This window comes from Nostoc sp., from assembly GCF_036919615.1.
Classification (GTDB): Bacteria; Cyanobacteriota; Cyanobacteriia; order Cyanobacteriales; family Nostocaceae; genus Nostoc.
In genome coordinates this window covers 115,343-230,685 of record NZ_JBALCN010000102.1, presented here as the reverse complement: position 1 = coordinate 230,685, position 115,343 = coordinate 115,343, and the positions used below count along the sequence as shown (strand labels likewise).

General features: G+C 42.0%; 88 protein-coding genes, 1 tRNA gene and 9 pseudogenes (2 of these 98 running past the window's edge). 39 read left to right on the top strand and 59 right to left on the bottom strand.

The features are described 5' to 3' along the window. The 5 genes from V7K48_RS32620 to V7K48_RS32600 form a co-directional block, all read left to right on the top strand. On the top strand, nucleotides 1–1,108 hold the end of the coding sequence (locus tag V7K48_RS32620; protein ID WP_335079124.1) for a peptidase domain-containing ABC transporter. Its footprint begins 1,112 nt before the window's first position; only the last 1,108 of its 2,220 coding nucleotides appear in the window; the start codon falls outside the window, past its left edge; the stop codon is at nucleotides 1,106–1,108. A 62-nt stretch (nucleotides 1,109–1,170) separates the two neighbouring features. Next, nucleotides 1,171–2,694 (top strand): HlyD family efflux transporter periplasmic adaptor subunit, encoded by a 1,524-nt coding sequence (locus V7K48_RS32615; protein WP_335079122.1) that lies wholly within the window; start codon nucleotides 1,171–1,173, stop codon nucleotides 2,692–2,694. A gap of 328 nt (nucleotides 2,695–3,022) precedes the next feature. After that, nucleotides 3,023–6,709: a two-partner secretion domain-containing protein gene (locus V7K48_RS32610; RefSeq protein ID WP_335079120.1), complete on the top strand. Its 3,687-nt coding sequence runs from the start codon at nucleotides 3,023–3,025 to the stop codon at nucleotides 6,707–6,709. 33 nt (nucleotides 6,710–6,742) lie between these two features. Continuing rightward, nucleotides 6,743–9,406, top strand: a complete 2,664-nt coding sequence (locus V7K48_RS32605) for a CHAT domain-containing protein (protein ID WP_335079118.1) — start codon at nucleotides 6,743–6,745, stop codon at nucleotides 9,404–9,406. Nucleotides 9,407–9,510: 104 nt separating this feature from the next. Beyond that, a complete protein-coding gene (locus V7K48_RS32600; protein WP_335079117.1) occupies nucleotides 9,511–9,651 on the top strand; it encodes a hypothetical protein in 141 nt (46 codons plus the stop codon). Between the two features lie 60 nt (nucleotides 9,652–9,711). Here V7K48_RS32600 and V7K48_RS32595 read toward each other — a convergent pair whose 3' ends face one another. After that, complete coding sequence (locus V7K48_RS32595) at nucleotides 9,712–11,055, bottom strand: cytochrome P450 (protein WP_335079115.1); 1,344 nt, start codon at nucleotides 11,053–11,055, stop codon at nucleotides 9,712–9,714. 26 nt (nucleotides 11,056–11,081) lie between these two features. Between V7K48_RS32595 and V7K48_RS32590 the strand changes: the two genes are divergently transcribed. After that, nucleotides 11,082–11,219 carry a hypothetical protein gene (locus V7K48_RS32590; RefSeq protein ID WP_335079113.1) on the top strand — a complete coding sequence of 46 codons (138 nt, stop codon included), beginning with the start codon at nucleotides 11,082–11,084 and terminating at the stop codon, nucleotides 11,217–11,219. Nucleotides 11,220–11,697: 478 nt separating this feature from the next. Here V7K48_RS32590 and V7K48_RS32585 read toward each other — a convergent pair whose 3' ends face one another. Then, nucleotides 11,698–12,639, bottom strand: a complete 942-nt coding sequence (locus V7K48_RS32585) for a type I restriction endonuclease (RefSeq protein WP_335079110.1) — start codon at nucleotides 12,637–12,639, stop codon at nucleotides 11,698–11,700. Nucleotides 12,640–12,723: 84 nt separating this feature from the next. Here V7K48_RS32585 and V7K48_RS32580 point away from each other — a divergent pair, with 84 nt between their 5' ends. Next, nucleotides 12,724–12,975: a hypothetical protein gene (locus V7K48_RS32580; protein WP_335079108.1), complete on the top strand. Its 252-nt coding sequence runs from the start codon at nucleotides 12,724–12,726 to the stop codon at nucleotides 12,973–12,975. 156 nt (nucleotides 12,976–13,131) lie between these two features. Here V7K48_RS32580 and nifN read toward each other — a convergent pair whose 3' ends face one another. The 5 genes and pseudogenes from nifN to V7K48_RS32555 all read right to left on the bottom strand — a co-directional run. After that, nucleotides 13,132–14,442, bottom strand: coding sequence for a nitrogenase iron-molybdenum cofactor biosynthesis protein NifN (gene nifN, locus V7K48_RS32575; RefSeq protein ID WP_335079106.1), 1,311 nt, complete (start codon nucleotides 14,440–14,442; stop codon nucleotides 13,132–13,134). Next, entirely contained in the window at nucleotides 14,442–15,848 is a 1,407-nt protein-coding gene (gene nifE / locus V7K48_RS32570; RefSeq protein ID WP_335079104.1) for a nitrogenase iron-molybdenum cofactor biosynthesis protein NifE, read from the bottom strand. The genes nifN and nifE overlap by 1 nt, the downstream gene beginning before the upstream one ends. Nucleotides 15,849–16,395: 547 nt before the next feature. Next, nucleotides 16,396–17,364, bottom strand: a complete 969-nt coding sequence (gene nifH / locus V7K48_RS32565) for a nitrogenase iron protein (RefSeq protein WP_335079102.1) — start codon at nucleotides 17,362–17,364, stop codon at nucleotides 16,396–16,398. Between the two features lie 626 nt (nucleotides 17,365–17,990). After that, nucleotides 17,991–19,163, bottom strand: a complete 1,173-nt coding sequence (locus V7K48_RS32560) for a substrate-binding domain-containing protein (RefSeq protein ID WP_335079100.1) — start codon at nucleotides 19,161–19,163, stop codon at nucleotides 17,991–17,993. Nucleotides 19,164–19,748: 585 nt separating this feature from the next. Continuing rightward, nucleotides 19,749–19,829, bottom strand: a pseudogene (locus V7K48_RS32555) (acireductone dioxygenase); the annotation flags it as partial. 287 nt (nucleotides 19,830–20,116) lie between these two features. Between V7K48_RS32555 and V7K48_RS32550 the strand changes: the two are divergent. After that, nucleotides 20,117–20,479, top strand: a complete 363-nt coding sequence (locus V7K48_RS32550; protein ID WP_335079098.1) for a VOC family protein — start codon at nucleotides 20,117–20,119, stop codon at nucleotides 20,477–20,479. 116 nt (nucleotides 20,480–20,595) lie between these two features. On the opposite strand, the gene V7K48_RS32545 is transcribed toward V7K48_RS32550, so the two are convergent. Then, nucleotides 20,596–21,939, bottom strand: a complete 1,344-nt coding sequence (locus V7K48_RS32545) for a hypothetical protein (RefSeq protein ID WP_335079096.1) — start codon at nucleotides 21,937–21,939, stop codon at nucleotides 20,596–20,598. A gap of 211 nt (nucleotides 21,940–22,150) precedes the next feature. After that, entirely contained in the window at nucleotides 22,151–23,224 is a 1,074-nt protein-coding gene (gene murG / locus V7K48_RS32540) for an undecaprenyldiphospho-muramoylpentapeptide beta-N-acetylglucosaminyltransferase (RefSeq protein WP_335079094.1), read from the bottom strand. An 84-nt stretch (nucleotides 23,225–23,308) separates the two neighbouring features. Here murG and V7K48_RS32535 point away from each other — a divergent pair, with 84 nt between their 5' ends. The 6 genes and pseudogenes from V7K48_RS32535 (at nucleotide 23,309) to V7K48_RS35305 (ending at nucleotide 26,160) form a co-directional block, all read left to right on the top strand. Further along, nucleotides 23,309–24,148 (top strand): nuclear transport factor 2 family protein, encoded by an 840-nt coding sequence (locus V7K48_RS32535; protein WP_335079092.1) that lies wholly within the window; start codon nucleotides 23,309–23,311, stop codon nucleotides 24,146–24,148. Nucleotides 24,149–24,285: 137 nt separating this feature from the next. Beyond that, nucleotides 24,286–24,534, top strand: coding sequence for a hypothetical protein (locus tag V7K48_RS32530; RefSeq protein WP_335079090.1), 249 nt, complete (start codon nucleotides 24,286–24,288; stop codon nucleotides 24,532–24,534). After that, nucleotides 24,524–24,685: pseudogene (locus V7K48_RS32525) on the top strand (retroviral-like aspartic protease); the annotation flags it as partial. The gene V7K48_RS32530 and the pseudogene V7K48_RS32525, both read left to right, overlap by 11 nt. 13 nt (nucleotides 24,686–24,698) lie before the next feature. Further along, entirely contained in the window at nucleotides 24,699–25,082 is a 384-nt protein-coding gene (locus tag V7K48_RS32520; RefSeq protein ID WP_335079088.1) for a hypothetical protein, read from the top strand. A gap of 137 nt (nucleotides 25,083–25,219) precedes the next feature. Further along, the gene (locus V7K48_RS32515; RefSeq protein WP_335079086.1) at nucleotides 25,220–25,993 is read left to right on the top strand and encodes an SDR family oxidoreductase; all 774 of its coding nucleotides are present in this window, start codon (nucleotides 25,220–25,222) and stop codon (nucleotides 25,991–25,993) included. A 26-nt stretch (nucleotides 25,994–26,019) separates the two neighbouring features. Next, a complete protein-coding gene (locus tag V7K48_RS35305) occupies nucleotides 26,020–26,160 on the top strand; it encodes a hypothetical protein (RefSeq protein ID WP_442949505.1) in 141 nt (46 codons plus the stop codon). A 253-nt stretch (nucleotides 26,161–26,413) separates the two neighbouring features. Here V7K48_RS35305 and V7K48_RS32505 read toward each other — a convergent pair. The 7 genes and pseudogenes from V7K48_RS32505 to V7K48_RS32475 all read right to left on the bottom strand — a co-directional run. Further along, a pseudogene (locus V7K48_RS32505) lies at nucleotides 26,414–26,518 on the bottom strand (Uma2 family endonuclease); the annotation flags it as partial. A 17-nt stretch (nucleotides 26,519–26,535) separates the two neighbouring features. Then, nucleotides 26,536–28,482, bottom strand: coding sequence for an amino acid transporter (locus tag V7K48_RS32500; protein ID WP_335079084.1), 1,947 nt, complete (start codon nucleotides 28,480–28,482; stop codon nucleotides 26,536–26,538). Between the two features lie 721 nt (nucleotides 28,483–29,203). Continuing rightward, nucleotides 29,204–29,665: a Uma2 family endonuclease gene (locus V7K48_RS32495; protein WP_335079082.1), complete on the bottom strand. Its 462-nt coding sequence runs from the start codon at nucleotides 29,663–29,665 to the stop codon at nucleotides 29,204–29,206. Then, nucleotides 29,662–29,853 (bottom strand): hypothetical protein, encoded by a 192-nt coding sequence (locus V7K48_RS32490; RefSeq protein ID WP_335079080.1) that lies wholly within the window; start codon nucleotides 29,851–29,853, stop codon nucleotides 29,662–29,664. The genes V7K48_RS32495 and V7K48_RS32490 overlap by 4 nt, the downstream gene beginning before the upstream one ends. Before the next feature lie 144 nt (nucleotides 29,854–29,997). Next, a complete protein-coding gene (locus V7K48_RS32485) occupies nucleotides 29,998–30,309 on the bottom strand; it encodes a hypothetical protein (RefSeq protein WP_335079078.1) in 312 nt (103 codons plus the stop codon). Beyond that, entirely contained in the window at nucleotides 30,287–31,915 is a 1,629-nt protein-coding gene (locus tag V7K48_RS32480) for a Na/Pi cotransporter family protein (protein WP_335079076.1), read from the bottom strand. Before V7K48_RS32480 ends, V7K48_RS32485 begins: the two co-directional genes overlap by 23 nt. 762 nt (nucleotides 31,916–32,677) lie before the next feature. After that, a complete protein-coding gene (locus tag V7K48_RS32475; protein ID WP_335079200.1) occupies nucleotides 32,678–32,821 on the bottom strand; it encodes a hypothetical protein in 144 nt (47 codons plus the stop codon). A 19-nt stretch (nucleotides 32,822–32,840) separates the two neighbouring features. On the opposite strand from V7K48_RS32475, the gene V7K48_RS32470 reads away from it, so the two are divergent. Beyond that, on the top strand, nucleotides 32,841–33,122 hold the full coding sequence (locus tag V7K48_RS32470; protein WP_335079074.1) for an Rpn family recombination-promoting nuclease/putative transposase: 282 nt from the start codon (nucleotides 32,841–32,843) through the stop codon (nucleotides 33,120–33,122). 123 nt (nucleotides 33,123–33,245) lie between these two features. On the opposite strand, the gene V7K48_RS32465 is transcribed toward V7K48_RS32470, so the two are convergent. Together V7K48_RS32465 and V7K48_RS32460 are read right to left on the bottom strand one after the other, a co-directional pair. Continuing rightward, nucleotides 33,246–34,637: a malic enzyme-like NAD(P)-binding protein gene (locus V7K48_RS32465; protein WP_335079072.1), complete on the bottom strand. Its 1,392-nt coding sequence runs from the start codon at nucleotides 34,635–34,637 to the stop codon at nucleotides 33,246–33,248. Between the two features lie 262 nt (nucleotides 34,638–34,899). Beyond that, nucleotides 34,900–35,046 carry a hypothetical protein gene (locus tag V7K48_RS32460; RefSeq protein WP_335079070.1) on the bottom strand — a complete coding sequence of 49 codons (147 nt, stop codon included), beginning with the start codon at nucleotides 35,044–35,046 and terminating at the stop codon, nucleotides 34,900–34,902. A gap of 174 nt (nucleotides 35,047–35,220) precedes the next feature. Here V7K48_RS32460 and V7K48_RS32455 point away from each other — a divergent pair. Further along, nucleotides 35,221–35,451 (top strand): annotated as a pseudogene (locus tag V7K48_RS32455) (TonB-dependent receptor domain-containing protein); the annotation flags it as partial. Nucleotides 35,452–35,858: 407 nt separating this feature from the next. On the opposite strand, the gene V7K48_RS32450 reads toward V7K48_RS32455, so the two are convergent. After that, nucleotides 35,859–36,563, bottom strand: a complete 705-nt coding sequence (locus V7K48_RS32450) for a Uma2 family endonuclease (protein ID WP_335079196.1) — start codon at nucleotides 36,561–36,563, stop codon at nucleotides 35,859–35,861. 341 nt (nucleotides 36,564–36,904) lie between these two features. Here V7K48_RS32450 and V7K48_RS32445 point away from each other — a divergent pair, with 341 nt between their 5' ends. The 5 genes and pseudogenes from V7K48_RS32445 (at nucleotide 36,905) to V7K48_RS32425 (ending at nucleotide 42,108) form a co-directional block, all read left to right on the top strand. Beyond that, nucleotides 36,905–37,903, top strand: a complete 999-nt coding sequence (locus V7K48_RS32445; protein ID WP_335079068.1) for a helix-turn-helix transcriptional regulator — start codon at nucleotides 36,905–36,907, stop codon at nucleotides 37,901–37,903. Nucleotides 37,904–38,048: 145 nt separating this feature from the next. After that, complete coding sequence (locus V7K48_RS32440) at nucleotides 38,049–39,398, top strand: TonB-dependent receptor plug domain-containing protein (protein ID WP_335079066.1); 1,350 nt, start codon at nucleotides 38,049–38,051, stop codon at nucleotides 39,396–39,398. A gap of 18 nt (nucleotides 39,399–39,416) precedes the next feature. Beyond that, a pseudogene (locus tag V7K48_RS32435) lies at nucleotides 39,417–40,670 on the top strand (TonB-dependent siderophore receptor); the annotation flags it as partial. Between the two features lie 111 nt (nucleotides 40,671–40,781). Then, complete coding sequence (locus V7K48_RS32430) at nucleotides 40,782–41,918, top strand: PepSY-associated TM helix domain-containing protein (RefSeq protein ID WP_335079064.1); 1,137 nt, start codon at nucleotides 40,782–40,784, stop codon at nucleotides 41,916–41,918. A gap of 64 nt (nucleotides 41,919–41,982) precedes the next feature. Next, nucleotides 41,983–42,108, top strand: coding sequence for a hypothetical protein (locus V7K48_RS32425; protein ID WP_335079062.1), 126 nt, complete (start codon nucleotides 41,983–41,985; stop codon nucleotides 42,106–42,108). Between the two features lie 311 nt (nucleotides 42,109–42,419). On the opposite strand, the gene V7K48_RS32420 is transcribed toward V7K48_RS32425, so the two are convergent. From V7K48_RS32420 to topA, 5 genes are all read right to left on the bottom strand, one after another. Then, nucleotides 42,420–45,155 (bottom strand): HD family phosphohydrolase, encoded by a 2,736-nt coding sequence (locus V7K48_RS32420; RefSeq protein ID WP_335079194.1) that lies wholly within the window; start codon nucleotides 45,153–45,155, stop codon nucleotides 42,420–42,422. 492 nt (nucleotides 45,156–45,647) lie between these two features. Then, nucleotides 45,648–46,592: an ADP-ribosylglycohydrolase family protein gene (locus V7K48_RS32415; RefSeq protein WP_335079060.1), complete on the bottom strand. Its 945-nt coding sequence runs from the start codon at nucleotides 46,590–46,592 to the stop codon at nucleotides 45,648–45,650. 110 nt (nucleotides 46,593–46,702) lie between these two features. Continuing rightward, on the bottom strand, nucleotides 46,703–47,197 hold the full coding sequence (gene aroQ / locus V7K48_RS32410; protein ID WP_335079058.1) for a type II 3-dehydroquinate dehydratase: 495 nt from the start codon (nucleotides 47,195–47,197) through the stop codon (nucleotides 46,703–46,705). Continuing rightward, on the bottom strand, nucleotides 47,172–47,312 hold the full coding sequence (locus V7K48_RS32405) for a hypothetical protein (RefSeq protein ID WP_292760363.1): 141 nt from the start codon (nucleotides 47,310–47,312) through the stop codon (nucleotides 47,172–47,174). The genes aroQ and V7K48_RS32405 overlap by 26 nt, the downstream gene beginning before the upstream one ends. Nucleotides 47,313–47,570: 258 nt before the next feature. Continuing rightward, nucleotides 47,571–50,222, bottom strand: coding sequence for a type I DNA topoisomerase (gene topA, locus V7K48_RS32400; RefSeq protein ID WP_335079056.1), 2,652 nt, complete (start codon nucleotides 50,220–50,222; stop codon nucleotides 47,571–47,573). Between the two features lie 429 nt (nucleotides 50,223–50,651). Here topA and V7K48_RS32395 point away from each other — a divergent pair, with 429 nt between their 5' ends. From V7K48_RS32395 to V7K48_RS32385, 3 genes are all read left to right on the top strand, one after another. Next, nucleotides 50,652–50,945, top strand: a complete 294-nt coding sequence (locus tag V7K48_RS32395) for a hypothetical protein (protein WP_335079192.1) — start codon at nucleotides 50,652–50,654, stop codon at nucleotides 50,943–50,945. Further along, a complete protein-coding gene (locus V7K48_RS32390) occupies nucleotides 50,932–52,002 on the top strand; it encodes a DUF6745 domain-containing protein (RefSeq protein ID WP_335079054.1) in 1,071 nt (356 codons plus the stop codon). The genes V7K48_RS32395 and V7K48_RS32390 overlap by 14 nt, the downstream gene beginning before the upstream one ends. A gap of 314 nt (nucleotides 52,003–52,316) precedes the next feature. Continuing rightward, on the top strand, nucleotides 52,317–53,009 hold the full coding sequence (locus tag V7K48_RS32385; RefSeq protein ID WP_335079052.1) for an Npun_F0296 family exosortase-dependent surface protein: 693 nt from the start codon (nucleotides 52,317–52,319) through the stop codon (nucleotides 53,007–53,009). A 152-nt stretch (nucleotides 53,010–53,161) separates the two neighbouring features. Here the strand turns inward: V7K48_RS32385 and V7K48_RS32380 are convergent, their stop codons facing one another. Further along, nucleotides 53,162–54,781: an iron uptake porin gene (locus tag V7K48_RS32380; protein ID WP_335079050.1), complete on the bottom strand. Its 1,620-nt coding sequence runs from the start codon at nucleotides 54,779–54,781 to the stop codon at nucleotides 53,162–53,164. A 403-nt stretch (nucleotides 54,782–55,184) separates the two neighbouring features. Here V7K48_RS32380 and V7K48_RS32375 point away from each other — a divergent pair, with 403 nt between their 5' ends. The 4 genes from V7K48_RS32375 to V7K48_RS32360 all read left to right on the top strand — a co-directional run bounded on the left by V7K48_RS32375 (nucleotide 55,185) and on the right by V7K48_RS32360 (nucleotide 57,996). Then, the gene (locus V7K48_RS32375) at nucleotides 55,185–56,126 is read left to right on the top strand and encodes a metal ABC transporter substrate-binding protein (RefSeq protein WP_335079190.1); all 942 of its coding nucleotides are present in this window, start codon (nucleotides 55,185–55,187) and stop codon (nucleotides 56,124–56,126) included. 58 nt (nucleotides 56,127–56,184) lie between these two features. Further along, nucleotides 56,185–56,961 (top strand): metal ABC transporter ATP-binding protein, encoded by a 777-nt coding sequence (locus tag V7K48_RS32370; RefSeq protein WP_335079048.1) that lies wholly within the window; start codon nucleotides 56,185–56,187, stop codon nucleotides 56,959–56,961. A gap of 18 nt (nucleotides 56,962–56,979) precedes the next feature. Continuing rightward, the gene (locus V7K48_RS32365; RefSeq protein ID WP_335079188.1) at nucleotides 56,980–57,849 is read left to right on the top strand and encodes a metal ABC transporter permease; all 870 of its coding nucleotides are present in this window, start codon (nucleotides 56,980–56,982) and stop codon (nucleotides 57,847–57,849) included. A 74-nt stretch (nucleotides 57,850–57,923) separates the two neighbouring features. Then, a tRNA-Phe gene (locus V7K48_RS32360) sits at nucleotides 57,924–57,996 on the top strand. Nucleotides 57,997–58,508: 512 nt separating this feature from the next. Here the strand turns inward: V7K48_RS32360 and V7K48_RS32355 are convergent. The 10 genes and pseudogenes from V7K48_RS32355 to V7K48_RS32310 form a co-directional block, all read right to left on the bottom strand. After that, nucleotides 58,509–58,943 (bottom strand): hypothetical protein, encoded by a 435-nt coding sequence (locus tag V7K48_RS32355; protein WP_335079046.1) that lies wholly within the window; start codon nucleotides 58,941–58,943, stop codon nucleotides 58,509–58,511. 175 nt (nucleotides 58,944–59,118) lie between these two features. Then, entirely contained in the window at nucleotides 59,119–60,315 is a 1,197-nt protein-coding gene (locus V7K48_RS32350) for a hypothetical protein (protein WP_335079044.1), read from the bottom strand. Nucleotides 60,316–60,362: 47 nt separating this feature from the next. Continuing rightward, nucleotides 60,363–64,388, bottom strand: coding sequence for an SAV_2336 N-terminal domain-related protein (locus V7K48_RS32345; RefSeq protein ID WP_335079041.1), 4,026 nt, complete (start codon nucleotides 64,386–64,388; stop codon nucleotides 60,363–60,365). Further along, a complete protein-coding gene (locus tag V7K48_RS32340) occupies nucleotides 64,385–65,431 on the bottom strand; it encodes an AAA family ATPase (RefSeq protein ID WP_335079039.1) in 1,047 nt (348 codons plus the stop codon). Before V7K48_RS32340 ends, V7K48_RS32345 begins: the two co-directional genes overlap by 4 nt. Before the next feature lie 21 nt (nucleotides 65,432–65,452). After that, nucleotides 65,453–67,300 carry a VMAP-C domain-containing protein gene (locus V7K48_RS32335; protein WP_335079037.1) on the bottom strand — a complete coding sequence of 616 codons (1,848 nt, stop codon included), beginning with the start codon at nucleotides 67,298–67,300 and terminating at the stop codon, nucleotides 65,453–65,455. A gap of 211 nt (nucleotides 67,301–67,511) precedes the next feature. Next, a complete protein-coding gene (locus tag V7K48_RS32330; protein WP_335079035.1) occupies nucleotides 67,512–68,489 on the bottom strand; it encodes a caspase family protein in 978 nt (325 codons plus the stop codon). A 234-nt stretch (nucleotides 68,490–68,723) separates the two neighbouring features. Next, the gene (locus tag V7K48_RS32325; RefSeq protein ID WP_335079033.1) at nucleotides 68,724–68,894 is read right to left on the bottom strand and encodes a hypothetical protein; all 171 of its coding nucleotides are present in this window, start codon (nucleotides 68,892–68,894) and stop codon (nucleotides 68,724–68,726) included. A gap of 424 nt (nucleotides 68,895–69,318) precedes the next feature. Next, on the bottom strand, nucleotides 69,319–71,046 hold the full coding sequence (locus tag V7K48_RS32320) for an Rqc2 family fibronectin-binding protein (protein WP_335079031.1): 1,728 nt from the start codon (nucleotides 71,044–71,046) through the stop codon (nucleotides 69,319–69,321). A gap of 178 nt (nucleotides 71,047–71,224) precedes the next feature. Then, nucleotides 71,225–71,320: pseudogene (locus V7K48_RS32315) on the bottom strand (IS5/IS1182 family transposase); the annotation flags it as partial. Between the two features lie 338 nt (nucleotides 71,321–71,658). Continuing rightward, nucleotides 71,659–72,894, bottom strand: a pseudogene (locus V7K48_RS32310) (glycosyltransferase family 4 protein); the annotation flags it as partial. A gap of 696 nt (nucleotides 72,895–73,590) precedes the next feature. Here V7K48_RS32310 and psaK point away from each other — a divergent pair. Beyond that, complete coding sequence (gene psaK / locus V7K48_RS32305; protein ID WP_335079027.1) at nucleotides 73,591–73,851, top strand: photosystem I reaction center subunit PsaK; 261 nt, start codon at nucleotides 73,591–73,593, stop codon at nucleotides 73,849–73,851. Nucleotides 73,852–74,257: 406 nt separating this feature from the next. Here psaK and V7K48_RS32300 read toward each other — a convergent pair whose 3' ends face one another. The 4 genes and pseudogenes from V7K48_RS32300 to V7K48_RS32285 form a co-directional block, all read right to left on the bottom strand. After that, nucleotides 74,258–75,004 carry a creatininase family protein gene (locus tag V7K48_RS32300; protein ID WP_335079025.1) on the bottom strand — a complete coding sequence of 249 codons (747 nt, stop codon included), beginning with the start codon at nucleotides 75,002–75,004 and terminating at the stop codon, nucleotides 74,258–74,260. A gap of 451 nt (nucleotides 75,005–75,455) precedes the next feature. Continuing rightward, nucleotides 75,456–75,728 (bottom strand): cupin domain-containing protein, encoded by a 273-nt coding sequence (locus V7K48_RS32295; RefSeq protein ID WP_335079023.1) that lies wholly within the window; start codon nucleotides 75,726–75,728, stop codon nucleotides 75,456–75,458. A gap of 22 nt (nucleotides 75,729–75,750) precedes the next feature. Beyond that, on the bottom strand, nucleotides 75,751–76,110 hold the full coding sequence (locus V7K48_RS32290; RefSeq protein WP_335079021.1) for a Mo-dependent nitrogenase C-terminal domain-containing protein: 360 nt from the start codon (nucleotides 76,108–76,110) through the stop codon (nucleotides 75,751–75,753). A gap of 625 nt (nucleotides 76,111–76,735) precedes the next feature. Next, a pseudogene (locus V7K48_RS32285) lies at nucleotides 76,736–76,991 on the bottom strand (serine/threonine protein kinase); the annotation flags it as partial. An 82-nt stretch (nucleotides 76,992–77,073) separates the two neighbouring features. Between V7K48_RS32285 and V7K48_RS32280 the strand changes: the two are divergent. Beyond that, complete coding sequence (locus V7K48_RS32280) at nucleotides 77,074–78,387, top strand: ABC transporter ATP-binding protein (RefSeq protein ID WP_335079019.1); 1,314 nt, start codon at nucleotides 77,074–77,076, stop codon at nucleotides 78,385–78,387. 988 nt (nucleotides 78,388–79,375) lie between these two features. Continuing rightward, on the top strand, nucleotides 79,376–82,057 hold the full coding sequence (locus tag V7K48_RS32275) for an AAA-like domain-containing protein (protein WP_335079017.1): 2,682 nt from the start codon (nucleotides 79,376–79,378) through the stop codon (nucleotides 82,055–82,057). Between the two features lie 177 nt (nucleotides 82,058–82,234). Here the strand turns inward: V7K48_RS32275 and V7K48_RS32270 are convergent, their stop codons facing one another. The 3 genes from V7K48_RS32270 to V7K48_RS32260 form a co-directional block, all read right to left on the bottom strand. Next, the gene (locus V7K48_RS32270; RefSeq protein ID WP_335079015.1) at nucleotides 82,235–82,363 is read right to left on the bottom strand and encodes a hypothetical protein; all 129 of its coding nucleotides are present in this window, start codon (nucleotides 82,361–82,363) and stop codon (nucleotides 82,235–82,237) included. A 60-nt stretch (nucleotides 82,364–82,423) separates the two neighbouring features. Further along, the gene (locus tag V7K48_RS32265) at nucleotides 82,424–82,657 is read right to left on the bottom strand and encodes a hypothetical protein (protein ID WP_335079013.1); all 234 of its coding nucleotides are present in this window, start codon (nucleotides 82,655–82,657) and stop codon (nucleotides 82,424–82,426) included. A 198-nt stretch (nucleotides 82,658–82,855) separates the two neighbouring features. Beyond that, on the bottom strand, nucleotides 82,856–82,978 hold the full coding sequence (locus tag V7K48_RS32260; protein ID WP_335079011.1) for a hypothetical protein: 123 nt from the start codon (nucleotides 82,976–82,978) through the stop codon (nucleotides 82,856–82,858). 24 nt (nucleotides 82,979–83,002) lie between these two features. On the opposite strand from V7K48_RS32260, the gene V7K48_RS32255 reads away from it, so the two are divergent. Further along, nucleotides 83,003–84,874, top strand: a complete 1,872-nt coding sequence (locus V7K48_RS32255) for an AAA-like domain-containing protein (protein ID WP_335079009.1) — start codon at nucleotides 83,003–83,005, stop codon at nucleotides 84,872–84,874. Nucleotides 84,875–85,033: 159 nt separating this feature from the next. On the opposite strand, the gene V7K48_RS32250 is transcribed toward V7K48_RS32255, so the two are convergent. The 7 genes from V7K48_RS32250 to V7K48_RS32220 form a co-directional block, all read right to left on the bottom strand. Then, nucleotides 85,034–85,309, bottom strand: coding sequence for a hypothetical protein (locus V7K48_RS32250; protein ID WP_298912958.1), 276 nt, complete (start codon nucleotides 85,307–85,309; stop codon nucleotides 85,034–85,036). Nucleotides 85,310–85,405: 96 nt separating this feature from the next. Continuing rightward, nucleotides 85,406–86,374 (bottom strand): chlorophyll a/b binding light-harvesting protein, encoded by a 969-nt coding sequence (locus tag V7K48_RS32245; RefSeq protein ID WP_335079007.1) that lies wholly within the window; start codon nucleotides 86,372–86,374, stop codon nucleotides 85,406–85,408. A gap of 211 nt (nucleotides 86,375–86,585) precedes the next feature. Next, nucleotides 86,586–87,620, bottom strand: coding sequence for a chlorophyll a/b binding light-harvesting protein (locus tag V7K48_RS32240; protein WP_335079005.1), 1,035 nt, complete (start codon nucleotides 87,618–87,620; stop codon nucleotides 86,586–86,588). A 415-nt stretch (nucleotides 87,621–88,035) separates the two neighbouring features. Next, entirely contained in the window at nucleotides 88,036–88,791 is a 756-nt protein-coding gene (locus tag V7K48_RS32235) for an alpha/beta fold hydrolase (RefSeq protein ID WP_335079003.1), read from the bottom strand. 492 nt (nucleotides 88,792–89,283) lie between these two features. Beyond that, entirely contained in the window at nucleotides 89,284–89,796 is a 513-nt protein-coding gene (gene fldA / locus V7K48_RS32230; RefSeq protein ID WP_335079001.1) for a flavodoxin FldA, read from the bottom strand. A 96-nt stretch (nucleotides 89,797–89,892) separates the two neighbouring features. Then, nucleotides 89,893–91,326 (bottom strand): chlorophyll a/b binding light-harvesting protein, encoded by a 1,434-nt coding sequence (locus tag V7K48_RS32225; RefSeq protein ID WP_335078999.1) that lies wholly within the window; start codon nucleotides 91,324–91,326, stop codon nucleotides 89,893–89,895. A gap of 2 nt (nucleotides 91,327–91,328) precedes the next feature. After that, complete coding sequence (locus V7K48_RS32220) at nucleotides 91,329–92,351, bottom strand: chlorophyll a/b binding light-harvesting protein (RefSeq protein WP_335079186.1); 1,023 nt, start codon at nucleotides 92,349–92,351, stop codon at nucleotides 91,329–91,331. Between the two features lie 327 nt (nucleotides 92,352–92,678). On the opposite strand from V7K48_RS32220, the gene V7K48_RS32215 reads away from it, so the two are divergent. After that, complete coding sequence (locus tag V7K48_RS32215; RefSeq protein ID WP_335078997.1) at nucleotides 92,679–92,981, top strand: hypothetical protein; 303 nt, start codon at nucleotides 92,679–92,681, stop codon at nucleotides 92,979–92,981. 299 nt (nucleotides 92,982–93,280) lie between these two features. Then, on the top strand, nucleotides 93,281–93,793 hold the full coding sequence (locus tag V7K48_RS32210; RefSeq protein ID WP_335078995.1) for a hypothetical protein: 513 nt from the start codon (nucleotides 93,281–93,283) through the stop codon (nucleotides 93,791–93,793). A 56-nt stretch (nucleotides 93,794–93,849) separates the two neighbouring features. Here V7K48_RS32210 and V7K48_RS32205 read toward each other — a convergent pair whose 3' ends face one another. The 3 genes from V7K48_RS32205 to V7K48_RS32195 form a co-directional block, all read right to left on the bottom strand. Next, on the bottom strand, nucleotides 93,850–96,378 hold the full coding sequence (locus V7K48_RS32205) for a mannose-1-phosphate guanyltransferase (RefSeq protein ID WP_335078993.1): 2,529 nt from the start codon (nucleotides 96,376–96,378) through the stop codon (nucleotides 93,850–93,852). A gap of 673 nt (nucleotides 96,379–97,051) precedes the next feature. Further along, nucleotides 97,052–98,905, bottom strand: a complete 1,854-nt coding sequence (locus V7K48_RS32200) for a glycosyltransferase family 39 protein (protein ID WP_335078991.1) — start codon at nucleotides 98,903–98,905, stop codon at nucleotides 97,052–97,054. 102 nt (nucleotides 98,906–99,007) lie between these two features. After that, nucleotides 99,008–100,246, bottom strand: a complete 1,239-nt coding sequence (locus V7K48_RS32195; RefSeq protein ID WP_335078989.1) for a glycosyltransferase — start codon at nucleotides 100,244–100,246, stop codon at nucleotides 99,008–99,010. 883 nt (nucleotides 100,247–101,129) lie between these two features. On the opposite strand from V7K48_RS32195, the pseudogene V7K48_RS32190 reads away from it, so the two are divergent. Beyond that, nucleotides 101,130–101,222 (top strand): annotated as a pseudogene (locus V7K48_RS32190) (energy-coupling factor ABC transporter permease); the annotation flags it as partial. Nucleotides 101,223–101,881: 659 nt separating this feature from the next. On the opposite strand, the gene mscL reads toward V7K48_RS32190, so the two are convergent. Beyond that, nucleotides 101,882–102,313 carry a large conductance mechanosensitive channel protein MscL gene (mscL, locus tag V7K48_RS32185; RefSeq protein WP_335078987.1) on the bottom strand — a complete coding sequence of 144 codons (432 nt, stop codon included), beginning with the start codon at nucleotides 102,311–102,313 and terminating at the stop codon, nucleotides 101,882–101,884. Between the two features lie 663 nt (nucleotides 102,314–102,976). Further along, nucleotides 102,977–103,117, bottom strand: a complete 141-nt coding sequence (locus tag V7K48_RS32180) for a hypothetical protein (protein WP_442949504.1) — start codon at nucleotides 103,115–103,117, stop codon at nucleotides 102,977–102,979. A 438-nt stretch (nucleotides 103,118–103,555) separates the two neighbouring features. On the opposite strand from V7K48_RS32180, the gene V7K48_RS32175 reads away from it, so the two are divergent. The 3 genes from V7K48_RS32175 (at nucleotide 103,556) to V7K48_RS32165 (ending at nucleotide 106,734) form a co-directional block, all read left to right on the top strand. Then, nucleotides 103,556–104,032 carry a hypothetical protein gene (locus tag V7K48_RS32175; protein WP_335078985.1) on the top strand — a complete coding sequence of 159 codons (477 nt, stop codon included), beginning with the start codon at nucleotides 103,556–103,558 and terminating at the stop codon, nucleotides 104,030–104,032. Between the two features lie 1,058 nt (nucleotides 104,033–105,090). Further along, nucleotides 105,091–105,747, top strand: coding sequence for a DUF1361 domain-containing protein (locus V7K48_RS32170; protein WP_335078983.1), 657 nt, complete (start codon nucleotides 105,091–105,093; stop codon nucleotides 105,745–105,747). Nucleotides 105,748–105,975: 228 nt separating this feature from the next. Then, nucleotides 105,976–106,734: a baeRF7 domain-containing protein gene (locus tag V7K48_RS32165; RefSeq protein WP_335078981.1), complete on the top strand. Its 759-nt coding sequence runs from the start codon at nucleotides 105,976–105,978 to the stop codon at nucleotides 106,732–106,734. Between the two features lie 453 nt (nucleotides 106,735–107,187). Here the strand turns inward: V7K48_RS32165 and V7K48_RS32160 are convergent, their stop codons facing one another. Both V7K48_RS32160 and V7K48_RS32155 read right to left on the bottom strand, forming a co-directional pair. Then, nucleotides 107,188–107,472, bottom strand: coding sequence for a hypothetical protein (locus V7K48_RS32160; RefSeq protein ID WP_335078979.1), 285 nt, complete (start codon nucleotides 107,470–107,472; stop codon nucleotides 107,188–107,190). A 395-nt stretch (nucleotides 107,473–107,867) separates the two neighbouring features. After that, nucleotides 107,868–110,231 (bottom strand): putative PEP-binding protein, encoded by a 2,364-nt coding sequence (locus V7K48_RS32155; RefSeq protein WP_335078977.1) that lies wholly within the window; start codon nucleotides 110,229–110,231, stop codon nucleotides 107,868–107,870. 654 nt (nucleotides 110,232–110,885) lie between these two features. Between V7K48_RS32155 and V7K48_RS32150 the strand changes: the two genes are divergently transcribed. Continuing rightward, nucleotides 110,886–111,341, top strand: a complete 456-nt coding sequence (locus tag V7K48_RS32150; protein ID WP_335078975.1) for an MgtC/SapB family protein — start codon at nucleotides 110,886–110,888, stop codon at nucleotides 111,339–111,341. A gap of 373 nt (nucleotides 111,342–111,714) precedes the next feature. On the opposite strand, the gene V7K48_RS32145 is transcribed toward V7K48_RS32150, so the two are convergent. The 3 genes from V7K48_RS32145 to V7K48_RS32135 form a co-directional block, all read right to left on the bottom strand. After that, nucleotides 111,715–112,830, bottom strand: coding sequence for an acyltransferase family protein (locus V7K48_RS32145; RefSeq protein WP_335078973.1), 1,116 nt, complete (start codon nucleotides 112,828–112,830; stop codon nucleotides 111,715–111,717). A gap of 320 nt (nucleotides 112,831–113,150) precedes the next feature. Next, the gene (locus V7K48_RS32140) at nucleotides 113,151–114,362 is read right to left on the bottom strand and encodes a DNA replication/repair protein RecF (protein ID WP_335078971.1); all 1,212 of its coding nucleotides are present in this window, start codon (nucleotides 114,360–114,362) and stop codon (nucleotides 113,151–113,153) included. A gap of 69 nt (nucleotides 114,363–114,431) precedes the next feature. Next, on the bottom strand, nucleotides 114,432–115,343 hold the 3' end of the coding sequence (locus V7K48_RS32135; RefSeq protein ID WP_335079184.1) for a cation-translocating P-type ATPase. It continues 1,947 nt past the right edge of the window; 912 of the gene's 2,859 nt are visible here — the last part of the coding sequence; the start codon falls outside the window, past its right edge — the gene reads right to left on this strand; it ends in the stop codon at nucleotides 114,432–114,434.

The following is a 115,343-nucleotide window of genomic DNA, read 5'->3' as shown; positions in this document are numbered from 1 at the left end:
TCTTGCCAACTTGGGCTGGAGTGTGATGAAGCTGGGACTTTATAGCAGTACAGTAACTGGCATTCTTTCCACTTTCATTAGTATTGGCATCCTCTGGATAGGTAGCTATTTAGTCATTAATCGCACCTTAACAATCGGTCAATTGATTGCATATAACGGCATGAGTGGCAATTTTATTGGCTTCCTAAGTGCTGCGATCGCCTTAGTAGATCAGTTTATCACTGCCCAGATAGTCATTCAACGCCTGACAGAAGTTATTGATGCTACCCCAGAATCCGAAAATGATTTCAAAAAGCCTTGGGCACAAATTCCTGGAAATTTAGATATTACCTGTACTGAACTTAACTTCCATCATGCAGGTAGAGTTGACCTACTACAAGATTTTTCCTTAACTATTCCTGGCGGTCAAGTCATTGCTTTAATTGGTAAATCTGGCTGTGGTAAAAGTACCCTTGCTAAACTGATGACTGGCTTATATAAACTTCAGTCTGGCAATATTCGTTATGGTTTCTATAATCAGCAAGACCTGTCTTTAGAATGTCTGCGACAACAAGTGGTATTAGTACCACAAGAACCCCACTTTTGGAGTCGTTCTATTATTGATAACTTCCACTTTAGCTATCCTCACATCAGTTTTGAAGAAATTGTCAGAGCTTGTCAAATTGCTGGTGCAGATGAATTTATTAGCAAACTACCCGATAAATATCAAACTGTCTTAGGAGAATTTGGTGCAAATCTTTCCGGTGGACAACGCCAAAGATTAGCCATAGCCAGGGCAATAGTTACTGAGCCACCTATCTTAATTTTAGATGAATCTACGGGCGCACTCGACCCAGTAAGCGAAAGACAAGTACTAGATAGACTTTTATCCCATCGTCATCATAAAACGACTATTCTGATTAGTCACCGTCCCAAGGTTATACAGCGGGCAGATTTGATTGTACTTTTAGAACAAGGACGCTTAAAAATTCAAGGTACACCAGAAGAATTGCGGAAATTACCTGGTGAACATTTAGACTTCCTAGATGATATTGTTCCCTCTGAAAATGTGTTGGCGCTGACATCTTCCCCGGCTCATCGTAACGGTAAGTCTGCTGTCATTAATTAAGATAGCAATCTTAAATCAGTTGTAAAAATCTCTGCATCTCTGCGGTTTATTCATATTACATTATGGTTAGCAACACAAATTTTTTACCCCCAATTCAAACAAACCAATTTCTCCCACCAATTAGTCGTTGGACAAGCTTTGGCGGAATGTTTATTCTCTGCGTTTTGGGACTAGCTATTCCAGTTGCTGCTGTTGCTAAGTATAAGGTTACAGTCCAAGGACAGGCGGTTGTGCGTCCGGCGGGTGAATTGCGAATTGTGCAAGCGGCGACTGAGGGTCAGATAATTCACATTTATGTTAAAGAAAATCAAGTTGTCAAAAAAGGAGATGCGATCGCAATTATCGATGACTCCCGTCTGCAAACCAAAAAGAGCCAATTGCAAACTAGTATTCAACAATCGAAGTTACAACTAGTGCAAATCAATGCCCAGATTAATGCCCTCAACAGCCAGATTCGAGCCGAAACTGACCGCATCAACCGGATTATTACTGGCGCCCAAGCCGAATTGAGCGGTCGCCGTCGGGAATATCGAGATAAAAATATTACCACTGTTTCTGAACTTCAAGAAGCTGATGCCAACGTCAAAATTGCTGAGAAAGAATTGCACGCTGGGGAAGCACAGTTAAAAACAGCACAAGCAAATCTCCATGCGACTGAAGCTGCCTTGGGTGTAGCCCAGTCAAAACAGAAACGATATGAGAGTGTAGCCGCTCAAGGGGCGCTATCTAAGGATCAATTGGAAGAAGCACAATTAGCTGCTAGACAGCAAGAGCAAGCGGTAAAGGCGCAACAAGCAGCAGTGGAGGTGCAACAACAGACAATTGAACGGTTACAACAAGCAGTATCTGCTGTGATTGCTAGAAGACAACGCGCTCAAGTTGCCGTAAATCCAAGTAATACAGAAGTAACTGTTGCTACCGAGCGGATTGCTCAAGAAAAAGCTGGAGGGGAAAGCAGCAAGGCGACTTCAGAAAAGGAACGTCAAGCCCTAGTCAAGCAACAGATTGAAATTGAAAAGCAGTTAGAGCATGATACTAGCGAACTCAAACAAGCTCAAATAGATTTAGCTCAAACCACGATCGCAGCTACCGCCGATGGTATAGTTTCCCAACTCAATTTGCGAAACCCAGGTCAAACTGTGCAGGCTGGCGAGGAACTGGTGCAAATTGTCCCGACTAATGCGCCTCAGGTTTTGAAAGCTGCGGTAGCATCTGAAAATCAAAGTAAATTGAAAATTGGTCAAAAAGTCCAAATGCGGGTGAGCGCTTGTCCTTACCCAGATTATGGTACTCTCAATGGCAAAGTGCAGGCAATTTCTCCAGATGCGATGTCTTCAGCGGGCTACGCCAACGCTCCTCAAAATAATGGCACAAATGCATCTATGAATGGGACTACTAGTCCAAAAGCTGCTGTGGCTGGTGCTTTCTATGAAGTGACTATTGAACCGGAAACTCTGGTTTTAGGTAAAGGGAAAAACCAGTGTCACATTCAATTGGGCATGGAGGGTAGGGCTGATATTATTTCCCGTGAAGAAACGGTGCTGCAATTCTTTCTCCGTAAGGCGAGGTTGATGAGTGATTTGTAACTTTTTCTTTTGGGAAGCATTACCTAACCTTAAGTTTTAAAAACTTTCCTCTGATCGAATTAAAATGTCTGCTGAAATGAATTAGACCTCTTGCATAAATGCTTAGATTGTCATATTGAGCGGAGCGAAACATCTGGTGAGATTCTTCTCTCCACTGCGTTCTGCTCAGAATGACATTCCTGATTTTGGGACTTTTGCAAGAGGTCTATTGTAGAAAAATTTATCAGGAGAGCTAACTGAAAACCCTTAAAGATGTGGCTTGAAGCCGTAGTGTAAGGGAATTGCATTATTCACAGGTAGGAAATGAGCAAGTGAGGCTGGTTATGATATGGCAATCTATGGAGATCGGAATTGGCACTCAGATTTATTAGGAGTTTTGAGCATTATTGGAGTGCTTGCTCATGTGATATTTTGTTGTGAAAATCACGCATTAGCCCAGATTACCCCTGATGGAACATTGGGTAATAACTCTTCAAGAATAACTCCCAATGTCAATATTAAAGGACTTCCGGCTGACCGGATTGATGGCGGAGCAATTCGCGGTGCAAACCTATTTCATAGTTTCCAGGAATTCAATGTGGGGGAGTTGCAGCGTGTTTATTTTACCAATCCCACGGGAATTAAAAATATTCTCACACGGGTGACGGGAAGTAATATCTCGAATATTCTCGGCACATTGGGGGTGGATGGTGATGCAAATTTGTTTTTTCTCAATCCCAATGGCATTTTATTTGGGAGGAATGCACGATTGGATGTAGCGGGTTCCTTTGTAGCGAGTACGGCGAATTCTTTTGTGTTTGGCAAAGGGTTGGAATTTAGTGCAACTAATCCTCAGACTCCTTCCTCATTACTAACAGTTAATCCTTCGGCATTGTTCTTCAATCAACTTCAGGCTGGCAGAATTGAAAACAGGTCAATTGCACCAGCAGGAATAGATCCTGCAGGTTTTAATGCATTTGGTTTACGAGTAGGAGATGGTAAAAGTTTGCTGCTAGTGGGTGGTAATGTCAGCATGGATGGCGGTAAGTTAAATGCTTATGGTGGGAGAGTTGAATTAGGGGGGTTATCAGCACCTGGAAATGTCAATCTTCTTTTTAATGGCGATAATCTCAGCTTGAAATTTCCTGAGAATACGACTCGTGCAGATATATCACTTACCAATCAAGCAGGTGTATTTGTGACAGGGGCTGGTAGCGGTAATATTGCAGTTAATGCCCGTAATTTAGAGATATTAGCAGGAAGTCTCCTTTCTGCTGGTATCGGGGTAGGTTTGGGTACACCTGAAAGTGTTGCCGGGGATATTACCCTCAAAGCTACGGGGGAAATCAAAATTGCAGATTCTGGGAGCAGAATTCGCAATTTAGTGCGCTTGGGATCAAAAGGCAATGGGGGTAACATAATTATCGATTCTGGTTCATTGTCATTACAAAACGATGCTCAACTTGCTGCCTCAACTTTTGGGCAGGGGAATGGGGGGAATGTAATAGTGCGTGTAAAAGATACTGTTTCCCTTACAGATAATAGTAATATCTTCAGCACGGTGGAAGTCGGAGGTGTGGGTAGGGGTGGCAACATCGACATCAATGCAGCTTCAGTGTCACTTATTGATGGCGCTCAACTTGTTGCCTCAACTTTTGGGCAGGGAAATGGGGGGAATGTAATAGTGCGTGCAAAAGATACTGTTTCCCTTACAGGTGAACAAACTAGCATCTTCAGCACGGTGGAAGTCGGAGGCGTGGGTAGGGGTGGCAACATCGACATCAATGCAGCTTCAGTGTCACTTATTGATGGCGCTCAACTTCTTGCCTCGACTTCAGGAGTGGGGAATGGGGGAAATGTAACAGTGGATGCAAAAAATGCTGTTTCCCTTGCAGGTCAACCAACTGCCATCTTAAGTAAAGTGGAAGCCGGAGGTGTAGGTCAGGGAGGCAACATCGATATCAATGCAGTTTCACTGTCACTAGCTGATGGTGCTCAACTGCAAACCAGTACTCGTGGTACACATGATAACCAACCAGCAGCAAAAGGGGATGCAGGTAATGTCAATATCAAAGTTACTGGACAAGTTGAGATTACTGGGCAGAAAAACAACAACGGTCTTTTTAGTACGATTGACAGTTCTGTGGATACAGGAACAGTTGGTAATGGGGGTAACATTACCATCGATTCTGGTGACTTCTCATTACAAGACGGCGCTCAACTTTCTGCCTCAACTTATGGACAGGGGAATGCAGGGAATGTGACAGTGACTGCAAAAAATGCTGTTGACCTTGCAGGTGAAGAAACTAACATCTACAGTACAGTGGAAGCCGGAGGTGTGGGTAGAGGTGGCAATATCGATATCAATGCTGCTTCACTGTCACTAATTGATGGCGCTCAACTGCAAACCATTACTCGTGGTGCATCTGATAATCAACCAGCAGGAAAAGGGGATGCGGGGAATGTGAAAGTGAAAGTGACAGGTGTTGTTGATATTGCTGGTGTGAAAAATGGACTTTCCAGTGCGATTCTCAGCTTCGTGGATATAAATACAGTTGGGAATGGAGGTAACATTACCATCGATTCTGGTTCCTTAAAGTTACGAAACGGTGCTCGACTTTCTGCCTTAACTTCTGCACAGGGGAACGCGGGGAATGTGACAGTGACTACAAAAGATGCTGTTTTCCTTGCAGGTAATGCTGCCATCTTCACCGAAGTGGAAACAGGGGGTGTGGGTAAGGGTGGCAATATTGACATCAATGCAGCAACCCTGTCACTAATTGATGGCGCTCAACTGATAACTCTTACTAGTCCTGCATCTGATAATCAACCAGCAGGAAAAGGGGATGCGGGGAATGTGAAAGTGAAAGTGACAGGTGTTGTTGATATTGCTGGTGTGAAAAATGGATTTTCCAGTGCGATTCTCAGCCGTGTGGGTCCAGGTACAGAAGGGAATGGGGGAAATATTATCATTGATGCTGATTCCTTGAAGTTACGAGATGGTGCTCTATTAGATGCAAGCACTTACAATAATAGTAAGGGTGGCGATATTACGGTAAATGCAAATGTCTTTGAAGCAACGGGTGGCGGGCAACTCACTACTACTACCTCAAGCAATGGACGTGCAGGTAAAGTTACAGTCAATGCTACTGACAGAGTGATTCTTAGCGGTAGTGACCCTAATTACAATGACAGGGTTACTAAATTTCCTAGCAGAGTTGGAAATATTGGTGCTAACAGTGGCTTCTTCGTCAGTTCGTCTGGTTCAGGAATCACAGGCGACATCGAAATCAACTCACCCAAAATTACCTTAGATAACCAAGGTAAACTCAACGCCGAATCTGCATCCGGTAACGGTGGTAATATCAACGTCAATAGCGACTTACTCTTACTCCGTCGCAACAGTGAAATTTCCACCAACGCAGGTACAGCCGAAAAAGGTGGCAATGGCGGTAATATCAATATCAACTCAAGATTTATCGTTGCAGTTCCCAACGAAAACAGTGATATCAGCGCTAACGCCTTCAGTGGTAAAGGTGGTAGAGTTGACATTGAATCAGACGGGCTTTTCGGTATTGTCCCGCAAAAAAGCCCAACCGAAAAGAGCGATATTACAGCGAGTTCCCAATTGGGAGTGAGTGGGGAGGTAATCATTAACACCCCTGATGTAGACCCTTCTCGCGGTTTAATTCAACTACCCTCTAACCTCGTGGATGTATCCCAACAAATCACCCAAGGTTGCACTCCCAGAAGAGGACAAAACGCCAATCGTTTTATCGCTACAGGACGCGGTGGATTACCCCAAAGTCCTAATGAACCATTGCGGGGACGAGCAGTGATTACAGGTTGGGTAGATTTGCCGCCACAAGCAACACCCAGAGTCACAGATAAATTATCGACTGCAACTGTGACCAAATCTACTGATCAGATTGTGGAGGCTCAAGGATGGATTGTTGATGCTAACGGTGATATTATGCTTGTGGCTCAATCTGGGCAAAGTTCTTCTATTCCCCCTGCCATGTCCTGTAGTCAATGATTCGTTACCCCAACAGTAGAGGGAGGAATTCCGATGAAACCCAAGAGTCATAAAAACAATCAGTGGCAACGGATATGTAACGGATGTAACATATGGTTCATTCGTCCCTTAAAAAGACATAACTTGCCTGTTTTGATTATCTTGGTTCTGGTGACAGCTTTTTTGTGCGTTATTGCTTTTCCTGTTGCTGCAACTATAAAGACACAACATATCGCAACTCTTGGAGTGTCAATCCAAAATCCTACTCCACAAACACAAGACTTGCTGCAACAGGGTAAAGTGCTGTATGAGGCAGGACAGTTTGCAGAAGCGGTTAAAGTTTTGCAACAAGCAGTTAAAAGTTATGGCAGCCAAGGGAATGAATTGCAGCAAGCTGTGGCATTAAGTAATTTGGCATTGGCATATCAAAAACTGGGTAATTTGACACAAGCGGAACAGGCAATTTCAGATAGCTTGAAGTTGCTCGAAAAATCCTCTAATTCCCAAAATCTTCAAGTTCTGGCTCCAATTCTAGATATTCAAGGTAGTATTCAACTAGACTTGGGACAAGCTGAACAAGCACTTAACACCTGGCAACGTGCCCAAGTCAGCTATAAGCAATTAGGTGATCAAAATGGCATTATCCGCGATCGCATCAACCAAGCACAAGCATGGCAAGTTTTGGGATTTTACCGTCGGGGTTTGACAATCTTGACTCAATTGCAGCAGCAGTTACAATCAAAACCTAACTCACTCACAAAAGCAGTAGAATTACGGTCTTTTGGTGATGCTCTGCAATTGGCGGGAGATTTGGATCAATCTCGTCAGGTATTACAGCAAAGTTTGTCAATTGCTCAAAAATTGGATTCTTTGCAGGATGTGAGCGCTGCTTTGTTCAGTTTAGGCAATACGGCACAAGTACAGCAAGAGTTGCAAGAAGCCATAAAGTTTTATCAGCAAGCTGCTGCGATCGCTCCTAACCCGATTAGCAAAGTCCAGGCTCAAATTAATCAGTTGAGCTTGCTAGTAAGCACGGGACAAACAGCAGCCGCGCAGACACTATTGCCGCAAATCCAAACTCAACTGGCAGAACTACCTGCTTCTATAACAACTATCTATGCCCGCATTCATCTAGCTCAAAGCTTGATCAAATTCGGGACTACACCTAAAGCGATCGCTCAAATCTGCGCGATCGCCTTGCAACAAGCTCAAGATTTGGCAGATCAGCGAGCCGAGAGCTTTGCCCTTGGTACTCTGGGCAGTGTATATGAGCAAACTAAACAATGGCCAATTGCCCAGAACCTCACCCAACAGGCACTGATCATAGCCCAAACAATCAACGCCCCAGATATCGCTTATCGTTGGCATTGGCAGTTGGGACGCTTGTTAAAACAGCAAGGAGAGATTGAAGGCGCTATTGCCACCTATGATACTGCGGTCAGTGAGTTGCAGACTCTCCGTAGTGACTTAGTTTTTGTGAATCGAGATGTCCAGTTTTCCTTTAAAGAAAGTGTAGAACCTGTATATCGAGAGTCCGTAGAATTACTGTTACAGTTTCAGCAAACTCATCCGAGCGAACCAACCCTAGACAAAGCTAGACAGAGGATTGAAGCACTGCAACTGGCGGAATTAGACAACTTTTTCCGGGAAGCTTGCATTAATGCCAAAACTGTTTTGCTTGACACACTGGTAGATAAAGATAATCCCACAGCCGCAATCATTTATCCAATTATTCTGCCTTCGGAACTCCAAGTAATTATCAAAATTCCTCAACAGCCACTGCGTAATTATACAGTAAACAAGTCAAAGAACGAAGTAGAAGGGACTCTAAGAAAACTTAGAGAGTATCTTTTAGAACCTGATAGGACTGAGGAAGTGCAGGCGCTGTCACAAGAAGTTTATGGGTGGTTAATCAAAGAAATTGAGTCAGATTTAAAAGACAGTGGAGTCAAAACCCTTGTATTTGTACTGGATGGAATATTGCAAAACGTGCCAATGGCTATATTGTATGACGGTCAGCAATATCTGGTAGAAAAATATGCTGTAGCACTCAGCTTGGGACTCCAGTTACTTGCACCCAAACCCTTGACACAAACAAAACTCAACGTCCTAGCTGCCGGGTTAGTACAACCACCACAAAACTTTCAACAGGAATTTCCACCGTTACCAGAAATTAAATCAGAATTCAAGTCCATTTCGCAAGCGATCGTGTCTACCACCGAGTTGCTAGATCGGGACTTCAACAGCAAAAACCTAGAGAATAAGGTAAATGCTGTGCCATTTAATGTGTTACATCTGGCAACCCACGGTCAATTTAGCTCCCGTGCTGAAAATACTTTTATACTTGCTGCTGATGGCCCGATCAACGTGATGCAATTTGATAGCCTGCTGCGGCGTCGGGATGAGACTCGCTCACAAGCTTTGGAAATGCTGGTTTTGAGTGCTTGCGAAACTGCTGCTGGTGACAATCGCGCCACGCTAGGGTTAGCAGGAACATCCGTGAAAGCGGGTGCCCGTAGTACCTTGGCTTCACTGTGGCATATCAGTGATAAATCTACTGCTATCTTAATTGGTGAATTTTATCGTGAGTTAGTTAAAACTAAGGTGACAAAGGCTGAAGCCTTGCGTCGTGCCCAAGTAAAGTTGTTAAAAGATTATCCCAATTACAGTCGTCCTGGCTATTGGGCACCTTATGTTTTAGTTGGTAACTGGCTTTGACAAAGCCTATTGCCTATTCTATAGTCCAACTTTGTGCTGTGTTGTTTAAACCGAGTTTTTTATGTATTATTTGAGCAATTTCTGGAAAACTCGATTCCCCATTTTTGAGAAAAAAGAATCAACCATCTGGTGCTTTTGTCAAAGCTAGTGGTCATGGGCTTTGTAATCGCAGTAGTACCAGAAAGCTTACGATTGAGATGCTTGGTGAAGGCGATCGCTTTACTTGCACTTCAAACAGAGGATAATTTATTTGCGATCGCTGTTAGTTTAACTTTTGCCAAAACAGCCAATAGACTTGCGCGTGTTTATCGTTTTCCAATCATCACCATCCGGACTCCCCCATCAGGAGCAAGGGTAAACCCACGTCGTTGCAGTTTAATAGATTTCTTTTCCACCAAGGCAAGTTGATAATTGGATAAAACTGTTGCCAAAACTAATTTCATTTCTAACTGAGCAAGGGCATATCCCAAACATCGCCGACTTCCACCACCAAAAGGAATGTATTCCCAAGGGGAATACTGCCGAACAAGAAAACGTTCCGGATTAAATTGTTGAGGATTAGGATACAAATCTTCCCGGTAATGCAGGAGGTAGATACTCGCCATTAAGGTTGTGTCAGGCTCAAGCTGATATCCTGCAATATTTATGGATGATTTGGTAATGCGGGGGAAAAGCGCTGGTAGAACTGGATACATCCGCAGTGTTTCTTGACAAACTGCGGTTAAATAAGGAAGTTGGGCAATTTCCATCGGGTTAGGATTTTCTCCCAAGCTGTCGAGTTCCTGCTGCAATTTTAAAAGCACATCTGAATTTTGATGAACTTGATAGAAAGCCCACGCTAGTGTTGTTGCAGTAGTTTCATGTCCAGCAAATAAAATTGTGAGCAATTCATCTTTTAATTCATCGTCGGTCATTGCTTGCCCATTTTCATCCCGTACTGCCATCATCAAGCTCAAAACATCACCCTGATTGTGATTGTTCTTTGTTCTTTTCTCTTCAATTTCTGCTTGAAGTAGCTCATAAATATAGCGTTGTCTGCGTTTCATCTGCCCCCAAAGAGTCCATCTTCCCCAATCTTGTTGTAAGAATGGAAAAAATAGCATACTGGAGCGTAAGGGAGAATCAGTCATATCCAGCCAAGCCGTCAGTAAAGGTTTAAGTTTTTGATAACGTTCGCCTTCAGTTAAGCCAAAGACAATTTGTAAAATCACCTCTAGGCTCACTTTCTGCATGGCAGCCCGAACCACAAAAGGTTGACCAATTTGCCATTGGCTGGCGATTTGCTCAGTAATTAAGCAGATTTGCCCTGCATAAGCTTGTAGCTTTTCTCCATGAAAAGGGGGCATTAATAATTTTCGTTCTCGTCGATGGCGGGCACCATCTATTAACATTAGAGAATTTCGCCCAATCACAGGCTCTGCAAGTTTATTCCCACGACCAACATCAAATTTAGAATCTTGACTGAAAATTTCTTGAATAGCTTGGGGATGGCTAAGAATTACATAAGAACCGAGTCCACCCAGCTGCATGGAAAAAATGTCTCCATACTTTTGACTATATTTTTGCTGAAATCCAATCGGATCGGCAATCCATTTTAAAAGTTGCCACCACGAAGGACTGGTAATACAATTCGGTAATTGACTAAGCATTATATTTCCCCTCTTCAGCTATTCCTGTGATTCCACTCCATAATCTCAAAGAAATACACCCACCTTCGCGCGATCGCATAGAAGTTACTTGCCAAGGTGGACTGAAAGCTGGATATCATGTATCTTTGACTAGTTTAGCTTATGGCACGTTTGTCAATAAGTAGTATGACTTAAAAAGCTCAAAAAAATTGGGATAAAACATAATTTTTGGGGAAGCGATCGCGCAATATCTATAGAGGTTGTTTGAAAAGTGTTTCGCTGTGACCTTAGGCACTTTTAGATCCCCCCTAACCCCCCTTAAAAAAGGGGGAACCGGAATCAAAGTCCCCCTTTTTAAGGGGGATTTAGAGGGATCTATAACTTTTGATACCGACAAGAGGACTTTTCAAACATCCTCTATACGCTTCATTCATGCTTAATTTCTTCTGAGTAACCTTTCAGTTCGTAAGAATCAATAAATTGACAAGTACATTTAACACATATGTAATGCAAGTTTACTTTTCTGTTTACTATTCTTGCAAATGTAAGTTGATGCACATCTTGGACATTGCATAACGATGTCTAAGACGGGCGTAGCTACGGTACTAATTCATATTTATATTCTACAACGCTGTTTTTCTGCTATCACTGATAACTCAGTACTTACCAGCCTTGATGCGAAGGTTTTTTGTGATCCTGTGTAGTACAAAAAGGTCGGCGAAGCAATTTTTTACTAATGTTGGTTCCGTTCTCCTCAAATACTATCAAGTGCAATACTTGCTCTAGGAAACGCCGTTTGTCAAAAATGCCTTGAATTAGCACCTCTAGTTCAGTTGCGCCCTTGGCAGGAAAGTCCTCACCATCAATCGTGCGCCAGGGTAAAAACTCCTGCCAGTCCGAGGTTAATGTCCCAACTCGGGCCCGATTTCCATAAGTGATAACTAAGAATGTATTATAAAAAAACAGCTTCGGTATTTGTTCAATATAGCTCTGAATTCGCTGATAACCTTCTTTGAAAGTCGCCTGTTCATCACTTGGCTGAATTGAAACAATAACTGCCAAGGGTAAACCGTTGATAAAGACAACTACATCAGGACAGTGAGTATAACTTCCTTCAACTACAGTCAACGGATGAATAGCTAGCCAATCATTCTTCAGTAGATTAAACGGATCAATAAGCCACACTTTGTCATGAACTATTTCTTCGTTATACAGGTATTCAACTTGCACACCATCAGTCAATAGCTTGTGAAAGCGGTGGTTATTTTCCAGCAAGTCGGAACTCTCTGTGCAAGTAAGCTGATGGATAGCTGCGGCGATCGCCTCATCAGGTTTTTTCGGGTTAATTTTTTGCAAAGCTTTATGGAAGCGATCGCGCAAAACCACCTCAGTATAATTGCTGCGCCTGATCTGATGCTTACCCAAAGCAATATCTGGCTCTAATAAAACTGTGTACCCAATGACCTCAAACCAAGTGAGCAAAGATGGTGTGTAGGCGTAGCTCGCCGCAGGCATCGCAGATTGTCTAAGGTCAAAACGGCAGCGAAGTTTTCTTGTAACACGGCTCGCTTTGGCAGTTGTTTTTTTTAGCTGTGCTGGATTCATCAACAGTAGAAGATTTAATTTGAGTCAATCAATTTTGGATTTTGGATTTCTGACATTTGGATTGACCCTGACCACTATCTTCTGGTGCGTCCGCTTTGCGAACGTAGCGAGACGTTGGCGTTAGCGTCTCACTACAGAAGTAGGGGTACGGGGCTTGAGGAAAATGGAATTGACGATCGCCTTAACAAGTCAAACACTCTCTACCAGACGCGGACTCGCTCTCCTCTTCGCTATCGAGCGGATGATTGGATTTGTTCCGCCCACGCTTGGACGGGGATGAACCAAAAAAATCTAAAATCTAAAATTGGCACGGTCAATGCAGAAGCTCACGCCTAGCTTGCTGACATTGGTTGGTATATTCACAGATAACGTATACGGCTTTTCAGTAACTATCAAAGCTAAAATTGCTCTGCAAGATTGTATCTTGTGCTACATATTACCAATATTATTGGTAATATTGTGATCAACAGTTAAAATTGGCTCTGTTCTGTATTAATGCTTGACCTTTGTTTCCTGCTCTAAAAACATGTTGCCAATATCAAATAAAAGTTGCTTAGTACCTTGATAGCCAACTTTGCTAAACTGACTATGATCTAAGCGGTCAAAAATGGGAATCCCTTGACGATAGAGAGGAATTTTTAAACGTTGAGCGATCGCAACTCCGTGAGAGTTAGTAATGAGTAAATCAGAGCCAACCGCCAGTTGCTCAAAGTCTTCCAAATCGCCGATAGTGATGCTCTTAATCGGAAGTTTTTCTAATAGAGGAAAGCGTGTTGTTGTCACCGCTGCGTGAATCTGAACTCCGAGCGATCGCATGAAAGAAACTGTTGACCAAAGTAAATCTGGTTCCAGCGCTAGAGAAACTCGCTTGCAACCAAAGTAAAAGTGATTCTCCAACATCACATGTTGTAACTGACGGCGTTGACGGCGATATTTCTCTGGTACGCTGACACCACTGATATCCGCCAATGCTTGCAGGAATTTATCTACTGCTGCTAGTCCCGTCAGTTCACCAAATACCTCGTAAGGTATATTGAATCTCTTATCCAAAATTTGCGCCCCAGCCCGCATACTCTCACCTAATGCCAAAGTGAATACAGAATTGCCAATTGAGCGCAACTGTGCCAAAGTAGTGCCATTAGCTGTGATGGCACTAGAGGAATCTTCTATATGACCATCTAGTGAGCCAGAAAGGTCAGGTACAACAATAGGTACAAGTCCAAAGGAAGTAACAATCTCTTTGATTTCCTGCACATCCCCTGATGTGAAGGCAGAACTCGCCAAAATAGTGATTTGTGTAGGACAAGCATCTTCCTTAGAGCTTTTTTGGGGGATTTCTCTGACTATACTCTCAACTGCACCAGCAAAACCATCTTGTAATGTACCTTTGAAATCTGGTGTAGAGACAAGTACAATTGGTAAATAATCTAATTCTGGGTGACGGTAGCGAATCTCCTTGACAAAGCGCCCCATGTCATCGCCTCTGGTTTCCACAAGTCCAGTGCTACAAAGACCAATAATTTCTGGTTTGGATCTGTGCACCAAAGTCAAGATTGCTTGTTCAACTCTTTCCTCACCACCCAAAATGGTTGCAACTTCTGTCATCGCTGTACTGGAAAGGGGAATCGTCTGACGCAAATGCTGTACTAATACTGTCTTAGTCAAAGCAGTACAGCCTTGAGAACCGTGTAATAAAGGCATCATTCCCTTTAACCCCAAAAAGGCTAAAACTGCACCCACAGTTTGGCTTTGCTTCAGGGGATTAACTGCAACTGATGTACTCGTAACGCTAATAATCGCCATCAAATGTCCTCCTCTAGAGAATTTCCTGCTTCCTCATCCTCTGACCACGGGGCTGGCTGGCATACTTGCTCCCACACAGGGTTGTAAAAAGCGGCATACAGTTCTTGTGCCACCTCTAAAATTCCTATATAGCCTGCATAGGGATGGTTACGTTCTTGATTAATATCCAGGAATGGAATCCTAGCTATGAGAGAGGCGTCTTGATGGCGTTTATCAGCAATTAACATATCAGCTTGATTTTCGTTAATTATCTGTAGGATTTCTTGAGGACTATTTTGTTCTAGAATTATGCCATCTTGACCCAGTAAACTTTTGACTCTAATTCTATCCTCCTCAGTATTATTCTTAGTACTAATAGCAACAACTTCCATCCCCAATTTATTAGCCACAAAAATAATCAACCAACTCTTAAAACTTCCAATAGAAAGGATAATGCGCTTACCTTGCAACTGGGTGATATAAAGAGCGAGTTTCTCTTCTAAAGCAGCAGTTTCTTCTGCAATTAGTTTTTCTGTACGTTCTTGCAAATCAGGATTACCCAATTTTGCAGCAATGTTCCTTAAGCACTGATTGATTTGCTCTATGCCATAAATAGACTCTTCAATATAGGGGATGCCATATTGTTTCTCCATGCTTTTTGCCATGTTGATTAGTGCTCTGGAGAAGAGGATCACGTTAAGCTTGGCACGATGGGCATAGCAAACTTCTTTGTAGACAGCATCGCCTGTAATTCTTGCCAAAACTCTGATACCTAATTTCTCCAATAATGGTAGAACGTTCCATATTGCACCTGCGATGTTATATTCTCCAATCAAGTTGATGTCATAGGGTGTACTAGTATCTGGTTCAGCTGTTCCAATAACATATAAAAGCATTGCTTCACCAGCAACACGGTTGCCCAAATTTTGGTTTCCAATGAATCCAGGGCAATGTACAGGGATAGTGGGTATTCCTGTTTTCTCGGTGGCATCTTTGCAAACTCCCTCTATATCATCCCCAATTAGGGCGGTGATGCAAGTCGAGTAAACAAATACCGCCGCAGGTTTGTAGCGTCTTTGTAATTCTAAAATGCCTTTGTACAGCTTTTTGGCTCCACCGAAGATGATATCGTTCTCATCGATATCACTGGTAAAGCGTATCTTGTACAGCATTGAACCAGAGGAGAGACTGCTGTAACTTCCATACATACTAGCAGCACAGCCACTTGGCCCGTGAACTACATGAGCAGCATCAGTGATTGGTACTAGGGTAATCATTGCACTATCAAAAGCGCAACTCCCTTGAGTAGTTCCAGGTTGGGGTAATTGTGTGGAAGACCTTTTTTTCTTTTGCATCTGTTGCTGATGAGTATCTTCGGAATTTGACTCACTGAATGAATCGTTGACTTTTCCTGGGGTGGGATTCATTTGTTTGGTGACAATAAGTAGAAGTTATTAGGTATTAACTGAATTCCCAAAGGCTTTTAGAGGATTTTTATTTATTTACTGTGTATCTAAACTGACTTTTCACGGGATGTGGAAAAGGTTATTTTGAGGGTTTCTCAAACCCTAACTTTTACGTTACCTATTTTCATTAACTTAGAGTTATTGAGAATTAGACTGTGGAAAAAGCCACGCTGTTTCGTGGTTTGAGGACTTACCGTGAAAAGTCAGGTATCTAAAGCATGAAAGGAAAAGGAATGAGAAAGAGAATTTCCCATCCCCTAAAACATCAACATCAACTAGGTTAGAGAAGGAGAAAACACAAACACAAACTAGACTATTAAAGTATTAATCTTGCCCTGTAAGTGTTAGTGTATTAGTGTTATGGCTGTGAAGAGAAAACACGCAGAAGTTAAGATTAGCTATTCTATTACCTCCATTTTAAAGGATTGGTGAGAGAGTGGGCGAGAATCGCCCACCTAATATTTACTTTGTCTTTAGCACCTGATTCTGAACAAGAATCTTACTTTTTTTAGCTACCAGAAACTATTTCTACGTTTCCTTTTTTCAGGGCTTCTAGTGCTTCACCTTCAGCATCTTCTAGCTTCTTCTCACCATCTGCTTGAGCGGTGGCGGCACCTACCAGTTTTGCAGCATTTTCTTCGCTTTCGAGAATACCAAATTCAATCAACAAATCTTCTAGCTCGTCCATCTCAATAGGTGTAGGAACAGCAAGATTTGTATTGTTGATAATCTTGTCCGCTAATGTCCGGTATTGATTAGCTTGATTGCTATCGGGTGCGTACTCGTTGACAGTCATCCGGCGCAATTCTGCGTGTTGCACGATGTTGTCGCGAGGAACAAAGTGAATCATCTGAGTACTCAATCTGGCCGCCAATGTGCTAATCAGTTCGTCTTCTCTATCAGTATTACGACTATTACAAATTAGACCACCTAAGCGCACACCGCCAGTATGGGCGTACTTGAGAACACCGCGAGAGATGTTATTAGCAGCAAACATCGCCATCATTTCACCGGAGGTAACGATGTAGATTTCTTGGGCCTTACCTTCACGAATTGGCATGGCAAAACCACCGCACACAACGTCGCCCAACACGTCGTAGGATACAAAATCTACATCTGAGTAAGCGCCGTTTTCTTCGAGGAAGTTGATGGCGGTGATGATACCGCGACCGGCGCAACCTACACCAGGTTCAGGACCACCAGATTCCACGCATTTGATATCTCGGAAACCATTGATAACTACTTCTTCAAGTTCGATATCTTCCACAGCACCTCGTTCAGCAGCGAGGTGCAACACGGTGGTTTGAGCTTTACAGTGCAAAATCAAACGGGTAGAGTCAGCTTTCGGGTCGCATCCCACAATCAAAATCCGCTTACCCACTTCTGCCATTGCAGCAAGGGTATTTTGGGAAGTGGTAGATTTACCAATACCACCTTTACCGTAAAAAGCAATCTGTCTAATTTTTTCGTCGGACATGATGATTAATCCTGTAATTGTTTGTTTGGTAGGTCTGTCGGTTTATGAGGCTTTGGCACTTTGTACCTATTGGAGGTACTCGCGCTGTCAACTTACAGCAGTGACCATGTGTAGAACGTCGTTGGAGGTGCTCGTTCTACAGCAAAAAGAGTCCGAATCCAGAACATATTCAAGTTTTGGTCAGTTTTCGTTGGCCATTAGTCATTATTTTTTTGACTAATGGCTAGAGCGATAAGAAATCACTCAAGGAATATTGCAAATATTACCAGACACTCACTCAAATGATTTCTCTGGCGGTAGTAATACTAATTGGAAAAAAGAAAGCAACAAATTCCAAGCTGGAAACCCAGATTAAATCCGAATTTCTTAATTACGTTAGCGAAGAGGAGAGTGAGTCAGCGTCCCTTGTGCGTCTCGTAGAGAGCGTCATTACGTACTTTACTTCTCCTGGAGGCGAGTATTAAGAATCACGAATTGGTATAACTCTATATCTTCTTTCTTCAGCATTATCAGTTGTTGTAATCTCCTGAAGGTTGCTCATACCTAAAGAGTGGTTGCAGCAGGAATTTAAATTTACGCAGAGTTATTCCTTTAACCACACAACCAACCAAGTATTGCAATCCACTCTAAACAGTCGCTACAACTTCCCCGATTTTGCTGATATCATAACCGCCGAGAATTTCAAATTGTGAGTGAACCAGCCGATGTCCCAAAGTACTAAGTAACTGCTGTACTGGTGCTTCTTCTAGATATTCCTTGAGAATCACTAAATCGTATCTTGATTGATGTAAAGGGATAAATCCCAGCCCAAAGGCGGTAGCTATAGATGCCGTACTGATACCTGCATCGGCAACTCCTAATCCTACAGCTTGGGCAACATCTTGGTGATTTTTGACAATATGGTCAAAGCCTTGGACAGTATGGAACGGTATCTGCTGCTCTTGCAGTGCTTGTTCCAAAAGCATACGACTACCGGAACCTATTTCGCGGTTGACAATAGTCGCTCTCCCTTGTACTAAGTCGCTAACTGTTCTGATTCCCCTTGGGTTACCAGACTTCACCAAAAGTCCCTCCTCCCAAACACCAAGGGTAATCAGAACTGCTTTCCTCCCAGCCAAAACATTTCGAACAAAGGGAGTATTATACTCACCAGTCTCAGGATCATACAAGTGCATCCCGGCGATGTGCGCTTCACCTCGGCATAGACTATGTAATGCAGCCATGCTGTTGGCGAAGTTAAATTGGACTCGCAGTTGGGGATGCCAACGTTCAGTTGCTCTCGCCCATAATGAAATCACAGGCGCACAGCCCGCAATCACAATTGTGTTATGAAGAGTATCCAGATTATCGTCTAGAAGCCGCACTTGAACTTTATCTGTACCTATCCGGCTCTTATTATCACTCTCTAGATACCTTCCGGGAACCCCCGCAACTGCTTCACCGTCAGCCGGAATCAAATCTTGGCGAAAAGCATCCTTGCCAATCAAGGGATAAGCTATCCATTGTCCTCCTACACGAGCCAGACTGACTCGTAGCGGCTGACCATCAGGAACAGGCTTGGCAAGAACGGCTTCAATTTCAGGTAAGTCCCGCTCTAACCAGAATAGATCCTCAACTTGACAACCAAGCGCTTTGGCCAAGCGAAGTGTTATAGCAACTGAGGGAGCATATTGTCCCGACTCTACACCACTAATAGTCTGACGAGTAACACTAGCGATATTAGCCAAATCTTGTTGGCTCATGCCTAAGCGAGTTCTAATCAACTTCAAGTTATTACGGAGGTCACTATCCTGCTTCATTGGCTTTGTCTGTTAGTTTCAAAAAGCCATAGCGGATTTAACTCTTATCTGCCAAGGCGAAAGTGTGGTCTTTGAGTTTATATTATTTCTCTTTGACGACATAACTGTACTTTCGCTGTCTTGATTCCCTATATAAAAATACTATCACATCAATTGCCAATTTGCTTGCGAAGCGCAAATTATTTTTGCTAGTGGTTGCTTTTTACCTGGTATTATGGATCAAAAGCCCAAATTCCAATAAACAGAGGATTTGTCTGGCAGGAAATTATTACCAATTAAATTGGTCATAAGTAGTATTTAATACAGTTTTACAAACTAGTTTTAGCTTTGATGCTTGATACTGGAGTTTAGACTAAGTAATGCAAAACTACCCAGCAGGGCTGAGTTAATTAGAGACTTAGTGAAAGTAATGATTAATTATTAGCTATTAGTCCATAATCAAGAGTCCAAACTCAAGTAGTTAGTCACATTCAGATATTTATACCTAACCTACTAGCGACAATTATATAGCAAAAAATACAGCTTAATTACTCAGTATAATTACGAGCAGCTTCAAGAGAACACGCCCAAACTGTCAGACCATGCTGCCTTCACCCGTCTTGCTGGGGTGAGATAAAACCAATGTTCGGTTCCGGCTGGGACGTTAATATATTCTTCTGGTTGTACGCAGGACTTACGCAGCGATGATTAGTCATTGCGTTGGCGTCAGCTTTTCCGTAGGGTACGAAACGCAGTGTAGTGTTCGCGGTAGCGTCTCCAAGAGTTGCAATCCCAATCTTGACGAGATTGCTTTGCTTTGCTCGCAATGACAAAAATACCTGACTTTGCCTAAGTCTTGGATAGGTTTACTCTCGTGTCAGCGCTGAAAAGATAAAATAGAAAGGAACATTGTTATCGACTCTGAATAGGAAGTTGATATGAATTACTACCAAAATTAGGAGGGGAGGTGTGACATGACAATTACCCTAAATCACACCATAGTGCCTGTGCATGACAAGGAAGCATCGGCGAGATTCTTTGCAAAAATTTTTGGTTTAGAGGTCGAGGTTCCCATTGGTCACTTCGCTGCTGTGCATATCAATGATGCATTAACACTCGACTTCGCCGACGCTGAAACGTTCGAGTCACATCATTATGCGTTCCATGTCAGTGATGAGGAATTTGATGCAATTTTTGCACGCGTCAAAAAGGTAGGTATTGAATATAGTAGCGACCCCATGCATCAGAATAAAGGACAAATTAACCATCGCAAGGAAGGTCGGGGCTTCTATTTCTATGACCCCAATGGTCATAATCTAGAACTGTTGACCAAATAATTACTAATTCATAATTCGTAATTCGTAATTTGTAATTAAGAGGATATAGGCCCCCACCGATTGCAATTACGAATTACTTTGAGCCGTGCAGAGATTTATGACATCAAGTCAATGCATTACTTCTTTACTAAAAAATATGCTGTAGCATACTCAGGCAATTGGCTGATATTCTGCCCAAATTCTTTTTTATTCTGAAAAATACCTGCTAAAAAATCGAGTTGATAAAGATTGGGTAAAAATGCTCCACCTGTATCGGCAATGACTCCCATTTGCAGATGTTTACGACCACCTTGAGTGTGCTCAATTACAATCACTTTACCTAAACCGATATTCAAAACATCTCCAGCAAAAGTGACTCCGGGTTTGATAGAAATTTTTGCATCTATTTTGTATCCATAGCCTTTAATAGCATCAACTTCTCTAAAATACCAATAACGCTTTTGTGCTGTTGCCTTCAATCCGCGAATATAAGACATTCCATTATTTCTATCTACATTAAAAAATGCCTTATAACCATCTGTAAAATTAATTAGTATTGTTCCTTCCATAATTGCTTCTTCTAAGCCATTTCTGGTCAGATAAGCGAGATTTGTAACTTTTCCAAACTCTCTACCACCTGGTTCATAAATACCCGACAAAACATCTTGCTTTGTATATCTAGTGTAAAACTTATCATTAGTAGAGTTTTCTTTTAAGCTATAAATTGGTGTATTAAAAGTAGAGGTTTTCTTGCGAGAACCAGAGTGAGTAAAGACAGCATATTTGGTAATTCGTAATTGTTTTTGCTGTTTATTATTTGGGTTATAGGCAGACCATTTAATGACTCGAAAATTGGTATTGATAAATTTAGGGTCTTGTAAACGAGTAGCTCGATTATTAGCAATATCCTCCTTTAAGACAGCAATCATGAAATCCAAAGTTTTGAGAACATCTGGCACAGTAACCCCTTGAGTGGCAAGCATTCCTGTACGGAGAATATCTGGGTCTTCTGAAGCGTAGTCTTGAAAATATTTTCTAGTATTAACAAGAACAGTTAATAAATCTCCTTGATTGAAATTAACCTTGCTACTTGGTAGTTTGACTGGAGTAACAATCTGGCTGCCATTAATGCTAAATTTATATTTTTTGAACTCATCGACAACTGGATAGGGTTTAGATGCTGCTAACAAATACTGCCGAGATGAAAAAACGTTTTGCTTGCCTATAATCTCATCAGATATTTGTTGAGCGGCAAAAGGATTTTTAAATTTTGAGGTGAGTGGATGAGCAGCTTGATTTGAGGTGAAGGAAATCTCTGGTTGAACTGGGGCAAAATTTTCTTGCTGAGAAAATGACTGATCTTGTTGATCTGGCTGTTTAGCTTTTGACTGAGTATATAGATGGCTACTAGCTAAACTAACAAGTAATAAGGCAGCACAACCTACTGTGAGGCGGAATTTTTGGTTAAATAAGATATTCATAACCTGGAGAATAAATTCCTATTGTCTCTTACTTTCTTCACTCCGTGACGCTGCACTTCGGCATGGTTCGACTACTTCGGCTCCTTTCGGCAACTCTTAGAGACGCTGCGTGTAGCTTCTCCGTAGGAGTACGCTCAAGGCAAGTCACTCAGTATAAGTGCGCTCAGTACAAGTCAGTGACCACGCGAACAATTTTGAATGCGTGAATTTTTTAAGTTTCTATCACCTCACGTACTAACTGCGCCAACTTTTCGGCACTATTGGGAACTGCGATCGCCTTTGCTTTTTCCCCCATCTTTGCTAACTCTTGCGGTGACTGCAATAAATTCAACACAATACTTTGCAATGCTTCAGTTGTCAACTCCGATTGCTTCAAGGTTAACGCCGCACCAGATGAAGTAAATACATCTGCATTATAAGATTGATGGTCTTCTGCGGCAAAGGGGTAAGGAATCAAAATTGCTGGTGTTCCACACACTGCTAATTCTGTCAAGCTACCAGCCCCAGAACGACTAATAGCTAAAGAAGCTCGTTGCAACAACGCTGCCATATTGTTGTAAAAAGGTAAGGCTATGTACTGTGGATGTTTGAGACTATCTGCTTCCTCGTCGCGATCGCCAGTTAAATGTACTATATATGCACCAGCATTAAACCAAGTGTTTGCAGATTCGCGCACCAACTTATTAATCGCAACTGCACCCTGGCTACCACCAAAGACGACAATTAAGGGAACACCATCAGGAATAGCTAAATCCAGTGGTGCATTAATTGCCCCATCAATAAATTGTGCTCTTACGGGAGTACCAACACAGACATTTTGGGCACGGGGTAAATACTTAGCAGCTACTTCAAATCCCAAGGCTACCACACTACACCAAGGGCCAAAAAAGCGAGTTACTTTACCTGGCAAGGCGTTAGATTCGTGGAATATCACGGGTAAATCGAGGGAACGCGCCGCAATGACCGCTGGGCCAGCAATATAACCCCCTGTGGTAAACACCCCTTGATAATTTCCCTGTTTGAGAATTCGTCTGACTTCTAGAATCGAAAGGGCGAGTTTACCGAAGATCCGAATCGAGGAGAGTCCAAACCCTTGCTGAAACCCTTCAACTGCAATAGTATTCAAAGGATACTGTTTGGGGACAAGTTCAGTTTCTAGCCGATTGGGTACTCCCAGCCATTCTATTTGATAATCTGGAAGTTTTTGTGCCAGTGCGATCGCTGGAAACAAATGTCCACCAGTCCCACTGGCAGCTATTAATAATCGTGTCGGTGCGTTTGCCATCAAACCTCTACCGTTTAGCGTCTAGCTTAACTAAGATAAAACAATTTCCTTACTTTCTCTAATCAAATCAGTAAACTCTTACCAATGACTAACATTATTACCGCCTTAGTGAGACGCCAACTCAGATTTCCAGCTAGCATCGGGTTGATTTCCTTCCTGCTAACCCTTGGTTTAACAAGTGGTTGGCAACGCACTCAAGCGACGACACCACAGCAATTAGTCCAAGCTGATACAGCCCAAAATGCACCAGCCGAACTGAAAAATCTGTTGACACAAGTTGATGCCGCCGCCAGCCGGGGCGATGTCAAAGGGGTATTGCGATTCTACAGCCCCAATTTTACTCATGGGGATGGATTAAACCTCCAAACCCTGGAAAAGTCTTTGATTTCACTTTGGCAACGATATCCCAAATTGCAATATAGTACGAAACTGCTATCTTCAAAACCTGAAGGCAATGCGATTATTGCCGAAACAGAAACGAAGATAACTGGCTTACCCTCCGGTAACAGTAATAATTTGGCTCTCAATGCCACGATTAAATCGCGTCAGCGGATTGCAGGCGGAAAAATTGTCCACCAAGAAATTTTGTCAGAACGCACTCAACTTACCTCTGGCAGCAAGCCACCCCAAATTGATCTTAAATTACCACAGCAGGTGCAAGTTGGTCAGAAGTATAATTTTGATGCGATCGTCCAAGAGCCACTTGGTGATGATTTTCTACTAGGAACGGCGCTAGAAGAATCTATCCAACCAGATAAACTTCTTAACCCCACACCCGTCGATTTGGAATTACTGACATCTGGCGGACTGTTTAAAGTAGCACAAGCACCATCTACCCCTGGTAGCCAATGGGTTTCTGCTGTTATCCTGCGGGGTAATGGGATGACGATGGTAACTCAGCGCCTGCAAGTGGTGAAGAAGTAGTTAGGAGTTAGGAGTTAGGAGTTAGTGCGCTACGCTACCGCTAGCGTACTAAAAATCTGGATAATGCGTTACCTTTTATCTATGATATTTCCGTGAGATCAGCTGGAGTTATATTAAAGCCTTTCACGAGTAGCAATATGTCTTTAAATGAACTGTTAGCTGCTGTCGATCAACTATCACACCAAGACAAGTTACGCCTCATCCATTTTCTGGTGCTAGCAGTAGCGAAGGAAGAGGGTTTTAATTTAGAGTCTACAGAGTCTACAAATATTAGAAATCCAGAAGATTTACTGCTCAAGGAACTGGCATCAACTGAAGCGGTTGTATGGTCTCCCTACGAGGCGTATGAAGCTGCCCAAACATTATCAAACCTTTACAGTTGCTGAATTTTCACCCGTCCTTCTCGTGTTTGCATGGACAGAATCAACAGAAGCTCCTTTAATTCTCGGACAGATGAATTTTTTTGCAGAGTTTGATGTATGCTTTTACCGCTTCGATTTAGCTTTTGAGTTACGTCCAAGAAAAAATAAATATTAATAGCTGAGAAAATATGTCTGTACTTTGTCAGATTGCATTGGTTGATGATGAACAAAAATTTATAAACTTTGTAAACCACTATTATCATCCGCCTAGTGGTTTTGCTGGTTGGGGGAGATTTTATGGTGAAGTACCTGCAATTGGTACAACACTACAGATCAATTGGAGTGATTATGAGCTAGTAAATAATTTGCTATTTCCTGAAAATCATGAAAGCGATCATGAAAGAATATCAGATTACTTTAAAATAATTTATCATCATCGACATCTTGTCCCAAAACCTGAGTATTACAGTACATCTAGCAGTGATCCTAAACGTAGCTTAAATGTAGGGCATTACACAGTTTCTCAATGCACTGTTTATGTTGTAAAAGCAAGCGCTGACATTTACGTTTAGCTCTGCAACTTAGCAATTGTGATTACGAAGTCATAATCAACGAAAATAGGTCGCCCTAAATTTTCTCTGTCAGGAACTTGCTAAATTGCTAAATTGTATATTTCAATTAACACTGGACTCTTGACTTTTGACTAACAATGACTTCTCTAGAAAATCAAATCATTTTGATTACTGGTGCAAGCAGCGGTATTGGTACTGCTTGTGCGAGAATCTTCGCTGGTGCGGGTGCAAAACTGATCTTAGCAGCACGACGGTTAGAACGTTTGCAGCAGCTAGCAGATACTCTCAATAAAGATTTTAGTACTGAAATTCATTTGTTACAGCTAGATGTGCGCGATCGCACTGCTGTCGAATCTGCCATTTCTACTCTCCCCTCTGCCTGGTCTGACATCGACATTCTGATTAACAATGCTGGTCTAAGTCGTGGTTTAGACAAGTTGCACGAAGGCAGCTTTCAAGACTGGGAAGACATGATTGATACTAACGTTAAAGGTTTACTTTACCTTTCCCGTTATGTCGTTCCTGGAATGGTGAGTCGCGATCGCGGTCATGTGGTAAATTTAGGTTCCATTGCCGGACATCAAACCTATCCCGGCGGCAATGTCTACTGTGCTAGCAAAGCAGCTGTGAGAGCAATTTCTGAAGGTTTAAAACAAGACCTGTTGGGAACGCGAGTCCGTGTAACTTCTGTTGACCCTGGGATGGTAGAAACGGAATTTAGTGAGGTGCGCTTTCACGGAGATACTGAACGCGCTAACAAAGTTTACCAAGGAGTTACACCCCTGACAGCAGATGATGTGGCTGATGTGATATTTTTTTGCGTGACGCGATCGCCCCATGTCAATATTAATGAAGTTGTGCTGATGCCTGTTGACCAAGCTAGCGCTACCTTAGTAAATCGGCGAACATAAAAGTAACCCATCTTATATAATTTATCGTGAGAACTTTTCCGCAAACACAGCCCAATGTGGCGCTAATGGATTTGCGAATGCCTAAGATGGAAGGTGCTGATGCGATCGCACTCATTATTCGTAGCGGGGATTATCTCGATATTGGGAGAGAAAGTCTTCAAATGTGAGTGTTTTTGGGGAGATATATGTCATGAAAGTCAATCTCCTGAAGACAAGTTGTTTTGATTATAAGTTAATCGTCATCGCTCTTAATGTCTTCCTTTGAGAGAATACTGTGACCCCATCACCGCTTTGCGTCTACGCACTTCTGGTGATAGGGTGAAAACAGGCGTTGTCTAGTGATGCTGTGATCAAAAACCAGTCAAAAAACTTAAAAGCGATCGCGTTTAGATAAGTATCTGCAAGTTCAGGCAATCGCTAAGGGCTAGTGGTTGATCTGTCAATTAGTTCTGCATCTGCCAGTTCATAGCGGGGATTATCTCGGTACTGAGAGAGAAAATCTTCAAAGATAAGTGTCCTCTTCAATCATCCGTGATGCTTACTTAACCCCCGACATGAACGCCAGGACGCCTGTGGGGATTCTTTTCCGCCCGACGGAGTACTTCACGGGTGACCACAGCAATATCACCCTCCCCAAACAAGATAAAACGCAGTAAGTATTGTATGGGGTTGCCCTCAACCCAGCCGAAGTAGGCATGGGGAATCTTACCTGTTTGGTCACGAATATAAAGCAGTAAAGCCGCGATCGCATTAGGTACTGCTGCACTTTCAGCCCGGAGGATGTGGTAATCACCAACTTGCACCCCTTTTACTTTGATGACATCGGCAAATTCCGAAGCATCAGATACCTTAATTTCTAGAAACAGAATTGGATCGTTGGGTGGAATATGGTTGTCCTCGCGTACCTCTTTCTCTTTCATAAAATACTCTAGGACATCGCCCTTATTCAGCCGATTTGCAATCAACCGGATTGCTCCCTGGCTTTCTTCGGCAAGGAATTGGCCAGCAAGTTCGTCAACTTCGATCCGCTCTGTTCGCAGTTCCGTTGAACGCCAAACACGAGAAACCAGCGAGGTAAAAATGATCGCGCCGATGAAAAACCCAGCTATCCTAATCCCTTCTGGTCTTTCGATGATATTGACAACAGTAGTATATATAAACAACAGTGTGATGATTGCAAAGAGGAGTCTTGCCCGCTTCTCTCTATGACGGTGGGCTGATAGGGTGACGGCAAAGGCAGCTGAAGTTATCAATACAAGCACACCAGTTGCGTAAGCCCCACCTTGGGCTTCCACATTTGCCTGGAAGATAATTGTGACCACAAAAGCGATCGCTGTGTAGACTAACACTAAAGGTCGCGTTACTCGAGCCCAATTGGGTGCCATGCCATAGCGTGGTAGGTAGCGAGGCACAATATTCAGCAGCCCTGCCATTGCAGATGCACCTGCAAACCACAAAATGGAAATAGTACTTAGATCGTAAATTGTGCCAAAGCCATTGCCTAAATGCTGATGTGCTAAATAAGCAAGGGCGCGTCCGTTGGCTTTGCCCCCAGATGCAAATTGTGCAGCGGGAATCAGGAGAGTGGTTATAAAGCTGGTGGTGAGCAAAAAGAAGCTCATAATCACAGCAGCAGTGGTGAGCAGCTTGCGTGTATTCCGAAGCCGCCCTTTAGAATCCTCATGAGTGTCGCTGCTGCTCCCCTTTACCAGGCCCATAACGGTGACGCCAGTCTCAAAACCTGACAATCCCAGCGCTAGCTTGGGGAATATCAAAAGAGCAATGCCGATTAGGATCAAAGGGTTGGAATGGCTGGCAAAAAGTGCAGTGTGCCAGTTAGCGATCGCTTCAGGGTGAGTTAGGATCTGATACAGACCGACGCTAACGACAATGAAGTTTAAAACCAGATAAACTGCCACCAAAACTACTGCAATACCAATTGCTTCTCGGAAACCTTTGAGGAAAACTGCACCTAGTAATGCAACTAATACCAGGGTGATTTCGATCGTCTGATTGTGAAGCCAATATGGAGCCAGCGGATTTTCGATGATATGGGCTGTAGCATCAGCAGCCGACAGGGTAATGGTAATAATAAAGTCGGTTGCGACAAAGCCGAGTAGGCACAGCACAAGTAATTTGCCTTGCCACCAAGGGAGCAAACGCTCTAACATTGCGATCGACCCTTCACCATGAGGGCTTTCGGCAGCAATGCGCCGATAGATTGGCAATGCTCCAAAGAGCGTCAGCAAAACCAGAACCAGGGTAGCCACAGGAGAAAGAGCGCCAGCTGCCAGTGCTGCAATCCCAGGTTGATAGCCAAGAGTCGAGAAATAATCTACACCAGTCAAGCACATCACCTGCCACCAAGGATGCTGGCGATGTATTTCTTGCTTGCGGTGAGGTCTTTCCTTCCCTCGTCGGTCTTCTTCAAGCAACCAGCGGATTAACTGTCTGCTGAGGCGTTTTGTTGAAACAATTGATTTAGCCATCAAATACGGTTGTGTTGCAAAAGTTGGCTTTGTGATTTTTTTAAGCCTTTGTGGTTTATTAAAATTTTCAACTACAAAGATATAGCACTATCTATTGTAGATTAAGCATCCTGTCCAATTTATAAAATAATAGTAGCTGTTCGTAATTGTCTGGCGGATCAAGATTAATTACAGCTTCTGGTATCGGAAGAATCAATACTGTAACCGTATATTTGTGGTTTAACGCTTTCGCACCCTTAGCACCTTTAAGCTACATCAGTTCTAAAAAAAGGGCGCTACTAAATAAGACAGGTACGCAATTAACAAATCTACCCTAACGCTAGTTGGTAAATCTAAAGAAAATCTGAGCAGATACGGAAAATTAGAATTTTCTCAAAAACTCGTAACTTTTGGTCGTACATAAGTGCGAAAATAGTTTTGATTGTGTTGTACTTATATAGTTTTTGTTTTTTAATAAACAAAAACTGAAAATATTCAATGGTGTAAACTTAATTGGGTTTGCTAACCCTAATAGAGAGTTTTTCTCAGCAAAGGTGATGTTTAGTGACAAGCCCTGACGCTCTCTACGAGACGCACAAGGGACATGGACTCGCTAACACCCTTGGCATCTCCCCAACTCTTCTCTACGAGAGGCTGCGCCCAGGAAACGCTGTTTCGCGTTAGGAAAAGACTAACTTTCAAGTCCTGAGGTTGAAAGCTTTAATCTCCAAACTACTAATGCTCAACCTTGCTTTTGCTGAAACTGGCTCAATAACCAAGCTCCAACTTGAGATTGATTCATTTCACGGCTACGGCGTAAGGCTTCCTCTAAAGTAGACATCGCCAGCCCAGGCAATACCTGTGATTCCTGGATACGTTTACTACCTTGCTCTTCGATCGCATAGGCGATGATTTGGGCATTTTGTACATCGACTACCCAGTATTCAGTAACACTTAACTCTTCATAGAGCGATCGCTTTGTACCTAAGTCATCCAGCAGCGATGTTTTCGCAATCTCAATCACCAAATCCGGTGCAGGATACCGATCAAGGTTGACAATTCTTGTACCTGCTGGGATAGTTTGGGCGCTTTCTCTAAGGTAATACGCCACATCGGGCTGACAGTCCTGAACTCCAGTTTTACGAAAGGTGGTTGTATCTAAACCTGTAGCTGGAATCCCTTTAAGTGCTGCAAATAGAGTCACTGCAAAAAAATTACAACATGGTCTTGACCATGATCAAAACTAACTGGTGCCATCTCTAGCCTCATGTGTCCCTTATAGTAGTAACTCTTTGCCTTTTTGTTGAACAAGTTAGCGATCGCTTGCTCATACTCTTGCCAAGAAGCACAAATCCATATATCTGTCGGTAACTGGGTCTGAGTTTCACTCATTGCCTAACCCTTATGCCAGTAATCTATATCTCTTGTAACTCAAATTCTAAACTTCTAGCTCAACTCCTTAACCTTTGAAGCCAAATGTCCGAGTTCTGAAGGGGATATTTGACCTTCTGAAGTCCAAGTTTCGTGTTCAGAGGGTCAAACTTGCTGTGATGAGGGTGAAGCTTGGAGTTCAGAAAGGGAAATTTCAGGCTTTTTGCTCGGATGTTCGAGTTCTGAGGTTGAAACTTTGAGTTCTGAGGTCGAAGCTTGGAGTTCAGAAGGGGAAGTTTCAGGCTTTTTGCTCAGATGTTGAAGTTCTGAGGTCGAAACTTCGGGTTTTGAGGTACAACTTTCGAGTTCTGAGCTTGAAACTTGAGGGTTTGAGGTTGGATGATGGGGATTGGAAGGCGATCGCTTCTTCTTCTGCTCAAACCTGTCAACAATATTACAACTCTCCCTGAATAACACGGGCAATACTACAAGTATGGGAGAGAATACGACTCATCGCATTAATCATTTCCAAATGAATGGAACTAGCATTAAGACTCACAGAATCTCCTGAACTGAGATACTGGTGATGCCTTAGATAAATTTCCCGCTTAATTTGGTTGAGTGACTGCCGCTGCGTCAAAACTTCACCTGCGATCATTGGATCTTGTGCAGCCAGCCCTGTCAGTGTTTGTTGCAGCAGTGCCAGCACATCACGGTGGTAAGCAACAATATCGTTCCACTCTTGCTGAGAAAAAGCAATTTGTTTGCGTCGTTTGCGTCGAGCTAATCGCATGAGTTGTCGGTCGATGATGTCGCCAATTGCCTCTAACTCCGTACTGATATAAAGCAATGTCAACTCCCGTTGCGACTGTTCCTCCGTCAGTAATTCATCATCGAGTTGAATTAGGTAATGCTTGATAGCAGTTTCCAGATCGTCAAGCTGGTTATCAAGTGCTCCAATCTGTTTAGGCAAATCTTTCACACCGTCTTCAAACGCCTGAATACTAAGCTGTAGCATCTCTGTTGCCAAATCCGCCATCCGCAGAATTTCGCGCATTGCTTGACCGAGTGCAACGGCAGGTAATGTCAACGCATTGGGATCAAGGTAGTGGGCACTCAGTTTCTTTTCTGCTTCAGGTTCTGGTAACAGTCTGGTAGCGAAGTCTGCAAGTGAATTTGCTAGTGGTACAAAAACGATCGCCAGGATCAAGTTGAATCCCAGGTGTGCCAATGCTACTTGTGTTGATGGATTGGGCAAAAGACGAGTCAATAACACCGTCAAGGGATTCAGCAATGCCAACGCCAATGCTCCCCCAGCCAGCCTCGTACCAACATAAATGAATCCTAGTCGGCGGGCAACGACGCTGCCTCGGTTCAATGCAGTCAGTAACGGCATGAGTGTTGTGCCGATATTGGCACCCAGTGTTACTGCTAGAGCAGCTTCCAGTGGGAGGGCATGTGTCCCAGTTAGCACCATTACGATTCCAATCGCCGCGATGCTGGAGACAAACACTGCTGCCAGCAGCACCCCCAGTAGGATCAACACCAGGGGAGACTGGGAGAGTACCTGCATAATGTCATTCGTAATCGAACTATCGGCAATGGGGACACAACTGGCGTCAATCATTGCCAACCCCTGCAACACCAATCCAAAACTGAATACGCCACGCCCAAGATCCCGCAGAGCTTTGCGTCGGGTCAACAAAGCAAATGCTGCCGCTAAACCCAGAAACTCTTGTGCATAGTCAGTGATGTGGAAAGCCAGCAGTTGCACTACCAATGTAGAGCCAACCGCAGCTCCCTGTAGCATGATCACTGCGGTTGCTAATGGCACCAACTGGGCGCTGACTAGTCCCACCATCACTGAGGCAGTTGCTGTGGAGCTTTGGGTTAGCATGGTTACGATCATACCTGACACAAAAGCTGCCATTGGACGCTTCGCCAGCGTAATCATCACAAGCCGCAGACGTGAATCCAATGCCCGCTCCATTGCATCAGTAACTTGTTTTACACCATAGAGAAGCAGCGTGGAACCTCCAATTAACAGTATCAGGATTTGTGTAGGGTCGTGAGTCTTGAGCATCAGCACACTTACATTACTAAAGTTCTAAAAAACACCTAGAGCAATAGACTTACCGTATTTTAATAGTAATTTAGGAAGAAGTTAAAATCAGGTTAAATAAACATGGTACGGTGTATTTAAGAAATACCCAAAATACAGAATTCTAATGAAATAGGATAAGCCCTTTCAAAGTGGGTAAAAATGTTGGTCAATCAATCCCTTTTTAACTTCTTACCTCTGTGTTATCTGCGTCTGAAGTGGTTAGATAAATTACTTTTAATCCGTAGAGGCACAGAGAGAAGTTGGAGCGATGGCTTCTACCGTTGGTGCAACCCGCCGCAGGCATCTGAACTAGGGTGAGTGCTGAGAAAAAACAATCTTATTTTAGGAGTCATCTTGAAAGGGCTAGTCCTATAACCCTTAATGATGCCTCTTCAGAAATGATTTTTTAGGATAAATACTTTTGTGTAGGCGTAGCCTGTCGTAGACATCGCTCTCAAAATTCAAATTTTTAACTTTTGAACTCGGAATTTCGACCTTTTTGCTCGAACGTTGAGCCTTTGAACTCGGAACTTCGACCTTTTTGCTCGAACGTTGAGCCTTTGAACTCGGAACTTTGACCTTTTTGCTCGAACATTGAGCCTTTGAACTCGGAACTTCGACTTTTTTGCTCGAACGTTGAGCCTTTGAACTCGGAACTTCGACCTTTTTGCTCGAACGTTCAAACTTTGAGCTTTAAATTTGCACTTCAACAGTGCAATTGGTAAGCTATTTTCTACAGCGCTACCTGTTGAGACTTGACTTTCCTATTTCTACGGGAAAACCGTTGCCCCATTTCTTCAACCATGTATCTAAACCTGTCCCCTGACCACTGACTTTAGCATAGTTATATACTTGCAATGCAGCTGCATATGCTTCGCTGCCCACAGCCAGGGAAATTATACAATTGATAAAAACGATATTAATTTACAAATTGCCGCGCTTGAGCCGGGAGGAGATGGGAAAAATGTTTGGATTAAGTGAGTTAAAGCAAACTAGATTTTACCAAGAAGTTTTTGCAGAGGGTAAAGAAGAAGGCAAGTTAGAAGGAAAACAGGAAGGTAAGCTAGAAGGCAAGTTAGAAACAATACCTCAGCTATGGGCGTTAGGATTGAGTATTGAACAGATAGCTCAAGCGTTAGGTTTAGACGAACAAGTTGTTAGGCAAGTTGCACAACCGAAATCATAAAATAATGGGGAGTACCCAAAATGGTTTACTGGTTTTGGCAATTTCCCTATAGGAGATTGCATAGAAGGATGTGCTGTGGGACGGGCGAGACGCTCATCCCACAAGATTCATTATTTTAGTTAATTAATTCCGAGCGATACCTTCTTCACGCGCGGCGCGTTGCACAGCAGCAGCAACAGCAATGACGACACGCTCATCAAAGACTGAAGGAATAATATGTTCTCTAGTCAAGTCTGAAGGCTTGACTAAGGAGGCGATCGCACTTGCAGCTTCTAAGTACATTGTGGTGGTAATTGCCTGGGCCCGACAATCTAAAGCACCACGGAATACCCCAGGAAAAGCTAAGACGTTATTAATTTGATTTGGGTAATCACTGCGACCGGTAGCGATCACAGCAACATATTCACTAATTAATTCTGGCTGAATCTCTGGAATGGGATTTGCCATTGCAAACACAATTGGGTCTTTCGCCATCGAATGCACCATTTCTGGTGTCAAAACTCCCGGTGCGCTGACACCAATAAAGACATCTGCCCCTTGCATTGCACCCGCTAACGTACCCTGAGCTTTCACAGCAAATTCGAGTTTTTCTTGTGTCAAATCGGTACGACTGGTAGAGATAATCCCTTTAGAGTCGCACATCCAGATTTTTTCTGCCCCAGCTTTAGTCAGTAATCGAGCGATCGCCACACCAGCCGCCCCAGCACCATTAATCACGATCCTGATTTGGGCCATTGACTTATTTACCAGCTTTAGGGCATTAAACAACGCAGCCAAGGTAACAATTGCTGTACCGTGCTGGTCATCGTGAAAAACGGGGATATCTAACTCCTGGCGCAATCTCTTTTCAATTTCAAAGCAGCGAGGTGCAGCGATATCCTCTAAATTCACACCCCCAAACACCGGAGCGATATTCTTAACTGTCTGGATAATTTCATCTGTATCTTGGGTGGCGAGACAAATGGGAAAAGCATCCAGCCCCGCAAATTCCTTGAACAGCATTGCTTTGCCTTCCATGACTGGTAGGGCCGCTGCTGGCCCGAGATTTCCTAAACCTAAAACAGCACTACCATCGGTAACAATAGCAACAGTGTTTTGTTTGATGGTTAACTTGTAAACTTCCTCTGGGTCTTGAGCGATCGCTGTACAAATTCGACCGACTCCGGGCGTGTAAGCCATTGCTAAATCAGAAACACTTCTTAAGGGAATTCTGCTGGTAATGCTGATTTTGCCACCGCGATGCAAATTAAAGGTGCGATCGTAGACACTGAGTAACTTGATATCTGGCAATGCTTTCACTGCTTGCACAATGGTTTCAGCATGTTCAGTACTAGCAGCATCCACAGTCAGATCGCGGGTGGACTCTTTGCGGGTTTGCTCGATTAAATCAATTTGACCAAGATTACCACCACTGGTAGCGATCGCCTGGGTTATCGATGCCAACATCCCTATACGATTGGGAATCTGCAAGCGTAGTGTCAAACTAAAACTAGAATTAGGAGTTAGGTTTGCCATGTTGATTTTTGGATTTTAAGTTCTAGATTTTATATTGAATTGAGACGAAAACTAAAATCTGAGATTTGTAGCCAGTGGAAAGACAATGATGTCAGCTCCAGGGGGAACACTCAGTAGTTAGTTTACTCACTACTCATATTTTTGATAATTATTCTTATTTATACCAATGTATTTACTAATATAAATGAGTAGCAATTTAGTAATTGTACCCAAATACACCAGATATTTTTTTAATATTTTATCTGTGAAAATATTTGTATAACTATAGTTTCGTCAAAAAAGCGCCCTCTAGACAGAGAGCATGAATTACAGGCGCGTAGGCGTAGCCCGTCGTAGACATCGTTGCCACAGGTACTGTCTCACCAGCAACCAAATCCAGGAAAAAGTTGTAAGCATTGCGCTCGTGCATTACTTCTATACCCAAATTGCGCGGTTAGACATGAACGCTTATACCAATGCCCAAATCACCAAAGACAATCAATATGCAGTTGGTAATTTGTTGGACAGCGTTGCTAAGAATACTGTTAGTCTGTGGACAACCTATGAAATCTAACGTGGGAGTTTACAAGGTTTAGGATTTGGATTAAGACTGTATTATGTGGGCGATAGACAAGGCGATTTGGATAACAGTTTTGTGTTGCCCAGCTACTTCCGCACGGATGCAGCACTTTATTACAAACGCAACAACTGGAAATTTGCGCTCAATATCAAGAATCTTTTTGATGAGAAATATTACGAAACCAGCCAGGGAAGAGATATCATCTATCCCGGTGCGCCGTTGACTGTGTTGGGCACAATTTCGTGGGAGTTTTAGTGCCTGTGGTAGGCAGTTAGGGAAGTAAGGGGACGAAGGGGTTGGAGTTTGAGCTTGGGGTTATTTTACATTGGCGATCGCCAGGGAGACTTAAACAACACGTTTACTGTCCCAAGTTATTTACGCACAGATGCTGCTATATTCTACAATCACGGAGGTTTTTGAGCCGCAGTCAATGTTAGGAGTCTGTTTGACGTTGACTATTTTGAGACTTCCCACAGGCTACGTGTTTTCCCAGGTGATCTGTTGACGGTGGTGGGGTCGATTTCCTGGGAGTTATAAAGAAATTTTAGTAGTCAACAGGCGATCGCTAGAAACAAGATCCCCGACATCTTTGAGATATTGGGGATCTGTCTGTCGCTTTCAATTCTCACAAATAAAATAGAATTGCTATATTTATTAATAATTCAAATCTTAGACTGTTGTGATAAATGCTGCACAAACTCAACGTGTTCTTTTGAACTCAACCCTTGTTGCAAGACTGCTAAAACTTGCGTCATGTTTCCTGTAACTAGTGAGGTGACAGCTAACCACAAACCTGGAAATATCCGACTCTTAATCACATCATCTTTATCTGCTACGAGTGGTAAATACTCACCATTTTGTAAGCAGAACCAGTCGAGTTTATTTTCCAAAGTTTGCCAGACGATGTATTCCTGTACTCCGTTGCGACGGTAGGCGCGTTTTTTGTCGTATAAATCAATAGATGCACTACTGCCAGCTACTTCTGCTACTAATTCCGGTGCGCCTTCTACGTAATCATTTTCACTGATTTGTGCCTGTCCCCTAGTTGGTTTATCTATCAACAGCAAAACATCAGGTTGTGGTTCATTGTCCAAATCCAAGCGCACGGTAGCATTGTCGCCTAGCTCTACACCTAGAGTGGAAACTTTGTAATTTCCTAACCAGACAATTAAGTTTCCATGAGGTAAACCATGACTTCTAAAATGCAGGGGTGATGCCACGTAGACGACTCCTTCGATTAATTCTGCTTTTTTATTGGGCATTGCTGTATAACGACGCTCGAATTCGTGGCGGGTTAAGCGATCGCCACTTTCTAAAGGAGGGATGGAAGCGCTATTATTTAAGCCATGTTCCACAGAAGCCGCCATTGCCTGATTCCTCATCCGCAGGAGTTGTAGCTTGAATCTAACATAGTGGAGCGCGATGTCTTCCACAAGCCGCCCAGAGGGCATTTACATAAAAGCATCATTTATTCTTGCCTCCAAATTCAGTACAAGAATTAATTTATTACTCACATTTTTAGCAAAACTTCAGCATTATTACTAATTGACAAAATTGATTTCATTTTAAACTCTCACAAATGGCGCCAACCAGACGCTGTTTGCGTTCGCTTAGAGCGACGCAGGAGCGTCACCCGTAGGGCTTGCTGTAGACATTACTCTCCCTACTAATAGATACTATTTCTCAATAAGTAGTTGAGAGTATTACCATGACCATTCGTCTAACTGGGACAGAAGACTTTGGGGAATTTTGCCAAGATGTGCAGTTGTTTAATGATTATGAAGGAAAAGAACAATTGTCTACTTGGTTTGGTAAATACAGCTTTCGCTTGACTGGGCTTCGCCATAATCTTGAGCTAGGAATTCATAACAATGAGTATTCTCAACCAGTAATTTTTGAGCAAAAACACGATGACTCATCTTTGCTGACATCTAAGTTTTTTCTGTCTAGTGGTGTCAGAACTGTTACACCAAATGTGCCCGGAGTCAGTGACGATTATGAAGAAGTTGCAGGTTATAACTACTTATTTTGCTTACCTGATGTTCGGGAGTTTGAACATTTTAATGCAAACAAATGCACTCAATGTATCAGTATTTATTGGTATCCTGATTTACTTGACAGTTTCCAGGGAAGCTTTGAACAGTTGCCTACTTTGCTTGAGCAGTTGAGAGAAAATCCCATAAAAGAGCACTTCCATCAGCCGTTAGAAGCAACCACACCTGCAATGTGGTTAGTACTCAAACAAATATTGCAGTGTCCGTTTCGAGAAAAACTTAGACAAATGTATTTAGAAGCAAAAGTGCTAGAACTACTGACACTTCAGATTGCACAATGGGGGGAAAATCATCACTTATTGCAGCGATCGCTTTATTTCCGTGCTGATGAAATTGAACGTTTGCATCACGCCAAAGCTATTTTAAATCAAAGGTTGCCACATCCACCTTCTCTACTAAATTTAGCCAAAGAAATCGGACTCAATGACTTTAAGCTCAAACGCGGATTTCGAGAAGTGTTTGGGACTACGGTATTGGGATATGTGCAATCCCTGCGGCTAGAGCAGGCAAAACAGCTACTCCGAGGCACTAATTTGCTGATCACACAAATTGCTTATCAAGTGGGATACGAAAGTACGAGTCATTTTAGCTATCTGTTTAAGCGGCAATTTGGCATGACTCCTAGAGAATATCGTCAGCCAAAAGGCTTGTAGCAAAAAGGATATCCCGATTCCGATAAAAAAAAATCCTGATTCCGATATTTGCGCTTACCTAAATTTCGTATTCTCATAAACAGGGTTATATAAAATAATTCTCAAGTATCAACTCTGTTTTGAGAAATCTGATTGGGTGTGTGGAATGATGAAACTGTTGTGTAAGCGTAGCCCGTCGTGGACATCGCTGTTTATTTCCTGTTTTTTTGTTGCTGTAGTCATACAACCAACTCAAGCAAAGCAAGTAACTGAAATTCAAAGTGTACAAGAACTAGACCGTTCCGCAACAACAGTCAAAGAATGGTTTGCTCAGATAGAACAGCAGAACCCCCCTTTACCAGCCCAAAATCAAGGGGGTGAAGTTATACAAGTGACTTCAGTCAAGGCAAACCCCACATCTTCGGGTGTGGAGGTGATTTTACAGACTTCCATTGGGCAACAATTGCAAGTAGTGAATCGTTCTTCTGGCAATGACTTTATTGCTGACATTCCCAATGCCCAACTGCGTTTACCCAACGGTGAGGCTTTTATATTTCGCTCTACTAAACCAATCGCAGGTGTTAGCGAAATAACGGTAACAAACTTTGATGCCAATACTATCCGGGTGAGTGTAACGGGGGAAGTAGGTGTACCAACTGTTGAGTTGTTTGACAGTCCAGATGAGGGTATTATCTTCTCTGTGGCGAGTGCTGTACCCTCCACACAGCCACAGCAGCAACCTCAAACGCAATCAACTCAGCCAGAAACTCAGATACAGCCAAGTCTTCCATCAACACAGGGTGATGAACCGATTGAACTGGTGGTGACGGGTGAACAAGATGGATACACTGTGCCAGAAGCGAGTACTGCAACTTTAACTGATACACCTTTACGTGATATTCCTCAGTCGATTCAGGTGGTTCCTCAACAGGTAATCAAGGATCAGGGAATCACGCGGATTGTGGATGCGGTTCGCAATGTATCTGGTACTCAGATCGGAGGAGGCTATGGCAATCTTTTCGGTGAAGTCAGAATTCGCGGTTTCGGTGGCGGTCAGTTAGTAGATGGGTTTACTGGTTTACTTCCTGTCAATGGTGCCAACATTGAACAGGTGGAAGTGCTCAAAGGCCCAGCTTCAGTACTGTTTGGAGAAGGAGATCCGGGTGGTCTAGTAAATTATGTGACGAAAAAACCTTTAGACACCCCCTATTATTCTGCTAGTTTCACGGCTGGCAGCTACGATTACTATAATCCTGCAATCGACCTGTCTGGACCACTAACGACCGATAAAAAGTTATTGTATCGTTTGAATGTTTCCTATGAAAATTCTGGCAGCTATCGGGATTACATTGAAAACGATATATTATATATTTCTCCGGTTCTTAGCTACAGAATTAGTGATGCCACAACCCTAAACTTCGCCTATGAATATCTGAATTCTAAACAAGGGTTTGACCGAGGCTTTAGTCCAGAAGCAATCTATTTAACGTTGCCTAGAAATCGGAATTTAGCTTAACCCGATGATTTTTCCAATACTGAAAGCCATCGCCTCGCGCTAACACTCAATCAGCAGTTTGGTGAAAATTGGCGGCTGAGAAGCAGATTTTCCGCACAATTTGATGAAAATGGTGAAAAAGTTACCCAAATTGGCAATCCTCTTTTAGAGGATGGTCAAACGTTGCCGCGACAGCAGTATGGTGATGGTCCGAATTATACACAAAGTTATGCTCTGCAAACCAACTTAATTGGTAAATTCAACACGGGTGCGATCGCCCATCAACTGCTGTTAGGTCTGGACTGGAGCCATAGCACCTCTGATACCAATAACGCTTATGGTATTGATGATTTCCCTTTGATAGATATTTTTGAGCCAAACTATAACGTTCCCTTGCCTGAGCGCATCTATAGCGGCCCTTATACCACTAAAAATAACGGCATAGGAATTTATCTGCAAGACCAGGTGACATTATTGCCCAATCTGAAGTTGGTTCTAGGCGGGAGATATGACTCTTTTGACACAAGCAGTGAAGATTTCAGTAACCCTGACGAACCGCAAAACTCTAGTGCTAACTCTAAAGCCTTTTCACCGCGTGTGGGCATCGTTTATCAACCAATCGAACCGATTTCGCTGTACGCCAGCTACAATCGCTCTTTTATATCCAACTTAGGGACTCTAAAAGCAGGCCGGATACAAATAGAGCCTTCGCGCGGTACACAGTACGAAGTCGGCATCAGAGCTGAACTTTTAGACAAGCGACTTTCAGTAAACCTTGCAGCCTATGACATTACTAAAACAAATATCCCTACTATAGACCCTAACAACGACCAATTCTCAATTGCAATTGGAGAAGTGAAAAGTCGAGGAATTGAACTGGATGTAGCCGGGGAAATTTTACCGGGTTGGAAAATCATTGCCTCTAGTTTTATTAATGATGCCTATGTTAGCAGAGGTTATGCCGGACTTCCCGAAGGTCGCCATCTGACAAATGCACCATATCAAGGCGCGAGTTTCTGGACAACTTATGGATTTCAAAAAGGTAACTTGCAAGGATTACAGTTAGGTGCAGGGTTGTTTTTTAAAGGCGATCGCACTGCCAACATCGATGATCCGTTTACTCTACCGTCTTATGTCACAACCGATGCCTTAATCGCTTACAAACGGGATAATTGGCAAGTTGGACTCAACTTTAAGAACATCTTCAACGTCAAATATTACGAATCAAACGACTACCTCACCTTCCCCCAAGCACCATTTACCGTACAGGGCACAATTTCAGTGACCTTTTGACCTCGCCCTAATCCTCTGATAAGTGTAGATTTTATACAAGAATACTTGAAAAGGGACAAGGGGTATTCTACTGATTCATCAAGCCTGAGCTTGTGCAAAGGAGCATCTATCTTGAGTTATAAAAAACTACGTAACATTGTATTTACTCTGCATCGCATCCTGGGTTTTGCGATCGCACCTATTGCCATCTTAGTTGGCTTAACTGGCAGCCTGATCGTCTTCCAGCGCGAAATCTATGAATTTCAATTGTATCAACAGTTTGGCGCTATTATTCCCCAAGGCGATCGCTTATCGTTGGAAGTTATCCTAGATTTTGTCAAAGCTGCCTATGCCAACCAGCCTCAAATGGCATTGCAAAGGGTTTATTTCCCTTCTAAACCGGATGATTTATTTGATGTCGTCATCTCAGTTCCGGGCAACGATTGGGTAGAAGTCTACGTCAACCCCTACACAGGGGTAATTCTGGGCGACAGTCTGCATCCCAACGCCGTACAGCGCTTTATCCAGATTGTTTATCAACTCCACACCTCATTGAAATTGGGCGATCTGGGTTCACAGATTGTCGGTGTTGTGGGTTTGGGGATATCCATTGTTGCAATCGCCGGAATTATCTTGTGGCCCGGTTGGCGCAAGCTGATGACAGGCTTCAAAATTAAGTGGTCTGCCCACCCCAAGCGGCTTAACTTTGATCTACACAAGGTATTTGGTATTACTGCTGCCATATTTTTACTATTTACCTTTTTCACTGGATTTGCCTGGAATTTGGGCTATGTTGACCCTCTAGTTCGTGCCATCACCTTCAGTCCATCGCTGCCTGAGCTTGTTTCTGTGCCGTTAGCAGGTCAATCTCCTTTACCACTTAGCCAGCAGATGAAAACGGCTCACCTTGCCCTACCTGATGGAGGATTACGGAGCATTGACTTAACAAAAGACCCCAAAGCTCCTTTGCGATTGCGGATGAAGCTACCCCAAGAGCGGGAAGAATACGGCAACAGCAATGTCTATCTGGATCAATATAGCGGTCAGGTTTTACGAGTTGAGATTTCGTCAAAGGCATCGTTAGGCGACAAGATTCTTAATTCCTTCCAACCACTGCACTTCGGCACCTTCGGCGGCTTACACACCCGCATTCTTTACGTCTTCGTTGGTCTGGCTCCGTTAATTCTATTTATTACTGGCTTTGTGATGTGGTGGTATCGCAAACGCAAGCACAAAGATTACTCTCCTAAACAGAGTTACATAAACTAATTCTCAAATAATCAGCTTTGTTTTAAGAAATACTATTATCTCAAGTTGCTTGCAGGCGGTAGATATGACTTTATCAGCACAGACAGTGACAGTATTGCTGACAAATGTCAGATATTACGAAACCAATTGGCCTCTTATCTTCCCCCAAGCACCATTTACCTTACAGGGCACAATTTCTGTGGAGTTTTAATGCCAGTATGCGATCGCTTCACAGCAATATGGATTGATTAAGGGACTGACAACAAATAAATTATCCAATCTAGTGAGGTAGACCGAAAAGTCCGCCCTTGGCTATGGGCGCTCGTGTCGCCCACCCCACCAGAAATAGTTGAGTATTTTTTTATTTGTCAGTCCCTAAGGAAATACGCTTGAAGCATTACGATTGAAGCTCAAAGGCTTGAAGGCGCTGATAAGTTAGGAAAGAAAAATTCTGCATTTTGGAAATCTTTAATATTGTGAGTGGCAATAATTTGAGCATTAGGAGCAAACGCTAATTCAATATTACGAATTCCGCACAGCGCTACTAGCCTTCAACTTAGGATAAGCAATCCGTTTGTGGTGAAATTGCTGCCAAACATCCACAAATATCTGAGCAATTTGTGACATCTCTTCCCGTTTTAGTCCTGAATCTACGAGTTGATTGTCTTGCCATTTGGCATGAAGAATGTTGTTGAGCATTGTTAAAGCTTGTTCAGTGGAGACATCTTTGAGCGATCGCTTCTCTGCCACATGCTTTGCTGACGCCGATGCTTGCAGCGATCGCAACGCTGCTTCGCAAGAATCTGCTAACATCACAATTCCTGTTTCCCGTGATTGGGGAATTGGACCATCGTAGCGAAAATCTGCGTCGTCTACTGTTAAACTTGGATCTGACTGAGCCATTTGCTGGGCTTGGTGATGAAAATAGGCAATCAGCATCGTTCCCTGATGCTCTGGAATAAAAGCTTGAATCGCTGTGGGTAAAAGGTGTTTACGTGCCATCACCAACCCTTCAGTTACGTGCTTTTTAATAATTTCTGCACTCTTCCAAGGGTCTTTAATCTCTGTATCGTGTTTATTTGGCCCCCCCATTTGATTTTCAATAAAGCCAAGAGGGTCGTGCATTTTGCCAATATCGTGGTATAGTGTGCCAGCCCTGACTAATTCAACGTTGCATCCTAGTTCTTTAGCAGCAGCTTCGGCAAGGGTAGCCACAAACAGGGTATGTTGAAAAGTTCCGGGAGTTTCAGTAGCGAGTCGTTTTAATAAGGGGCGGTTAGGATTTGCCAGTTCTGCTAAACGGATTGGAGTGACTAAATCAAAAAGTTTTTCTAAATAAGGACTCAAGCCTAAGGCTACAATACTCCAGCCTAAGCCGGATAAAGCAAATAATGCCGCTTCTCGGAGGACGATATACCAGGTTGAACCAAATGCTTGACCAATTAAGACTTTAACAACCAGATAAATGCCGCCCTGAGTTAAAGCGATCGCAACACCTAATAATGCCAATTCTTCACGCGATCGCAATCGTTGTGCGATGTAACTACCTAATATTCCTCCCCCTGCACCAGCTAAAAGCGCAGCCTTGCTCATATCCAAACTAATTGCTAATATCGGCAACAGCAGTCCGACAACTATCAACCCCAAAGTCGGGCCATAGAAGCTTCCCAACAATAAACCAAGGGCACTCCAAGTGGTATAAGGCAATTCCATTGCAATCACTCCTGGCACACTTAGAGTCAGCAATAACACCAATAGGCGATCGCGTTGCCGCAATTCGTAATTGATATGCCGTTCTACCCAGACAAAAATGCCAATGGCGATCGCAATAACGCCTCCTAACTTCACCAACCCCTGCCATTTTACCTGCCGGCGAATCAGGTGATAATGCTCCAGCACCTCAAAGTTCCATGCAGTAATCTGCTCTCCTTTTTTAACAATCACCTCACCATGCCGTATTTTCACGATCACGGGTAGCACACCAGCAGCAGCCTTTTGAGCGTTTTGTCTGGTTTGTTCTTCATCTTTTTGCAGATTCGGCTTAAGTACAGTTAACAACAGGTTCTTTGCCAAAGGTTCAGCAGATTCTGGTACAAAGGTCTGTAATTGTAAACTCACCGCATCTTGTAAGATATTTTTTGGCAGTCCCTGTGGGATGCCTTGGGTGAGAATCCGCTGTGTACTCTGATGGATTCCCGTTTGGGTTTTTTCCCATTCCACCTCTGACAAATTCAAAAGGAGAGATTCCTCGTATACTGCTTCTGGGCTACCAGTCTCCAACTTTAAAAGTTTGGCAATGGCTTGGGTATATCTTTGGCGTGCTTGAGAAATTTGGGCAATCAGTAAGGACAAGTTTTTCTCAGAAGTTGTCAGGCGGTAAGATTCTAGTTCTGCTATTGCTTGAGTAAAGTCAGTGTTTTGAAACAAATCAACTGGCTCTGGCTTCTGTGGCGTTACCTGTGGACTCTGGGAATCAGATTTGGCTGGTGTTATACGTGGCTGGTGTTGATTAGGTGCAGCTATAGATGATCGACGGGATGAAGCGGCGGTTCGTCCTGTTCCTTTCTTCTGCTGATTTTTACTATTTTCTATAGCTAATAGCAGTGCTTGCCATTCCAAGTCAGGACAAGAGCGAAGGTAACGCTGGGTAGAGATGGACAAAACTAGCGGATCAAAAAAAGGAAAAGCTCCAGCAAGGGCGCGAATTTCATTGCCATTATCCAGAAATTGTTGCAAATTTTCGTTGATTTGTTCGTTGATTCGCGCATCAACCATCAACATTTGTAAGGAGCTATTACTGACGGCTTGGCGCTTGGCTTCTGTTTTTTTCTGATCTTCGATGCTAGCTGTGTAGGGCGCTGTAATCGTTTGGGGCGCGGGATTTCCTACCTGGAGTTGCGTCTGGTTGTATAATTTATGCCCAAGAACACCGATGAGAGAAACTACAGCGATCGCCAAAATTACCGAGGAACGCTGTTCATGTAGCCAGTCTAAACCAACTACATAAATACTACTCTTAGTTTTGACCAATTTTGCCTTTGACTTAAGCGCTCTTTCTTGTTTTCGGCGAGCGCTTTTCTCATTGGTTTTTGAGAAAAACAGGAATACATTCTTGAGCATAGTCCTTAGAAGTTCCCTTCTATGGCTTTTACCTTTGGGACTTCTGATTAACTTTCCCTTACGGCGTAGAGCTTTGTACTGTCGCCGCCAGTGAGTCAATTGCTGGGTCAAGAACTGCAAAAATTGCTGCATTTTTATTATCTCTGCCTGCAATTGCCAACTTTGATAGCTCAAAAAAAGACAATCATCAGGGAAGTTTGATCTGCGACTGCTGCAACTACGGTGGCGGGAGTTTTTTTGTTACCAATTTACCACAATAGCTACTTACAGAATCAGTCAGTCCAAGGGTTAGCGGAAAAATTCTAATATATAAGACTGGTACATTGTGGCAGAAGTTTACCTAAGTAAGTGGGCGTGAATAATTAAAGGTTTGTAGTAAGCAGCTCCAGCCTTATTTTAAGGGCTTCAGCCCTTACTAAGAGCTAATTTAATTAATTTTACATTGCGTAACATAGTTTGATTTATTCTTACCCACTTACTTACCTTTAACCAATTGTTCAGAGCAACTTGTCTTGTTTGAGATGGTAGCTAAATTTTTGCCAAGCTGTACTAGTAAGTTTTTTAGTTTTTAGCTAGACTGTGTAGTCTTCAACGTTTGACACCCGCACCGTTGTTCTGGTAAAAATAGGATTAACGTGACCGAATAACGCGAGGAGCTGCGTAAACTGAAAGCAAAGCTACCTCACATCCCTCCTCTGTTAACTCCCTTGGATTTAGGGCAAGATCATACACTCCTGACCACACCGCCACAAATGCATCAGTTAATTTTAACATTTGGGAAAAACTAGTTAGTCCCCATGCTGGAGAATTCCTCTGCAAGAGCAAGACTTGCCAATTTACGGGAATTCCACCTGTACCGTTATATGCTCCTGATAAAGCACCAGTAATTGCACCTGTACCCTGTGAGCTTAGAGGTGTAGCATCTTGCACTTTAGAATTGTGATTGTGAGTTGCCTGCAAAACTGCAAGGCGAAAGTCTTCCAAGGTACTCAAAAAGCAGTAAAATGCCATAGCAATAGTGTTACTGAGTTTTTCTTCTCTAGCAAACTCAGCTTGCGCCCTTGACAATCCAGCCCCTTGCTCTAATAAATTTTGGACTCTTAATAATTTTTTTGGTATTGATGTCGGTGTTTCTCCGATGAAAGAAATTATTTGCGGGATAAAGGTTAGAGGGTCGAGTTTTTCAGTTAAGGCAAGAGAAATCGCATATCCTACTGCTAGTGTTCCATCCCGTACTACTGGGTCATCCTCCCAGATTTTTAGCACATGCAGCAAGTTTTGTCGGAGCTTAATTGGATTTTCGTGAAAAAAAAGTGCTACTGGTAGTGTGGCAATAATTATTTTTATCGATATGTCATCAGTTGCTGCTAAATAAAAAGATTCTTGTTGTTGACGCCTTATCCAATCGTCTAAATCTAATTTACCCAACGCAATCAAACTCTGGATACCCAAAACCGCCATTCCACCCAAATCTGGGTAACTCTGAAACTGTATTTCGCCACCAGAAACTAAACTTTCCCCCAGGAATGCTCCAAGTAAAGTACCTTTAAACCGACTTATAGGAGAATAGCGCATACAATTTTGGATTTTGGGTCGCACCTTTGGTGCGCTTCAGCGCAACTTGGATTTTGGATTGAAGAATTTGATCCAAAATCTAAACTCTAAAATCAATTCCTTTTTTATGCTTATATGCTTCTTAAATGATTCACTAGTGCTTGTAAGCCCAACAAGTAACTTTGTCCGCCAAAACCACTTATTTGCCCGATCGCTACTGGGGCGATGTACGAATAATGGCGAAATTCTTCCCGGCGGTAGATATTACTCAGATGTACTTCTACTGTGGGCAAGTTAACAGCAGCGATCGCATCTCGTAATGCCACACTTGTGTGAGTATATGCCCCTGCATTAATCAAAATTCCCTGATATTGTCCTAATGCGCCATGAATAGTATCTACCAAAATTCCTTCATGATTTGACTGCACAGGAAAAACTTTCGCCTGGAACTTGAATCCTTCTTCTTCTAACAGGCGGTTAATTTCAGCTAGTGTCAACGAACCATAAATTTCTGGTTCTCGCTGTCCTAGCAAATTTAAGTTTGGCCCATGCAGTGCCAGAATGCTTAAGGGTTGTAAAGTCGAGTTCAGCACTTTGGGGCTAGTGGCGACGACGCGAGCGATCATTCACAGGAATCGGAATCAGTTCCGGTTCCGGTTCAGCATCTGGCCCTAACAGGCTCTCAATTAGCCTACGCGCTAATTCCTTAAGCTTTTCCAGCACCTTTTCTATATAGTCCATGAACTGACCGCTCCTGAGATACTACCTCAATTTTTGATTAACAGGTACGCAGAAAATAGCATATTTTCGCATTTCTGACTTCCAACCAGGCTAAAACACAATCTCGTATTTGGGACATAAGCCACTTCTAAAATTTGGCGTTGTGTTCTCCCTTACTTTTTAGAGTATCACACTTGCAACCTACCGAACTGCATCCTATCAAGGATGAATATCAAGGGTCAAGAGTTAAGGATCGGACTTTGGACTCTTGACTTGCAATTAACCTTCTGTTAGCTTTTTTTTCGCAGCGGTAGTTGATGACTTAGCAGTTGACTTAGATTTGGAACTCGTTGATTTACTCGTTTTGCGAGTCGATTTTGCTGTCGATGCTTTAGCTGCCAACAAGTTCAGTGCCGCAGCCAGCGTTATATCTTCTACCGATTCACCTTCTGGGATACTCACATTAGTTTTGCCATGCTTGATGTAAGGGCCATAGGGGCCATCGTAGATGTTAATTGTTTCCCCGTCCTCTGGATGTGTACCCAATTCGCGTAAGGCTGCCTTAGACTTGCTGTTGGTGGAACTGCGTCCCTTTTTTGGTTCGGACAATAACTCCAATGCACGCTCTAGGCTAATTGTCAATACATTGTCAGCAGCTTTCAGGGAACGGTAGTCTTTCCCTTCCTTACCCTGGTCATGAACAACATAAGGGCCAAAGCGCCCCAAACTTGCTTGGATTTTGCCGCCAGTGCCTGGATGAACTCCCAATGTCCGGGGTAGGGCCAAAAGACCAACAGCCATTTCCAGGGTAACGGTTTCTGGGGTGACGCCTTTGAGTAGGGAGGCTTGTTTCGGTTTGGGGTTTTCGTCGGTCTTGTCACCCAATTGGACATAGGGCCCATAAGCACCAATTTTCACATAAATCGGTTCGCCAGTTTCGGGATGCCGACCTACCTGGTCAGGGCCTGTGGTTTTTTGACGCAGCAATACTTCTACCTGTTTGGGGTCGAGGTCAGCTGGTGTCAGGTCTTTGGGAATTGAGGCGGTGATAACCCCCTCACCGTTTTCGACTTCAATGTAGGGGCCATATTTACCAATGCGGACTTTGGCATCTAGATTCTCCAGTTCTACAGTCCTAGCTTTGGTGGCATCAATTTGACTTTCCCGTTCTTTTACCAGGGTTTCCAGCCCTTTTTCTCCCAAATAGAATTGCTCTAAGTAGGGTAGCCATTTCGCTTCACCTGTGGCAATGTCATCAAGGGTTTGCTCCATCTTCGAGGTAAAACTGGGATCAACGATGTCTGGGAAATGTTTTTCCAGCAAGTCGGTGACGGCAAAAGCGGTGAAGGTAGGAATGAGAGCGTTACTCACCAAATGGGCGTAACCCTTGTCGATGATTGTGCCAATGATGCTGGCGTAGGTACTGGGACGACCGATACCTTCGCTTTCCAAAGTTTTTACCAAAGTAGCTTCGGTGTACCTAGCTGGCGGTTGAGTTTCATGACCAACTGCTTCTAAATCTGTACAATTTGGATGATCTCCGACTTTCAGATTCGGCAAAATTACTTCCTGGTCTTCCAGTGCTGCTTCTGGGTCGTCTGAACCTTCGACGTAGGCACGTAAGTATCCAGGAAATTCAATCCGTTTGCCAGAAGAACGGAACCCAGCGTCTTCAACTTGCAATTGCACGGTAATTTGAGTTTGGCGGGAATCAGCCATTTGACAGGCGACAGTCCGCTTCCAAATCAAATCGTAAACGGCAAGTTCCCGACCACCCAAACCAGTTTCCTGAGGGGTGCGGAAGCTGCTACCTGCTGGACGAATTGCTTCGTGCGCCTCTTGTGCACCTTTGGATTTGGTGGTGTATTGCCGAGGTTGGGGACTGAGGTATTGTTGACCGTAGAGTTTTTCTACACAACTACGAGCAGCTGCGATCGCCTGATCTGACAAATGCACTGAATCTGTCCGCATATAGGTAATATACCCCTGCTCGTACAAATTCTGGGCAACCCGCATCGTGTCACGGGCTGAGAGGCGCAGTTTCCGGTTAGATTCTTGTTGCAACGTCGAGGTGGTGAACGGTGGCGACGGTTTGCGCGTCACTGGGCGTTCCTCGATGTCGTTAACACTCCAGGTTTTCCCAGTCAGGCGTTCCTTGAGGGCTACCGCTTGGTCAACGTTTAGCAACAAGACACTGCGACCTGCGGTAATTTGTCCAGTTGTTGCGTCAAAATCGCTGCCATTAGCTATTTTGCTTCCTGCCAATGTGACCAACTGGGCACCAAAGGGGGTTTTTTCCTTTGACAAACTAGCTTTCAAATCCCAGTATGTACCTTCATGGAAAGCGCGGCGTTGGCGTTCCCTAGTGACTAAAAGTCGTACAGCTACAGATTGCACTCGCCCAGCAGATAATCCCCAGGCGATTTTTTTCCATAGCAGTGGAGACAGGGTATAGCCCACCAGTCGATCTAAAATCCGCCGCGTTTCTTGGGCGCGAACCAACTGCTCATCGATATTGCGGCAGTTTTTCAACGCTTTTTTAATTGCGTCTTGGGTAATTTCGTGAAACACCATCCGCTTAGTCGGAACTTTTGGCTTCAGCAATTGGTATAAATGCCAACTAATGCTTTCACCTTCCCGGTCTTCGTCCGTTGCCAGAATCAGTTCATCTACATCTTTGAGGGCTTCTTTGAGCAGGGTGACAATTTTCTTTTTGTCTTTCGGGACAACATATACCGGTTCAAAGTCGGCGTCCACATTTACCCCTAGCTGCGCCCATGTTTCCCCCTTGACGGCAGCGGGAATTTCACTAGCCGACTGGGGGAGGTCACGCACATGACCCATAGACGCCTCCACCCGATAGCCTGATGGCAGGTAGTTGCGAATGGTACGAGCTTTAGTTGGAGATTCGACGATGACGAGAGTTGACATGGAAATTTCAAAAAAAGAATAGCTGCTAAGCTAAACAGTCAAATTGAGGTAATTTTTGCAAATTGTCAAGATAAAAGGTCACGCTTAGGGCGGTGATTTAATCCTCACATAAACTGCCTGCTTGGGAGAAAATGCGCTGAACTTAGGGCCCAGTTTGTCCCAGAGGATAGGGGAGGCTAACGCTGGGTGTGAATTTCCAGCTATTTCAATCTTTAACTTATCTAACGCATAATTGGCGACTACAGTTTTCAAAATACCCTGCAAGAAGTGTAATCCGACGATATCTTTTGTCAATGACAGAGCAGACGGGAAAGAGGTAAAATTTTTCATTCTGCCCAATGCCCACTTTCATAAAGCTTGTGCCAAAATTAAACCAAACTTGAGAGCAAAAGCGAAGTGGGGTTTGTACCCATGTCAGGAAAGCAAACCATGCAACCGATTCGTCAAGGTGATGTAATCTTACTGCCTGTGCAGCAAATTGAAGGACAAAAAATACCTCACTTAACTTTGGCAGAAGGCGAAGTTACCGGGCATAAACATCGCATTACTCAGGGAAACGCAGAATTATACGAAAAAGATAGCACACTCTATTTGCGTGTGTTTTCAGAGTCGGCATTGCTAGCTCATGAGGAGCATAAAGCTATTTCTATTCCTCAAGGTGACTGGATGGTGAAAATTCAGCGGGAATACGAGCCTGAAGGTTGGCGATATGTCGCTGATTGAAAAGTTAACGCGTGAGCAAGAGGCTTTGATTCCAGTTTATCGGGAAAAGTGGAGAGCGATCGCGCTTTCAACGGAGCGGATTGATCGTGAAAAAGCGGCGGAAGCGGTAAAAGCTGGGTATATAGCGATTCGTAAACAAAAGCCTGAAATTATATTTTGTGATAGTCCGTATGCTGGTCTAAAAATTGTTATTCAAAGGCAACTAAAGCAACGATTGAATACTGAATTCTACAAGCAATTATTGTACGAATTTAGCAATGAACTAAGCAAACAACTAGCATACCAGCTAAACAGCCAAGTTATAAGCCAAATACTTACTGTCGTACCACCAAATTTAAACATACTGGAAGACATATTAAGAGAAGAATTAAAAACTCAACTTCAACAGGAAACTAATCTTCGTAGTCCTTGGTTTAAAGCTCAATTATATTCTTGCGCTTGCAGTTACTTAGATTTTTATGTTTCGGTCTTAAATTGCTCTTACAACCAAATAAAATGGCAAGCTTTGCAGTCGCTATTAGGGTATTGTAGCTGGATTTTGCCTTATGAAAAAATTTGTATAGTATGCGATCGCCCCCTTCACCTGCGCTTCGACAATCAAAATCGCCTCCACGCTGAAGGCGAACCCGCCATTGAATTTACCGATGGATATAGCCTCTACTCCTACCACGGTGTAACCTTACCTGAAAAATACGGTAAAGTTCACCCGCAGCAATGGCAATCTCAATGGCTTTTAACAGAAGAAAATGCCGAATTACGCCGAGTGTTAATTCAAGGTATTGGTTACGCTCGAATTTGCCAAGAATTACAAGCTATTGAATTAGATAATTGGCAAGAATATACACTATTAAAAATTGATAATAATGTGGATATCGAGCCGATTTATTTATTAAAAATGACTTGCCCTAGCACAAGCTTTATTCACACCTTGCGAGTTCCACCGAATATGAACTCAGCGCGTGAGGCAATTTGCTGGGTAAATTGGGGTGTAAATCCAGGGCATTTGGTGTGCAAACATAACTGCTTCAGTGACTTTCCCCATTTAGAACCATACTAAAAAAGTGTAAGACTGTTATTTCTCCTTCTGGTCATGGGGTTACCTTTTTTACCAATATCCGGGAAAGCCAGTGTAACGGCATAGTTCCAGATGTCAGCTCAAATAATAATATAGGTTTTGTATTCACATACGTATATACATGTAGATATTTTAGTCTGCAATTGTCTTCATATCCACTACTCTAAATAACTTTTTGCCATCTTCAGATTTATTGGCTCAATAAATAATTTTGGTAAAAATAATTCTTACCTACTACACAAATACTCGGATGATATGCCAATGTATGGGTATCAAATATTTAAGGGACTAAATCAATGTCTACTATACAAAAACTATCATTAGCCTTAATTGGAACAGCGGTTGTTTTCATGAGTGCTAACCCAGCTAACGCTATTACCCCGAAGATAGGAGGCACACCTTCTCTTGAAGATGGGATATTCTCCTCTGTTCCTGGAGTCACTACAGTTAATTTTGAAACTGGCGCACCGACCAGTGGATTTGCTAAATACTCTTCTGCTTCTGGTGTTCCCACAGTAGTTAGTGGAACCTCAAATGGTCAATATGCTGCACCGCTTGGTGATAAACACAACTATTTAACTGTTTCTCCCGAAAACTCCAACGTTCCAGGCAACACTGGTCCTGTGACGATTAATTTTGAGCGAGCACTTGATTACTTTGGCTTGTACTGGGGTTCAGTTGACAAGTATAATTTTATCACATTTTATAACGGCAGTAATCTGTTGCAAAGCTTTGATAGCAGCAAACTTCCTGGTGGAGGTAACAGTAGTCAGATTAGTCCTGAGGACAATGTTTTCGTTAATTTCTTCGCAGATCCAGGAGAGACTTTTGATAAAATAGTTTTAAGCTCAGATGGTGTTGCATTTGAAAGTGATAACCATAGTTACAGACTAGCTAGTGTCCCTGAACCTACTACAACATTAGGCTTGCTAGCCTTCGGTATTATGAGTGCTGGTTCATTTGTCAAACGGAAATTAAAGTTAGTTTAAAATCATCTATTTCCACTGTCTGAAAAACTAACAATGTCGTTCTCCTATTAAGATATAAAACCCAGCATAAATGCTGGGTTTTTATTTTGAGATCATCCCAAAAATCGAAGACGCAAAGAATTAATTTGCGTCTTCAGCTAAGATTGTGAAAATTAGAAAGTGAATGTGGTTCTGACTGTACCAATGACGATATCATCGTTGTCATTGTTATGATCTGGCCCTGTTAGCCAGATAACTCCTGGGGTAATACTGATATTGTCACTCAGCTTATATTGATAGAAACCTTCAATGTGATATGAAGTGTCTGGATCTTTGTTGATACCTGCATTGCTGAGAGAATTGCTCACACTGGTAACTCTAGGTTCCATACCCACAATAATGCCTGCAATGTTACCTGTTTTACCAAGATCCGGGAAAGCCAGAGTGACGGCATAGTTCCAGATGTCAGCATCACCAACTGAAAGGACGCGAGCTTTGGTCAAACCAGCCCAACCGCCAATCACGAATTTTGAGCTAGGTTGAAAGGATGCTTCAATACCGTAGGAGTTGCTAGAAGCATTCTGCAATATGTTGTCATTAGCGTTATTGCTACCACCACTACCATTGGCAAAAAAAGTATTTTTGTAGGCGTTAATGTAAGTCAAACCAAGGGTAATTTGCTTGCTAGGCTTAACAGTTAACTGCCCCATAGCACCATAAGCACCGTTGAACAGTCCAGAGCCTAGCTGAGGGTTAGCAGCATCATTCGCTAAATACCCGAAGCTTAGTTCCAGCTGATCACTAAACTCGTGTTTGACTCCTATACCAGTACCATTGACTAGATAATAAATTGGGTTGCGAGTCCCAAAATGGGAAAGGGCACCGCTACCACCGTCTCCATCTAGGTAGGGGTTGACTGTGTTAGTGAAATCATCAATTGCACCTGCATTTGCTTCTAGGATGATGTCTGTTTTATCACCGAGAGGGAACTGATACAACAGTGCGTCTATCACAACTCCATTACCGTTGTTACCACCAGCAAATCGGAAGTCTCCTTCTGGTGTAAAGGTGGCAGTCTGAGAGAAGGGGTCTAGGTTTGTTGCCTGAAGTCGTGTTCTGAGTAAATCTTTACCAGTAAAACTGGTGTCGAGGTTCAGACGTATCCGATCTGCAAGGACAGTATTTTGGTTAACTTTTTGACCATTAACTGTATTTCCACTTATGACATCCGCGATCGCTATTACCACTTCCCCATTCAGTTTGGTTGTGGTTGAAAACTGATTCGCCTCCAATTCAGCACTGCGTGCTTCTACTGTATCTACACGACCTCGGAGTGTCGCCAGTTCTGCTGAAAAATCTTCTTGCAGCTTTTGTAATGTGGCTAAATCTTGTTTGTTAACTAAATCACCAGTGGCTGTAGCAATAAGTTCGTTAACGCGATCAAGACAAGCATTCAAACCAGCAGCAAACTCATATCGCGTTAATGCCCGATTACCGCGATAAGTGCTATTTGGGTATCCTGCAATACAGCCATAGCGCTCAACCAAGGACTGCAATGCTTGGAATGCCCAGTCAGTGGGTTGTACGTCGGAAAATTGAGACACGGAGGTAACTTGCGCCATTGTCTGATCTGGCGTTATGTTCGTAGCTCTTGTGTCTGGATTAGCTAAAACTTGCGGTTGATTAATTTCAGACGTGTTAGATATTTCACCTGCAAATGCAGCAGTATTCAAAAATAGCATTACACCGCAGATTGCTGGACTAATTAGCAGATATTTACAGAATTTTTGCATTTTTCTCCTCACACTGATCTCCAATTCACACCCAAACCACGTTTTTTTAAACGTCTGTCTTATGAAAATCTTTGTCAGTAATTCTATCAGAATTAAGCAAATTTTTTAATAAAAAAAGTCAAAAAATCTTAATTATTCAGGAAAAACTAAATTGCATAGGCTGTACCATCTGAAAAAGTTTTATTGTTACTCATTACCAAGAAACCCAAAATGATATTATGTATCTTGAATGAGAATGAGAATTATTATAGTCTAAAATTTAGAATAGGTTTCATTGTCAATAAGAATTGTGACAAAGGCAGACTTGCATCCGTTTTCAGGAGAAAACACAGTGATTGTAAATTGCAGAGGACTTAGAACAGGCAGACAAAGAAACGGCATCTTGCCCATAATTGCTCTGCTAATGTTGTCAATGGCTAATGGCTGTAGCCAATCGAATAGGAATCAGGGAAAAACTTTCCAACAGTTGCCACAAACACAGAAAGCTGCACCTATCCCACAGGCGCAGTCGGGAAAAACTAAAGTAGTGACGACATTTTTGCCGATATATTTGTTTACTAAGGCAGTAGCTCTTAATGTCGCAGATGTAGAAATTCTAGTGCCACCTGGTACGGAGGTACATGAATATCAAGCGACACCCGAAAATGTCAAAGCGATCGCTACTGCCAATGTGTTAGTCAAAAATGGTTTAGGTTTGGAGGAATTTCTGGAAAATACTGTCAAAAATGCCCAAAATCCCAAATTAACTGAAATTGATGCTAGTAAAGGTATTAAACCCTTAAATGAAATTTCACCTGTTGTGAAAACGGTGCAACAGGAAAAAGACCACGAACATGCCCAAGGTAATCCTCACGTTTGGTTAGATCCAGTTTTAGCAAAACAGCAGATAACTAATATTCGGGATGGATTAATTGCTGCCGACCCCGCGAACAAAGCTACTTATGAGGCCAATGCTGCGGCTTATATTAAAAAATTAGAAAGTTTAAACAGTGAATTTCAGCAGACTTTGCAGAAAACTCCTAGTTGCACCTTTATTACCTTTCATGATGCGTTTCCATATTTAGCTAAACGCTATAACCTCAAGCAAGTTGCTGTGGTACAAATTCCCGAAGACCAGCTTTCACCAACGGATGTGCAAAATGCAGTCAATGCCGTGAAAAAGTACAAAGTTAAAGCTTTATTTAGTGAACCAGGAGTAGATAACAAACTACTAACGAGCCTTTCCAAAGACTTGAAGTTAACTTTGCGTACTCTGGATTCTCTGGAAACTGGCGAAACAGATCCGCAACATTATTTTCAGGCGATGAAAGCTAACTTGCAAACTCTAGAAACGGCATGTAAATAAGTTAGTAGTTAGGAATTAAAACCATGAATCATAATTTATCAACCATTATTTTTAAATAATGAATAAAGAGATTGCTATTTTGAAAGTAGAAGGATTAACTGTCTATCAAGGCAGCTATCTAGCTGTTCGAGATGTTTCCTTTGAATTGTTGCCAGGAACAGATACAGCCATAGTTGGCCCCAATGGTGCTGGTAAAAGTACCCTGGTAAAAGCGGTTTTAGATTTGATACCTCGAAGTGCTGGTACGATTGAAATCTTGGATCGTCCAATTGCAAACCTGGGGCGTTTACGTCATATGTTGGGTTATATGCCGCAAAACTTCATCTTTGACCGCAGCTTTCCCATTTCTGTTAGTGAATTGGTGGGACTGGGATGGGCTAAGGAAGGGAAAAAAAAGAATTCATTTTTCTCAAGGTTGTGGAAACAAGATAGAGAAAAATCGGCAGCAGTAATAGAAGCTTTACGGCGAACCGATGCTTATCATTTACAGCATCAAGCTATTGGTACTCTTAGCGGTGGTCAACTCAAGCGGGTTTTATTGGCTTATTGTTTGGTAATGCCTCGGAAACTCTTGGTACTAGATGAAGCTTTTGCTGGTGTTGATGTGCAAGGTGCAGCAGATTTTTATGCTTTGCTAAATGAATTAAAGCGGGAAGAGGATTGGACGGTATTGCAAGTTTCTCATGATATTGATATGGTAAATCGCCATTGCGATCGCGTGCTTTGTCTTAACCAAAGCATTGTTTGTACTGGTAAGCCGGAAATTGCCCTTTCACCGCAAAACCTGTTAGCAACCTACGGGCCAGGTTTCAGTCGCTACCAGCACCAACATTAAACATTAATGCCCATAAGTATGAATTTCTTCAATGATTGTCAGATAGCTTGGGTTGCGATCGCCAATAGTAATGACTTGGTAAGCTTGTTACAATTCCCCTTTATGCAGCGGGCGATCGCAGGTGCTGTATTAATGGGAATACTTGGCGGTATGTTGGGCAGTTTTGTCACCTTGCGCCAGTTATCTTTTTTCAGCCATGCGGTTGGTCATGCAGCATTAGTAGGTGTGGCATTAGGTGTGCTGCTACAAATAAATCCGACTTGGATGCTGTTACCTTTTACCTTAGTTTTTGGCGTTATTGTCCTTTACTTTATCGACAAAACCGACTTAGCTAGCGATAGCGTCCTTAGCATAGTGCTATCTGGGGCATTAGCGATCGGTGTAATTCTCACTAGCCTGATTAAAGGATATCGTGGCAACTTGATGGCGGTGCTGTTCGGTGATATTCTGGCGATCGATGCCACAGACTTGATTTTGACGCTGCTAGTACTTGTGGGAGGTAGCATATTTTTACTATCAACCCTGCAGCAGCAAATTTTATTGACCCTTAACCCCGATGTCGCGCAAGTTCAAGGTATTCCCGTCCAATTGTACCGCTATGTGTTTGTGGTCTTGCTTTCACTCGCCGTTGCTGTAGCAATTAAAGCTGTGGGCGTTTTACTGGTGAACGCCTTTTTGGTTATTCCCGCCTCTACTGCCAAACTGATCAGTCACCACTTTAGCCGCTTTCTAGTCATATCAGTGATAGTTGGTTCCATCAGCAGCATTGCTGGCATCATTGTGTCAGGTATTTTTAACCTTGCTTCTGGCCCGAGTATTGTTCTTGTCCAGTTTCTGTTATTTGTAGCCGTTTTCATCTGGTTCAAGTTGAGGTTGAAAGCTGCATGAATATTTCTCTCCAAGGCCTTGCTATATTCTTGGATGTTTGCTACATTGATTAATCGTGGCTCACAAAAGCCCCAGCCGGGATAGCTCAGTTGGTAGAGCAGAGGACTGAAAATCCTCGTGTCACCGGTTCAAGTCCGGTTCCTGGCATCCTTTACAGCGAAAAACATCACTTGCATAAGGCATAAACTGGCATAAAGCTGACATAAAAGAAAAGACTTATATCCAACATAATTGGTAGGAAGCCTACAAGGCAGAAAAAAAACTTGTTACCATAACCTTTACCCAGTAAGGCTGACAAAAGAAAAGTCTCTTTTGTGTTATAGACGCCTATCATCCAAGCAATGCAAAAAATAAAAGATGCTGGTGTAGCTGGTTTGGTGTACTTCCCCGACTATGATGCCACAGGTTATAAACAGGATTCTATCAGTTCGTTTTGTTATAAAACAGTCCAAGCTAGTTAAATAGCAAATTCAACAGTTAAGTTTTGGATGCTTTTATCTGTGCGGCTTCAATGGCTACGCTGAAATGGATAAAAATTTTCTATCTTGAATTACAAAGATTGATGTGCAGACAAAACATTGGGCTTTAACCAAGTAGGCGATCGCAATGGTGCTAAAGTCTTGAAAAACCGTTATATTCTGTTGACTTCATTAGCCCAATCAATCCCATGATCGCGTTAACGGAGCAATTCGTATATCTGGATCAATCTCAAGCACGGTGATTTTAGCATTCTCCACCACTGTATTTCCCATAATCGTATTGTGCATTGCCTCAAACTTCGATTCTTCTTCAGCAATGCGCTCGTAATGCAAAATTACATGGTAATGCTTGGCAATTGGTTCTCCAGAGTTTGATCGCTCCACTGTGTCCCAGTCTATATTTTGTTGTTCTTCCGCCATCCGACGATAGTCATCGGCTAACTGCTCTAAGGCGATCGCGATCGCATGTTCCTTTGTTTGACCGTAGCACTGGATATGCTCTTTGGGAAAATCACTCAGAGACGGTGACATCTGACAAATATACTGTCCATTGTCTTGAGGCAGCACTGCGATCGTAATGGTTCCAGTAATGCGATCGGGGTTCATGTCAGTCATATTAACTGCGCTGAAAAATTTAGGAGAATATGCTTATGGTTAAATTGTAAGTGATGTTTAATTTTTCAGGAGTGGTGATTTTGATTATGGTTCAAGCGGTAAATTTTTCTCTAAGTTTAGATGGCGATCGCACCTAAGTCGCTTTCTTCTATAACTATTGTAAGGTTGCCTGATTTTATCGTTTCCAAACTTTAATCGTCTGATCTCTTCCTCCACTAATTAATGTTTCTCCATCTGGACTAAATGCGATCGATGTCACACCTCTGCGATGTCGTTCTGGAAAAATTTGTAATTCGTTTTCAGGAATTTTCCACTCTACAATTGTTTCATCATTACTTCCGCTCACTAAAGTTTTACCGTCTGGACTAAATACAAGACAAGTAACGGCATCTGAATGTTGTTGGAGAGTCTGAGGGATTTCTCCAGTATTTAAATACCAAAGTTTAATCTTATTGTCATTGCTGCCACTAGCCAATATTTCTCCATCTGGGCTAAATGCTAGCGTATAAACAGCATCTCGATGTGGTGAAAGTGTACCTAAACATCTTTTACTATCTATATCCCATAGTTTGATGGTTTTATCGTAACTACAACTAGCAAGAATTCGTCCATTTTTTGGATTAAAAACAACACAGGTTACTTTATCAGAATGCCCAGATAATTTAGCGATTTCTTTGCCGCTTTCTACATCCCACAATTTAATATCCTGGTTATCATTGGCGGCTAAAATTTTGCCATTAGGACTAAAGGTGATTGAGTCAAAACCGAAAACATCTAAAAAATTACTAAAAAGAGTTTTACCAAATGAATGAAGCACATTTGATGTACTTAACCACCAAATATTTATTTGATAGGCTCTACAGGCAGCAATTAGTTGACCATCTGGACTAATTGCTACAGAGGTAAACCATAAATCAAAAATACCTGTTGGAGAAAATGGAACAGAAATTTCTTGTAGTATTTCCCGTGTGTTTGTCTGCCAACGTTTAATAACTTGATTGCCACCACTAATAAAATATTCTTGATGATGATTAGGATTAAAAGCTAACTTTAATCCATAGCGCATGACAGATTGTTGGGAAACATCAGTTAAATTTTTGGCTAATGTATCTATGATGCCAATTCCAGTAGATTGAGTATAATCATTCTCAGTTGAACTAGCTACACATCGCCAACTGACTTTTTGAATAGCTTTAACTAAAGCTTGGATCGCTTGTTCATCCCACTGTTGATAAATGCGATCGCCTATGTAGATTAGATTGACCCACTCCCCCGCACGAATGACGAGGGATTCTGGGTTCAAGTAGCGATTGCAGATATAACCCGTCTTAACTCGCCTTGCCCAATGGACAACTAAACTGTACTTCAACAAACTCTATGAAGTAGCGTAGTCGAATAGAATAAAGTTCATCCAATAAATTAATACTCATCCACAAACTGAGGATGAACCCAGAGAAATTCGCGCCGTCGATTCTGCACCCGCACCAAACCACCAAAACTAGGGTCTTTTCCTTTCAGAAGGGCGTGTAATTCTCGTAAGATAGAGCCTTGGGCGCGGATTGCATCGCCTTCCAACAAAGAAGATTCACTCTTAGACTTTCCAGCCAAAGCGATATCGCTTCCTTTCAAGAAAGACTCGGTAGTTTTCTGTCCCAGATCGAGTTGTTCTTCAATGCCTTTGTATAAAGTGTCATCAAGCATCAACTTGGTTGCGGAAGCTGCCACAGGTAAGACTAGGCTGAGAGTTGTCGTCAACAGTTTGAGAAAGGGGGCTGCTTTGGTGAACCACTCGCGGGGCAAATCTAATTCATAGACTCCTTTCTTTTGATCGTCGGGATTTAAGGCTGGAAGTGGTAGACGGGCGTGTTCGCACCAGAGGGTGAGTTGAAACTTGGCCCTGAGCCATTTGCGGCTATCAAAAAATTTCGGATCTATAGGCTTAAAGCTGAACAGGCGCGGTCCGTCTTTGGCTTCATCGGTGAGCATCTGCATTAGTTCTGCAAACTGCTGATCGACTTGGCTTAAAATTATGCGCTGCTCCTGAGTTAATTTCTGAAAGTGTTCTTCATCTGGACGATCCAAGATAACCAAATCTCGGCGAATGACCTTTAACTCCTCTTTCACAATACCTCGGAACTGCTCAATGCCAATTTCTTGAGATGGAGGTTGAGCAGTCGGCGCGTTACTCAAAAGTTGATCGATGTTTTGCCATTCACCACACCCTGAAACAGGACATGGGAACTCATGACGATTCTTCTTTTTGCTCTCAATTAATTTCTGTACTTCAAATAGCGCGTTTCCAGGCGCATTTGTACCGCAAGGTGCAATGCAGGGAACCATGACGTTACAACGCAACCCTTCCCAGAAATTCTCGACTAGCCATTTAATCTCTTCTGTGAGATAGGATAGGAACCTTTCAGGAAAAGCTGCCCGCACCGTGATTTTTACATCTGTGCTAACATACTCCAGCAATGCCCGACCGTTGTAGTCATTGTCAAGCATTAAGCCCCGTTGCCAATGGATGCTGTCTTCGTAATTTGTCCGCCCCAGTGAGTATTTGTACAACCGAGTAATTAACTGGTAAAACAAGCCTTCTGCGACTGCAAACTGTCCGCGACTGTCCACAATGCGGCAGATTTGTATCTGTTGCCTGTCTCCAGTTTCCGGTTGCTCTCCCCATTTGGGCAATAGCTCCGGGCGTGTGTCGGGAACAAGTTGAGCAATCAGGCTGGTATTGCTAGGTTCTGCCGAATCGAATACCACTTTGTAGGACAGATCAAAGCGTTCCATCAGCCGCAGAAAGATTGGATGCAATTCTTTCGGGTAGCCTTCTTCGCCTGCAAATGGGGGATGGCTCCACAACTGGCTGAGATGCTCAAATTCCACCAAACCGTTGCGTTTGCGTGTCATTTCATCATCTAGCACGAAGCTGATCGCCTTTGCCAACCAGTCGGGTTTGAGGATGACGATATCACGTAGTGTTAGGTCGTAATGGTAATGGATGAAATGCCCTAGTATATGGGAGATGCGAAGGAACAGTTCTGCTTGCTCCTCATCGATTCCCTGTTCGGCGCAGATGGCAATGACATCATCATACGGGAGATAGGCTTTGTCACTTGTCTGTAAGGTTTCCCGCACTCGCTGCCACTTTGCTGGAACAGAACGCCCCATTTCGGGAAGAGATGTAGCGACACGAGCAATAGCTTCTTTTAATTCTGCAATCCCGGTGCAATGGGTCGTATCCTTGTTGGGTTTGCTGTCTACATGGAAGAAATCGATTACCGTATCTTTGCCGAATTGATCTAGAATTTCTTGTCTGTCAATGTCCGGTTGTCGCTGTCCAGGGCTGCCGTGAGTTGCGACAACCAACACCTTTGCATCCGGTTCTCGATTTTTGATTAGCGTAATCCACTCTTTGACAAAACCTTGCTGATAATCAAGTCCTTCCCGTGGCTTCCATACCACTAGATACACGGCTGGAGCGCTGAAAAACAACTGGTGCATCGGTCGATAAACCTGTTGACCGCCAAAATCCCAACCATTCAACGTGATTTCTGTGCCACTGTTGGGATCGGTAACAATTACAGGTTTAATTTCAATACCGTAAGTTGTGGAGCGACCATCTACCCATTGATCTCCCCGCAATGCTCCTAGTAAACAACTTTTACCTGTTCCACCTTCACCAACTATGATCAGCTTGGCTTCGTTGACTGTCACCTGCTCCTCTAGCTTCGGTTGTACATTGTGCAAAAATGAATTATTTATATACAAATTTTTATCAAACTCAGAATCATGTAATTCCAATTCCTCAGCAACCTTTATAAACTCCCCACCTAAACACCTCAAAACCTGAGCCGTAACTGTCGCAAAATAGCCTAATTCTTTAGCAATATCACTTTGCGGATTTCTTAAAACAGCGGCAAAAGTCTCCAGCGATAATCCCACTTTTTCCGCCACATATTTCGATACCCCATCCACTATATTTAACACATACTTTGAAGGAACAGAATCAACTAATAACTCGCGTACCCCATCTATAAACTCGTATTGAACATAATCAGGATTGGTATCTGCATTTATCTCAGATAAAGGCTTTAATAATCCGCCTAAAAATACCTCAGCCACATGAATTTGTTGAGAGTCTTTTAACAGTGTTTCCCGAATTAATGGTGTTTCCCGAATTAATCGCACAATTGGCAGACTAATCACAGGAGCAGAAGCTAATAATCCTGCCAATTTTCGTGCCATTGGTGAAGCCGTCACTCGAAACGCCTGTACACGCTGTTCTGCACTCAAATCACCATGAACAACATTAAATAACCCACTTTCTTTTTGAACGGGAGTTGTATCTAACTTAAATACATATCCCAATGTCCAAATACTGCCCTTACCCGACACCATTTGCGCCCAAGTAACTACCTTATTTGCTTCTAATGTAAATACAGGGACTTTAACCCCCCTTTCCTCCTCCAGTTCATCCCACAATGACACTTCCTTGGCGATTAATTTCTGGTTAAACACCCCAGGAGTTAGTCCCCGCAACCGCACTTCTGAGGCTCTACCTAAAGCGGTTCTTTTCCACAGCCACTTAGGAAGCATCTGGACAATTGCCATTGACCCTTGTTTTGCCCAGAGTTCTAATACAGGTGTAACCTCTCCATTACGCCACAGAGATGATACACAATCACTGACCACCAACACCAAACGCCGACCACTGGGGTCAATTAATTCCTTGGGACTACGGGGAGTTTGATTTTTAGCAGTTGCACCAATACCCCGACGAATCTGCACTTGTTCGTTTTCATTCGTAATCAGTCCCCAGACCCGCACATCTCGAAAAATTCCATAGTTTTTCAGCAGTCGTTCTAATTCCCTAATGGTGTGTCTCCAAATTTGCATGGAGATTGCTTCATCAACCACTAATTCCAAATCTAACCAAGGTTCTACTGTAGGTCTAAGTACAGGTATCCAAAGCCCTTCATCTGCAATTCGTTGGATAGTAGCGGCTTCATCTAAGACCAATTCTCTTCCAGAGGGAATACGACGCATTAAGGGTTTTAACGCCCGTGCTAAGGTTAACGGTTCACGTAAAGAAGGAGCATCAGGGACTTTAAAGGATAAATCTAAAGATTTTGAGGTATGTTGTTGATGTCGGGGGTAAATGCCCGCTTTTGGTTCCTCTGGTGACGGAGTTGGTGTTTCTCCTAACTCGGAAGTTTTTGGCAATGTTCCTTGCTGTGACTGACTTTCCTGCTTGTTAATCCCTCTCTCGTCTTCTTTGTTCAGGGGAAAACCAGAGGAGACTGACTCAGCTTGAAATTCCTGTATTTGAAGTGCCAGCCAAATTGTATCAGCAATTTCTTCGGCTGACATTTCTACTTTTTCACTCAATGTAGTAGAGATTTTTACTTCTTTACTCAATGCAGTAATTAACTGGTCAATCATCTGTCCTCCGCACTGGTTAAGTATTTCAGCAATACTTCAATCAGGTCTTTTTCTTCTGCTTTTTCTGGTTTAAACTCACGAGTGACCATATAAATGGCATTCAGCAGTTGATCCGTTGCTATATCCCCACTTTCTCGCAATGTTCTAAATTTTTCAATTAATTGATTAATTTTCCCCTCATCTTTCGTTACCACATCTTTTTCTAAATGTGCTTTCACAATTTCCTTCAAAGCCGTAGCATCAGGTTCATAGGGCATATTTAATCTTAAACAACGCCTCAGAAAAGCTGGCGGAAAATCTCGCTCCCCGTTGTTGGTTAACAAAATAAAAGGGAAATTCTGACAGCGCACTCGACCTTCTTTAATGGGGACATCTATCCCATCATAGGTACGAACTTCTACCTGATTCGCTTCTTTAGAAATACGTGCTAATTCTGGTATCTTAAATTCCCCTTCCTCAAACAAATTGAGTAAATCATTAGGTAAATTAATATCACTTTTGTCTATTTCATCAATCAGCAACACACGAGGACGACGGGAAGGAAGAAAGGCTGTACCTAATGGGCCCAGTTGTATGTAGCAACCAATATCCTTACTTTTATCACCCATCTGCACATCTTGCAGACGGGCGATCGCATCATAACGATATAATCCTTCCTGTAAGGTTGAACGAGCGGTAATATACCAAGGTAACACCGCCCCTAGTTTTAGTTCATAAGCCACAGCATAAGCCAAAGACGTTTTACCTGTCCCCGGTTTTCCTGTTACTAACAAAGGTCGTCTTAAATACAGAGCTGCATTGACCATATTAATAACACTATTTCTGTCATTATTTTTATCAGTATGGATACGAAAACTTTTACCCCGTTCCTCATTTCTTGCATTCTGCTCTAACCCCTCACATAAATTTTGCCAGCGTTGCTCAATTTGTTCAACTATTTCATCATCTGTATCTAGAAATTTACGCCAACTTGGGGGAGGAGGAAGTTGATTAATATTATCATGCGGTTTACTATTGCCTTGAAAAATTTTCCAATCAGTCATGTTTTTAATTTAAATTATTTGTTATTGTCCAGGTGTTTTTAATTCCAGCATGATATTAGGAGTAAGACGATAAGGATCTTCCCAAAGCAGAGCTAAATGAAAACCTAAATGTTCCTCAGTTTGAGCATCAGCTTTTTCTCTAGTTTGTTTAACTGATTCATACAAATGATATAATGGGTTCAAAGTTAATATTTCATTTATTGCAGTTACCTGATCCAAATTAGGAATATCACATCTTGTCCAAATAGCAATTGGTGTTGTTGCTGTTAAGATAGCTTTAAATAATTCCTTAGTTTTGGCTTTGGGGAGGGCACACGTTACCTTAAGTCCGATTTTTTCTTTTAAGTTACTTTTCAATGACTTCCAATTAAAAGTTTCCATCTCCTCAAGATGTGCAAATAGTTCTTGAATGGGTTTTTCATCTAAAACACTTTTAACCTTGTCCCAATACTTATACCATTCAGATAGATAAGAATCTAAATATTCAAGGTTCAAACGTTCTAGCGATCGCAGTCGAATTGGATACTTAATTCCAAAGGTTATTTCCTCTACTATTGGGTCATAAATTTTCCAGCGATCTATCTCTGTGCCAATCAAATCACTTGGTAAAAATACCTCAATAATTAGCTGATATTCTTTACCTCGAAGATGTCTGAGACCTGTCTTCAGAAATTTGTTCAGTTGTTTCGGTATGTCATTAAATTTACATAACGTTCCCTGTTGCTGTTCATCTTGATCAAGTAGTGATGTAAACTTAGATAGGTCGTTTCCTGGTACTGAGTCATCAATAATTAACCAAGCATTTAGTAAAAACTTTTCATTATCATCATTCCAACGTTCAAGGGTAGCGATTAAATAGGATTCAAGTCGTACTTTTTTGCCAGAGGGTATTTTAATAGGAGGACACGGTACACTACATATTAGATCTTGCTCAATTTTGTCTAAGTCTGTCTCTAATTGTGACAGTTGAGCTTGCTCAGATTGAATTTGTTGTTGTAACTGAAATTCAACGGCTGTATTTACCTCAATTGCATAATCCTTCCGCAGTAGCTTCAACTTGTTACTTCTTATATCCCACTCTTCCTGGAGCCTATGTTGTTGCTGTTCTAAACGTTGTCTTTGTGAGTCTGTTAAGCCTATAGAAGGATCTGGTTGGGTTTCTGGGAAGAGTTGAGCAGAGTTAAGGGAATTTTCAGACTCGCTCAGAGAATAAAAATCTGTTGAGGGTTTATTTTTGTAATCTTCTGGATGCTTTTTATCGGCTAAATTTTCAGTTAAATTTTTTAGTTTATGACGAATTGCAAAAGGAATCCTTTCATCTTGACTTAATAGTTCACAAAACTGTAACATTCGTCTAAATTCTTGAATTTCTTTGAGGATTTCTTCAATATTATTTCCCTGGAAATCCCACACACCAGCATCGGGAGGTAAAGCGTCTTGATAAGCTTGTTGAATACTTTCTTGAGGGATACTAGAAAAATCTGATTTGTTTAAGAATTCTTGATAAATACTGCCAGAACTACTATCTTTCGCCAGCAGTTGAATAAATGTACAATTTTCGTAAATATTACGTTTATCAATATCTCTTGCGGCTGCATCCCCATTCTGGGTATTTTGATGAATACCGCTTGTTTCTTGAATCACTTTAACTAAGGCTTCCATCGCTTCCTTATCCCACTGTTGATAAATGCGATCGCCTATATGTATCTCTTTCCCTTCGCCAATATTGACGTTATACTTACCCAGCTGCGATGCAACCTGGCGATCGCCAGCCAGAAGTTGCTGATGTAGAAATGTTATATCTTCATCGGTTTGTTGTCCATTTTCAACCCGATTCAGAATTTGCTTGAGGTGTTCATTAGGTGTCATCTGATACTTTTAATTAACTGGATTGTAATGGCAGTATTGAAAACTGCTTCAGCAAAACTTTCTCTGGATGCACTGGAATAAATGAGACTCCTTCTTTACTACCTCGAATCGCCAAACGTCTAATCAAGAGAAAAATATCAGGTTGGTACACATTTATTTTTAAGTTTTGAATCAGACGCTCTAAATGATTTACGGTACCCCTTCTTTCTAATTAACTTTTATGAATAACATCACCAATATGGAAGTTTTGGACATCACGAACTTCATTGATGTTGGTGATGTATCTACCGTACTGCTGAATATTTTTAGCTATTTGGTTAATTTTTTGAGTAGCTTGTGGCTGAATTTCCTCCCATCCTTTAGCAGGTAAACCTTTACCGCCTTGGAGTTTAGCAATCACAAAATCTCCTGCATCCACATCGAAGTGAGGAGTTTGTTCTGCGCTACATAAACGTAACGCACTTTCAGGTACAGCTTTGCTGAGGTGATTCATTAAGTTAGAAACCTTAACTTCTGTATTCCCAGTTAGATTAGCTGCACCCTGCAAAGCTTCAATAAAATGATATGTATAAATACTATTTGACTCATCTTTGATCCAGGACTGTTGCTCACCTTCTGATGACGTAAAAACAACTCTGCCTTTACCTTGTTTCAATTCATCAATGAATCCTTTGGAAGGAGCAACTCGTTCAAAATTATCAAACTCTTCTAAAAGTTCAACATCTGTTTCTTTAGAAGTTGCCATTCCTGCTGCATGACAACTATCAATCACCACTAACAAACGTTCAGAGCGAATTTGCCACAAAGCATCTGTAAATGTTTCTGCTGCAAGTGCTGAACTGGCAAGTTTAGTTGGTTTAATATCATGTTGCAGTAAATAATAACGGCTAGTAGTTTTATCCACCCAGCCATGTCCTGAGTAATAAATAAATATAGTCACACTTGGATCTGCGGTTGCTTTTTCCTTTAACCAATTCAGACCATCCAAAATGCCTTGCCGTGTTGCTTCCTGATTGTTCAATACTTGGATATGTTCTTTATTATCGGGATAGGCACACAGTTCAGGGTCAATTAAAGCAGCATAAATCATCTGAGTATCTTTGACGGTTACTGGCAAAGATAACTTATTATAAGCAGACTCACCAACACCAATTAACAAAGCATAACCGTGAGTAAATTTATCAGCCATTGATATTTAACCTTAATCCCATAAAGTGTTTACTGTTAAGCTATTTGTTTATTTCTCATATCTACTGACACGAAAAATTACATATTTATAATATAGGGTAGCAGAACTATTTTCCTTTTTGACGATCGCACCCATATCTGGTTTATAAATCCACTCACTCCAGTCAATTGCGGTTTCATCAGGAACCTAGACAGTAATATAGTTACTTTCTGCCAGGGAAGCTCCCAAGGCAGCCTAGTCAAAATCGAGACCGAGGTAAAACTTTTGTACAGCTACATTTTCGTAGCATTGCGCCAGTAACTTGACAACACCGAGAGTAATTTCAGTAAAGAGTGCGATCGCTGGTTGTGCAGTTGTTAATAGTTTAATGGGGAAGATTCTAAAGCGGCTAATTGGGATAAGCACTTTAAAAACAAAAAGACCAGCCTCCCACAGCTGGTCTCGAAAATCTTTTTTTTGCGTTGTCTTCTCAAGAGAGTTAAAACCCAATTGCGCGTTCCTAAAATGCAACGGGCAACTTTTCTTAACAATATTGTAACAGCCAACACAGATTTTTCTAGAATATTCATCAAAAAAAAGATATGAACAAAGCTTAAAAGCCTCTATCTATCAGGATAATTCAGTAGATCGCAGGGTTATAGATGGGGAAAGTTAGGAGGGTGGGGAGCAGGGGGAGAAATAACCAATACCCAATACAACTCTTGGAGAGGCTGCACCTTAAGCGTTGGCACAGCCTAAGAAGAGAAGCTATGCCGCAGGCTTTACGGCTTCTCTATAAGACACTCTTGCGTTCGCTCAGTACAAGTGCCCAATGTCCAATGCCCAATGACTAATGACTAATGACTATTTGTGGTTTTCCCCAAAGGATGCTCTCCTGCTTGTAAATTGCAATTCCCGGTTTTGCTCCTTTGGGTTTGTAGACGTGTTTTGGCTGAGTGTAAACTACTGGCACTTGCTCACTCTGACGGGCGCGACTGTAGTAGGCGGCAAGATTAGCTACAAATTGCAAATCAGCTTCTTCTGCTACAGCACCCGGTTCTAGACGTAGTAGCAGATGGCTCCCTGGAATTTCTTGAGCGTGGAACCATAGGTCATAATCCCCAGCTACACGAAAGGTCAATTGGTCATTCTGGCGATTGTTGCGACCGATTAATACTTCAAAGCCGCTGGGAGTAAGGTAACGATGAAAGTTGGTGCTGGGGACATCATTGGCGCTGCGGCTGCGGTATTCTGGATCTTCTAGATACTTTTGTCCAATCAACTCTTCGCGGATTTCTTCTAAAGTTCGCAAATCTTCTGCTGTTTGGTAGGTATCTATCTGAGCGATCGCAGCTTCTACTTGTTCTAAATACTCAATTTCTGTCTGCACTGACAACAGTAGCGGTTCGACAGCAGAACGAGCGCGTTTGAGCTTTTGGTGCTGTTTGTAAAGACTTTGGGCATTTTGAACGGCATTTTTATCTGGTTGGAGAGCGATCGCTACTGGCAAATTTGTATCAAAATCAGCAAGGATAATTTCCTTCATCCCCGGTTCCCAGTTTTGCAGGTGAGCCATCAATAAATCAGCTTTTTGTCGATACTCATCAGCTTGATCTGATTGCTGCAAGCGCGTCTTAAAGGTTTGAGCTTTATTCCGTAATTTCGCCAGAATATTATTCAATTTCTGACTCAACTGATGGCGTAATTGAGAAAATAGCTGTTGATTGATCTGGTTAGTATAGTAGCGGTTGAGTAACTCCTGGATATCTTTGACGTTTTCAACTGCACCCCAACCCATTACGGTGTAGCCATTTTTTGTCCAAGCGGGTTGAAATTTACTGTCATCCAAGGCTTGCAGCCATTCTTGCCAACGCTCAAACAGCCGTCGCCAGTCGTCGGAGTTGAGGCTATCGGTGGATGTTTCTGGTGCGATATTTGCTTCTAATAGCATTAATTCCAGTAGTGCCGCACTCAAGCCACTATAACTTTTCAGCAATTGCCGCTTGATTGCTCCTGGCACTAAACTTACCCGTTCTTGCCAACGTTGTTGGGATTCGCTCAAACTGGGGACAGTTCCAGTCAGTTTCGGGGGTGTTTCATAAGGTTGTCCGGTTTGGATGGGACGGACACTAGATTGTTGCTGACTGACTTGATGAGCAGCGGTGATAATTACATTGCTGGCATCGGTAAGAATGACGTTGCTATACTTGCCCATGATTTCTGCATAGACATGATATAGGGCGCTTTCTCCAGGACGACGGGCAAATTGCAAATCAATAACCCGCTCCCAAGGGGCGATCGCTTCAATAGCTACCAATGCCAAACCACCCAATTGGTGGATCAGTTGTTGACTAAAGGTAAAAGTATCTGGCGATCGCGGTGGCGGATCGCCAATACAAATATGTGCAGCTTGAGGATGCCAAGAAATCTCTAGCCAATCTCGCTGTTTCAGGGTGCGTAATGCCATAGTAATAGTGTAGCGATCGCGCTGGTAAACCTGTTCTAAGCGTGATGGTAGCCAGTTAGCGCTGATTTCGCTACAAGCAGCTGTGAGAGTGGTAAAGTCAACTGGTTGCAAAGCGATTAATTGTTAAAATTCAAATGGTAGCGATCGCTATGCTTTTATTTTTGTTTAGTCAAAGCATAGCAGACCTCAACTATCATAGCGGTTACTTGGTTTGGTGGTAGCTGCGAATCAAAAAACGCAGAAATCTATTATCTAAGAGAATGTTTTAAAAGTTGAAACCAGTCAAAAATCATGCCAGTCGTCTGACCATAATAGGAATTATGGCAATATAAATCAATGTCTTTGAGGTTTCAGGGAGGCGTTCATAATCCTTACTCAAACGCCGACATTATTCTCGCGTTTAAATTTTGGGGCAAATCTTGAAGACGCTGCGCGAACAAACCTTTTTAAATTTTGGATTTTGAATCTTCAATCCAAAATCCAAAATTTAAAATCTAAAATTCGGTGACTGAAGACTAAGAAAAGAAAATTATTGCTTACTTCCGAGTTACCCACTTACCATTATCTGTGACGCAAGAGAATTATTTAGTAACCAAAATTGATTGGCTGTTTTACTGTTGATTGCACTAATTCGGCTGTTGACTGCACTAGTTCTTTTGCTGTTGATTGCACTAATTCGGCTGTTGACTGCACTAGTTCTTTTGCTATTGAGGCTACTGGTTGTGGCTGCAATAGTTGGATGTAAAGTTCACTCAGTTGATTTGCTACACCATCCCAACTAAACTTGCTTTCAACGCGTTTTCTGCCGGCTTTACCTAATTCGTCTCGCCATTCTGGATTTAAGAGAATTCGGTCGATGGCAGAGGCAAAGGCATCTACATCTTGTGCTGGTGCCAATAAACCAGTTTCTTCAGCAACAACAGTAAACTGAAGTCCGCCGACATCGCTAGCTACAACAGGTGTACCGCTTGCCATCGCTTCAATCGCCACGAGTCCAAAGGGTTCGTAGTGACTGGGAACAACGCAAACATCGGCAGCTGCGTAATAAGTTGGTAAAATATTTTGACTGAGACGACCGACAAAAGTGGTAAAATCGCTCATCCCCAATTCGTTGACGATTTGCTCAATGCGATCGCGTTCTATGCCGTCGCTCTTACCTGGAGTACTACCACCACCAATAATTAGCTGGGGAGTGTTGGAGTCGCGTAACCCAGACTTGTTTACTGCACGCACCAAGGTTTCTATACCTTTGCGTGAGTCAAAACGTCCTACATATAATACAACTTTCGCTTCTTTCTCAATACCCAATTCAGCCCTGGCTGCTTTTCGTGCAATCGAACCAAACCGCTGAATATCTGTACCGCAGGGAATGATGTCGATATTACCTTTAATCGAAACTAGCGATCGCATATGTTGCTGTTCTTGCGGACTTGTCGCCACAATTCGCTCTGCTGTTTCCAAAACCTGTTTTTCCACTTCTAATCGCACACTTGCAATCAGAGGAATATTTTCTATAGTGTTATACTTGACTGCTCCTAAGGAGTGGTAGGTGTGAACCTGTTTACTATCTTGGATTTTATTTAACTCCATCCCCACCCAACTAGAGAGCCAGTAGTTAGTGTGAACTAACTGGTATTTAAAGTCATTTTTTACTTGAAATTTGAGGAAATTATCGACAAATTCTGGCAGATATTCAAAAATATCATCTCGCGGCACAAACTCAAGGGGGCCAGCTTTTAAACGAATAGTTCGACAATTGTCGCTATGTTCAACAATCGAGTCTTGCTCCAGACTCACCTTACGGGTAAACATATCAACTTGCCATCCTAGCTGTGCTAGTGCTTCACCCACGTGGCGCACATAAACATTTTGTCCCCCAGCTTCTTCTTTCCCTATTTCAATTGCCGGGTCTCCGTGGACGGAAATTAAGGCAATACGTTTTTCGGTGGTAGAGTTCATAGTTTGTGTGTTGCTGATTTTAACAAAGTTTTGGGCTGTTCCAAGTTCGTGTATAGCACACTTGCCTGAATTGTTTCAGAACTTTTATTAATATTGATTTTAATTTATTATGTCTAATCTTTATTTACATCTTCTGCCAGAAGTATCTAATTTCTTTAGATATAAAAAATTCCTATATTCATATCTCATACTTTTGATAGATGAAAATTATATTTATTATCTACAATTTTATGTGAATATGCTCTGGGCAACGCACTGGTTCCCCTACGTATATTTTAAAAATCAAATACTGAGTTCTATAGATGAACCCCGATTAATTCTCTTAGCATTTAATAGTAAGGTATAATTTAAAACTAAAAAATGCCTACTTCTCAGATTAAACATCTCCGGAAAAGAATGTAGAGACGCGTTAGCGCAGCGGGAGGGACGTACAAGCTACGCGCAGCGTCTCGTAGAGAAGCCCAGTCCAATTTCGTGTCTCTACAAGGGTTCTAGATAATACATATTTAATTTCACCAGATATTTATTGAAGTTCAAACCACTTACCATAGTCAACTCACCGCGTTGAACTCACGTTGTATTAAGTAGTAAGAATAAGTGTTAAATATTGATGCAAAATTGGGTACTTTCTGGAATTTGCTTCGGAAAGTTTCAGATTATATTTTCAATCATTAATAAATTTTAGGAGCAAATCAGGTGCTTACTTCAACCTTACTCGCTGCTGCAACTACACCTCTGCAATGGAGTCCGACAGTTGGACTGATTATCATTATTGCCAATATTATTGCCATTACCATTGGTAAATCTACCATCAAGTATCCTAACGCAGAACCAAAAATACCCTCAGTCAATTTCTTAGGTGATTTTGGTTTACCAGCCCTTTTAGCAAGTACTGCCTTTGGTCATATCTTAGGAGTGGGCGCTGTCTTAGGGCTGCATAACCTGGGAAGAATTTAGGTTCTTAGCCAAGTTAGCCTTTATTTGATGATTCTTTTGTCTCCAGCTTTGAGCCATAGAGTTAGTTCTCTGGCTCTTTTTATTGAATAGTGCTGTTAAATATGAGAATTAAGATTTTAAAACGCACCAGGTAGTAAAGTAAAGCGCAGAGGAACGCTGAAAATGAATTCCTCTGCGAACCTTTGCATAAACCTTAGCGTCCCTTTGGGTTAAAAAAAGGATATAGCAATATGGTGGGTGGCCAGATTATCTATGAAAAACCCGCCCAGTTCATAGGGCAGGCGAGACGCCTACCCCACAAGAGTTAGTTGGATATTTTTTTATTTGGAAGTCCCTAACTATTCTCAAGATATTTTATCCAGAGACGCAATTTGACTCGCATCTCTACAATGTCTTTCCATGACTTTTATTCAGCGTTCACAAATTCCAAATACCCATTGCTAAGTTCTTTCACCGCCAAGTCATAAAGTTGTTTACCGTGTTCAGGCGTTGCTAAAGCCGGATTTGATCCCATGCGTCCATCTGGATAACGCACTCGAAAGTCAGCTGCGCTATAAATCCTGTATCCGCTTGCAACTTCGGGTGAAAGGGGCGCTTGCTTAATCGCCTCTGGATAAACGTACTGGGTAAGGGCTACTTCACTTGGCGTTGCATGAGAACCTTCTTGATCCCCATATAATTCTTTAGCTAGCTTATATACAGAACCGCACATAAACCAGTTTGCCACTTGACATTGCACCTGTTGGGCATTATTAATCTGTAAATCTTCTAAATGGGCGTAAGTTTCGGAAAAAGCCGCTTTCAGGGTGGCGATGTTACCGCCGTGTCCGTTAATAAAGTAGAACTTGCTAAAACCAGCTTTGGCTAAACAAGTTACATAATCTCGCACTACTAGAATTAAAGTGCTGGGACGCAGACTAATTGTGCCAGGAAAGGAAGTATGGTGTAGTGCCATCCCCACATTGATTGTCGGGCCAACGATCGCACCAGTTGCATCACCCACACCAGCTGAAATCGCTTCTGCACAAATGGCATCAGTGCCAATTAACCCCGTTGGCCCATGTTGTTCTGTGGAACCAATAGGAAAAATTATCCCCTTTGACTGCTGTAAATAAGCTTCGATTTCTTGCCAAGTACTTAAATGCAGTAACATTTTTGATTATTTCCTTCAATAAAATTGCGGGAGAGCAAAACCTTTTTTTGCTACACCGCATCTTCTGTAACTAAACTCCCACTAACACAATTATGAACTGCCAAGATTAAGAGTGGTGGCGATCGCTATCACCAGATCCCCGACTTACTAAAAAAAGTCGGGGATCAATGACTTTCACATTTTTAGTTATCAACCACTAACCGGGGAATAACTTTCTATCAAATTTGGAGGAAATGAGACTATTTATTTCTAGGAATATTATTTAGGGGATGGAGTCGCAACGAGTTTTGATTGATATGGATATAAGCAATTTGCAGATTCTACCACTTTATCCTTCGACACTCGCTGCGAACCTCCATATAGTATAAATCTAAATTAATTTATGAGATGTTGTGAAGCGTTGGTCTTTGGGATCATCAAGTAGATAAAGGGGATCACTTTTATCTATTGACTAATCAAAGTAATAATGTTTTTTCACGTTGCTTGTAATTTCCCATATGCAATACATGCCAGGAGGAAAAATCACCAAATCGCCTTTACCCATTTGCACTGGTTGTCCACCATTAGGAGTAACAACTACATCACCTTCCAAAAAGTAGCAAGTTTCTTGAGAATCATAAGTCCGAGGGAATTTGGAAACTTCCTTTTTCCAAATTTCCCATTTAGAGACACCCAATTCATTCAGGCGTTCTTGTGTAGGTTGATGCTCAATTTTAATTTCCATGTTGTATTTTCTCTAGTTATCTTCAGCAGTAGGATTGAATATCCTCTCCACACTGATCTACTAGATAACACAAAGCCCGAAAACGCAAGTAGACAAGTTCGTTATAAAGCGGATTGAGCTTGCACATTGGCGGAATGTGGCCTATTGTGCGACCAAAAAGCATGATATCACGCTCGAATGGACATTGGGCGGGAATCAGTTTAGCAATAAATTTGGCTAATTTCCGATTCTGAATCTCAATTTTGTCCAGCCATTGACGTAATGGTTGCAGTAGATCTAATTTAGGTAGAGCAAATTGCTTTTTACGGACTGTTTGATCCTTTTCTTCTAAAGAGTTAATAAAAGCAGGCAGAAAAATACGTCGATTTTTTGTTTTCAGCATAGTCGTAGACAAGGTTTTCCTAGTGTAGATGAGCTATTTGCCGATTGCGAATATTACCATGTAATCTGTCTGGTCAATTTGCATTCTGCTTGGAAATTGGAAAGTAAAGTAAGCACAATGCAAAGAATTTACATGCATCTTTGGGGGGAAATTGTTTAACTAATTGTTATTTAAACCCACCAAATCAGGAAGAACTGTCCCGTTAAATACAAAATAACAAAGAAAATATAAACATGGCATTTTTTTAACTTATGGATTGCTCATCTTGGATATAGCAATTTTATATCTTAAATAGAAATGCCTGGTTCTGAAACTGCCTAGTATCTAGAGATGGACTTTGGAGGAGAAGAACAGAGTTTATCTCTGACTCCATATAGACTTCACTAGGATTAGCCTCTGATATTTAGCGATTTTAGGCGATTAAATATTTAATAATCTGTCCAATATGTTACACTAGCTAACTTATATATTTTCTAATAAGTAGCAAGGAAATCCTTTGATAATTTCAAGCAAATATACTTAGAAAGTGTAGCATTGCTGAAAAATATTTGCAAAAAATGCATCGGTTCTCAGGGCGTAAAGCAGTATGCCCCTACTAATATATATCGGGTATTTCCTAAAATGGTATAATCGTCATTCCTAAACTGTATAAATCAATAGAAAAAACTGGTCTACCTGCGGCTTGTTCACTCGGCATATAGTCAGGTGTACCAATCACAATTGAACTGGTAGGATTGCCTTGAGAATTCACCACTGTTCCCATTGATTCCCGTACAGCACCAAAATCAATCAGCACTGGCTTACCATCCCGATAACGCACAATGAATGATGTTATCCGGTTTAATATCGCGGTGAACGATATGTTTAGAGTGAACGTGTATTATGATAGGCGCTAAACTGTCATTAGTCATTTGTCCCTTTTTCAAGCCAATGCCCAATATTCAATGACAATAATTAACAGTTGTGTCTCAAGTTGTTTTAGAAAACGTTTATAAAAGTTTTTCCTCGCGTAAAGGGGAAAGTGTGACCTCACAAACTCAATCTCCTCTCACGCTTGGGGAGAAAACTGATGCAGCGCCAGAGCGTGCGGGAAGTGTCAACGTCTTGCGACGGATTAACCTAACGATCGCAGATGGCGAATTTATGGTGTTGGTAGGCCCTTCTGGTTGTGGTAAAAGCACCCTGCTGCGGTTAATCGCCGGGTTAGAAACGATGACTGGCGGTAATATCTGGGTAGGCGATCGCTTGATCAATGACCTACCACCCAAGGAACGCGACATTGCAATGGTATTTCAAAATTACGCCCTCTATCCTCACATGACGGTGTATGACAATATCGCCTTTGGGTTACGCCGCACGGGAAGCAGAGGAGCAGAGGAGCAGAGGAGTAGAGGAGAAAATACTCCATATCTTCGGACGTGGGCAGAAAATCTTTTTGTGGGTGCGACAAGAAAGTTACCTAAAGGACTGCGCTACATTTCTGACAAAGAACGGGCGGTAAATGAGCAGGTGCGTAGTGTTGCCCAACTGTTGCAAATCGAAACATTGCTGAATCGCTTACCCAAACAGCTATCTGGGGGACAAAGACAACGGGTTGCACTGGGACGAGCGATCGCGCGTGACCCTCAAGTATTTTTAATGGATGAGCCGCTGTCTAACTTAGATGCCAAACTGCGGGCGGAAACCCGCGCCCAAATTGTGAAATTGCAGCGCCAACTGGGGACAACGACAATTTACGTTACCCATGATCAAACAGAAGCGATGACAATGGGCGATCGTATTGCGATTATGTCTGAGGGTAAAATTCAGCAAGTTGCTTCTCCCCTAGAACTTTACAACCGCCCTGCCAACCTTTTTGTAGCAGAGTTCATTGGTTCACCACCGATGAATTTTATTTCTGTAGAATTTCATGCCCCGCAGTTGATTACTCATTCCCAGTTTCGTTTCACCCTGCCAGAAGTCTGGGGAAAAGCTTTACAAAAATATGATGGGAAAACTCTAATTTTAGGTATTCGTCCAGAACACTTAAACTTGAGTATGCCTGCCACCAAAAATCTACCCGTGCAAGTAGATTTGGTAGAGAATCTCGGCAACGATTCCTTTCTCGCTGTTAAGATTGCCGAACCTGGATCTCAACCTGCTACTACAGCCAATTACCTACAAGTACGAATCCCACCAGACCGATTTGTCCAAATTGGTGAGCAGCTTTGGTTATCGCTAAATCCAGAGAAAATTCACTTTTTTGACCCGGAAACTGAGTTAGCAATATTTCCTTAAAATTAATTTCCCATTTAAAAGTCAAGCGTAGGCGTAGCCCGTCGTAGACATCACTTTGTTTGTGGAGATTTATAAAAGCGATGCCTACGGCGGGCTACGCCCAATACGGTTCGGATAAGATCCCCCTGCCTGCGGCGACCCCCTTAAAAAGGGGGTAAAGATTCAGAGAAAGCCCCCCTTTTTAAGGGGGGTTGGGGGGATCTCCGAGAGACAAACATCTTAACCGAACTGTATTGGGGCTACGCCTACGCACCTGTGTACTTGATCGCAGTGCGACAAAGTTTGAAGTACTCCAACACGACTTCGGAGTACTTCAACACGATTTTGAAGTACTTCAACACGACTTTCAAGTACCTCAACACGACTTTCAAGTACCTTAACACAACTTTTAAGTACCTCAATACGACTTTCAAGTACCTCAACACAACTTTCAAGTACCTCAACACGACTTTCAAGTACCTCAATACGATTTTGGAGTACTTCAACACGACTTTCAAGTACTTCAACACGACTTTCAAGTACTTCAACACGACTTCGAGGTATCTGTTGCTTATATAGCAGTCCTAAATCAAACGCGCAGAATTTGAGATCGTTTTAACCCCCCTATAGTCCCCCCTTGGTAAGCTAGGGTGTATACACAAGTCTCAAGTAGTTGATAAATCTCGGTTTTACCCCACCCTAACCCTCCCCTTATAAAGGGGAGGGAACAACATTTTTTTTCTGTTTCCCCCCTTTATAAGGGGGGATTAAGGGGGATAATTCGACTTGTGTGTACACGGTAGCCAAGGCATTGGGGGGACGGCTCAAACATTGAGATCAAAAGTGCGATGCCTGCTCTGGGCTACGCGATCGCCTGATATTGTAGCTTGCTTCTCCTAATTGGTAAATCAAAATTTTCATGCACTTATGAAAGAAACTTCAGCCTTCAAGTAGTATATTGTGTCTTAATTGACATATTACCTGAGTATTAGCCATGTAGCATATAACTATGAACTCGCCTGTTCCCCAAGATTATCAATATCAATTTGGTGGTAGTCTTCCTGCTAATGCACCTACCTACGTCACACGCAAGGCTGATGCAGATTTGTATAACGCTGTGAAAGCTGGAGAGTTTTGTTTTGTCCTCAACTCTCGACAAATGGGAAAATCCAGCTTGCGTGTCCGCACAATGCAAAGGTTACAAAGTGAAGGAATTGCTTGTGTATCTATTGATTTAACCGCAATTGGGACATCAGGGCTAAAGTCTGAACAATGGTATTCTGGGATTATTAATACTATTGCTGGTTCTGAAAGTTTAAACTTAGGTGAGCAGTTTGATATAGATAAATTATGGGAAGAAAATTCCCGCTTTTCTGATGTGCAGATTTTTGGTAAATTTATTGACAAATTACTAAAATTAGTTTCCACACAGATTGTTATTTTTATAGATGAAATTGATAGTGTTCTCAGTTTAAAATTTCCGGTTGATGATTTTTTTGCTTTAATTCGAGCTTTCTTTAATCAAAGGGTTGATAATCCTGAATATCAACGCATTACTTTTGTGCTTTTGGGAGTAGCTACACCTTCTGAGTTAATTCAAGATAAAAAGCGCACTCCTTTTAATATTGGCAAAGGAATTGAATTAACCGGATTTGAATTCGCAGAAGCTTTACCTTTAATCAACGGATTATCTGGACAAACTAGCAACCCGGAAGCCATACTAAAAGCGATTTTAGACTGGACTGGAGGACAGCCATTTTTAACTCAGAAAGTCTGTGAATTTGTCCGTAAATCTGCAACTGTAATTTTCCCAGGTGAAGAAGCTGCTTTTGTAGAGAATTTAGTCAGAGATAGAGTGATTCAGAATTGGGAATCTCAAGATGAACCAGAACATTTTAGAACGATTCGGGATAGAATTTTAAAAAGAGATGAACAAAAAGCAGCATACTTATTAGATTTATATCAACAAGTATGGTACTTAGGCGGAATCGATATTGATAGTAGTATTGAGCAGAGTGATTTACAGTTAGCGGGAATCGTTGTTAAACAAGAGAGTAAATTAAAGGTTTATAATCTGATTTATCAAACTATTTTTAATAATTTATGGATTGAGAAAACTTTAGGCAGTTTGCGTCCTTATGCAGAGAATTATCGTCAATGGATATTATCAGGAAAACAGGATGATTCTAGGTTATTGAGAGGAAATGCTTTAGTAGAAGCTTCAATTTGGGCAAGGGATAAAAGTTTAGGTTTTCAAGATTTAGAATTTTTAGCAGCTAGTCGTAAACGAGAGCGAGAAGAGGAACTAGTAGAAACAGAAATAAAAGCAGAATTAGAAAGGGAAAGGAAAGAAAAAGAAGCAGCAGAAAGAGCTAGACAAATTGAAGCTAAAGCTAAACAGAAAGCAGAAAAGCAATTGATAACTGCTAGAAAAAGAATGCGTTTTGGAGTAATGGTTTTATTTATCACTTTAGTGATTACAGGCTTGTTAGGAATAGCTGCATTTATCAGGCTTGAAACCGCTAACAGAAATACAAATGATCTCAACCAATCAATTGCTAAAATTAGAGAACTATCAACGGTGGCTTCTCAACTTCAACAAAAAGGGGAAACGAACCAAGCCAATCAGTTTTTAAATATTGCAGGTTTGGTTTTGCAGGGTAAAATTAATAATCCCAAGTTAAAAGAGGCTTTATTATATAGTTCTCTGGTTTTAGGATATCAATATCTAGTTGATCAAAAAAACGAGGTAAATAAAAAAAATGATTTAAAAAATGCTGAAATATATTTTAAAAAAATTCTACCAGAATTATCAAAACTAGAAAATGAAGTTGAGAATAATTCAAATAATTTAGCGACTTTAGTTTATATTAACTATGTTAAAGGTAAATTAGAAGAACGCTCAGATAAAGTTAGGGCTTTAGCAGATTACAAAAAAGCATTTAAAAATATCAAAAGTCTAGAATCTCAGTTTAAGTCTAATCTTGATCTATTTACTTTAGACCCAAATATTCTCTACAATGGCAATGCTGATATTGTGGCTTTGCTTTATCGTCAACTTAAAGAATTAGACGGCTCAAACCCAGATTATGATAAATATTTAAAGGAACATTTATTAAATGAATTAGACTATTTGATGCAGCAGCAAAGATGGAGGGAAGCAGATAAGAAAAATTGGCAATTTATTCTCTATTCAGCAGGAAGAAAAAAAGAAAGTTTATTATACCCAATTGATGTCATAAACTTTAAGTGTGATAATTTGAAACAGCTAGATAGACTTTGGGTTAAGAACTCTCAGGGGTATTTTGGTTACAGTGTCCAGAAAAAAATATATTTGGCTAGTGGCAATTCTTTCGATTTTGATTCTGAGAAGGGAGAATCGAGAAATTGGAATAGGAAAGAGTATAATAATTTTACAAATGAGGTGGGATGGAGAAGAAATGATGGGAAGTTGAGAGGATATGAGGAATTACCCATGAACCTTAAGGAAGAGGATGGAGTAAATTTGGAAGGACAGTACAGGAGAATGGTATCAAAGGCGGGAGAATTACCGACGTATTTGTATGCGGTAGGAACCAATGCAGAGGAGTATACAAAAGTGCTGAGTATAGGAGATGATGAATACTATACGAGATTATTAGAAACGTATAGTCCTCTCTTTTTGCAGAGACTTGTAAATTGTAACAGATAAGGCTTTCCGAAAATTATAAATATTTATTCTGGGAAAATTTCTCAGACAATAATAAGACTTTCGGAGATTCGATACCTGGCACCAGGCAAGGAAAAAAATAGTTTAATATCATAAAAATTCCCAAATATAAATGTTTTGAGCGATAAATGCAGACACTGCTCCTATCTTCATCTCAAATCATTGATTGTGATCTCGGAAAATCACCCCTGCAACTTGCGAATTATAACAATTAGTAAAAATAAATTTTTCAGCTACATCAATAATTTCTGGATTATTTGCCCCCCAAATATCCCAAGGTAATTGCATCTGTCCAAGTGATGCTTTTTTACATTTGCCCTTAATTACTTTCGGCAAAAATTGATTACCCTAAAAATAGTGTTTTTCTATTTTCGCTTTTGGTTTATACTTTTTACAAAAAAACCGATATTTAGCAGCACATTCATTTAAAGTTTTACCCAACGTCAAAAAAGCCGGATGCCAAGTTGTTAAACCATCATCCCCAAGTCGGTCATAGATTCCATAATTACTAAAATCATAGAAAAAGCCTTCTTGCATTCCCGCCGCTTTCGGATTGGCGTGAATATACCGCAACGTATTCAATGCCCGTTGATGGTCACTGTTTAGGACTTACGCACTCACATCGACCAACCTCCCCCTAAAAAGGGGGCTTAAGAAGTTCCCCCCTTTTTAAGCTACGGTGTACACATAAATCTGAAAATAGCTGAAGAAGACAGGTTTTACCCCACCCTAACCCTCCCCTTTACAAGGGGAGGGAACCGGAAATCTTATTTCCCCCCTTTATAAGGGGGGATTAAGGGGGGTGATACGACTTGTGTGTACACCGTAGTCCGAGTAGTGACGCGATCGCTGTATCCTAGTTTTAAGTCGCGCTGCGATCGTGGCATAAGAAGAATTTGTCATCCTCTAATTCTCCCCATAATATCTATGCCCTTTAACATTTTTTCTAAACCCCCAAAACCTGAACCCGCAGAGATAACTGGTTTAATCAAAATATCGGGATGTGATAACCCTAAGCGGTGCGGGGATGTGATTTTTGTTCACGGGTTAGGTGGCCATGCACGAGGAACTTGGCATCCGCAAGAACTACGCAACGATGATAATTTTTGGTTAACGTGGCTTGCACAAGAAAGACCAGATTTAGGTATTTGGTCTTTTGGCTACAAAGCTGAACCCTTTGAGTGGAGAGGGTCAACAATGCCACTCTTTGATAGAGCTAGTAATTTACAAGAATATTTAGAAGTTTATGATATTGGAAAATACCCAATAATTTTTATCGCTCATAGTATGGGTGGATTATTAGTCAAAGAAATGCTGCGTAATGCTCAGACTTTTCAAAAGAAAGCAGTTATTCAACAGACAAAAGGCATTGTATTTCTATCCACTCCTCACACTGGTTCTCATCTCGCTAATTTAGTCGATAAAATTGGTATTTTGGCACGGACCTCTGTTAGTGTTAATGAATTGAAATCACATATTCCCCAACTGCGTCAACTTAACGAGTGGTATCGGCAAAATGTTGATTCCTTGGAAATTACTACAAAAGTTTATTATGAAACGAAGCCCACTCAAGGTTTTTTAGTTGTAGACCCAGATAGCGCTAACCCAGGCATCAAAGATGTCCAACCTACCGCTACAGATGACGACCATCTTTCTATCACCAAGCCAAAATCACCAGAGAATTTAGTCTACAAGGGAGTGAGTCAGTTTATTAAGCAACAATTGCTAATTAATCTAGACATTGTTGAACAATCAACACCAAAAGTCAAACAGAACAACTCCTCAGTGATTTTTGAAAATACTGATGGTCAAGTTCCTCTTAACTCCCCCTTTTATACCGAGCGTCCAGAGGTGGAAATTAAATGTTATGAATCCATCCTCCAACCAGGCGCGTTAATCCGCATCAAAGCGCCGCAAAAGATGGGTAAAACTTCTTTAATGAGCCGTATTCTTGATCATAGTAAACAAAAAGGTTATCGCACAGTTTCTCTTAATTTATGGAGTAAAGAAAATCTTACTGAACTCAAGAATTTCTTACAAGCATTCTGTGCAACTCTGAGTTATGAATTAGGACTAGAAGATAAAATAGATCAATCTTGGAAAAGACGCTTAAGCAGTCAAGTTAACTGCACTAATTATTTAAAAGACTATTTATTAAAAAATACTAATACTCCCCTAGTATTAGGCTTAGATGATATTGATAAAATTTTTCCTTATCCCAAAATTGCTCAAGAATTTTTTGCTCTACTCCGAGCTTGGCATGAAAAAGGTAAAAACGAAGAAATTTGGCAAAAATTGCGTTTAGTAATTGCTCATTCTCAAGAAGTATATGTTTCCTTAAATGTCAATCAATCCCCCTTTAATGTGGGTTTATCTATCGAAATCGGAGAATTCAACGCCACACAAATAAAAGAATTAGTCCAACGACATAAATTAAATTGGTCAGATACACACATCGAACAATTAAGGGGAATGATTGATGGTCATCCTTATTTATTAAGGATTGCCCTTTATCAAATTGCCACAGGTAATTTAACTTTAGAACAATTTCTGAAAATTGCTCCCACTGACGAAGGATTATTTAGAGGCTTTTTACATCCCTATCTTTCACTGCTGGAAGAAGATATATTGTTAAAAGCAGCGCTCCAAAAAGTGATCAAGAGTGATATTCCTGTGAAGTTAGACTCTGCACAAACTTTTAAATTACGCAGCTTGGGCTTAATTAAATTTAAAGGAAATGAAGTTCAATGCCTTTGTAATTTATATCGCCTTTATTTTCGAGAACGCCTATCCGAATGATTACACCCAGCTTGAGAGGATGAACCATCAATAATTAGTGGTAAAATGATTAGCGATGTCTACGACGGGCTACGCCTACGCAGCACCAACGCCAAAGGCGATGCCTACGGCGGCAAGCTACGTACCCTTGTATCTTACTGAACGAGTAATCAAATAAATTTAACAAAGCTTTCGCCGCCCCTTGTTGCAAGCATTACAGGCAGAAGTTTTCGGCTCAAAATCAATACAGGCGATCGCTTCCTCAGAACAAGCTTTTTTTGGATGTACAGTACATTTGAGGCGGTAGTCGTTGGTGAAATATTCACAACCAGAGCAGGGAATTTCATGCAGGGTTTTTAAATGAATTATCCCTTTTTTTAGCGTTAACCAGACACTACCAATAAATAGAATCATTATTGTCCAACCACAGAAGGCCCACAAAATCATAGTTAACATTAGTTATCCTCATAAAAATTCCAAGAAATGCCCACAGTTTACTGCTGTTAACCGCAGGCATCGGAGTTTATTTAGCTAGAGTTGAGCGAAACCTAATTAACTATTAGCTTGACGCGATGATCGCCAATAGTGCCAAACATAACCTAAGAAGGCCACTACACCAAGGAAGAACTGAATATCTGCCAATCCCAGACGTTCATAACCGTAGAACTCTCTTGGAAAAACTGTTGTGTTATATCCCACAAACACGGCAGAAATCCAAGCCATCAAAGCTAAACCCAGTAAGCTGTAAGAAAGAATTTCTTCACCATTTTCTATCGGTAAAATTCGTCTTACCCATGCAAAAGGCTGCACAAGAATATGCCATACCCCACCAGCAATTAAGATGAAGCCAATCCAAATGTGACCACCTATGACATCTTCTAAGTTATCAACACTTGCCATTCCTAAAGGAGTCCAGCTACCATCTTTCTGACCAACTAAGTAGCCAAAAATTGTTACTGGGTTTAAATTGGGATTGCTAATCAGGCGGACATTTCCCACGTTAGTATCATAAATTCCGCCAAAAATCGTCGCCTTGAGTACTAGCAAAAATGCTCCCAAACCCAGAATAATTAGGTGATGACCTAAAATCAAACCCAATTGCTTGGGGTCATTCCATTCATAGTGAAATTTTGCAGCCTGCCCACCGGCATTATATAAAATTGCCGGGCCACGAAAAACATGAAAAAGTCCACCTGCACCTAATACAGCAGATGCAACTAGGTGCAAAATGCCAATTACAAAATAGGGATAGGTATCGACTACTTCACCTCCAGCACCTACACCCCAGCCCAAAGTTGCTAAGTGGGGTAACAAAGTCAATCCCTGTTCATACATTGGTACGCTAGGAACAAAGCGTGTAACTTCCGATATTGTGATTGCTCCCGCCCAAAACATAATTAAGCCTGCATGAGCAATGTGAGCGCCTAGTAATTGACCAGACAAATCAATTAAACGGGCATTACCCACTAACCACGATAAATTTGTGTCTTCTGCTAAGGTTCTATCAGTTGTAATTGTCATAGTTAAATACCCTTATGAGCATTTTAAATTTTGAGATTTTGCGGAAAGTCTGAGCACCGACTTCCGGCGTTAGCGTAGCGGTAGCGAGTCCGCGTACCCCTTCGGAGAAGCAAGCTACGCGCAGCGTCTCGTAGAGAGCGTCTCAGAACTTTCCAAGACGGATTTTAGGTTGTGATAATCTAAAATCCAAAATCTAAAATCTAAAATTGTTTTACGACTCGCTACCAATGGCATTTATTGCCCTTTCAATTTGGCTAAAGTCAACGCCAATTGCTCGTAGGGCGTGCCACAGATGACCTTGTAAGAAGAAGAAAGCTAAGAAGAAATGGGCATTTGCTAACCATGCTCTGGAAGTGTAACCACCGTTAACTAACTTAATGCTGTCGGCAAAATAAGGGCTAACTCCAAGTTTTACTTCCAAGATAGGGCCATAAAATTCCACGGGATAAGCTAAGGTATTTACCGCACAGAAGTAAGCTGCAACAAATCCTGCTAAGGCAATACCGCCTAAAGAATAGGAAAGGATGGCTTCACCGGAGAAGATTAAAAGCTTTTTCGCCCAAGGTAAAGGCTCTATGAGGATGTGCCAAATACCGCCGCCAATAAGTAACAAGCCTACATAGATATGACCACCGACTAAATCTTCTAAGTTGTTAACACTCGCAAAGTGAGTTTGATAGCCATAGATGACCAAAGGATTGAGGGTGGGGTCGGTGACAACTCGAACATCGTGAATTGTTGAGTCGTACAGTCCTCCCCAGAACATAGCTCTTCCTACCAGGAGTAAAGCACCTAATCCCAAGAAAATTAGGTGATGTCCTAAAATAAACCCAAGTTTTTTCGGGTCGTCCCATGCAAAATGAAATTTCCGAGCGCGACCAGTGGCGTCTTTTAAGTTTTTTGGACCTTTGAAGGTGTGGAAAAGTGCCCCTGCACCAAGCACAGCAGAAGAAATTAAGTGTAAAGCGCCGATAACGAAATAAGGGTAAGTATTAACTACCTGACCACCTGCGCCTACACCAAAACCTAAGGTGGCTAAGTGGGGAAGCAAAATCAACCCCTGTTCACCCATAGGTATTTCGGGATTGAAGCGAGAGATTTCAAACCACGTAAACGCCCCAGCCCAGAGCGTCGTCAGCGCTGCTTGTGCCACATGAGCGCCTATAAATAAACCAGAGAGATTGACGAAGCGGGCGTTACCATTCCACCAATCAAATTTGACGTTGGGATTGCCGTATGTCTGCATTGTTAAGCAAATTAGTAATTGTTACCAAAAATACTCAATTAATTAGTTCTTATTTCAGCAGTTAAATGTTGCGTGAGTAGAACAAATCACTTACCACAATAGACGCGAAGCTTCTACCTGAAGGAAGAGAGCTTCTTCCAATTCAGTGTAGGTGTTAGCGATTGTCGTCAGATATCATTTCTTGCCACATGCTCTGCTTATTGAAGCTAATTACCAATTATTGAGATTACAAATTTAGTTTATTGAAAATAATTCTTATTTAGCTAATCTCTTTACAAAATGTAATTATCAAAACAGAAAGAAAAATAAGCAGCACAAGCAAAGCAACAATGGTAACTATCACTGCTCGAACTACTGTTGGCTGCAAGCAAATATTAGTTTTTAAGCGTGGTGTGGGTTATTCTGCCTTCTGCCTTTATGAATATGTAGAAGTGCTTAGGGATAGTGGAGATGCTTCCAGTAGATGCGGATGGTGGCGTTGCCAAAAACTCAAAATCTGTTCACCAACCTGTTGAGGATAGAAGTAGTGAAAAAAATGATACCCTTGTGGGCATTCCCAGAGTTTATCTTCTGGCTTAAACCAATTTAACCAGTCATGCAATGCAAGTGGATTAACTACCGGATCACTCTTGCTACCACATACCATCATTGGCATAGAAACTCCACCCTTGGGTAAATAAACCAACTTAAACAAAGAGTGTGGCGAGGGAGATTGTTCTAAATCTTTATCTAAGGCAGCTACCAATTTCTTAGTGGTATGAGGCGATTGATTTCCAAAAAGACTGCGAACGTTGCTTGCCAAAACTAGTTCACGGCTGATGCTAAAAAGTTGTCGTTGAAAGTAATAGTGAGCGTGCCAATTGTTGGCGGGTTGAGATGCTACAGCTAGCAGGGTGAGCGATCGCACTTTCTGGGGGAATCGACGAGCATAGCTTAAGGCGATCGCACCACCCATACTATGGCCTGCCAAATGCACGGGGCGATCGCACCATTCTAAAAAGTCATACAGCAACTCCACAGCTTGATCTATGGAACTGGCTTCATCTTTAGTTTGGTGGTATTCCCACTGGGCGATGCTCATATACCCAGATAAGTATTGAAGTAATGGTTTATCAAAACGCTTCAATATCGGACTAGCATTTAACCACAGAACATCAAATGAATCAGACATAAATACCTGTCATACCTAAAACTTTTGAATTATCAATTTTGAATAAGAAATTACATCTGTTATTGGTGTCAACTTTAACTAAAACATGATAAAAAATCTCATTTCCAGGTTCTACGTGGAAATGCCTTTTTTTACGGCTCTGTCGCTAATTAGGCTCGTCATTACCCACATCTTTTCAATCTCTTGCTTCCTTGCTATTAGCTTGGGAAGAAATTCTCAAGCTAATAGCTAAAGTCCGTTTCAACGGACTCAATTCAGTTAACCGGAGTCAGTTACAACTGACTTATGCTATGCAGCCCAGGATTTGAATCGCAGGCAGACTATATGTTTAGCAACAATTTGACTGTTAAAAGAATGTGGGTAATGAGAATAGCACTAGTCAGGTGGGCATTAAGAGTCGAAGATTCTTAATCAGGCAATCTCTCAAAGCTTTATCCCTTAGTGATTGTCACTTTAAGTTGACACAGATGCACAGATATCATCTCGTACTTTCTACAAACCAAATTCTTTCTTCAACTGAGTAACCCAAGTTTTAATTCGCTCGTCTGTTAACTCAGATTGACTACCTTCATCAAGTGCCAATCCGACAAACTTGCCATTTTTCACAGCTCTAGATTGATCAAATTCATACCCCTCTGTTGGCCAGTAGCCAACAGTTTTACCGCCCCGTTGAGAAATTTTTTCTTCTAGAATTCCTATTGCATCCTGGAAGTTATCGCTATAGCCATATTGGTCTCCATCACCAAAATAGGCGACCTGCTTACCACTAAAATCTATATCATCCAGATCAGAGAAAAAGCCTTCCCAATCGCTCTGAAGTTGACCAATATCCCAAGTGGGACAGCCAATAATCAGCAATTCATACTCATCAAAAGTGGTAGTATCCACTTCGTAAATGGGATGTAATGTTACAGCATCACCACCAAACTCATCCCGAATTTTTTCGGCATCAGATTCAGTGTTGCCAGTTTGAGTCCCGTAAAACAAACCAATTTTTTTCGACATATTGTCACCTGATAAATAAATAGTTGTGTGATCAAAAGGACTTATGCAACAATAGCGATTCGTCCTGTACGTAAACCTCACACAAATTGATGTAACTTAGAAAAACAAACTGCTATTGGTTAACAGCAGGAAGGCAAACAAAGCTCCTCCGCAGCTACCCACTGTCCAGCCAGCATTAAACTCGCTCCAAGACTTAGCCGTTTTCATGTTTTCCGGTAGTTCCCCTTGAGCCGGTTTGCGTTTTTGAAACGATACATTACCATACAACCACAAGCAAATAGACAAAATCAATACCAGACCGATTGTGGCAAGTAACCCTGCTTGATTTGCAAACTCCGTATCCCGCAGCGGGCCTAGTTTGACGAACGGGCCAATCAAGAAATAGCCGTGCGCCATGCCAATTTCCAGCCCCCGTGAAAAAGGAGATAAGCCTTTACGGTAAATAGGAAGATTTGCCAATAACTTTAGGGTGATATCAGAAGTATTCACTGGGGTATCGAAATTCCCTATTTCCGGCATTCCCGCAGGATTGATAACTCCCTGCTGAGAATCAAGTCCAGCCGCTATGACACGCACCCTCAAGGCGTGCCAGATATGACCAGCTAAAAATACAATTGCCAGAGCAAAATGACTGGTTGCTAGCCAAGTACGGGATGTAATCACTCCCGATGCAGTAGTACTCAGTCCTAACGGGCCATAAAAAACTGTGGGATAAACGGTATCATTTACTGTGACAAAATATGCTGCCAACAAACCCATGTAAGCCAGAGCGCCCAGGCTATAGGATAGGTAAGCTTCACCAGACCAAAACAGTACCTTTTTCGCCCAGGCAAAAGGTTGGGTGAGAATGTGCCAAAAACCTCCAGCAATGCAGAGTATTCCTACCCAAATATGTCCACCGATGACATCTTCTAGGTTATTAACTGCTGCCATCCCCTGTTTGCCAAAACTACCGAAGAGATAGCCAAAGATGCGACCAGGGTTAATAGTTGGTTCAGTAATCACTCGTACAGATGCTACTGCCGGGTCATAAAGACCACCCCAAAACAGCGCCTTCGCCACCAACAACCAAGCCCCAAACCCCAACAACAGCAGATGAATGCCGATGATGGTGGTCATCTTGTCTTCATCTTTCCAGTCGTAGCCAAACAAGCCAGGGAAAGACGGGTTATCATCCAATACTGCTGGGCCTAGAACGGCATGGTAAATACCACCAGCACCTAGTACGGCAGAACTAATCAAATGTAAAACACCAATTACAACATAAGGATAGGTATCAACAATTTGGCCACCGTCGCCAACACCAAATCCTAAAGTTGCCAGATGGGGCAGCAAAATTAACCCCTGCTCATACATCGGTCGGGAGAGATCGTATTTGGTGATTTCAAATAGGGTCATACCTCCTGCCCAAAGGACAATCAACCCAGCATGAGCAACATGAGCGCCTAAAAGCTTACCTGACAGGTTAATGAACCGAGCATTGCCAGCCCACCAACCGGATTCTGGGGTCGTTATCGTTGCAGTTGCCATAGTTAGATTGCCTCCCCACGAGTTGAACGGACGACTCTCCAAGCGCGAAAGTCAAATCCAGCAGCGCGTAAAGCGTGCCAGAGATGCCCTTGAAGAAAGAAGAAACCTAGCCAGAAATGAGCATTCGCCAGCCAAACACGAGAGGACAGTAAATCTCCACTCTGGAAGTAGGGAAAACGGTCAAACCCAATACTCAGAGCTGGCCCATAAAATTCCGGTGGGTAAGCTAGTGTGTTGACAGAGACAAAATAGGCAGCAATCAAACCCATTAGAGCTAAAGCACCCAAGCTATAAGAAAGGTATGCTTCTCCTGACCAGATAAAAAGCTGCTTTGCCCAGCCGAAAGGTTGAGTTGTAATGTGCCAGATACCACCAGCAATGCAGAGAATGCTCACCCAAATGTGACCACCAACCAAATCTTCCAGGTTATTAACTCCAGCAATCCAATGCTTGCCACCGCCACCAAATAAGTAGCCAAAAATGACGACGGAGTTCAAAGTAGGGCTAGAAACTACGCGCACTTCAGCGCTAGTAGAATCGTACAAGCCGCCAAAGAACATGGCTTTGGCAACCAATAAACCGGCTCCCAGACCCAGCAATACTAGGTGAATACCCAGAATAGTGGTCATTTTATTAGCATCTTCCCAGCGATAGCCAAAGAAGGAAAATCTTTCTTCTAAGATGGTGGGCCCGCGTAAGGCATGAAAGATGCCGCCAAATCCCAGAAAGGCGGAGCTAATTAGGTGCAATACTCCAACGACAAAGTAAGAATAGGTATCTACTATCTGTCCACCACTTCCTACACCCCAGCCGAGAGTTGCTAAATGAGGCAATAAAATCAACCCCTGTTTGTACATTGGTTGCGCTCTGTTAAAGTGGGCAAGTTCAAAAAGGGTTGTTGCACCAGCCCAGAGGACAATTAACCCCGCATGAGCAACGTGAGCGCCCAAAAGCTTACCTGAGAGGTTGGTTAACCGGGCGTTACCTGCCCACCAAGGAATCGACTCCGGTGTTTGAACAGCCATCCTTGTCATGGCGTTACCTCCTGAGAAAGTTTGCAAATAGCTGGAATATATCATTAGTTTAATGAGTATAGCTCTCAATAAACCTGAAGATATACTATCAGAGTTATTGCAAAAAGCTATCATTTGATTTAGGTAAAGTTTTATAAAGGATTTCAAAAACAAACTGAAAAGGCGGGTGACGGTTCATTCCACGCCAACAAAAAGTGGGCTAGAAGACAACTTCTTACAAGTGCCTTACGATATCCTCACACAATATTCCGAATGATTACTAGTTTCAAAAAATACATCGGTAAAGGAAGCTAGGGAGAGTAAGTTTTTTGTGCATTTATGAAATTAATCCAAATATTAAGAGTAGCTGTAATTCCGGTTTTGACTGTATTGAGCTTGTTATCTGCATCAAATAAAGTACTAGCTGACTATTTAACTAGTCAGGGTTCAGGAGGTAATTACCGTTATGAATTATGGTCTACCGATGATAATAGTGGTTACTATTTGAAAATTTGGTTAAATGAAGCAAGTCCAAAAAGTGACGCATACTCCACAACTAGAACATTCCCCTCTACTAGAGAAGCTTTAATTGATTTTGATTGCAATTACGCTGAGAGAAGTTTACCAGAATGCCCTCGATGATAATTTTTAACCCCTCTTATACCGTTTCATACAAACCTTGATACATATAGATTTCTCGTAGGGGCATAGCAATGCTTATTAGTATCAACTTAAGCTATAAACTTCGTAAAATCTCGTTTCTAGTCTCTGGCTGGAAATGCATACCCTGGCAGCTCTATCACCAGGAGAGGGAGGCGGAGCCTCCGAACTGGCATTTCTAGTCTCAGACTGGGAATGAGGCGCAATGGAATGGCATCTTCCTGGATACCATATGATGGGGTAAACAACGGTGCAAATTAATAACTGTTAATGAGTGAAATATGAAGAAGTTAATTTTTGGTGTTGGATTTATTTTAGCTTTAGCTCTTCCAACTCAAAATACACTCTCCCAGCCCGCTGAAATAAAACCAGTGGTTAATCTGCCCGTTGTTCCAGCAGATGCAAATATTATCAAGAGAGCACCAGTTAGATTACAAGATAATAGTGGTTTACCTGTCACAAAGTTAATTTCCCAAGATAAGATTGTTAGCCGTCTTACAAAGAAAGCAACTCTCAAATCTATTAGGCTTGTTAAGTATAGTGACTATCAATCAAACAGAAGTAAGATTGTAGGCATAGCAGCAGAAAACGCTGAAATCTCTCCTAGTCGTCAGGTATATGAAGTTATTTTAGACTTTCCACAAGGCTTTAAAATTTGGGTTGGCAGCTATGACCGTGCAACAGTAACAGCTATTTTTGATGCTGAAACTGGTGAAAGTCTAAGTACTGACATTGATGCTTCTGCATCGGCATTCCATTCCAACTACGACCCTGTAATTGCTCATACAAAATAGATTCGTAATTCGTAATTAAAAAATTCAATTACGAATTACGAATTACGAATTACAAATTACACTTCAGCGGGTTGATATTCTTGTTGTCTTTCCACAAAAGCCTGAACACGGCTGCGGTAGTTTCTTACAGTTTCATCTACCCAATCGCGATCATTGCTATTTGCATACAAATGCACCAGTGGTTCGCTGGCATCTGGTAAAACTAATAGCCAACTGTCATCGTAGGGTTGACAAATTTTCACCCCATCGATGAGTTCTAGATTTTGGGCTGGGTGAGTTTCTACCAAGTAACGCATCAAAGCACCCTTGGCTGTCCACGGGCAGCGGATTGTATAAGTTTTGTGAATTACACGGGGCAATTCTGACCGCGCAGCAGCGAGCGATCGCTCCTGTATAGTCAACATCTCAATTATCTTAGCAATGCAGAACATGGAATCAAATCCCGGATGCAATTGCGGGAAAATAAAACCAGTCTCTCCACTACCTCCCAAGACCACATTTGAATTTGTTTGGCAAGCCTCCATTAAAGCTGTAGGGTTGGCTTTAGTGCGAATCACTCTGCCATCATGGCGGCGGGCGACTTGTTCAATAGCACTAGAAGCATGAACTGGCACTACTACTGTTCCTCTGGGGTTAGCCGTCAGAATCATGTCTACCATCAGTGCTGTTAAAGTTTCCCCACGAATTGGGTAGCCTGATTCATCAACTAAAATTAGCTGTTCTCCATTAGCCGTGACTTGCACACCAAAGTTAGCTTTCAATGCCTCCACTACATGACCTAACTGAGTCAGCAGTCCTTCTCGGTCAGTTACTGACATCGCCGTTTTATTCACACTGGCATTCAGCACCACTGCATCAGCACCAAATTTATCTAACATTTGGGGTAAAACTGCCCCCGATACGGCATAAACATAGTCAATCACCACTTTTGCGCGGCTGTTGCGGAGTGTAGCAACATGCAACAGTTTCTCAAAAGCAGTGCAGTAGCGGTCAATCACTTGGCTGGGGTAAGAGACATCACCAATTTCATGAATTAGCGCCCGCCGCATATCCTCCTTAAAGTAAGCCCCTTCAATTTTCTTTTCCAGGGCTTTGGAGATATTAATCCCCTTGGCATCCATGAATTCAATCAAAATGTAGTCAGGGCGATCAGGGTGTACCCGCACATGGATACCACCAGCTACTGACATTGTGGGTATAACCGTGCGGGCGATGGGGATAGCTGTAGCATCAAGGTTTTGAATATCAACACCTACTGACATCAAACCAGCAATCAGCGATCGCGTCACCATCCGAGAGACATTACGCTGGTCACGGGAAACCGTTACCTTAGAACCAGGTTTCAAGGTAGAGCCGTAAGCAGCTCCCAATTTCACGGCGAATTCTGGGGTGATGTCGATATTAGCTAATCCTTGCACACCACGTTGCCCAAATAAATTCCGTTGAGCGGTGTTCCCCCAAATCAAGTTAATGTTTAAAATTGCCCCTGACTCAATCTTTTTACTGGGCCAAACGCGCACGCCGGGGCTAATTTGGGCTTCTTCTCCCACCGTGGAAAGTGAACCCACAACAGCAGCTTCTAATACTTGAGCGCGGCGGTCTACACGAGTACCACGGGAAATTACACAGGCAGAAAGAGCTGCTTCCTCGCCAATGAATGCCCCATTCCACACTATGGGACGTTTGAGATTAGCATCAGCGCCAATAGTGACATTATCACCAATTACGGTTCCTGCCTCAATGTGTACTCTTGCCCCAATGCGGCAATTGTCACCAATTACTGCTGGGCTTTCAATCACAGCCGTCTGGTCGATGTAAGTATTTTGACCCACCCATAACTTAGGGGAGACTTCTTTATAGGCACAATTCAGTTGTACTTTCTGATCTAAGGCGTCATACTGAGCCTCACGATAGGCATCTAAGTGACCAACATCACACCAGTAACCTTGAGCAATGTAACCATACATTGGCTCATCTTTTGCTAGTAACAAAGGGAATAAGTCTTTGGAAAAGTCAGATTCAGTGTTTGCTAACAGATATTCCAAAACTTCTGGTTCGAGAATGTAAGTGCCAGTGTTGACGGTATCGGAAAAAATTTCACTACTAGAGGGTTTTTCTAAAAATCGCCGAATCCGTGCTTCCTCATCGGTAATCACCACCCCAAATTCAATCGGGTTGGGAACTCTGGTTAAAATCAAAGTAGCTTTTGACTTTTTTTGTTTGTGAAATGCGATCGCTGCCGTGAGGTCGAAATCTGTTATGCTATCACCGCTAATAACTAAAAAGGTTTCATCAAGGAATTCGGCAATGTTTTTCACACAGCCTGCTGTACCCAAAGGCTGATCTTCTTCGACGGCATAGGTCATTTGGACGCCAAAATCGTTGCCATCTTGAAAATAGTCTCGCAAGACATCAGGTAAATAATGCAACGTCGCAATAACTTCTGTAACTTGATGTCGTTTGAGAAGATTGATAATATGTTCGGCAATTGGTCGATTTAGAATGGGCACCATCGGTTTGGGGAGATCGCAAGTTAACGGGCGAAGCCGCGTTCCCGAACCGCCTGCCATCAATACTGCACGCATAAATCCTCCTTAGCTATTTACAGCCCTCGCTGCTTCAAGACCCATGAAATATGTTTTGTTCTTCCTTCTTTAGTCTCCTATGGATATTGATATTTGAGGAACTTCCATAAGATGATATGGATTGGGGCATGGGGCACTTGTACTGAGCTTGTCCTGAGCGAAGCCGTAAAGCCTGCGGCATAGCTTCTCTACGAGAGGCTGTGCCAACGCTTAAGGCGTAGCCTCTGGTAGAGAAGTATTGGACATGGAAAACAGACAAGGTAGACAACAGAAGTCTGAGCTAAGGCTTGCTTATACGATTTTGGATTTTGGACTTTCCTGCGGAACGCTACGCGAACGGCTACGCCCTTCTCTTCATTAGGCTGCGCCCTAAGCATAGCTATGCTTAGGGCTTTACGACGCTGCTCAGGCTAAACTCTAGTCGAACGATTTTAGATAATGGAATTGGGAATCGCCTTGGTGCATCTGGCTTGGTGTGAATTCATCTGTTGCAATCATTTTTCTTTCTTGGTATTAGTTGGTGCAACCCGCACTTCTCTAAGAGACGCTTTTGCTAACTTGGCTTTTGAGTAGGGATATAACAAGCTAAGTCACCTCCGCAGGCATCAGAACTTCAATAATTCCCCCTTGTCCCCGTGCTATTCTGCTCCCTCATCTTCCATTCCCCAGCTTATTAACTCTGCTGACAGTGATAAAGCTCATATTCATAGCCGTTCACCCTTGGCAAAGATTGAGTATCAGATATAACACATGTTTGGATGGTTTCTGCTACAGGGGCATGAAAGTTTACCAGCCATAAGTCAAAAGGTCGTGGCAACTTCTTTAAAGTATTTTCCAGAGCAATGGTAGAAGTATTCGGGTTTTGGTCTTGATGGGCAAGAAGAAACTGAGGATTTTGGGGTGAATTGGCAAGTTTAAACTCCCTAGCTACTCCCATCATTTCCCCAGTGTGTACATAAGTTTTGTGGGTAGTGGCAATCAGTACTGGCACTGGAGATATTTGTTGGATTAGTTGCACAAAAAGGTCAGGACGATAATATTTTTGATAGCCGAGATTACAGAATACTGTGACTGCACTAACAAATCCCATTAACCAAATTAACATCACAGCTTTTTTCCCGTTTACTCCCCATTTGCCTATGCTTTTTATTCCCTTGGGAGGATGCCAACAAACGGCGAGACTTGCTCCTAGTAAAACAATAACGGCAGGAAAGTAAACAAAGTTATAGCGAGCACCCCTGGTGAGGTCGATTCCCAAAAAGTACGTAAAGATAAAGAATAAAGCGATCGCACTGCTCGTGACTCCGATGAACAGCTGAATCATTATTCGGGTTTCTGGTTGCTGTAGTTGAACCTTGATTCCACGCACTAGAATTGGTACTGCCCAAATAAAGAAAATCAGCATCACCAGTCCAGAAAGAATTATAATCAATAGCTGTGGAGATTCAACTGGCAGGAGGGAAATCATTGTAATCCATGTGCCTAAAGCTTGAAAAATTGGACTGAACCAATCTAGTCCGACACGCGAACCTTGAATCCACTCGGTCAAATTATCACGATTTCTATTTTCTAAAAAGATTGGTAGCCAAATTAAGCTCGCCACAAAAGTACCTGTAGCAACAGCATAGATGTGCCGCCAGGGAGGAGAGAAGAAAAGAGAAAATTTGCTGCTAGTCTGTAATTGATGCCAAGCAAGAAAAATCAAAACTACACCTTCTGTGCAGAGGGTGAGAGTGAAGAAGTAATGAGTAGCAACACCTAAAGCATTAATTCCTACCCAGAGAAGTGCTATCCAGATGGGTAAAGGTGTGCGGTTTTGAATATGACGGGTGGCAATTACTAAGCAGGTGAGGGAAGCAGTTACCCATAAGGCTGCCAAACTGTAATGACGCGCTTCTTGTGCTAAAAATACGCTGTAGGGTGATACTGCAATCATGGCAGCAGCTAAGTGTCCTACTAATGGCGAACGAAAAGCTACCCTAGCTAATACGTAAGTACATGGAATGGAGGCAGCACCGATTAAAGCTGGTAGCAATCGCGCCCCAAACAGCGATACTAATCCTCCTTCGCTCTTAAATAATTTCATCCACAGGTAAGCCAGCACAAAATACAGTGGTGGATGGTTATCTTGCGTAACTAAGTTATGAATGACATCACCAATACTAGCCGCTGGATTTGGTTGCAGTGGTTGCAATAGGATATCAGGTGCGATCGCTTGATCTAGGGGTACTGATAAAAAAGTATTCCCTAAGCTAAATACCAAGGTGGAAAACTCATCAGTCCAAGGAGGCTTTGCAGTTAAGTTGGTTAGGCGTAAGCTGATGCCAATGATCAACCAGATTAAGTTCAGCAAGAGGTCAACCCACGAAGGAGGGAGGCGAGTCTGCCAATAATGCCAATGATGCCAATGTTTGGGTTGTGAGCTAGAGTTTGTATCTACTATGGGCAGGAAATGGGTAGCATAAGCAGGTAGCAACGAGATAATTTTTCTATAAAAATAAAATGCACCTTGGAAAAGAACTCTCATTGCCGAGCCTCACACGAATGGATTTGTAGATTTGACGTTTGAGATTTAAGTTCGTTTTAAAGTCTAAAAACAAAAATCAGAATCTCAAATCCCTCGTTGTGATTATTTCACGTCGGTGACGCGCCAGCTAAGTTTCAAGTTAATCCAAAAATTCCAGATGGTAGCAACTGCGATCGCTATCAATTTAGCTAAATACTGATTTATCCCCAAGACATTATAGAGAAAGTTAATTATTAGAGCTTGTAATATAACTCCTGCCAAACAGATCGCACTGAACTTCAAGAATCGCTTGAAACGTTGATGTGGATCACGTTGCTTCTGAGAAATATCACCAAAAGTCCATAAATCATTCCATAGAAAGTTATTTATGATTGCCACTGCGGCCGAAAGAATCGTACTGCGAGTTAAACCTAAATGAATCACAGTCCGCAGCAAGTAAAACACCGTTAAATCCACAAACACACCACTAAAGCCAACCAACCCAAAGCGGAGGAATCGACCAACGGGGAAATTGACTTTTCTACTCAATCGTCCGACTCGCCCTGTGGAAAGCCGCAACCGGACTAAGTGATGGATGTAATCTATATATTGCTTCCATGTGACTTTACTTTCACCCTCTTTGCGTTCGCAGAACACATACCCAACTTCGGCAAGTTGGTCTACCTTTCCCCGCCCGATTACTTCGAGGAGAATTTTGTATCCAACTGGATTGAGTGTTGCATTGGCGATCGCACTCCGGCGCACCATAAAATAACCACTCATGGGGTCGGAAACTCTGCCCAGTACCCCCGGTAAAATCACCAAGCCTAACAACTGAGCGCCACGAGACAAGAAACGCCTGACAACACTCCAGCTACTGACACCGCCTCCGTCCACATGGCGACTGGCTACTGCCAAATCTGCTCCCTGCTCAACACTACGTAACAGTTGCATCAGCACCTCAGGTGGATGCTGCAAATCTCCATCAATCACCCCCAACACACTCCCTGTAGCTGCTTGCCACCCACGAATCACCGCTGAAGACAGCCCCCGTTCTTGTTGGCGTCGCATCACCCGCAACTGGGGGTATTCTGTCGTCAAGGATTGTGCTATTTCCCAAGTTCGGTCTGGGCTATCATCGTCTACCACAATTAGTTCATAGTTTCCTGGAATAGATTCATCCAGTAACTGACTCAATATGCTGACGACATTCTTGATATTGTCACGCTCTTTATAAGTAGGAATTACTAGAGAAAGATGGATAGATTCACTACTTGTACCCACACCGTTAGGGGGCAACTCTAAAATCTTTAGTGGCCCAGTTGGTACTGTTAACAGCAAGTTTGATGAGTTTGTCTTCATAATTTAATATTACAAAACGATAATGTGTAATGGCTAAAGAAAATAGAGCCAAACAAATGCTTGCTTTATTGACTGAACCTAGTTACTCAAAGGTTTACGAATACTTTTATTACAGTTACCTGTTCTAAAAAGTTTAGTAATTCCCACACCTCAATTCAAAATATTTTCCAAAACTTCATCTAAACTTTAAATTTAACCACTTGTTATTATGGTATATATTGATGCTTAGATAATTTTTATACAAACAATTAATCAATACTCTACCATTAAGTTAGCTTAAGTCAGCAAGTATACAGATATAGTTCATCAAGACTTATGTAAAAATTTTTTATTATTAGTAGAGCTAATGTCCCAAACCAAAATTATTTGTGAGAAAATTTCTTTGTAGGGAGGGGGCTAGGGGGTTAGGTTTGAGAGGTTTTGGTGTTAGCAATAATACTTTTAAAACATTCTCTTAGCTCGACTTCATCCAAAATTAAGAACTCGGTTTTCTTTATCCAGCAAAAACCCTAGCTTTTTGACAAATACTTTTTCCACGTCACAGATTATCGATAAAGTTAAAAAAGTAAAACTACTGTCCCACAAAACTTTGGGTGATAGCAATCACGTTGCAAAAAAAATTGATAAAGTCAAGCTTAGAGACGCGCAAGGGACAGACCTTTTTAAATTTTAGATTCTGAATCTTCTCTACGAGAGGCTCCGCCAACAATTCTATTATCCAAAATTTAAACATCGTAAATTTGGTGACTTCTCGAACCTTTATACTTAAGCTTAAACCTTGCTATACCTTGTGCTGCAAATACGTATTTCCATTTACTCACAAAGCATAAAGAAACTCCTAAAGTATTTCCAATAGTTGAAAAAGTATAGTTTTGCATCACCATCTGGTGTGTATATTTCGATTGGCATTGGTGAAGGGCTGATTACTGCCGCTCGACCAGATTTGTTACCAGGGGAACAGCACAAGTTTCGCGGATAGTCGGTGTCTGTTGTTACCATTTTCTTAATTGCGGGAGTGGTGGCCTGTTACTAATACGCCACAGCGTAAATAGAGGAACCGTTTAAATCCCTAAAAAGCCCATTCCATAATATTTTTGAATCAGTGATATCAAGCCCGGTTAATAACTTATGATTACCGCATCTGTGCAAAAATCGGAAATGCCCCGTGTTCCAATCAAGAAACCCGCTTGGACGGGAATCTAAGCGGGTTTCTTGATTATTTGGCTATACACAAGCGGTAACTCCGAAACGAAATTGTCTGTGGTAGGACTTTTCGGAACCGCGATCGCTGACTCTATGCTATAGCAGTCCTAAATCATTCGTGAAGAACAAGATCCCCGAATTCAGTTGAAAAATCAGTCTTCTGAGCCTCTCGATTTTCACAACTCATTTAGGATTGCTATAGATGGAATTCAAATATCTGTTTATTACAACGGAATATCAAGGCTTTTAACCCTGTCCTATACGTAATGGCTCTAACGTGTAACGCTGCATCACTAGCTTGTTTATAATTTTTAACTAGTACAGGACGGCGTAAATAAGCAGACTATTGAAAAGCACTAAAGAGCTTATTCCATAATACTTTTGACTTTTGACTTTTGAATGAGTGACTTCCGCCTTGCGGTACTAGTCTTTTTAAAATTGAGGATTTCGAGATTCCAAGGTTTGTGTCAGCCTATCTAATGCCCCAGTTAATCTTTCCTGAGCTACAAGGTTAGGATCTGGTGGTGGAGGTTCAGCTGCAACTTCTTCTTTTTTTTTGAATTTTTGTAAAGCTTGAATTGCCACAAACAAAACTAAGGCAATAATCACAAAATCAACTATTGAGCCAAGAAACTTACCTAATGCAATTCCTGGACCAACGGTGATTGTTCTCCAATCTTTCCCAGCCACAGAAACTAGAGGATTAATTAATGGCATAACCACATCTTCAACAAAGGAAGTGACTATCTTGCCGAAGGCACCACCGATAATAACCGCGATCGCTAAATCAACTACATTGCCTTTAAGCGCAAAGTCTTGGAAATCTTTTAAAAAACCGCTTGCTCGTCTTCTTGCTCTTACCATATTTTTTGTTGATACTATCTGGAAGTTTGTTGTATTTTTGTAAAAATGGCATCACGTGCCAGAGTATATAAAACTGATTGTGGTAAATATTGGTATCTTACCAGCCGAAGTTCCATGTATTTGATAAAGTTATGTTTTGTATAGAAAAGTGGCAGAATGCAGTTATAAACCGCGTCCACGTTGAAAATTGTAGTTTTGTATGAAGCATCAATGTAAGTGAATTGACTATTAATTGAGAAAATCTCTAGTTAGCTTATTATTTAGGCTTATAGATTCATCTGACTTTTCACGGTAAGTCCTCAAACCACGAAACAGCGTGGCTTTTTCCACAGCCTAATTCTCAATAACTCTAACAGGACTTACGCACGGGTCATGGAAGAACGAACCACTCCAGACACAGAGAAGCCAGTGCGTTGGGCGGGTTAAGAGACTTGTTCGCGCAGCGTCTCCGATAGGAGAAGCAACTGGCGCGACACGGAGGAATAAGAGTTTGAGAGGTTTTTTGCGTAAGTCCTATCTAAGTTAATCAAAATAGCTAATGTAAAAATTAGGGTTTGAGAAACCCTAAAAATAATCTTTTCTACATTTTCTACATACCGTAAAAAGTCAGGATGGCGTTCAGTCTGAGCATAATCTGCTCAATCTAAGTAATCGCCAGACTGTCTATTCAGGCTGTACGTAAGCGTTAAATATTCGTATCGGTGGCGCACCAAACATCCGGGAATACTCGCGGCTGAACTGCGAAGGACTTTCATACCCCACCTGATAGGCAGCATAGGTCGCATCAGCATCTTCAGCCAGCATCAGGTGACGCGCTTCTAACAGTCTTAACTGCTTTTGATACTGAATATGCTTTCATCCTAGATGCACTTTGCTATGGCTTTTATCATCTTCCCTTATTTTGTATTGCACTCAAGCGAGAACCGCTATATTTATACCTACCATCTTGGAAGATACAGCGTATTGCAGGTAAATGAAGTACACGGGTAGGGGCACAACATGTTGTGCTTCTACGATGATCTGTACCTCACCTTGGCGTAGCCTAAGAAGAGAAGTTGCAATCTGCTGTATTACCTTTAGTCAACGCAACTATGGAATGCCACCAGCAGCGTTAAGGGAGTCAAAAGTGGATGAACCGAGTTTTCTAACTTCTGCCCTCTTCCCCCTGCTCCTTACCTTAGTTACATCTTTACTCATAATATTGGATACTATATTCTCTGTCTTATTGCTGTTGGGGTGTTAATGTCTGTTTTACATAAATATACCTTTATTGCTCCTGTTAGCCTGAGCATTGCTTTGTTCATTACTAGTTGCACTGAAAACAAAGTCTCCCAGTGCCAACGACTGATTCGAGTTGTGAATACAGGAACTTCTCTGATTGATAAAAATAAAGGAACGCAAGTGATAACCAGCATACAGCTGTCTAAAGATTTGGAATTTGTGACCAAATCGATTCGGGAACTGAATTTAACAGATCCGAAGCTGAAAGAATTTCAAAGCGGTTTTGTCAAGATTTTTGAGAATCTTAGTCAAGCGATCGCCAAGGCAGCTAGGGCACTAGGTGCGACAAAAACAGCAGAAGCTTCCGTATCTGGCAGGGAAAAAATCCAAAAGGCTAGAATCGAAATTGACTCAGCACTGACAACAGCTACAACTATTGGCAAGCAGTCAGATACGTTAGTGAATGAAATGAATAAGTATTGTAGCCAGCCAGAATAATCATCTACAGCATTAGACATAGGAGTAAAAAATAATGTAACGTGAATTCGATGAACCTCTCCCTGACTTAAACTAAAGTTCAAGTCTGTGCCTCTGAGACTTGTAGAGGGAAGATTTTGCGTAGTAAAATCTCTTAAAGGTTTCAATATTGACGCTAATTAGGCGGTTAATACATAAGCTGTCGAACTTACGTTAATGTAGAGGCGTAGCACTGCTACGTCTCTACAAGGGTTCTAGATAACGCATATTTAATTTCACCAAATGTCTATTGGGCATTGGTTATTAATTCTTCTCCCTCATCCCCAGTCCCTAACCTTTTGCTGAGAGGCGATCGCTTTTCGGCATATTAGTAACTTTTATAACTTCCTTTTTAAAATATTTCTTGATATACATTAACTTTGTCTATCAAAAGAAATAGGCTGTTCTACATCTAGTTTGCATATCTAAATTTAATCAAAATCTTGTGGGGTGGGCAACATGAGTGTCCTAATTATGCAAGTAAAAAGTGGAACAGCTTACCATCAGTGATATTAGTCTACTGATGGCGAGTGTGCTAACAACAGCACCAATTATCTGCGCTCAATTTACCAGAGCAGTCCGTTCGTTAGTTCTCAAGGGATTGCACGATTATTCTAGGCCTCTTGGCAAAAACTTTAGGATACTTCTGGAACTCTAACAGGGCAAAATTAAATCAATATAATAGCTAGGACAGGGGCAACATTCCAATTAGAAAAGTCCACTGGAAGTTATTCAACAGCGTTTTTGCCGTTCATACTTACATTCTGTGGGATATTTTACCCTGATGATTTTCTGGCTATACTAGTGGCTTAAGCCGATTGATTGATAAATTTCATCTCCAGTATGAAATACACAAGAGCTCTAGGTTCCGAACATCTATCAGTGTGCATTTACTTTTAACCGACACAAAAATCTTGTCTGGTGTTGAAAAAAATCAATTTTCTTGGAGGCAACAAAAACTTTATTAGGCAAACACTGAGGTTAATACTAACATTACAAACTAAATCTAGATCAATTAAACATCTTCTGAGTTAGCACCTATGAGAGAAGAATTAATAGCCAGAGTTGTGCAGGTCTTGCGAATTAATATGAGTTGGATGACTTGGAATTTATTTCTGGCTTTTATACCTTTAGCTTTGAGTGTGTGGCTATTTCGCTTTAAGCGTGGTCGCTCTTGGCTTTGGTGGCTAGGATTCTTAGTTTTCTATGCTTTCTTACCGAATGCACCCTATTTGTTGACTGATGTAATTCACCTGATAGATGATATCCGCACGATTCAATCGGTTTGGATGATTACGTTGGTACTCATTCCTGTATATTTGTTAGTAATTTTCGGTGGATTTGAAGCTTATGTAATCTCGTTAATTAATTGGGGTTACTACCTACATCGCATCGGCAAGAGCCAATGGATTTGGCGCTTTGAGTTGATTACACATTTTCTCTGTGCTGTTGGTGTCTATTGGGGACGATTTTTGCGTTTCAACAGTTGGGATTTTATTACTCAACCCGATGCTGTACTTACCAAAGGGGTAGAAGAAATTCTGGGAAAACAGCCCCTGGTGATTATTACTATCACCTTTGTGGTACTTGCAGGTTTGTACTGGATTATGAAACGAGTAACTTTAGGTCTTAGCCAACCAGATAGTAAAATAGGGATAAACTCAGGACGCGCAAACTCTAACACGCCAAACATTTAATCAACCTGGCGATTTTGGCTTTGAAATTTGGGGTTTTAATTAGTAATTCCCCAGATGAATATTGCCTGTCAAAAGAAAGATGCAACTAAACTCTCTTTGAGGTGAAATAAATTCAGAAGCAAACGGTTGGACTTCAACCATCACGATCTGAGAATAACGTCTTGGCAGATTATTGAATATCGATGATCTGGTCTGATGCATCTGGTCACGTTGATAGGAGGGAATGATATGCAATTAATCTCTAAAGAGGAAATAAAGGCATTAATAGAACAACCAAAAGGAAATTGTGTTTCAATTTATATGCCCACGCACCCAGCCGGGCCAGAAGTGCGACAAGATCCAATTCGCTTTAAAAATTTGGTCAAGGAAGCGGAGACTCGTTTAATTGATGCGGGTTTGGAACAGAAAGAAGCGATCGCATTGTTGGAAAAATCCCATGAAATTGATACCCAAGAGTTTTGGGAGCAAATGGGAGAGCAAGGACTGGCGATTTTTATTTCGGGAAATATTTTTCGCTATTATACCCTGCCAATTGATTTTCAAGAATTGGTCGTGGTTACAGACCGATTTCACATCAAACAACTGCTGCCAATTTTAAATGGCAATGGTCGTTTCTATATGCTAGCTTTGAGCCAAAATGCTGTCAGGTTTTTTGAAGGAACACGCTACAGCGTCAATCAGGTAGAAGTAGAAAATCTCCCTAAAAGTCTAGATGAAGCTCTCCAAAAAGACGAGACTGCTAAAGAAGGTCAGTTTCGCATCGCAACAGGGGGAACCGCCAATGCTTCTTCACAGCCGGGAACGTTTCACGGGCAAGGAAGCCCCGAGAAGGATAAACACCAAGAGGACATCCTACAATTCTTTCAAATTGTTGATGGTGCATTACACGAAAAATTGCGAAAGCAAAAAGCACCTTTAGTACTGGCTGGGGTCGAGTATCTCTTGCCCCTGTATAGACAGGCAAATACTTTTGGCGGTGTTGTATAAAGTTGAATCTGCTATAGCAGTTTTAAATGAGTTGTCAGAAAATTCACCTTTGGCTAAAGCCGTCCCCATTATGAAGCTACGGTGTACACACAAGTTCAAAAAAGCTCAATTTCCCATTGTTCTCTCGTTCCTATGCGGAGCATAGGAATGGCAGATTAGAGGCTCTGCCTCAATGAATGCATTCTCATGCAGAGCATGGAAACAAGCAAAATGTGTATTGAGATCCCTTATATCAGTACTTGAAGTAACATGCAAAGATAAGCTGTTACGCTTTTAGGTGCGTTACTGCGTTTAGGGTAACACACCCTACTGGCGTGACACAGCTAATTTATTGTATTACCAATGCACAGGTAAGATGCCCATACTACAGGGAAATTTAGCTTTTATACTTGAATTTATTTGTGTTGTACTACTACAGCCTAATCTTTAACTCCGAGCTATATTTGCCTGGCATTATTGGTTAAGTATACTCTTAAAAGATTCGATTTGTTTCACATTCAAAGCAATCTGTGTCTCTAGTTCCTGAATCTTTTTCTCTATTTTTTGCCTTAAATCATCATTTTGCAGGTCTTTAACCGTCTCCTCTTGGGCAACCCCATTATTAGGATAGTAAAACAAACCACTGTTATCGCGGCAAATATTTCCAAGCGTGAAGGCATTATTAGCTGTCTGTTCAGAAAGCCCTGTCTCTTGGGCTAACTGCTTAGCCGTGAATCGCCTTTCTGGATACTGTTTCATGTGTGTAACCAGTTTACCCGTGTTTGAGTTGGGCCTTTTAGGAGACTTCATTTGTGCTACCATTATCTAATTTTTTATAATTTTGTTTAGCCTTACTAATCTAGATTAGTAAGGCTTTTTTATATATTAATACCTAATTTTAGTAAGTTAATCTGGTTTAGTTAGTTTATGTAGAAAATTTAATAATTATTAGAGTTAATCTGGCTCTTGCCAAACTGCTTGGCATACCTGTTGACGCAAATGCCTCTCTCAGTGCTCCTATCAGTGATAGGTTAAAGCTATAGAGCTTTTGCCAACAAGTAATAGTACTGAAAATTATGCTGAAAATCGGGTTAGTCATGTCCTCACTTCAACACATGGCTGTCACGCCTAAAATCATTAAATTTTACTCCTAACTAATCAAGTTTTCGTCGTGCTGCTGCTAAAATTAGGCGTTGTTCAGCACGAGCGATCGCCTGATATGTTCGCTCGACTGCTTCCGGTTCAACAGAGATGGAAGTTATACCCCATTCCACTAACTTATCAATGATTTCTGGATAAAGGGCTGGTGCTTGACCGCAGATTGAACAAGGTATGCCAGCACTTTTAGCCATGTGGATGAGTTGAGCGATCGCCCTCATAACTGCCGGATGACGTTCATTAAATACTTTTGCCAATTGTCCTTGTTCTCGATCCACTCCTAGCAGTAATTGGGTTAGGTCGTTTGTACCAATAGAAATTCCAGCTGCACCTGCTTTGACATATTCTGGCAGTAAAAACAGTACGCTTGGCACTTCTGCCATCATCCACAATTGAAACTGTGACACCTCAGTTAAAAGAGCTTGCTCAACTTTGCGACGGCAAAAGACAAATTCTTCCACAGTCCGCACAAAAGGCAACAGTAGATTGACATTGTTGTAGCCAGCTTGCTGTACACTCGCTAAAGCTTTCAGTTCCAACTCAAATATTGCGGGATTTCGTAAATAGCTGAAAGTGCCACGTTCACCCAACATCGATTGTGGCGAAGATTGTAAACTATCACTCAATGATGGGAAATCCTGCGATCGCCAATCTGAAGAACGATAAAAAACTGGTCTTGGTGTAAAAGCACGGGCAAACTGCATAATCTGCTCAGACCATAGCTCTAACAATTCTGCCTGACGCCCGCTTAAAATCCAACTATTGGGATGTTGCCCGGACAATATATTTAGCACCATCAATTCTGAGCGCAACAATCCCACCCCATCTACAGGGAAGCTTTGCACTTGTTCTATTAAAGTGGACTGACTCAAGTTAACCAGCAGTTGGGTAGTAATCATAGGTAGATGAGAAGTATGAGCAAAAGAGCGGTATGGGGAAATAGGAAGATGGACAGACAGAGGATTTTCTGCCACTTTCCCCCTCTCGATTTCTCCTTTTCTGCCACTTTCCCCTTCTCCTGTGATCCGATAAACTTCTCCTCTGTCACCATCAAGCAGCAATCGTTCGCCAGTTTGGATTAAGCTTGTAGCATATGTTGCATTCACTACTGCTGCGATACTTAATTCTCTGGCAAGAATTGCAGCATGGCTGGTTAATCCGCCTTGTTCAGTAATAATACCAGCAACTTGTTGCAGTAATGGTAGCCAATCAGGGGCGATCGCTGGTACTACTAAAATCACTCCCTTGGGTAGTTGTTCGGGTTTCTGTTGCGAATTAATAATTACTAGGGCAGTCGCCACAACACGTCCTCCTGCCGCCCCTAGTCCCCTAATCAAGTGTCTGTGAGAAATTACAGATTGGGGAGAACTAACTTGTGTGAGGTAGAGCTTGCTAGATGTAGTTTGTTGAGCGATAGTCCATTTAAAGGTAAAAGTTTTACCTAGTTCACTCACCAGTTGAGTTCCCAGAGCAATTATTTGTTGTAAGTATTCTTCTTGTAAAGCGTACTGTTTTTGTTGGGCTGACTTAATTGGGTAGGTACTCAGACAAGTGTGATCTGGTGTTAGCCCTGACTTCAGCACGGCTTGCGAAAAAGTTCCAGGTACTCCATCATCAACACCATAAGCCAGCATTTTATTGCCCAGCTGTTGCTCAAGTACAACTCCGGTTGCCTGTTGAATATAGTAAACATCTGGCTGGACTTCGCCAAGAGCGATCGCAACTCCTAATCCCCAAGTAGCTTCAATTTCCCATCCAGAGGAGTTGGCTCTGAGCAAGCCACTGGCGATCGCATTCTCAACAGGTTGAACCAAAACTGCTAAACTGATTTGTTGCAGGTTAATTCCTGAGTGCTGCCAATATAGTAGACTTCTAGCACGAAATATCTGGCTCCAGGTACGCTTTAATGCTCTTGCGATCGCTTCGGGTTCGCATTGGCAAAACACCGACTCTAGCAAACCAGATATATTCTTCATACTTGGGGTAGCAGTTGATACTGCCAAGGTAGGTCGAAGAATCAAACAGCCAGTTTGCCATTCTCTAGCTGCTTGGAAAATTGTACTTACCCACTGCTGTGGCACAGTCGCAGTCAGAATTTCTTGGCGCAAGCGACTAGCTACCTGCTGAAGTTGACGCCAATTAGTTACATCTAGGTGTAAAGAAGAATGGGGTAAGTCAGCCACTAATGACTCTGAACTATTGAGATTTTCGAGAAATTGTCGCAAAATTTCTGCCGAAACGACAAAACCAGGCACCACCGGATAGCCACGCTGCATGATTCTGCTCAAGTAAAACGCTTTGTCACCTACTTTGGCGCGGTCTTTTAGTTTAATTTGGTCTAGCCAGTAGAGTTTGTCCACTCAATTTGTTAGTTGTCAGTTGTCTATTTATAGCTACAGCCATTTCTTTTTGGTAAGTTATCAGTCGTAAATCCACTGACTCACTACTAGGAGTTTCCAGCATTTACATTGAATTTGCTGACCTTATTAGTGCTTAATTGCTAGTTACATGATGTATTGCTGTAATTTGACTCCTTTGTAAATCAAATATTTTTTTTCATTTCGCCTCTCTTAAGATGAAACCGAGGTTTAGTTATTTGATCTAGTTGTAGATGATCAGATTTAATTATTGAGTGTATGGATTAAATCGAGTAATTTGAGGTACAATTTTATAGTTCAGTCATTTTAAATAGCCAAAAAACTATTTAATAAAGTTAAAAGTCATGTCGTTTGCCCAAATTATGACCATTGTGATCATTTAACAATCCAAACCTTCATTTATTCTTGACCAAAATAAATAATATGTTAGTGGAAAATAATCCTAACAATAAGAAATATTAATTTGTACCTCAAAAAATCTTCCCGAATTGATAGAATCAAAATATTATATAGGCTGTTACAGTACACCCATTAGATTAAACTCCATGTATAAAAGATTAGAATAGTTTTGTACTATTTTTATAACTATATTACCAATTAACCTAAGATATAAAATTCTCTACACCAAACTAAGCATTGCCAAACACTTACTACCTTGCAACTAATGATTGGCTGAATATCAGCTTCAGGCTTTGTTTTGCATTGGTTATTGGAGCAATTATCGGTTTAGAGCGCCAAACTAGGCACAAACCGGCTGGTTTAAGAACTCATATGCTGGTGAGTTTCAGTTCAGCCGTCTTTACCTTAATAATTATGCAAACAGGTGGGCTGCAAACCAGTCCTGATGCAATTAGCCGCGTGATTCAGGGGATTGCAGCTGGTGTAGGATTTCTCGGTGCTGGAGAAATTGTGCGCCAATCTACTCAAGAATCACAGAAACTTAAAGTTCACGGACTCACCTCAGCGGCGGCTATTTGGGTTTCGGCTGCTTTGGGAATTGCTGCTGGTTGTGGTTTGTGGCAGTTAGGATTAATCGGTGTTCTGCTGACTTTTTTGATTCTCAACGTTTTTAAAAGGTTAGAAAAACGTTGAGAATCAACCACTAATAAGATGCGAGAATTTACGATAGCGCAGCCTCTTCTCTACCAGACGCTGCGCCAGTTCTCATTCGCGCAGCATCTGGTAGAGAGCGTCATCAGCGTCTTTTCGATTTGTTTCATAGTTGAAACCGCAGTGGCTCTGAAACCTTTTTAAGATTTCAGATGCAAGAATTTCTAATCTAAAATCTAAAATCGTTCGACTGAGCGTAGCCGTACCCCTTCTCTACGTTCGCGCAGCGTGTCGCAGACAGACGCTCCGCGAACGGGGAAGCAAGCTACGCGTAGCGTTCCGCAGGAAAGTCTAAAATCTAAAATTCTTAGTCAAACTAACCCTGCTCTCAGCAAAGGCTGTCTTTCCTGCCATGTTATACCCGTGAAAACTTTTTGCGTAGCCGTCCTAATGGAAACTCTATAAACTTGTAAATCATATAGGCTAATCCAATAGAAATTAATAGAGAAATTCCTGCTTGGAGAACTTTATGCAAATGGGGTAAATACATCCGAACAGCGGAAATCACAGTGTAATGGACAAGGTACAGAGAGTAAGATAGTACACCCAGAAAACGCATCCAATTTAAATTTAGCAATGGGAATAAGCCCCAATTGGGAAAGCGAATAGCGCTAATAAAGATTGGATATAACGCAATTCCCTGTATGGTATAACGAAAGGTTTGTTGAAATTCAGGTGAGCGATATAGGAACGAAAAAAGAATCAAGATTATTCCTATAGGCACAAATAAATAGTTCCAGAGTTTCTTAGAATAATAGGGAGCATCCAGAGCCGGATTATTATTAACTGCCAATGCACAACCGAATAGAATACTATCTACCCGAGTATCTGTTGCATAAAATACACGTTCTGAAGATACTCCAAAACCATAAACCAGAAGACACCGCCAGAGTAAGTCCGTTAAACATAATCCCCAAAGAATAAACATTTGTCTGCGTGGACTCACACGCAGTTTACGTATAGCTAGATAAAGCAGTGGGAAAAGTAAGTAGAAGTGCTCTTCGACAGCTAGAGACCAATATACCCCACTACCGGCAGTAGTTTCACCGCCAAAAAAAATTGTATAGTAGTTGGTATAGTGCAGACACTGAGCCAAGAAGGCTGATAAATCAATTTTTCCCTTAAGTAATCCTAAGACAGTTAAGCCAGCTCCTAAGACCAACACTAGATAAAATGACGGCCAAATACGCAGTATTCGTCTTGTATAGAAAAGCTTAAAATCAATAGTCTGATAGCGATCATACTCTTGCCTGAGTAGAGTTGTTATTAAGTAACCACTGAGAAAGAAAAATACTGTTACACCAAAGCCTCCGGGAAAAAGCTCCGCAATTTTTGCATGGGCTAAAAAGACAAGTAGGAAAGCAACAGTTCTGATCCCATCAAGAGATGGTATGTAAAATCTTGAGTGTGCATTTGCACTAGCCGAAGTCTCTAGATTACTTTCAGGGGAAGATACTGACAGTTTTTCCAAGAATCTTTACTCCTTGATGGTGCGACAGAATAGGCTGAAGAGTTTGTGAGATAAAGAATCCAGTAAGTTGTCTGACATAACGCACTTATACAGACATATTCTGCTTTTTTGTAATTGTCAGTATACAATACTCCCGACAAAATTTTGATATTAGACAAATTTAAAATAAGTAAATATACTCAGATTTTTGCCCTCACAGGTTGTTTTGTGAAAACCTGAATTTTGAGCCAATGGCAATAACTCAATAAGTGTTACTGTAGATTGAAAATATTTAGCAGTTTTTCACCCAACGAAAAGCTACAGATTTTCAAGCAGAATTATCATAAATTTGGGATTATTTCTCCTGCTTTCACAAAAAGAATTTGGGAAGACTTCAACCACTGGGAATCAAAAGAACCCAAGTGAGTGGTAGTAATCAGGGTCTGAAAGCGGTCTTGAATGGCATCAAGCAATTGATTTTGGCGGGATAGATCGAGTTCGGCAAGAACGTCATCAAGCAATAGCAGCGGTGGCTCTTTGACGACTTCTTCAATTAATTGTAATTCTGCTAATTTTAAGGCTAGAACCAGCGTTCGTTGTTGACCTTGAGAACCGTATTGACGAGCGGGTGTCTGGTTAATAGTTAATTCTATTTCGTCTCTATGGGGGCCGACAAGGGTAGTGCCTTGGTACGTTTCAGCAATCGCTCGCTGCTGAATTTTTGCTAAAAAAGCTTGCTGCACTTCTTCTGGATGGTTATCCTCTAAAGGAATATTAGGCACGTACTTAATTTGGAGAATTTCTGTACTACCACTGATACTGGCGTGCCAAGCGGTAGCAATAGGAGCTAGTCGTTGGATAGCGCGATCGCGTCGTCTAATTACCCTTGTTCCTGTGGTAGCTAACTGTGCATCCCATACAGCAAGTTCTGAGGAGTCAGCGTCGTGCGTATTTTCCCAAGGCAGCGGCTTGCGGGGATTCTCCCCGTTGTGCTGACTGCCGCCCAGATGAGGCGATTGGGGTTGCTGATAACTGGGTGCTAAGTCTTGATTTTTTTTTAAAAAGGCATTGCGCTGGCGTAACACATGGTTATACTGCTGCAAAATGTGAGCATAAACTGGTTCGAGTTGAATTAAGAGTGTATCTAACCAGTTACGGCGACCTTCGGGGCCGCCGCGTACTAGTTCTAAATCCAAGCTGGAAAATTGGACTGCATTGAGAACGCCGAGAAAATCCATTTGACGGCGGATAGATTCACCATTGAGAGCAACGCTACGGCGACCATTGCGGCGCAGCGTTAAGGCCAGGTCACTAACGCCTGTTTGTCGCTCAAGGGTGGCATTAATTTGGGCTATGGCTTCCCCTTCTTGAACTAAATCGCGATCGCGAGCCATTCGGTGCGATCGCAATGTCGCCAGCAACTCCACCGCCTCCAACAAATTCGACTTTCCCTGAGCGTTATTACCTACTAAAATTGTTTTGGCAGCATTAAACTCAACCTTTTGGTCTTGATAATTGCGAAATTGTCGGAGGTTTAGAGTTTTGAGGTACATAAGCGCGATTTTAGATTTTGGATTTTAGATTTTAGATTGAAGATAAATCTAAAATCTAAAATTTCCTCTTTACACAGCCTTCTTGCCCATAATCCGCAAAAATATCTTCTCTAATTCAATCCACACAAACATTAAGGCGCTGAAGCCAATACAAACCCCCAATTCCTGCATATTCAGGTAGTGAGTACCAAAGAAATCTCGCAGAGGTGGGACGTAAACTAGCATCAGCTGCAAAATCGTGGTAACGACAACAGCCGCTAGTACAAAGATATTAGAGAAGGGATTCATCTCGATAGTCAGTCGGTTGTTGGAACGAATAGCGATCGCATGACCCATTTGGGCAATACATAAGGTAGTAAATACCATTGTTTTCCAAGTATCGCGATCGCCCTGATAGCCGGGAGCATGGGTATGTTGATAAGCCCACCACATCAAGGCAATGGTGATAATGGCAAATATTATACCAATGCGAATCATATAAGAACCCAATCCTCTAGCGAAAATACTTTCGCGGGGACTAAAAGGCGGACGTTGCATTACATCCGGTTCTGGAGGTTCCACAGCTAATGCCAAAGCTGGTAAGCCGTCTGTTACCAAGTTCATCCACAGAATTTGTAAGGGGGTAAGGGGAACGCCTCCCAAACCAATTAAGGGTGCAGCTGCAATTGTGAGAACTTCGCCAATGTTACTGCCCAGGATGTATTTGATAAAGCGGCGAATATTGGTGTAAACAACTCTGCCTTCTTTGGTGGCGCTGACAATAGTGGCAAAATTGTCATCAAGTAATACCATGTCGCTGGCTTCTTTACTTACATCGGTGCCAGTAATGCCCATTGCAATACCGATGTCGGCTTGTTTGAGGGCTGGGGCATCGTTGACACCATCGCCTGTCATTGCTACAAATCGGCCTCGGCGTTGCAGTGCTTGAACAATTCGCAGTTTGTGTTCTGGAGAAACCCTGGCATAGATGCTCACCAGGTC

Bases quoted from the DNA above. Each gene is read 5' to 3' on its own strand.
- V7K48_RS32615 (WP_335079122.1), top strand. From the start codon at position 1,171: ATGGTTAGCAACACAAATTTTTTACCCCCAATTCAAACAAACCAATTT.
- V7K48_RS32610 (WP_335079120.1), top strand. From the start codon at position 3,023: ATGGCAATCTATGGAGATCGGAATTGGCACTCAGATTTATTAGGAGTT.
- V7K48_RS32605 (WP_335079118.1), top strand. From the start codon at position 6,743: ATGAAACCCAAGAGTCATAAAAACAATCAGTGGCAACGGATATGTAAC.
- V7K48_RS32595 (WP_335079115.1), bottom strand. From the start codon at position 11,055: ATGCTTAGTCAATTACCGAATTGTATTACCAGTCCTTCGTGGTGGCAA.
- V7K48_RS32585 (WP_335079110.1), bottom strand. From the start codon at position 12,639: ATGAATCCAGCACAGCTAAAAAAAACAACTGCCAAAGCGAGCCGTGTT.
- nifN (WP_335079106.1), bottom strand. From the start codon at position 14,442: ATGGCGATTATTAGCGTTACGAGTACATCAGTTGCAGTTAATCCCCTG.
- nifE (WP_335079104.1), bottom strand. From the start codon at position 15,848: ATGAATCCCACCCCAGGAAAAGTCAACGATTCATTCAGTGAGTCAAAT.
- nifH (WP_335079102.1), bottom strand. From the start codon at position 17,364: ATGTCCGACGAAAAAATTAGACAGATTGCTTTTTACGGTAAAGGTGGT.
- V7K48_RS32560 (WP_335079100.1), bottom strand. From the start codon at position 19,163: ATGAAGCAGGATAGTGACCTCCGTAATAACTTGAAGTTGATTAGAACT.
- V7K48_RS32550 (WP_335079098.1), top strand. From the start codon at position 20,117: ATGACAATTACCCTAAATCACACCATAGTGCCTGTGCATGACAAGGAA.
- V7K48_RS32545 (WP_335079096.1), bottom strand. From the start codon at position 21,939: ATGAATATCTTATTTAACCAAAAATTCCGCCTCACAGTAGGTTGTGCT.
- murG (WP_335079094.1), bottom strand. From the start codon at position 23,224: ATGGCAAACGCACCGACACGATTATTAATAGCTGCCAGTGGGACTGGT.
- V7K48_RS32535 (WP_335079092.1), top strand. From the start codon at position 23,309: ATGACTAACATTATTACCGCCTTAGTGAGACGCCAACTCAGATTTCCA.
- V7K48_RS32530 (WP_335079090.1), top strand. From the start codon at position 24,286: ATGTCTTTAAATGAACTGTTAGCTGCTGTCGATCAACTATCACACCAA.
- V7K48_RS32520 (WP_335079088.1), top strand. From the start codon at position 24,699: ATGTCTGTACTTTGTCAGATTGCATTGGTTGATGATGAACAAAAATTT.
- V7K48_RS32515 (WP_335079086.1), top strand. From the start codon at position 25,220: ATGACTTCTCTAGAAAATCAAATCATTTTGATTACTGGTGCAAGCAGC.
- V7K48_RS32500 (WP_335079084.1), bottom strand. From the start codon at position 28,482: ATGGCTAAATCAATTGTTTCAACAAAACGCCTCAGCAGACAGTTAATC.
- V7K48_RS32490 (WP_335079080.1), bottom strand. From the start codon at position 29,853: ATGAGTGAAACTCAGACCCAGTTACCGACAGATATATGGATTTGTGCT.
- V7K48_RS32480 (WP_335079076.1), bottom strand. From the start codon at position 31,915: ATGCTCAAGACTCACGACCCTACACAAATCCTGATACTGTTAATTGGA.
- V7K48_RS32465 (WP_335079072.1), bottom strand. From the start codon at position 34,637: ATGGCAAACCTAACTCCTAATTCTAGTTTTAGTTTGACACTACGCTTG.
- V7K48_RS32460 (WP_335079070.1), bottom strand. From the start codon at position 35,046: ATGCACGAGCGCAATGCTTACAACTTTTTCCTGGATTTGGTTGCTGGT.
- V7K48_RS32450 (WP_335079196.1), bottom strand. From the start codon at position 36,563: ATGGCGGCTTCTGTGGAACATGGCTTAAATAATAGCGCTTCCATCCCT.
- V7K48_RS32445 (WP_335079068.1), top strand. From the start codon at position 36,905: ATGACCATTCGTCTAACTGGGACAGAAGACTTTGGGGAATTTTGCCAA.
- V7K48_RS32440 (WP_335079066.1), top strand. From the start codon at position 38,049: ATGATGAAACTGTTGTGTAAGCGTAGCCCGTCGTGGACATCGCTGTTT.
- V7K48_RS32425 (WP_335079062.1), top strand. From the start codon at position 41,983: ATGACTTTATCAGCACAGACAGTGACAGTATTGCTGACAAATGTCAGA.
- V7K48_RS32415 (WP_335079060.1), bottom strand. From the start codon at position 46,592: ATGCGCTATTCTCCTATAAGTCGGTTTAAAGGTACTTTACTTGGAGCA.
- aroQ (WP_335079058.1), bottom strand. From the start codon at position 47,197: ATGATCGCTCGCGTCGTCGCCACTAGCCCCAAAGTGCTGAACTCGACT.
- V7K48_RS32405 (WP_292760363.1), bottom strand. From the start codon at position 47,312: ATGGACTATATAGAAAAGGTGCTGGAAAAGCTTAAGGAATTAGCGCGT.
- topA (WP_335079056.1), bottom strand. From the start codon at position 50,222: ATGTCAACTCTCGTCATCGTCGAATCTCCAACTAAAGCTCGTACCATT.
- V7K48_RS32395 (WP_335079192.1), top strand. From the start codon at position 50,652: ATGCAACCGATTCGTCAAGGTGATGTAATCTTACTGCCTGTGCAGCAA.
- V7K48_RS32390 (WP_335079054.1), top strand. From the start codon at position 50,932: ATGTCGCTGATTGAAAAGTTAACGCGTGAGCAAGAGGCTTTGATTCCA.
- V7K48_RS32385 (WP_335079052.1), top strand. From the start codon at position 52,317: ATGTCTACTATACAAAAACTATCATTAGCCTTAATTGGAACAGCGGTT.
- V7K48_RS32380 (WP_335079050.1), bottom strand. From the start codon at position 54,781: ATGCAAAAATTCTGTAAATATCTGCTAATTAGTCCAGCAATCTGCGGT.
- V7K48_RS32375 (WP_335079190.1), top strand. From the start codon at position 55,185: ATGTTGTCAATGGCTAATGGCTGTAGCCAATCGAATAGGAATCAGGGA.
- V7K48_RS32370 (WP_335079048.1), top strand. From the start codon at position 56,185: ATGAATAAAGAGATTGCTATTTTGAAAGTAGAAGGATTAACTGTCTAT.
- V7K48_RS32365 (WP_335079188.1), top strand. From the start codon at position 56,980: ATGAATTTCTTCAATGATTGTCAGATAGCTTGGGTTGCGATCGCCAAT.
- V7K48_RS32355 (WP_335079046.1), bottom strand. From the start codon at position 58,943: ATGACTGACATGAACCCCGATCGCATTACTGGAACCATTACGATCGCA.
- V7K48_RS32345 (WP_335079041.1), bottom strand. From the start codon at position 64,388: ATGATTGACCAGTTAATTACTGCATTGAGTAAAGAAGTAAAAATCTCT.
- V7K48_RS32340 (WP_335079039.1), bottom strand. From the start codon at position 65,431: ATGACTGATTGGAAAATTTTTCAAGGCAATAGTAAACCGCATGATAAT.
- V7K48_RS32335 (WP_335079037.1), bottom strand. From the start codon at position 67,300: ATGACACCTAATGAACACCTCAAGCAAATTCTGAATCGGGTTGAAAAT.
- V7K48_RS32330 (WP_335079035.1), bottom strand. From the start codon at position 68,489: ATGGCTGATAAATTTACTCACGGTTATGCTTTGTTAATTGGTGTTGGT.
- V7K48_RS32300 (WP_335079025.1), bottom strand. From the start codon at position 75,004: ATGTTACTGCATTTAAGTACTTGGCAAGAAATCGAAGCTTATTTACAG.
- V7K48_RS32295 (WP_335079023.1), bottom strand. From the start codon at position 75,728: ATGGAAATTAAAATTGAGCATCAACCTACACAAGAACGCCTGAATGAA.
- V7K48_RS32290 (WP_335079021.1), bottom strand. From the start codon at position 76,110: ATGCTGAAAACAAAAAATCGACGTATTTTTCTGCCTGCTTTTATTAAC.
- V7K48_RS32275 (WP_335079017.1), top strand. From the start codon at position 79,376: ATGAACTCGCCTGTTCCCCAAGATTATCAATATCAATTTGGTGGTAGT.
- V7K48_RS32270 (WP_335079015.1), bottom strand. From the start codon at position 82,363: ATGCAATTACCTTGGGATATTTGGGGGGCAAATAATCCAGAAATTATT.
- V7K48_RS32260 (WP_335079011.1), bottom strand. From the start codon at position 82,978: ATGACAAATTCTTCTTATGCCACGATCGCAGCGCGACTTAAAACTAGG.
- V7K48_RS32255 (WP_335079009.1), top strand. From the start codon at position 83,003: ATGCCCTTTAACATTTTTTCTAAACCCCCAAAACCTGAACCCGCAGAG.
- V7K48_RS32250 (WP_298912958.1), bottom strand. From the start codon at position 85,309: ATGTTAACTATGATTTTGTGGGCCTTCTGTGGTTGGACAATAATGATT.
- V7K48_RS32245 (WP_335079007.1), bottom strand. From the start codon at position 86,374: ATGACAATTACAACTGATAGAACCTTAGCAGAAGACACAAATTTATCG.
- V7K48_RS32240 (WP_335079005.1), bottom strand. From the start codon at position 87,620: ATGCAGACATACGGCAATCCCAACGTCAAATTTGATTGGTGGAATGGT.
- V7K48_RS32235 (WP_335079003.1), bottom strand. From the start codon at position 88,791: ATGTCTGATTCATTTGATGTTCTGTGGTTAAATGCTAGTCCGATATTG.
- fldA (WP_335079001.1), bottom strand. From the start codon at position 89,796: ATGTCGAAAAAAATTGGTTTGTTTTACGGGACTCAAACTGGCAACACT.
- V7K48_RS32225 (WP_335078999.1), bottom strand. From the start codon at position 91,326: ATGGCAACTGCAACGATAACGACCCCAGAATCCGGTTGGTGGGCTGGC.
- V7K48_RS32220 (WP_335079186.1), bottom strand. From the start codon at position 92,351: ATGGCTGTTCAAACACCGGAGTCGATTCCTTGGTGGGCAGGTAACGCC.
- V7K48_RS32215 (WP_335078997.1), top strand. From the start codon at position 92,679: ATGAAATTAATCCAAATATTAAGAGTAGCTGTAATTCCGGTTTTGACT.
- V7K48_RS32210 (WP_335078995.1), top strand. From the start codon at position 93,281: ATGAAGAAGTTAATTTTTGGTGTTGGATTTATTTTAGCTTTAGCTCTT.
- V7K48_RS32205 (WP_335078993.1), bottom strand. From the start codon at position 96,378: ATGCGTGCAGTATTGATGGCAGGCGGTTCGGGAACGCGGCTTCGCCCG.
- V7K48_RS32200 (WP_335078991.1), bottom strand. From the start codon at position 98,905: ATGAGAGTTCTTTTCCAAGGTGCATTTTATTTTTATAGAAAAATTATC.
- V7K48_RS32195 (WP_335078989.1), bottom strand. From the start codon at position 100,246: ATGAAGACAAACTCATCAAACTTGCTGTTAACAGTACCAACTGGGCCA.
- mscL (WP_335078987.1), bottom strand. From the start codon at position 102,313: ATGGTAAGAGCAAGAAGACGAGCAAGCGGTTTTTTAAAAGATTTCCAA.
- V7K48_RS32180 (WP_442949504.1), bottom strand. From the start codon at position 103,117: ATGCTGGCTGAAGATGCTGATGCGACCTATGCTGCCTATCAGGTGGGG.
- V7K48_RS32175 (WP_335078985.1), top strand. From the start codon at position 103,556: ATGTCTGTTTTACATAAATATACCTTTATTGCTCCTGTTAGCCTGAGC.
- V7K48_RS32170 (WP_335078983.1), top strand. From the start codon at position 105,091: ATGAGAGAAGAATTAATAGCCAGAGTTGTGCAGGTCTTGCGAATTAAT.
- V7K48_RS32165 (WP_335078981.1), top strand. From the start codon at position 105,976: ATGCAATTAATCTCTAAAGAGGAAATAAAGGCATTAATAGAACAACCA.
- V7K48_RS32160 (WP_335078979.1), bottom strand. From the start codon at position 107,472: ATGAAACAGTATCCAGAAAGGCGATTCACGGCTAAGCAGTTAGCCCAA.
- V7K48_RS32140 (WP_335078971.1), bottom strand. From the start codon at position 114,362: ATGTACCTCAAAACTCTAAACCTCCGACAATTTCGCAATTATCAAGAC.